This window comes from Glaciecola sp. 1036, from assembly GCF_050306235.1.
Lineage (GTDB): Bacteria > Pseudomonadota > Gammaproteobacteria > Enterobacterales > Alteromonadaceae > Glaciecola.
Window position 1 is genome coordinate 1 of record NZ_JBLWFH010000001.1, and the last position, 115343, is coordinate 115343.

Here is a 115343-nt window from a genome sequence, read left to right on the forward strand (position 1 = left end):
GGAGTGGTAGTTCAGTTGGTTAGAATACCGGCCTGTCACGCCGGGGGTCGCGGGTTCGAGTCCCGTCCACTCCGCCAGAAAACACCCTACCATTGGAGTGGTAGTTCAGTTGGTTAGAATACCGGCCTGTCACGCCGGGGGTCGCGGGTTCGAGTCCCGTCCACTCCGCCATTAATGCTTTGTTTTAAAAGTATTTTTCATATAACATATGGGCAAAAAACGCGGTAAGTGTTCTATCATGTCCAAACCCCTATTAAACTGTCAGCAAATTTGTAAAAGTTACCACGATGGCGCTCAAAGTGTTCAGGTTCTGTCTGGCGTTGATTTACAGATAAATGCGGGCGAATTGGTCGCTATTTTGGGTAGCTCCGGTAGCGGAAAGAGTACTTTATTGCAAATTATGGGTACGTTGGATGAGCCTGATAGTGGTAAAGTGTATTTTCAAGATCAAGATTTAGTCCAACTCTCGGCTAAAGAACAAGCCAATTTTCGCAATAAACATCTAGGTTTTGTATACCAATTTCATCATTTATTACCTGAATTTACCGCAGCTGAAAATGTTGCTATGCCGAAAATGATAGGTGGTACAAAAAAACAACAAGCCTTAGATGAAGCAAAAGAGTTGCTCTCTCAGGTAAAACTAGAACATAGAACCGAACATAGACCTTATCAATTGTCTGGTGGTGAACGCCAAAGAGTCGCCATTGCGCGCGCATTGATTAATCGACCCAGCATAATTATGGCCGATGAACCCACAGGTAATTTAGATGCTGATACCAGTGAGTCGATATTTGAACTAATTAAATCAATTAATGATTCATTCGGTACTACCTTTATTGTGGTCACCCATGACCAAGGTCTTGCCGGACAAATGCATAGAACGTTGCATTTACGCAATGGTAATTTTAATGCGAAGTGAGATTAACGAATATGCACTATTTTAGTCGCTTTCTCGCCAAAGGTTTTCGCCATCAACAACAGCATGGATTTATTGGCTTTGTCACCAAACTATCGGCTATTGGTGTTGGTGTAGGCTGTGCAGCATTAATATTACTTTTAAGTGTAATGAATGGCTTTGAAAGAGAATTAAAAACCTCCTTGCTTTCACTAGTACCTCACGCTGAATTTATTCAAATAGAAAAACATGGTATTCAGTTATCGCCAGCCTTTAAACAAGCTGTGCAAGCGGATGATCGAGTGGAACAAATTTATCAAGTGAATAGGGCCGTTGCCTTGTTGCAATATGGAAACGCTTTTAAGTCTTTGGAAATCATTGGAGGAGAACCTAACTATTGGCAACATAAATTCTCCAACAGTATAAATATTAGTAAGTTAGAATCTTCGCCTGACGGAATTTATCTTGCCCATAACGTACTTAGCAATCTAAATATCCAGATGGGCGATAAGGTTCAGCTTTTGATCCCAGAAACGGATGACAGTTTAAAGTTTAGAACGCCAAAATCCCATTGGTTCGAGGTAATTGGAAGTTTTGATGCCATAGGGGATTTAAACGACCGTTTAGGGATAGTAAACCCAAATACCCTGAATAAAATTTTGGCATTGGATAGCGGTGCAAGTACCCACATTGAATTTGTGTTAGAAGACCCATTTCAAGCGCAAACCTTGGTGCGTGAATACGGTTACAAGTTTGACCAACCTATTTACATGTCTAGTTGGTTTAGAATGAACGGGCACCTTTATTATGATATTCAACTTGTACGCTTCGTGATTTACATTGTATTAGCTTTGTTGATTTGTATAGCTTGCTTTAACGTTGTATCCAGCTTGGTGATGTCGGTAAAAGAAAAGAGTAAAGCTATAGCGATACTGAAAACCATGGGCGCCACAGAAACACAAATACGCCAAGTGTTCGTGTTAAGAGGTATTAGAAGTATTTTTCTTGGATCCTTGTTTGGCTGTCTAGTTGGAATATTGCTATCGCTGTTTTTGCCTGATGTTCTGAATTTTATTGAGCAAACAACGGGATTATCGGTACTTAATTCAGGTGTGTATTTTACCAGTACCATTCCATCACAATTGGTTTGGTGGAATGTGTTGGTGACCTTCTTATTTGCGGTTTTTATCGGCTATCTTGCTACTATATATCCGGCAAGGAAGGCCGCTAAATTACGGCCTGCATTGCATTTACATTAAGATTTTTCAGTTAGGTGTTGGAGCTCGTCACTTGCTATCTCATCTTCAAGATCCATGTTGTTGTAAATATCCTCATCCAATGACTTTTCAGACTTAGCTACTATACAAGTCACGGTACAATCACCGGTAATATTAACCACAGTTCTTGTCATATCAAGTAAGCGGTCAATCCCTATGATCAGGCCAATGCCTTCTACAGGTAATCCAACTTGCTGTAACACCATAGCTAACATTATTAGTCCAACACCAGGGACACCAGCAGTTCCCACAGAGGCAAGTGTTGCAGTCAATATGACCATTAACAATTGCGCCATTGATAAGTCTACACCATAAGCTTGTGCGATAAACACAGTGGCAACGCCTTGCATTATAGCAGTACCGTCCATGTTGATAGTCGCACCTAAGGGAATAGTAAAGGAGGCTACACTATTATCTACCCCCAATTTTTTTTCTGCTGTAGCAAGAGTGATCGGCAAGGTCGCGTTTGAACTGGATGAACTAAATGCAAACAAAGCTGCATCTTTCATTTTTATCATTAATTTTATTGGGTTTAAGCCAGTAAATACTTTGAGCAAGATTGGGTAGGTAATAATGCCGTGCAATATAAGCAGTATAAACACTAAGATAAAATATTTAGCAATATTATAGAATGCATTGAATTCCAAGGTGCTGGCGAGCTTTGCGATTAAGAAGAACACCCCATAAGGTGCAAGTTCCATTATAATAGTGACGATTTTCATGATTACGTCATTTAGAAATTCAAATCCCTGTCTGACCTTAGTCCCACTTTCTTTTGCCAAAGACATGGCGATACCAACAAGTATTGAAAATACAATAATTTGTAGCATATTGCCGTCGGCCATTGAGGCAATCGGGTTCGAAGGAAACATATCAATGATGACTTGAGCTAGACCTGGTGCTTCTTTGGGTTCAAAAACCGCATCCGCACCTATATCAAATTTTTCGCCAGGTTTAACTAGTAACGCTGCGACAATAGCGCCAGTTACGGCAATAGCAGTGGTTAATAAGTATAAAGAAACGGATTTTCCGCCCAGTCGACCTAATTTTTTTGGATCGGATAAACTCGAAACACCACAGACTAAGGATACAAATACCAAAGGTACTACCAGCATCTTTAAACTGTTGACAAAAATAGTGCCGCCGATGTGAAAAATATTTTCCACAAAAAAACCGTAGACAGAAAAATCTAACCCAAACAATGAGATAACTAAATCTTTTCCGTCACCAAAGGTGCTCCTCATAAACTGTAGGATAAGTCCTATTATGATTCCAGCACACATGCCGATAAGTATTCTGAGAGTTAAATTTGTTTTTTTTGTCGCACTGGACATACCTAGACCTTCTTATTTTGGTTATGTGTCTTAATACCAAAGGTTAACAACAACCGTCTAAAAGCAAAAGACTCTTTGTTATTTTATATGTTGATTTATACCAACGCTTGCAAATCGATCTATAACATAGGTTAACAAAATGAAACACTGTATTCGCACAATTTGGTTTACCCTTCTACTAGGCATGCTTATGGCATGTGGCGGTGGCGGCGAACCTTTAAGCCGTTCTGAAACCGGCACTCCAACACCAGATCCAGGTGCCACACCACAAACTCTCACTCTGGCTCTCTCTTTAGTAGATGCAGATGGAAATACAGCGTCGGAAGTCAGTGATGGTTCTCCGTTAACGCTACTTGCAACCGTTACTAATCAAGATGGTAACCCAGTTTCCAACAAAGTGGTAACCTTTACCTTCGATAAAGCTGGTTTAGCGAGATTTGGTAATGACGCAGGTTCTGCATTAACCGGTACAGACGGCATTGCGAGGATTGCGATTTATGTTGATGATTTATCCGGCAGTGCAAATATTACTGCTAGCGTTGATTCTACAGTAACCGAAAGTATAGGTTTTACATCAGCAGGCTCACAGCAACAGCAGCCGACAGCAATAGAATTGTTCGCAGACAAGGTCCAATTGCCTTCATCAGGCAACGATACAGTGGTTATTACGGCTATTGTCAAAAACGATAACAACATATTGTTAAGCGACATACCAGTGTCATTTGCAGTGAACAATAATGCATCTTTAACTGTTGTGGATTCCGTAACTGGGGAAGACGGCGCAGCGAGAGCACGCTTGTCAACGCAAAATAACCCAGAAAATAGAACCATTACAGTTACGGCCAACGCGGCAAACCTAAATCAAACCTTAGATATAAAAGTAGTTGGTACTGAAATTTTAGTTAATGGCCCATCGTCCATTATTATCAATGATGTGTCGCCTTTAACCATAGTGGTGTCTGATTCTGATGGTAGAGGAATACCTAATACGCCTGTTAGCATTTCATCAGACATAGGTACAATTTCTAATCCTGTTCCCGCGGATGCAGACGGAAATCCAATGACAGACAGCAGTGGTCAAGTCAGTGTGGATTTCTCTTCGTCACAAGCAGGAAATGCTGCTGTGACAGCTTCTGCCTTAAATACAAACATTCAATTTCGAATTAATATTCAACAAGACGATTTTAGTTTCTCATCAGTGCCCTCAGAGGATATACCGCTCGGTGATTTAGCACCCCTTGAAATTCGCTGGTTTAAAAATGGGCTTCCTTATGCCAATGGTAATATCGAAGTAACATCGTCTCGGGGTAATATAACTGTGGGGGGCAACCCAACCAATGTTACAACTACGGATGCTTTTGGTGTTGCAACAGTACATATTTCATCATCTTTTGCCGGACCTGCGTCAATTTCTGCTATTGGTACTGATGGCAATGGTCAAACTGTGAGTGCCAGAACCAGCATTGAATTTATCGCTACTGTTCCCCACAGTGTTTCGGTAGATGCAACGCCTGATTTAATTGGTCCAGAAGGACAAACCTCTACCTTTACAGCAATAGTCCGTGATCAATTGGGTAACCTTGTAAAAGGTGCTGAAGTTGATTTCACTATAGTGACAGATGATACTGGCGGTAGTATTTCGCCTAACAGAGCCACTACAGATTCAAATGGTATAGCCTCAACAGTTTATACGTCTAATGCAGTAAGCTCTCAAGATGGTGTTTTGATTCGTGCTGCTACAGGTGGCGTTACTGGCGATGCATATTTAACCGTAGGTGACAGAGCCTTTGATATCTCATTAGGTACGGGTACTATTATTCAAAAACCAGATAATTCTACCTACTTAAAAGAGTTTGCTGTGTTTGTCACTGATGCAGCGGGTCGTCCTGTAGCCAATGCGGAACTAACGGCTTCTGCAAACCCAACCATGGAAAACGCTTACCGCAAAGGTTATTGGAACTGGGATGCAAACGATCGAATTTGGGTGTTGTATGATACCAATCCTTTATCACCAACGTATTTAGAAAATACCTATATCAATTGTCCTTCAGAAGATTTCATTATTCGTAACAACCGATTAGATGCAGGAGAAGACCGCAATGGTGATGGACAATTAACCCCAGGTAACGTTGCTGTTGTATCGTTTAAAGATGGTGTTTCACGTACCAACGAATTTGGTCAAGCGACAATTGAGGTGCGTTATCCAAGACAATTTGCGCCTTGGGTAAAACTAGAGATAGTAGTCTCAGGTCAGTCATCTGGTACAGAAGCGTCTGAAAGCCAATTCTTTACATTATCAGTCGCTGCTGAAGAGTTAAAAGCAGAAGGTATAAGCCCACCAAATAGCCCATTTGGTCAAAGTTTATTAACCTGCTTTAACACTGATTAATAATGAAGTTATAGAAAAATCCCGCTTAAAAACGGGATTTTTTTATTTTTGAAACGGGTAAACTGAACCCAAGTTTAAAATTCCCGTTAATTCATCTAACGCTGTTCTAGATTCATTTAATAGTTGTGGATCAGCAAGATCTTGAGGTGCAAGTTGATCTCTGTAGTGCGAATTTACCCATTGGCAAAGCTGTAAATATTTTCTATCAGTGATGATGCACTCGGAATTAACCGCATTTAATTCCTCGTTATTCATAGCAACACGAAGGCGTAAACAAGCAGGACCGCCTCCATTTTGCATACTCTGCTTAACATCAAAAAAGTGGACTTTTTTAATCGGTGAATTAGATTCCACCAATTTTTCGAGATACTGATTTACGCTAGGAATTTGCTGACATTCAAGTGGTGCAATAATGACCATATCTCCGTTAGGCAGATTCACCAGTTGAGTATTGAATAAATAGCTCTTAACGGCATCTATAATAGGTACGTCTTGAGTGCTAACTTCAATAAAGTGAAAGTCGTCTGAACCATAGGCTTTCAATAACTGTTGTTGTACTTCACCGGTATTTAAAAATGCTTGTTGATGATAGAAAAGAACATTTTTATTGCCCACAGCGATTACATCATTATGAAATACACCTTGGTCAATAACATCGGGATTTTGTTGAGCGAATACGGTTTTCTCTTCTTTTAAGCCATGTAATCGAGCTATCGCTTGACTAGCTTCAAAGGTTTGGCGCGCTGGGAATTTTTGCGGCATAGGTTTGCTACCATCAAACGCATATTTACCAAACACAAAGAATTCCACCCCTTGTTGGCCATAGTCACTGCAAAATCTTGTATGATTAGCCGCGCCCTCATCCCCGAAGTGATCATTGTCTGGTAAGTGTTTATGATGTGAAAAATACTGTTCGTCAGCAAAGGTCGCCGCCAAAATATTGCCTGTCACTTTCGGTTCAATGGCGCGGTGAAATTTATTAGTCAAATTTGCAGGCGTAAAATGTACCTTATTATCAGCAGTATCAGCACTAGGGGATACTGTGGCAGCGTTCGCAGTCCACATACTAGAGGCAGAACTACATGCCATTAGTAAATGCGGGGCTTTTTTATAAGCTGCTGCTAAGACTTCAGTATCATTCCCGGTAAATCCTAAACGACGTAAAGTATGAGTATCCGGACGCTCTTGAGGGGCCAAAACGCCTTGAATCAGGCCTAAATCACTCAGGGCCTTCATTTTCTCTAACCCTTGCAGAGCGGCTTGCTTCGGATTACTATTCGCCCGCGCGTTAGCGGTAGAAGCAACATTCCCATAGGAGAGACCTGCATAATTATGTGTAGGCCCAACTAGACCATCAAAATTTGCTTCAATTGCTGTCATTGTTTTCTCCTATTAAATTGAATAAACGCTACTAGGCGGTGGATAAATACACAAATTTTGTCGCGATTATACGGTTTTAATTTAGTTTGCCAATATTTAACAATAGAAAACTCATTATAAAACAATGACTTTTGTAACTTTTAATAGATATTTATATAGAACAGCTTGTTTTCTATTCACTTTGTAGATATATGTTAAAAAAGGAAAATTAACCCGTTGCTTGCCAAACTATAGATAAAAATTCTAGCAAGCACCTAAAATATATAAGGTTTTCTCTCTTAATGGGTAAATCATTAGTAATAGTAGAATCACCAGCAAAAGCAAAAACAATAAATAAATATCTAGGTAACAATTTTATTGTGAAATCCAGTGTTGGACATGTTCGGGATCTTCCGACTAAGTCTTTAGGCAAGGTACCGCCTAAAAAACCAGCAAAGGAATTAAATCAGCTTACTGATACCAAAAAACAAAACTATCTAAAAAAGTATGAATACCAAAAGCTAGTTGATCGTATGGGCGTGGACCCAATGAATGACTGGGAAGCGCATTACCAAGTGCTACAGGGAAAAGAAAAGGTAGTTAACGAATTAAAGAAGCTAGCGAAAAACGCTGATCAAATCTATCTTGCAACGGATTTGGATAGAGAAGGAGAGGCAATTGCTTGGCACCTTAAAGAATTATTAAAAGGTGATAACAAAAAGTTTCAACGTGTTGTTTTTAATGAAATTACCAAAACAGCCATTCAAGACGCATTTAAGCACCCAAGCGAAGTCAATACAGATAGAGTAAATGCACAACAAGCAAGACGATTCTTAGATAGAATCGTAGGTTTCATGTTGTCGCCACTTTTATGGAAAAAGGTTGCTCGTGGCTTATCTGCTGGTCGTGTGCAATCAGTCGCCGTTAGACTAGTGGTAGAACGCGAGCGAGAAATTAAAGCCTTTGTACCTGAAGAATTTTGGGATATTCATGCTGATTTAAATTCTGCTCAGGGCGATGCTTTGAAAATGCTGGTTGCCAAACATGCAGGTAAAGCTTTTAAACCAGTAAATAAGCAGCAAGCCGATACCGCTGTAGCCGAATTAAAAGCCAGCCAATACAGTGTTATTAGTCGTGAGTCTAAACCCACTCAAAGCAAGCCTTCAGCGCCATTTATAACTTCTACGTTACAACAAGCGGCAAGCACAAGACTGGGATTTGGTGTTAAGAAAACCATGATGCTAGCCCAACGTTTGTATGAGGCAGGCCATATTACCTATATGCGTACAGACTCAACAAATTTGAGTGAAGAAGCAGTTGCGACATGTCGAGAATATGTAAATAAGAATTTCGGTGATAAGTATTTGCCGGCAAATCCTCTTCGCTATGGTAGCAAAGAGGGCGCTCAAGAGGCACACGAAGCTATCAGACCGTCTAACGTTCAGATTAAATCTCAGAGCTTATCTGATATGGAAAACGACGCTCAACGTTTGTATGAGCTTATTTGGCGACAATTTGTTGCCTGTCAAATGACGAATGCAAAGTATGATGCCACAACCATTAAAGTACTGGCTAAACCTGAATCCGGTGAAGATTACGAATTAACGGTTAAAGGGCGTGTATTAATTTTTGATGGTTGGACAAAAGTACAACCTCAAATTGCGAAAAAAGACGACAAAGACACTGAGCTGCCCAATTTGCAACAAGGTGACAAACTATCACTTCAACAATTATTGCCCAGACAGCATTTTACTAAGCCTGTGGCAAGATTTAATGAAGCTTCTTTGGTCAAAGAGTTGGAAAAACGTGGAATAGGGCGACCTTCAACTTACGCTAATATTATTTCAACCATTCAAGATCGTGGTTATGTTAAATTAGAAAATAAGCGTTTTTACGCTGAGAAGATGGGTGAAATTGTAAATGATCGCCTAGTGGACAGTTTCGCAGACCTAATCAATTACGACTTTACCGCCAACATGGAGCAATACCTTGATGATATCGCCCAAGGTGAACTAAGTTGGAAAGAAGTACTCAACAGATTTTATGCAGATTTCTCAGCCAAACTAGAATTAGCTGAAAAAGAAGCCGAAGAAGGTGGGATGCGACCCAATCAGGCCGTGCCTGTGGATATCGAATGCGATAAATGTGGTCGTCAAATGAATATTCGCACTGCTTCTACCGGTGTATTCCTTGGGTGCTCTGGTTATAACTTACCGCCTAAAGAACGCTGCACCAACACAATGAGTTTGACGCCTGGCGACGAAGTGGTCAATGCATCAGAAGAAGAGCTTGAAACTGAGGCTTTACGCGCTAAAAAACGTTGTCCAATTTGCGATACAGCAATGGATAGCTATTTAGTTGATGAAAAAAATCGTTTGCATATTTGTGGTAATTCGCCGGCTTGTCCAGGTACAGAAATCGAAAAAGGCGACTTTAAACTCAAAGGCTATGATGGTCCTGTTATTGAATGTGATAAATGCCACAGTGATATGGAATTAAAGAATGGCCGTTTTGGGAAATATTTTGGTTGTACCAACGACGATTGTAAAAACACTCGTAAACTACTGAAAAATGGCGAACCAGCGCCACCAAAAGAAGATCCGGTCCATCTTCCAGAATTGCCGTGTACAAAATCTGATGGGTATTTTGTGTTAAGAGATGGCGCGTCAGGGATTTTCTTGGCGGCATCAACTTTTCCGAAATCCAGAGAGACAAGAGCGCCTCTAGTTCAAGAGCTTAAGCAGTTTAGAGATAGAATTTCTCCGAAGTTTTATTATTTAGCAGATGCACCAGCGAAGGACCCGGATGGAAATCCTGCGATAGTGCGCTATAGCCGTAAAACTAAGCAACAATATATTATGTCTGAAGATAGTAAGCAAAAAGCCACAGGCTGGTCTGCATGGTATCAAGATGGCAAATGGAAAGTAGAAGACAAGCGTAAAAAAACCTCCAAATAGGAGGTTTTTTTGTGTCTTATTTTGTATTAATCGCGAGTAACCTTAATTAATTACTCGGATTTGTACTTGGTGCACTAGCATTAGAAGTAGCGTTAGCAATGATTGCCGGTGTACGAATTCCTGCTAATTCACCACGTTTTTCGTTAGACATTTCTGAATATTCATTCATTTCTGGCATCTCAATACTGGTTGGCTGTGCCATAGGATGAGATACAAAATGCCAAGATTTAGGCTTGATACTTATTTCAGAAACCTCAGTTTTCACTTCAGCAGCTTCTACTACCTCAGTTTCAAGTGCGATTTCAGCTTGAACTGGCACATCATTCGAAGGTTCAGGCGCAGTCTCTGTAGCATTTTCACTTTCCACAGTAGCAGTTTCAACTGCAGCCTCTGCGGCTTTATCTTCACTTATTTCGTCAAATGCCAACTCAGCCTGAGCAACCTCTGTGGTTTGGGGTACTTCTTGAGTAGCGGGCTCAGCATCGGTTTCTTTTTGTTTGCGCTTTTGACCAGCAGCTCTAGCATGTCGAGGACTACGTCTCGAGCGATTGCGAGCAGGTGCTGCTTCTTCGGTGTCATCTTGCGAATCTTTCGTCTCTGCAGACTTGGCTTCAGAAGTCTGTTCTGTAGCTTTAGTTTCTGCTGCCACAATTTCTTCGCTTTGTTTAGATTCAACTTTGTTCTCTGCACTCTTGTCTGCCGATGTGTCGACCTTAGCATCTGCAGAAACTGTTGCTTCTTGTTTCTCAAGACCTTGATCATCTACAGCAGGAACAAGGGCTTCTTCTAAAGGAGCTTGAGCCTTTTCCTTCTGAGATTCATTTGCTACGGCTTTTGGCTTTTTGTTTTCTTTCCCCTGAACTTGAGCATTTTCAGTGTTGGTTGCAGCAACCGCTTGCTTATTCGCAGTTTCATTGTCATCTTTAACCCTTACGGATTGACGTTCAGGACGACGATTTCTGCGTTGCGCAGGCTTTTTACGTTGTTGAGTATTACGTTGATTTTGTTTGTTTTCTTGTGGCTTAGCCGAAGTCTCTTTTTGATCTTCGTTTTTATCTTTAGATTCAGTGTCTTTAGCCACCTTATCTTGTTGCTGTTTACGCTGTCTGTTTTGCTTATTACGATTATTTTGACGGCGTTTTTGATTACGGTTTTGTTGGCCGCGACGGTTCTGCTTAGGTTTGCTTTCTTGTTTTTTCTCTTCTTCAAACAAGCCTTTAAACCACTTCACTAAGCCATCAATAAGTCCTGGAGATTTTTTCTCTTGCTGGACAACTACTGGCGCTTGAGTTGGCGCAGTCATACCAGACAGGGCAGGCTTCTCGCGTTTTACCGCGTCAGCATTGGTGACTATTGTCTCTTCATCTTTTTGCACAAGATCAAGGTTGTAGCTCACTTCAGATGTAACATCTGCAACTTTACGACGTAAAATTTGGAATTTAGGCGTTTCTAAATTCGGATTAGGAATTATGATTAAACTCACTTTTTGGCGCTTTTCTAAGCGTTGAACAGCATCACGTTTTTCATTAAGTAAATAAGTTGCAACAGACACTGGCAATTGCGCTTCGATTTGCCCTGTGTTGTCTTTAATACTTTCTTCTTCAATGATGCGAAGTACAGCTAGCGCTGTAGATTCAATTCCTCGGATAGTACCATGACCATCACATCTTGGACATACGGTATGAGCTGACTCACCAAGAGATGGGCGCAAACGTTGACGACTCATTTCTAATAAGCCAAATCTAGAAATTTTGCCTAATTGTATACGGGCTCTGTCTGCTCTAACCGCATCTTTCATGCGATTTTCGACTTCACGTTGGTGTTTTACAGGTGACATATCGATGAAGTCGATAACCACAAGACCACCAAGGTCACGTAATCTCAATTGACGCGCTATTTCATCGGCTGCTTCTAAGTTGGTATTCAGTGCCGTTTCTTCAATGTCGCCGCCTTTGGTGGCGCGTGAAGAGTTGATATCGATAGACGTTAGCGCTTCTGTAGGGTCAATAACAATTGAACCGCCAGAAGGAAGTCTTACTTCGCGCTGAAACGCTGACTCTATTTGGGATTCAATTTGGTAATGAGAGAATAAAGGCACATCACCTGTGTACATCTTTACTCGATTTACAAAATCAGGGCGAACAACAGAAATATGTTGCTGAGCTTCTTCGAAAACCGTTTTGTCGTCGATTAGAATTTCGCCAATGTCACGACGCAAATAATCTCTAATCGCGCGAACGATAACATTACTTTCTTGATGGATTAAGAAGGGAGCTTGACGTGTATCCGCAGCGGTTGAAATTTGTTCCCAATAGTGTTTTAAAACACTAAGATCCCACTTCAATTCTTCAGGAGATTTGCCTACACCTGCGGTTCTTACAATCAATCCCATGCCATTAGGCACATCTAGCTCGCTAAGAGCGGCTTTAAGCTCTGTACGTTCGTCACCTTCGATGCGACGAGAAATACCGCCTGCACGAGGGTTGTTTGGCATTAATACCAAATAACTTCCAGCAAGAGAAATAAAGGTTGTCAGCGCTGCGCCTTTTTGACCTCTTTCTTCTTTATCAATTTGAACAATAACTTCAGTGCCTTCGGAAATAACTTCCTTAATGTTAGGGCGACCTTCAAATTTGTATCCACTGGGGAAGTAACTGCGAGCAATTTCTTTGAGGGGTAAAAATCCGTGACGTTCAGCGCCATAATTAACAAATGCGGCCTCTAAACTAGGTTCAACTCTAGTGATAACCCCTTTGTAAATGTTCGCTTTTTTCTGTTCGTGTCCAGGACTTTCTATATCAAGATCGTAGAGTTTTTGGCCATCTACAAGGGCTACACGCAACTCTTCTTGCTGAGTTGCGTTGATTAACATACGCTTCATATTGTCTAACTCTGTTTAACAACAGACCTAACAGAAAGTAGACACAGAGTCTCCCGACTGTGAACTTTTTTACTACGAGTAACTTACTTAATCTTTATTTACATGGCTCTTTTTTAAGCCATTATACTGTTACTTTACAGTTAGGTCTTTTTTATACATAACAGCAATCAGCCTGATAATTTGTTTATCTTATATTGGCCATTGCTAAATAAATTCATTCTTGCTTAACATTCAATTTACTGTGTGTTTTTAACGATTGAATGCTACCTGATATTCAGCTTTTGAGAGTCTAATAACCATTTGATCTCAAAAATTTTTTAGGTATTCCAATAAGCAATGCGATAATATCACACAAAAATACCAACACCTACGTTTTTAAGATGAAAACGTCAATCTTTTTTACAAAATTAAGTGTTAAATGACTGAACAATTTCAAAATGTACAATTTGTGACCATTACAGAAGATAATCATCTGCAACGCCTGGATAATTTTCTTACCCTGCAATTAAAAGGAGTACCCAAAGGCAAAATTTATAAAATTTTGCGTAAAGGCGAAGTGCGGGTAAATAAAAAGCGCGCTAAACCAGATTACAAACTGCAAATTGGCGATGAGGTTCGAATCCCGCCTATTCGTTTAGAAACCGCACCACCGGAAGGGCAAATTTCAAAAGGCTTTGCGCAAATGCTCAGCGATGCAATTTTGTATGAAGATGATCGAATAATCGTAATTAACAAGCCTTCAGGTGTGGCTGTACATGGTGGTAGCGGCGTTAAATCAGGTGTTATAGAAGGGTTAAGAGCCTCACGAGAGGCACATCAGTATCTTGAACTTGTGCATAGAATTGACCGGGATACCTCTGGCTGTTTGCTCGTTGCAAAGAAACGCTCAGCCCTTAGACATTTGCATGAACAACTTAGAAACAAGCAGATGAACAAAGTCTATCACGCGTTAGTCAAAGGCAATTGGCCGCACAATTTGAGAGTAGTAGAAGCACCATTAGAGAAAAATACCCTGCAAGGGGGCGAACGTGTGGTCATGGTGAATGATAATGGTAAAGAAAGTAAAACTAAATTTACCTTGTTAAAAACCCATGAGAAAATGTCATTGGTGGAAGCTAGACCAATTACAGGGCGAACACACCAAATTCGCGTTCATTGTCTGCATGCCGGGTATCCAATCGCGAATGACGACAAATATGGCGATAAAGAATTCGACAAATATGTTAAGTCTTTAGGCTGTAATAGATTATGTTTACATGCCTATCAATTGACTTTTATTCATCCGGTGAGTGAAGAGGTAATGACCTTTACCGCTGACTATGATGATCAACTCAATAATGCAGTGAAAAGTTTTTAATGAAGTATTCTCATATTATTTTTGATTGGGATGGCACGCTGATGGATTCAGCCGCTAAAATCGTGAGTTGCATGCAACATGCCGCGCAACGTGCGAGCCTACCCATTCCATCTGCGGAAAATGTGCACGAAATTATCGGCATTTCGCTTATTCCAGCGATTCAACAATTATTTAATTTGCAGGGCGAACAGGCTAAAGAGGTCGCTCAGCATTATAAAGAAGTGTTTATTACGACAGACCAAACACCATGTCCTCTTTTTCCGAAAGTGCAACAAACCTTACATCAATTGCAAAAGCACTGTGTATTAGGTGTAGCTACCGGTAAAGCAAGACGGGGATTGGAAAGAGCATTTGATGCTACAAATAGTCGCCAGTATTTTGATACTTCCATTTGTGCGGATGAAGCTGAATCAAAGCCTTCTCCTCAAATGCTTGAAAAGTTAATTGCCCATTGGAATGTGCCTGCATCTCAGGTGTTGATGGTAGGTGATACTGTTTATGATATGCAAATGGCTGAAGCCATAGATATGCCTAGATTAGGCGTTTCCTTCGGTGTACATCATGAAGAGCGTTTAAAACAGCACAATCCAGTTGGTATTTTGCACCACTATGACGACCTTTGGTCGTTTATCACGCACTAGAGCCTGTTTATCATGCTCTAATTTTTAGGACAATAAAATGTTAGATTTGAGTAGCAGTGACATGAGTCTTTATCAACAAATTGAAGCCATAACCCAGGATGAACCGGATATTATTGCAAATTTAGCGAATATTAGCGCTATCTTGTTTAATCAAATGGAGCAGATCAATTGGGCTGGCTTTTATTTAATGAAGGATGGCATGCTAGTGTTAGGTCCTTTTCAAGGACAACCTGCTTGTATTCGAATTCCTCTAGGGAAGGGCGTTTGTGGAACAGCAGCAGCGCTAAATCAAACAATGTTAGTTGAAGATGTTCATCAATTTGAAGGTCATATCGCTTGTGATGCAGCCTCTAATAGCGAAATTGTAATTCCCATCTGTAAAGATTCTGAAGTATATGCGGTTTTAGATATAGATTCGCCCATGGTCGGTCGTTTTTCCGAAGACGATAAAGTCGTGTTAGAAAAAGTTGCTAGGCTAATAGAATCAGTGATTGCGAAAGGGCAATAAAATATATGAAACACTTAGTTGATATTCATGTTCACTTAAGTACACCTGAGGACATGGAAGATAGACATGATGATCCCTATGAGGCATCTGAATGTTTAAATTCAATATTACATCTTACTTATGATAAAGCCGACGATGATATAGATCCCCATACCCTTGAACAGAGACTACAGAATGTTTGGGAAGTTTGGCATCTAAATACAGAAATTGTGAACATTGATATAGAAGATTTAGTAGATTGGGTAGACCATCAATCAAATACCTGAAATAATGCTGTAATCTACAAGGACAATAAGACATTTAGTTCATAATTCAAAAATGGTTCAAGAAAAGTTATCAAACACTAAAGATACACTGGCATATTTATGTTCCCAGTTTCCAAAATGCTTTACTCTAGATGGTGATGTGAAGCCACTAAAAATTGGAATATTTAAAGATCTAGCCGAAAGGTTGGATGATTCTGAGATTGTCAGTAAACGACTATTAAGAATGAGCTTGCGGCACTATACTAGTAGCTGGAAATATCTGGCTTCAGTTAAAGAAGGTAGTGCAAGAATAGATTTAGATGGAATAGACGGCGACTTAGTAGAAGCAGAACATGCTGAACATGCGGCTGTGCAGTTAAAAGAAAGTAAACAACGTGCAGCGGAAAAACGTCAACAGCAAAAGCAAGAGAAAGCTAAGTCTAGCCCGCCTAAACATAAAAAGCCTCGTTCATTTAAAAAGCCAGACAGCAAAGACAATACGAATATAACTCATAAGAAGAAACGCCTGGCCGTTAATAAAATTGCGGACGATGAATTGAAGGTTGGATTGGTCGTGTCAGTAAAGGTTGGTAAACAACCTATGCCAGCAGTTGTGACAGAAGTTTCAAAAGATGGGGTTTTTGTGCAACTTAATTCTGGTATGTCGGTCAAAGTTACTCAAGACCAGTTAAGAACCGTTTCAAAAAGTTAAGAGAGGTAGGTTAATGCGCCGTAAACCTTTAATGAAAAATATTTTTCACCATGTTTCATTAGTGACAATGCTCACTGTCAGCAGTGTAGCGATTGCCATGGAGCCAGAAGTCACGGAAGATGAGTTAGTTCTTCCCGTATTGGAGCAAGAAAAACAGCATTCTATAGCCGCTAAGCGCATAACCAGCACATTTACCCGAGCACATTACAAGAAAATTGACATTGATGATGCATTGTCGGAAAAAATCTTCGAACGTTATGTTGACTCATTAGATAATAATAAGCATTTCTTTTTAGCCAGCGATATCGACAGTTTTAAAGAGTTTAGAACTAAATTTGACGAAGCAGTAAGAATTGGCGATTTATCAATAGCTTATTCAATGTATATGCTAAATCTCGAACGCCGAAAAGAGCGTTTTGAGTATGCATTATCATTATTAGATAAAGGCTTTGACTTTGAAAAGTCAGGGGATAAGTTTTTCTACAATAGAGAAGACGCTGACTGGCCGACCACTAAAGACGAAATTGACGAAGTATGGCGCCAACGGGTGAAATACGATGCTTTAAGTTTGAAATTGGCGGATAAAACCCCTGAAGAAATTAAAGACATTTTGGATAAACGTTACACGCGAGCCATTCGTCGATTAACGCAAACAAATAGTGAAGACGTGTTTCAAACGGTAATGAATTCTTATGCGCGAAGCATTGAAGCCCATACTAGCTATTTGTCTCCTCGAAATACTGAACGTTTCCAAATGGATATGAACCTATCTTTAGAAGGGATTGGTGCGGTTTTACGTAATGAAGAAGACTTTACCACAGTGGTAAGCGTAGTTGCTGGCGGACCTGCTGACAAAAATGGCCAGTTAAAACCAGAAGACCGTATTTTGGGAGTTGCCCAAGAAGATGAAGAAACTTATGTTGATGTGGTTGGCTGGCGTCTAGACGAAGTCGTTGAGCTCATTAAAGGACCTAAAGGTAGTTTGGTTCGTTTGCAAGTTCAAAAAGGTGGCAATGACAGCAAAAATGTGATTGAAATCGCGATTACCAGAGACAAGGTTAAGCTTGAAGATAAAGCAGCAAAAGCAGATGTTTTAGATACAGACAGCGGTAAAAAGATCGGTGTGATTGAAATTCCATCTTTCTACCATAATCTGCATACGGACGTTATTAAACTGCTTGATGAATTAAAAGAGCAAAATGTACAAGGCGTGATTGTTGATTTAAGAGGTAATGGCGGTGGCTCGTTACCGGAAGCAATTGCCTTATCAGGATTATTTATCGAAAAAGGTCCTGTTGTGCAAATTCGTCATGAAAGCGGTCAAATTGAAATAAATCATGATAGAGATGGTTTAGTCAGCTATGACGGTCCACTTACAGTATTAGTTGATAGATATAGCGCTTCTGCGAGTGAAATCTTCGCCGCTGCAATGCAAGACTTTAACCGCGCCATTATTATTGGTGAGCAAACCTTTGGTAAGGGAACGGTACAGCAACACAGACCGCTAGCGCGTATTTATGATTTCTTTGAAAACAAATTAGGCGCAGTACAATATACCATGGCGAAGTTTTATCGCATTAGTGGTGGTAGTACACAGCATAAAGGTGTGAAGCCGGATATTTTATACCCAAGCCCAATCGAACCTGAAGAGTGGGGTGAAAGCAAAGAAGAAAATGCATTACCTTGGGATAGCATTGATAAAGCAAAATATTCTCAATTGACCAATAGCAGCAGCATGATTGATGTATTGACTGCAAAGCACAATGCGAGAACATTAAAAAATCCTGAGTTCCAGTATATTTTTGAAGATATCAAAGAATACAAAGAGAATAAGGATAAAAACTTTATCTCTTTAGTGGCTTCTGAAAGAATTGCTGAGGATAAAGAACACGATGCTAAGCGTCTTGAACGCATTAACCAGCGTTTAGAGCGTTTAGGATTAACAAAGGTAGAATCGTTAGATGACGATTTACCTGAACAGTTAGACGAGATAGACCCATTCTTAACGGAAGCGGTAAATATAACATTGGATATGGTTGAGTCTGGAAGCTACGCATTAAACATCTAGTTATAGTAGCTATCTGGGAAAAGAAATAGTAACCTCAACGTAACAAAATAATAAAAATAAAAAGAGGTCAGACTATGGCATCGAGAGGACATTTTTCTTCTCGGTTAGGATTTATTCTAGCTGCAGCTGGGTCAGCCGTTGGGCTTGGCAATATATGGGGCTTCCCCACCAAAGTCGCTGAGAATGGAGGAGCTGCCTTCATTCTCATGTATTTGGTTATGGCATTTCTACTTGCCTATCCAGTGCTTATGGCAGAGTTAATCATAGGCCGCGCCAAGCGAGCCAATATGATCGACGCGCTTCACAAAATATCAGGAAACTTTTTAGGTACGCTAACAGGCAGTGTTGGCGCGATCACCGTAATCTTGATCCTGGCCTTCTACAGCATAGTTGCCGGCTGGATGACTGCATATTTCGTTGATGGAATTTCCTCAATATTTTCACTCGATTTTGGTTGGCTTACGGCTGATTCTATTAGTCGCAACCTTGTTTTTACGGCTGTATTTTTAGTTTTTACTTGTTTAGTGGTTATCGGTGGCGTAAGTAGCGGTATTGAAAAATGGTCTGTACGCTTAATGCCAACCTTGTTGATTTTGATAATCAGCTTAATTATTTATGTCAGTTTTCAATCTGGTGCTATGAAAGGCTGGGAAAAGCTGTTAGTTCCTGACTTTGAAAAGGTTTTTCATCCAGCACTAATGTTAGACGCCATGGGGCAGGCATTTTTCTCGATGTCATTGGGTGTGGGTACCATGTTGGTTTATGGTTCTTACGTGCAACAACATGAAAGCCTGCCTAAACTTGGCGCCTCTGTCGCTCTGGTAGATATTGGCGTTGCTATTCTAGCGGGTATGCTGATAATCCCTGCTATGTATGTGGCACTGGAGAATGCAGTTCCCATATACGCTGATGATGGTACTTTACTATCCGGTCCTACTTTGATTTTTCAAGTTTTGCCCTCTTTATTTTCTAGTATTGGCTACATAGGCACTGTTGTGGCATCTGGATTTTTCTTACTCATGGTCATCGCTTCTTTAACGTCCTCTATCTCCATGTTAGAAGTGCCTGTGTCTTTCTTAGTCGATAACAAAGGCATGCAACGTCCTAAAGCTACTATGCTACTAACTTTGGTAGTGTTTCTCATAAGCTTAGTCATTGTCTACAATTTCGATGCCTTATTTGGTCTTGTAATTACCATCACCACAGAATATAGCCAACCATTACTTGGGCTTGTGCTTTGTATATTTGCTGGTTGGGTCTGGAATCGAAATGAGATTCTTCAAGAGTTGCAAAAAGGCGATGCTATGGCTGAACAGCGTATTTTCTGGAAAGTATGGCCGTGGTATATCAAGTTTATTTGCCCAGGACTGATTGCCATTAACTTCTATTTGTCGGTATTTTAATTCATGAGTAAACAACCAAAACAACCAAGTCTCATTGATTCTCTTATTCCGTTAGTTTTACTGATTGTACTCATGAGTTGTTCAGTGTATTTGTTTGGTGAAGATTCTTCTTATGGTCCAAACCAAATTGCACTGCTTATCGGAATGTTCACAGCCGCTATCATTGGTTTGAAAAACGGGTATACCTGGAAATCCATTGAAGAAGGGCTGATCGCGGGTATTTCGATGTCGTTAGGCGCATGTTTAATACTTTTAGCCGTAGGTTCACTGATCGGTACTTGGATGTTGTCGGGTACTGTTCCTACTTTGATTTATTATGGGTTGTCGCTTCTTAATCCAAGTTGGTTTTATCCTGCCGCTTGTCTAATTTGTGCTGTTGTTGCTATGTCCATCGGTAGTTCATGGACAACTGCTGCAACCATAGGTGTAGCCTTAATTGGTGTCGCTACAGGCATGGACATGTCATTAAGTATCACTGCGGGAGCCATAGTTTCTGGGGCTTATTTTGGTGATAAATTGTCACCTTTGTCAGAGACTACAAATTTAGCACCGGCGGTTGTTGGCACAGATTTATTTCAACATATTAAATATATGTTGTGGACTACGGTACCAAGTTTCGTTATCGCATTGATTTTGTTTACTATTTTTGGTTTGCAATCTGACACTATAGACACGAGTTCTCGTATTGATGAAATGCGAGAATTATTAGAAGCAAATTTTCACATTGGTTGGTACAACCTAGTGCCATTGGTTGTATTGTTATTGTTAGCGGTCAATAAGATGCCCGCATTTCCTGCAATTGCCATTGGCGCAATTCTTGGTGGTATTTGGGCTTTAATATTTCAATATGACGTGGTACTGAACCTTTTAGACACCGAACACAGCGGTTTTATTCAAAGTCTAATGGTGGTTTGGACGGCTCTATTTGACGGAGTTGAATTTGCAACAGGAAATGACAATCTAGATGAATTGATTTCAAGAGGCGGCATGTCTAGCATGCTCAACACTATTTGGCTCATTATATGTGCCATGTCTTTTGGTGCTGTGCTCGAAAAAGTGGGATTGTTAAAATCTATTGTTACCTATGTGCTAAGAGGCGCAACTTCAGCCGGTTCTATGGTAACCAGAACAATATTGACGTGTATCGGCACCAACTTGGTCACGGCAGATCAATATATTGCCATCGTTATGCCTGGCCGTATGTATAAGGAAGAGTTTAAGAAGCGCGGACTTGACCAATTGAACCTTTCCCGCAGTCTAGAAGATGGTGGTACCATTACCTCGCCGCTAATCCCTTGGAACACCTGCGGAGCCTTCATGCAAAGCGTATTAGGTGTAAGTGTTCTAGATTATCTATTTTATGCGTTCTTTAATTTGATCAATCCAGTGCTTGCAGTTGTATATGCAGTATTCGGTATTAAAATACTTAGATTAGAACCGCCTCAAGTTGAAATCGTACATAAGTAGGTAAACTATGTCTGTCGCTATTAGTAAAAAGCGCTTGGATTACCAAGCGCCAGATTATGTTATTTCTGAAACTCACTTAGCATTTTCTCTTTCTCCAGAAAAAACCAAGGTTACATCCAGTTTAAAGGTCACGCGTAACCACCCTGAAGCACAGAAAATAAAGTTAGACGGTGAAAATCTAATTTTAGAAACAGTCAGGGTGAATGAGCAGCTTTTAGTTGCTGGAAAAGACTATGAAGTTGCCACAGACTACTTAGAAATCAATGCCGACCTAGACAGCTTTACACTAGAAATCGAAACCTTGATAAACCCAGCGGGTAATACGACCTTAGAGGGTTTGTACTTTGTTCAAGACACTTTTTGTTCACAGTGTGAAGCTGAAGGCTTTCGTCGAATAACTTATTATTTAGATCGTCCTGACGTTTTATCGGTATTTACGGTCTCTATTACAGCTGATGCTGCTAGCTATCCTTATCTTTTATCAAACGGAAACTTAGTGTCAGAAGAGATAAAAGATACCCAAAAAACTGTGGTTTGGCACGATCCTCACCCAAAACCTAGTTATTTATTTGCATTAGTGGCTGGAAATTTTGATTTGTTAACTGACCACTTTACCACCAGTGAAGGGCGGGAAGTTGAGTTGCAACTCTATGTGGAGCTAGGACGCAAACACCAAGGTCAATTCGCCCTAGATAGCTTAAAACGTGCGATGCAATGGGATCAGGATACGTTTGGACTTGCTTATGATTTAGATATTTATATGGTTGTTGCTGTCGACTTCTTTAATATGGGAGCCATGGAAAACAAGGGCTTGAATGTATTTAATTCAAAGTTTGTGTTGGCCGAACCTGCTACTGCAACGGATGAAGACTATTTCAATATCGAATCTATTATAGCTCACGAATACTTCCACAACTGGACTGGAAATAGGGTGACCTGCAGAGACTGGTTCCAATTGTCTTTGAAAGAAGGTTTAACCGTGTTCAGAGATCAAAAATTCAGTGCAGATATGAGCAGTGAATTATCAACACGAATTTCTCAAGTCAAAGTAATAAAAGAATATCAGTTTGCCGAAGACGCAGGCCCTATGAGTCACCCCATAAGACCTGATGAAGTCATGGAGATGAACAACTTCTACACAGTTACCGTTTACGACAAAGGTGCAGAAGTGATTCGTATGTTACACACATTGCTAGGCGTTGATGGTTTTAGAAAAGGGATGGACCTTTATTTTAAACGTCACGATGGTCAGGCTGTTACCTGTGATGATTTTGTTCAAGCTATGCAAGACGTCACAGAAGTTGATTTAACCCAATTTAGACGTTGGTACTCGCAAAGTGGAACACCGCTAATCAGCGTGGTCAAATCTGTTGATAGTGATGGAACAGAATTTATTATTTCACAACAAAATCCTGCAACCGCTGATCAAAAAGACAAGCAAGACTTATTTATCCCGTTAGCAATGAGCGTTATCGATAAATCTGGTAATGAGCATCTTGTTGCCAACAGTGCTGAGAATAACTTGGTAGTCGATAGCGCGAAAGTACAAGTAAATACTTCTTACACAGATGTAGTACCTGTATTAAATGATAATTTTTCAGCCCCAGTGATAGTGGACTATGAATACACTAATGCAGAATTACTAGATATCGTTAAATTCTCATCTTCTGACTATGCTAAATGGGATGCTGCCCAGCGCCTTTACAGTGCTCACATACTAGCCTTGTATAACCAAAGCCAGCAATCTATAGATGAAGATATTAATGCACTGGCAGACTATCTTATTAATAGCGAGCTTTCAGACGATGTCATTGCAGAAATACTTACCTTGCCAAGTTTTGAATCATTATCAATTGGTTTGCAAAAAATCGATCCATTATCTTTGCACAACGCTATACGAGAAGTGAATGAAAGGTTTGCCAACGCGCTTGGTGAGAAGTGTTTTGAAAAAGTGCTCGCAACTGAAACAAAAAGCGCTTACGCGTATGAGCAAAGCCAAGTGCATGCACGAAAAGCCAATAAAGCCTGGCTGCTACTTGCAGGTTTGAATGATAAAACAGCATCACAAAGCTTAAAATGGTTGACTAACAAATATAAAACATCAGACAACATGACGGAAAAACTCAATTGTTTGAAGGTGGCCCAGCAAATTAACCTTGATGTGTTTGATAATCTTATGCAAGCCTTTGAAGAAAGCTATGGCAGTGATTCTGTGGTTATGGATAAATGGTTCTCGTTGCACGCAACAACAGAGCGAGAGGACATACTTTCTAGAATTACATTGTTAGAAGCTCATAGCGCTTATATTCCTAAAAACCCTAACAAAATACGGGCTCTTTACAGTACGTTTGGGCATTATAATATTGCTGGCTTTCATCAATTATCCGGCGAAGGGTATAAATGTTTAGCCTCCAAGATAATTGAGGTGGATAAAATTAATCCTCAAGTGGCGAGCCGACTGATAACGCCGTTGTTACAATTCAAGCGTTACGCAACAAAGCATAGAGAGTTAATGGAAGGGCAACTACAACGGATTTTTAATGCCAAAGGTTTAAGCAAGGATTTATTTGAAAAAACCAGTAAGGCACTGATTAAAAATTAGATATAAGGGTGTTTTTTACAATTGAAAACCTTTATTTTTGATATTTCAATGAACTATTTAGAGTGCAAATCTTTATATGATCACAGCATAAAATACGTTGTGGTGAATGATATTAATGGGAAAAGGTTGCAACTCGAAAAGCGACACATACTCAATTTACTCACCCCATCTGGCATCAAAGGTCGTTATCAATTGACCGTTGATGCCAACAATAATTTTAAAAAACTAGTAAAAATAGATTAAAAAATAACCATTTAAAGCTTAATATCGCAAAATTTCATGTTTTATTTACAACTGGTACGATTAGTTCTTGCGATTGAGTCAAAATGATGTAATCATTTTGTTAATTTAATACTAGTGACTACACTGAGTGTAGCGACGGTTATTTATTTTGGAGAAGGTAATCGCATGTCAAACAAGCCTAGTGCACACAACAAAACGACATTAGCATTAGGTGTAGCTGCCGCACTGGCAGTTGCATCTTTTAGTTCAAATGCGGCAAATTGGAATTTCGGAGATTTAGAAGTAACACTTGATTCTACATTTACGCTAGCGACTAGTATAAGAGCAGAATCGAGAGACTTCAGTTTAATTGGACACGCAAACGACCCGCAATTCAATTGGACAGGTTATAACCCAGCAACTAATCCGATCTATCCAAACGCTGATGTTTGGTCTTTGGGCGAGGGCGCTTATTCAACCAATGGTGATTTGGGCGACTTAAACTTTGACCAAGGCAAGGCATTTTCAACCCAAGTTATCGGTTTGCACGAACTTGATATGCGCTATGGAGATTATGGTTTATTTGCGCGTGGTTTCTATTTTTACGATTTCGAATTAATGGATAACGATAGAGACTGGGAAAATCCAATTACGGGTAACAGTTTTGATCCTTGTAGAGACAGCAGAGCAGCGTCTGAGCTTTGTAAAGACGTCAGACTTTTAGATTTATTTGTCTATGCAGACTTTTACGCAGGCGACATGCCGGTATCACTTCGTTTAGGTGATCAGGTTGTAGCATGGGGTGAAAGTACCTTTATTCAACACGGCATTAACACAACAAATCCAGTGGATGTTACACGTGCTCGCTCTCCGGGTGCAGAACTGAAAGAAGTATTCATTCCCGTTGGTATGGTATACGGTTCAATAGGTGTTACAGATACAATTAGCGTTGAAGCTTATTATCAGTACGAGTGGGAGAAATCACGTTTGCCTGTAGCAGGTAGCTACTTCGCAACTAATGACTTTGCTGGGGAAGGTGGTTCATTTAATAACATTCAGTTTGGCTTTGGTAGCTATGCTGACATGGATGCTGACACTTTAATAACACAACTTAACGACCTTGGCGCCGCGTTAGGTGCAGGTATGATTACACCTGAACAAGCAACGTCGATTTATTTCGCATATCCAACGCGTGTAACAGTAAGAGCACCAAGCGTGCATGCACACGATTATGCCAGCGATTCTGGCCAATATGGTGTCAAATTAGGTTGGTTCGCAGAAGATTTAAACTTTACCCAGTTTGGTTTGTATTTCATCAATTATCATAGTCAGCGACCTTTAATTTCAGGAATCGCGTCTGATTTTACACCGCAAAGTATTCAAGCTGATTTGAATTTGCTTGCGACTCAGGGCGTTACCAGAGATACAGTGACCCAGCTTGGTGCCTTTACAGAAGCTAGATTTGTATACCCAGAAGACATTCAATTAGTGGGCTTAAGTTTCAATACAAATGTGGGCACTACAGCACTTTCTGGTGAATTTTCTTACCGTATGGATGAACCTTTACAGATAGATGACATCGAACTCCTATATATGGGGAATCCAGAACAGTTGGCTAAGGCTGGTCTGAGACCAGAGCTTTTAGGCATCTCCCAGTTAAATAATATTGGGCGCTCGGTAGGTCCAGGTGAAACTGCGGAAGGTTTTTTATTATCTGATACCTTCCAAATGCAGTTTACTGCGTCTCATGTATTAGGGCCTACGTTAGGTGCTGATAACCTAATATTGTTAGGAGAAGCAGGTTATGTAAAGGTTGAAGACTTTCCTGACCCTAGTGTTATTCGTTTGAATGCACCAGGTACGTCAAGAACGCCTTCTTTAGAACCTATCCCGGGTACCAATAATTACCGTGAAGGATTACATACGGGGATTTCTGATGGTCCAGAAGAAAACCCATTCGCAACAGACGATGCGTGGGGATACAGACTATTAGCCATTGCAGATTTTAATAACGTGTTTGCCGGTATCAATCTAAGAGCCAGAGCAACGTTTTCTCACGATGTTGAAGGAACTACGCCGGATCCATTGTTCTTATTCCTTGAAGATAGCAAGTCAGCTAATTTGTCATTTACCTTTGACTATTTAAGTAAATGGTCATTTACAGCGTCCTACAGTGCGTTTTGGGGCGGCATAGGTACGACAAATGCGTTAGCAGACAGAGACTTTGCTTCATTTAATATTAAGTATGCAATTTAAGGACATTAATATGATCAAGAATTTAGGTGTTATTGCAGCCAGTATTGCAATCACTTTAGCCAGTAGTACCGCTATTGCAAAAGTTTCAGAAACAGAAGCGGCGAAGCTTGGAAATGAATTAACGCCTCTAGGAGGCTTAAAAGCGGGTAATGCTGATGGCAGTATCCCTGCATGGACAGGCGGAATTACAACGCCTCCAGCCGGTTATAGCAAAGGTGATTTCCATATTGATCCCTTTCCAGAGGACAAGGTTCAGTTCACTATCACTGGTGCAAACTATAAAGAATATGCAGACAGTTTGAGTGATGGGCAAATTGCTTTGTTTGAAGCATATCCTGATACTTTCAAGATGCCTGTTTATGAAACCAGAAGAACGGCATCAAACCCTGAATTTGTGTATGAAGCAACTAAAGCAAATGCTACTAGTGCCGAGTTATTAAATGCTGGTAATGGCATAAAAGGGGCGGCCATTGGTATTCCATTCCCTATTCCGCAAAACGGTCTAGAAGCTATTTGGAATCACTTGTTACGTTATCGTGGACAATCAGTACAACGTTATGGTGGTCAAGCTGCTGTGACAGCAAATGGTGATTATAACGTTATAGGATTTGATGAAAAATTGCTGATCAAGTACTCAGAAACGGGAATGACCGCGGACAAGCTGGTTGAAGACAATATTTTGTTTAAGTTTATGCAGTCGGTAACATTCCCAGCAAGACTAGCTGGTACTGTATTGCTAGTACATGAAACCGTTGATCAAATTAAAAAGCCACGCATGGCTTGGACCTATAATACTGGGCAAAGAAAAGTGTTTGCTGCGCCAAATATTGCTTATGATGCCCCCGGAACAGCGGCTGACGGTCTAAGAACCACAGACGACTTTGATATGTTTAATGGATCGCCTGATCGTTACAATTGGGAACTAAAAGGCAAAAAAGAGCTATATATTGCGTATAACAACTACAAACTACATAGTGATAAAGCAAAGTACTCTGATATTTTAATGCCTGGCCACATTAATCCAGACTTAACTCGTTATGAAAAGCACAGAGTCTGGGTAGTTGAAGCAACCTTAAAAGACGAATATAGACACATTTATCAAAAACGCGTGTTCTACATTGATGAAGACAGCTGGCAAGTACATGTTGCTGATATGTACGACAACAGAAACGAGTTATACCGTGTAGCATTGGCTTATGGTGTTAACTATTATGATGTGCCTACACATTGGTCTACACTAGATGTTTATCATGATTTAAATTCACGTCGTTATCTGGCCTTAGGTTTGGATAATGAAGAAACAATGTATGATTTTGAAGAAGAGCTGAAAGATCGAGATTTCACTCAATCTGCGCTGAGGCGACAAGGCATACGTTAGTAAAAGTTCGGTTGGCTTTTGCCAACCGTTTTTGCATTTAAAGAAGGTAATTTGTGTTAAAAAATAGTTTTTTTGTTGTAATAGCTTTGTTGGTATTTGCAAGTGTTAGAGCCGATGAAGCCTATTTAGCGCCTCTAGTAAAAGAGTCATTGCTACTCGATATTAACTCTGCCAATCAAACAGTGATTGTTGGAGAGAGAGGGCATATTCTTGTTTCTGATAACCAAGTAAATGATTTTGAACAAGTCAAAGTGCCAACTACTGCTACATTAACCGCGGTATTTGGAATACAAGATCAATACTGGGCTGTAGGCCATGATGCGAGTATTTTGAAATCTACCCAAGGCGCTGATAAGTGGTCAATAAAATTTTCCGATAAATCGTTAGAACGACCGTTTTTGGATGTAATGTTTTTAGATCAAAATCATGGAATTGCTGTCGGTGGCTATGGCATGTTTTATCGCACGCTTGATGGCGGAGAAACTTGGACCCCCGAGTTACATGCTTCAGTGTTAACTGCAGACGATTTAGATTATTTAGACAGTATTAAAGACGACCTTGAATTTTATAACGAAGAACTGTCATATATTATCCCTAATTTTAATCGTATAAATCAGGCGGGTGATTTGCTTTTGCTGGCTGGTGAGGGTGGTTTGCTCGCTGTGAGTCAAGACTTGGGAAAATCTTGGGAAAGATATGATATCGACTATCAAGGTTCATTGTTTGATGTAAAAGCGATACAAGAAAACCTGTTTATTGCCGTTGGTTTAAGAGGCAAAATGTTTGTCAAACGCAATGATGAAGATTGGACATCAATAGAAACTTGTCTTACGACCTCGTTAAATTCAATCGTTTTTGATGAGGACTCAGTATTTGCTGTGGGTAATAATGGCGTTGTTTTAAACATTGATTCTGAGCAATTATTTTCTGACGAATTACACCCAGCGAATAATGATAATTGCAGTGCTCATAAAGCCTTAACACTCGTAGAAACAGATATTTCTTCATCTATTTCAAATGCAGCTATTTTAAATGATCAACTCTTGGCTATCACCGCCAATGGTATTCAATCGGTTTCATTGGCAAAATAATTTATGAATAGTTTTATCGATACATGTGAAAAATTTCTCTTCCGTCATAGAATACTTGTCATTTTAGCCTTTATTGCAACGACAGTATTTCTTACTTATCAAGCATCTCAGCTTAAATTAGATGCTGGTTTTACCAAAAACATCCCGTTAAATCATGAATACATGCATACATATATGCAGTATAAAGAAAATTTTGGCGGTGCTAATAACGTATTGGTTTCAGTTTGTGATACTAACTCCAACATATTTAATACAGAGTTTTTTGATACTTTAAAAAACGTCCATGACCAATTGTTTTTTATAAATGGTGTGGATCGGTCATCCGTAACGTCGCTTTTTTCCCCGTCAACACGCTTTACCGAAATAGTTGAAGGTGGCTTTTCCGGCGGTCCTGTCATTCCCGCTGATTTTGATTCTAAAAAACAATCCGCGCTAGATCTTGTTCAGAAGAATGTTGATAAAGCCGGCATTGTAGGGCGTCAGGTTGCAAATGATTTTTCTTGTGCAATGGTCACAGCTCAATTGTTAGAAATTGATCCTGAAACTGGCGTGGCACTTGATACGTTAAAGATAGCTGAAGCACTAGAAACCAAAATTCGTGCTGAATATGAAAGTGAAGATGTATCAATTCATATTATAGGTTTTGCCAAGATGATTGGCGACGTGGCCAATGGTGCTAAAGACGTTGTAATGTTTTTTGCCATCGCAATCGCTATAACTGCTGTCATGGTGTATTTCTTCTGTCGCTCATTTATGCTGACATTTTTGCCGTTGTTGTGCTCATTTATTGCGGTGGTATGGCAACTTGGACTACTCACGGTGTTCGGCTTCGGCCTAGATCCAATGTCTATCCTTGTGCCTTTCTTGGTCTTCGCAATAGGAGTGAGTCACGGCGTGCAGATGATAAACGCCGTTGGTAAACGAGTGGCGCAGGGTATGGAAGTGAAGGTTTCTGCACAACATGCATTTAGAACCTTGTTAGTACCAGGTGGTATTGCATTATTATCTGACACCGTTGGCTTTATGACGCTGTTAGTCATCGATATTGGTATTATTCGTGAACTGGCTATCACTGCGTCTATGGGTGTTGCAGTCATTATTCTCACCAATCTATTGTTGCTTCCTGTACTTATGTCTTACGTAAAATTATCTAAGCAGCATGCTGATCGACACAAAGACAAGGATTCAGGTATTTGGGAAAAGGTAGCTAACTGTGCTTCACCAAAATTAGCAGTTGGAATTATCCTTGTAACCGCAATACTGTTTGCCCTTGGAAGTTATCAGTCACAACAACTTAAAATTGGTGATTTGCATGCAGGAGCACCAGCCTTGCATGAAGATTCCAGATACAATCAGGATACTTTTTTAATTACAGATAAATATGAAATTACGGTGGATTATATTTCTGTGATTGCTGAAACCACCCCTAACGCTTGTACTGAATATGATGTGATGTCAGCGATAGATGATTTCCAGTGGAAAATGAACAACGTGGACGGTGTTCAATCCACAATTTCATTGGCATCTATTGCTAAAAAAGTGAACGCAGGCTACAACGAAGGGAATCCAAAATGGCAAGTGTTACCACGTAACCAAGCCACCATGGTGCAATCAGTTTCTCGCGTAAATACGTCTTCGGGTTTATTGAACCGAGAATGCTCTGCCATGCCCGTGATTTTGTTCATGCGTGATCATAAAGCTGAAACTATTGATAATGTGGTTAGTGAAGTTAAACGAATTAGCCAAGAATACAGCTCTGAGAATCTACAATTTAGATTAGCTTCAGGCCCTGTCGGCGTAATGGCTGCAACCAATGAAGCTGTCTCTGCTTCTCAAGATCCTATGCTGTACTACGTATTTGGCGCCGTTATTTTACTTTGTTTGTTAAGTTTCCGTTCACTGCGAGCTACTTTAGCCGTAGTGATCCCACTTTATGTGGTATCTGTATTAGCACAGGCATTAATGACCTTCCTAGAAATTGGGCTTACAGTATCCACATTACCGGTGATTGCCCTTGGCGTTGGAATAGGGGTGGATTATGGGATTTACATTCTGTCTACTATGACCAGTAAATTACGTGAAGGTCTTGGTGTGCAACAAGCTTATTACGAGGCATTAAAGGAAAGAGGTAGTGCAGTGTTATTTACTGGTATTACTTTGGCCATAGGTGTAAGCACATGGGTATTTTCGACCTTAAAATTCCAAATGGACATGGGAATTTTATTAACTTTCATGTTCGTTGTTAACATGTTAGGCGCAATTTTAGTCTTACCAGCGCTGGCCAGAATTCTCTGGTACAAAGCCCGCTAAAACTTTTTTTGCGTAATTATTTAGAAAAGGCCCTAGCGGCCTTTTTTTTATGCAAAAAATGACAATAGCTATTCAAGTTGTAAATTTTGCGTTAATAAAAACTGGTAAACCACTAATAATTTTAGGAAAATATCCGATACTAAAGTCACACAAATACTATATTTATAGTCTAGACTTATTGTAATTAACTTTTTTAACGACAGAACCACATTAGGAAACATATGACAGCTACCAAACATCAACATTCGGTGTTATTGGAAAATGTTTTTTCACTTATCAACAATAAACTTCCTACAGATAAAGCGTCTTTAATTCAGCAGTTCAGTAAACTGCTATTTAAAAATATGTCCTTTGAAGATTTACAAGGACGCAGTGATAGTGACCTCTATGGCTCAGTATTGAGTCTATGGCAACTATTGCAAGAAAAAAGCCCTGACGAGCCGATAATTAAGGTTTATAACCCTGATATTGAAAAGCATGGATGGCAATCTTCTCACACCATTATCGAAATTATTGTGAATGATATGCCGTTTTTAGTTGATTCGGTGCGAATGGCCATCAATCGTCTAAATATTACATCTCATTTATTACTCCACACACCATTGCATTTAACCAGAGATAAAAATAACAAGGTTACTGCATTTAAAGAAAAGGCTGACGTAAAGAAATCTGATTCTTCTGAAACTGTCTTTTTCATTGAAATAGATCGCCAGTCTAGAACTAAAGATATAACAGGCCTTAAACAAGAGCTGCATTCAGTGGTGAGCGATGTGCTACTCTCAGTGAGTGATTGGAAACCCATGCGCACTAAGCTAGCTGAAGTAACAAAGGAATTTGAACAATCAAATAGCTTGGCTTCGGCAGAAGTAAAGGCCCAAGGTAAAACATTTTTAAATTGGTTGAATGATCACAACTTTACTCTGATGGGATATAGATACTATCAAGTAAAACCTATTGAAGGCGATCATCAATGGGTACCAGTGAACGACTCAAGCCTAGGGTTGATGAAGAAGAGCGTGTCTGACCGCGTTCGATTATTGTCTCATTTGCCTGCAAGTGCTAGAGAAGAAGCGCTTTCCCACAATCCATTAATTTTAACTAAAACCAATTCATTATCGCGGGTACATCGCCCAGCATATCTTGATTATATTGGTGTTAAAGAGTTTGATGACGCAGGGAATGTATGTGGTGAGCATAGATTTTTAGGTCTTTACTCTGCTTCTTTCTACAACAGCAGCGCAACTGATTTGCCGATGTTGAGAGAAAAAATCGACCGTATGTGCGCTATTGCCGGATTTGAAGTTGGTACCCATGCATATAAAGCATTTGTAAACATTGTTGAAACTTACCCAAGGGATGAACTTATCCAAACACCAGACAATGAATTGTCGCAAATTATTATGGGTATTTTTCAAATGCAGGAAAGAGGTATTAGTCGTCTTTTTGTTCGCCGTGATGCGTTCGGGCGTTTCTTTTCTTGTATGGTGTATGTGCCACGAGAACGATATAACACTAAACTCAGACGTGAAACTCAAGCACTGTTGAAAAAGTCCCTGAATGCCGTTGGGGAAGTTGAATTTACCACCTATTTTTCCGAGTCCGTGTACGCACGAACCCATTATATTGCCCGCGTAGAAAATAATAACATGGAGATTGATGTGAAAGAGATTGAGAAGAACATCATCGAGTTGACCAAATCGTGGCAAGATAAATTAAACACTAAAATTGTCTCTTATTTTGGCGAAGAAAAGGGCCGAGAGTTAAAACGAAAATACGATAACGCATTCTCAAACAGTTACGAGGAGCAAAACCTACCGAGTATTGCGCTTATTGATTTGCAACGTATTGAGACCCTTTCTGATGATAAGCCTTTAGATATTCTATTTTATCGTCCTCAAGAAGAGTCAGACGAAAGTGATGCAGTAAAGTTAAAGCTGTATCATAAAAATGAACCTATTCATTTGTCTGATGTGCTCCCAATGTTGGAAAACTTTGGTTTGAGAGTGGTGGATGAAAGCCCTTATAAAGTGACCTGCGAAGATGGCAGTGTACACTGGATAATGGACTTTAGCATGCTGCACAAAGGCGGCAAAAACTTCAATATGGAGTTGGCTCAAGAACTTTTCCAACAAGCCTTTGCTGACGTATGGTCTGCACAACTAGAAGATGATGCCTTTAACCGGTTAATTCTAGGCGCAGGAATACCAGGACGAAAAGTCACCATAGTTAGAGCTTATGCCAAGTATATGCGTCAGATTGGTTCTTTGTTCAGTATCGATTATTTAGCTAATACCCTAGCTTGCTATCCCGATATTGCAGAGCTTTTAATTAACCTTTTTGATCAAATTTTCAATCCAGAAAGCAAGTCAACCCAAAAGAAAATTGAAAGTACTGAAGAATCTATTCTCAAAATGCTTGATTCCGTGTCTAACCTAGACGACGACCGTATTATTCGTCGCTATCTAGACCTGATAAAAGCAACATTGAGAACCAATTTCTATCAAAAAGACGAGCAGGGCTGCGATAAGGCTTATATTTCGTTTAAATTATTGCCAGCTGAAATTCCTGAAATGCCACTGCCATTACCTAAGTTTGAAATCTTTGTGTATTCGCCACGAGTTGAAGGGGTTCATCTACGCGGCGGTAAGGTCGCTCGAGGTGGATTACGCTGGTCCGATAGAATGGAAGATTTTAGAACTGAAATTCTCGGCTTAGTAAAAGCTCAACAAGTTAAAAACACTGTTATTGTGCCTGTGGGAGCAAAGGGTGGTTTCGTTTGTAAACGCATGCCTATGAATGCTGACAGGGCTACCATGCAGCAAGAAGGACAAGCCTGCTATAAGATTTTCATCCGTAGCTTGTTAGATATCACAGATAACATTATTGATGGTCAGGTGGTCCCGCCAAAACAAGTTGTAAGACTTGATGAAGATGACCCTTATTTGGTTGTCGCAGCGGATAAAGGAACGGCAACTTTTTCAGATATTGCTAATGGTATTTCTCAGGAGTTTAACTTCTGGTTAGGCGATGCTTTTGCCTCTGGTGGTAGTGTTGGCTATGACCATAAGAAAATGGGCATTACAGCGCGCGGCGGTTGGGAATCGGTAAAACGTCATTTCCGCGAGATTGGTATTGATTGTCAAACCACACCCTTTACTTGTGTAGGTATTGGCGATATGGCTGGAGATGTGTTTGGAAACGGCATGTTATTGTCTGAACAAACGAAAATTATATGTGCATTTAATCATATGCATATTTTCTTTGATCCAGACCCAGACCCTGCAAAATCTTATGAAGAACGTAAACGATTGTTCGAAGATCCTTCACTGACTTGGGATGACTACAATAAGAAGTTAATCTCAAGAGGCGGCGGTGTGTTTAAACGCAGTGACAAGTCAATAAAACTAACCGCTGAAATGAAACGTTGGTTGGGTACCAGACAAGTTAGCATGACACCCAATGAGCTCATTCATAATGTACTAAAAATGCCTGTAGATCTGATATGGAACGGTGGCATTGGTACTTATGTTAAAAGCAGCAAAGAATCACATTCAGAGGTTGGTGATAGAGCGAATGATAGTCTGCGTGTAAATGGCAGCCAAATTCAGGCGAAAATTATAGGCGAGGGTGGAAACCTTGGTTTAACCCAACTTGGCAGAATTGAATTCGCGACCAAAGGTGGAAGAGTTAATACCGACTTTATAGATAATGTGGGCGGTGTTGATTGTTCGGACAATGAAGTCAACATTAAGATTTTGTTGAATACCTTGGTTGCCAACGGCGATATGACCCTCAAGCAACGAAATAAATTGTTATATGACATGACGGAAGATGTAGCACGCATCGTTTTGAATGACTGTTATCGCCAAACACAGTCAATTTCGATCACCCAACTAGATGGCGTAAAGTTAATCAAAGAACAATTGCGCTTTATTCATCGTTTAGAAAAAGAAGGTGCATTGAATCGGGAATTAGAGTTTATTCCTGGAGATGAGGAAATTTCTGAACGTCTAGCATCAGGCCAGGGGTTAACTCGCCCTGAACTATCGGTTTTGCTGGCATACGGAAAAATGGTGTTAAAAGAAAGGTTTAATGTATCAGAGATTACAGACAATCCTTATTTTAATCAGCATTTGATAAGCGCATTTCCGCCAATATTAGGAAAACAATACAGCGAACAAATGCAACTTCACCCATTGCGTGCTGAAATTATTGCGACCAAATTAGCCAATGAAGTAGTGAACGACATGGGCTTAAATTTTGTTTATCGCATTATGGAAGAGACAGGTAGCAGCATTGTCGATATCGTTAACGCGTTTACCATAGTGAAAGGCATATTTAATATGGGCGAACTATGGTCGTCGGTTGAAGATTTAGACAACCAGATTGATGCGAATTTACAACTAGAACTACTTGATGAGATGCGCCGCACGCTTCGTCGTACTTGTCGCTGGTATTTACGTCATGGTGAAAAAGAACTTTCTATTGAAGATGCCATATCTAAATATAGAAAAGCCTTTGACGTTGTGAGTAAAAATCTGACTAATTTCTTAGTCCAAGAAGAAGTTGACGAAGTTGAAGAGCGCAAAGCGTTTTTGGTTAAGAATAATCTCAAAGAAGCGGATGCCTTGCGCATAGCTTGCTTAAGTAATTTATTCTCATCCTTAGACTTGGCACATATTGCTGAGCAGGAAAATCGAAGCGTCGATCTAGTAGCTCGATTATATTATCAATTAGGCCATGCATTTGAACTACATTGGTTTTTACGTCAAATTAATAATCAATCGGTATCTAATCACTGGCAAGCACTTGCGCGAGCCTCTTATCGAGAGGAGCTTGATTGGCAACAACGTGCATTAACCATAGTATTGTTGCATTCAGCACCTGATCAAAAAGATGCTGACAAAATATTGCAAAGTTGGATTGAAGAAAATCAAGCCAAGCTAGAGCGCTGGTATCACATGATGACAGAGTTCAAAACATCTGAAAATCACGAATTTGCCAAATTTTCTGTCGCTTTACGTGAATTGATGCTGTTAAGTATTGGCTCAAACCATTAAAATACCGAGCAAATTGCAAGTTAGCCCTGCAATGCAGGGCTTTTTTATGAGATTACTGTGTATTCTATCGTTCAAAGAACCTTACTAAAATGTGATCCCGAGTGGAGTCATGATGTTTCCATGGGGTTTCTTAAAAACTCCCAACATAATGTCCTACGTAAATTGTATCAGCAGGAAGTTCCAGATAAGCCGGTTGAATGCTTTGGGTTAACATTTAAGAATCCTATTGGATTGGCTGCTGGCTTGGATAAAAATGGAGAGTGCATCGATGCTTTTTCAGCCATGGGATTTGGATTTATTGAAGTAGGTACAGTGACACCCAAACCTCAATCGGGTAATGATAAGCCGCGTTTATTCAGACTGCCCGAACATCAAGCCATTATTAACCGCATGGGGTTTAATAATAAAGGGGTTGATTACTTAGTCGAACAAGTCAAAAAATGCCAATATAACGGCATTCTGGGTATCAATATAGGTAAAAATAAAACCACCCCAGAAGACGAATCATTATCTGATTATCTAACTTGTTTGCGCAAGGTATACGACCATGCATCTTATGTAACCATAAATATCTCTTCGCCAAATACCCCTGGCTTGCGAAATCTTCAATTTGGAGAAGCCTTAGATAAGTTACTTAACGGGTTAAAAGAAGAGCAACTTAAACTTCAACATGCTAGTGGTAAATACGTTCCTTTATTAGTCAAGATTGCACCTGACAATGACCAGATTGCGATCCAACAAATCGCCGATGCTTTGATTAATTCGAACATGGACGGCGTTATCGCAACAAATACGACCTTAGATAGAGAATCAGTGAAAGGGCATCAGCATGCCGATGAAATGGGTGGATTAAGTGGTGCTGTTTTAACAGGCAAAAGCCAAACAGTGACACAGCAATTACACCAAGCATTGCAAGGAAAAATGCCCATAGTGGGTGTGGGCGGAATTAGTAGTGCTGAAGATGCTCGTCAACGCTATGCAGCAGGGGCTAGTTTATTGCAAATATATTCTTCGTTTATTTATCAAGGCCCCAAATTAATAAAAGAGCTAGTGAATGCCTAATATTATTTTAACCACAGCGTCTGGCATAGAAGAAATTCTACGGGAAGAAATCAGCGAAATTTGTCCTGAGATCCGAAGCCAAGATATAAAGATAAAACCTGGACAATGTCGATTTGAGGGCAGTTTAGATGATGTCTATGCCTTGTGTTTACATTCAAGGTTAGCGAACCGTGTGCTTTGGGTATTAGCCAGTGGTCCAGCTGACAATGCGAATGATTTGTACAATACGGTAAATAATATTGACTGGCCTATGGTATTTGCTCCAGAACACGATTTTGCAATTAGTTCCAAAGGAACTAACAGAGAATTAAAGAATACCCAATTCATTAGTCAAAAATCCAAAGATGCTATTGTCGATTGCTTTCAAGAAGAGGGGTACAGACGCCCAAACGTCGATAAGCAAAATGCCAAAATTCATATCCAAGTCCGTGTTTTTAGAGATAAAGCCGACATTTGTGTTGATATGAGTGGAACGAGTTTGCACTTAAGAGGGTATCGTTTAGATACTGGCGATGCACCGTTAAAAGAAAATGTTGCCATGGCAATGCTGTATCGTAGCGGTTGGACGTCAGAGACTAATAAACCCCTATTAGATCCTATGTGCGGTTCAGGCACCATTGCCATAGAAGCGGCTATGTATGCGGCAAAAATCCCACCGAACTTACATAGAGAACATTGGGGCTTTGATTACTTTCTAGGGCACAATAAGCGCAAATGGCAAATGCACCTAGGAAAAGCTCAAGAGAATATTAAAACTGACAAGGTTTGTGAAATTTACGCATCAGACTTATCTACTGTATTAGTTGAACAAGCAAAACAAAATGCCATTCGAGCTAATGTTGAACACTTAATTGAATTTAAACAGGTCGATGTATTGCAGTATTTTCCGACAACGGCACCAGGTATAGTGGTCTCTAACCCGCCTTATGGGGAGCGATTGGGCGAATTTACAACCATGTTACCCTTATATGATGAACTCGGGCGGCATTTAAAAGAATCCTACGCCGATTGGTTAGTCTGTTTGCTATGCAGTGATAAAACCTTACTGAAAGCTTTGAAATTAAAAAGCGCTAAACGCTACCAATTATATAATGGGAGTTTAGCTTGTGAATTTGCCTTGTATAATATGCAGGGTGATAATTTAGAGATTTACCAAGACAAAATTGAAAATGACGAGTTTTCAAATCGCATCAAAAAGAATCAACAAAAATTAAGTAAATGGTTAAAAACTGCAAATACTCAGGCATATCGCTTATATGATGCAGATTTGCCCAACTATAATTTTGCCATAGATGTATATGCTGATTGGGTTATCTTACAAGAATACAAAGCGCCAAAAAGTATTCCTGAAACTGTGGTTAAACAACGGTTGCAGCACGCTATTCTAGTGTTACCTAAGTTACTTTCTATACCCGCCTACAAGTTGGTAATAAAGCTTAGAGAAAAGCAAAGTGGTCAGCAACAATATCAAAAAGTTAACAACCAAAACCGACGCTTTGTTGTACAAGAAAACCAAGCGAAATTTTGGATAAATCCCAAAGACTATCTCGATGTCGGCTTATTCTTGGATCATAGAGATACAAGACAAATGTTTGCTAGCCAAGTCAAAGGGAAAAATGTGTTGAATCTGTTTTGTTATACCGGCAGTGTATCAGTGCATGCGGCATTACGGGGAGCAAAATCTGTTACTTCTGTTGATATGTCAAATACTTATATTCAATGGGCAAAAGACAACTTTGCTTTGAACAAGTTAAAAGGCGCATACAGTTTTGAACAAGCAGATTGTCTGGAATGGGTGAAAAAGGCCAAGCAACAAGATAATGCGAAGTTTGATGCGGTGTTTTTAGATCCGCCATCCTTTTCTAATTCAAAGCGCATGGAATCCACATGGGATGTTCAACGTGACCATTTAGCGTTAATTTCTGATGTGGCAAATCTATTAAATGAAAATGGGTTTATTTATTTTAGTACTAACCTAAGAACCTTTAAATTACAGCAAGAAGAAATAAAAGCTCTAGGTTTTGATATTAAAAATATAAGTGATAAAACACTTCCTTTTGATTTTCAGCGAAATGCGAAAATTCATAGCTGTTGGATATTAACAAAATGCAATTAACTTTTTTTACTGGCCCTCAGTGCAGTCTCTGTGATGATGCAGAAGAATTGTTGAAAAACGTAAGCTCGCCTGTGCAATATAAAAAAGTGAATATTCGTGAACACGTAGATTTTTATCACCTATATGCGGTACGAATTCCTGTTTTAAAACGCGATGATAATGGCGCTGAACTGGGGTGGCCATTTGATCTTGATGAGCTAAATAGGTTTTTAGCATGAATCTCTTACAGATTATTGATGGCTCTATAATTTTTGGTCAGCCACCGCTTTTAGATCATGCAAATTTACATATTCATGAAGGTGAACGTCTATGTATTTTAGGTAGAAACGGTAGTGGTAAATCGACCTTACTTAAAGTTATTGCCAGTGAAATTCCATTAGATGATGGTCAATTATTAAAATCCAGAGATGTAAAGATATCTCGGTTATCACAAGACCCACCGCAGCGCACCGATGTTTTAATTTTTGACTATGTGGCGGAAGGTTTAGCAGATAATGCGGATCTAATTAAACGCTATAATACTCAAACTTCAGTGGTAGCAGAAAATCCAACTGAAGAAGCACTAAATAAGTTGCAAGTACTGCAAGACGAGTTAGAAACCAAGAATGCATGGGTGTTGGAACAACGAATTCATCAACTGTTGACTGAATTTGCATTAGATGCAAATCAAAATCTTTCCAGTTTATCAGGCGGGTGGCGTAGAAAAGCTGCGCTTGCTAGAGCTATGGTGCAAGATCCTGATATTTTGTTATTAGATGAGCCGACCAACCATTTAGACATTGATACGGTAAAGTGGTTAGAAAAAACCATCATGAACTTTAGAGGCACTACCGTATTTATTAGCCATGACAGGGCTTTTATAAGACGCCTTTCAACTCGTATCCTTGATATTGATCGTGGTAAAGTCACTTCTTATGACACCGATTATGACAATTATCTGGTGCGCAAAGCAGAAGATTTAGATGTAGAACTCCAACATAACAATGCGTTTGACAAAAAGTTAGCCCAAGAAGAAGTCTGGATAAGGCAGGGTATCAAAGCTAGACGAACTCGCAACGAAGGACGGGTTAGGGCACTCAAAGCACTACGTGAAGAATTTAAAGCGCGTCGTAATGTCACCGGAAAAGCTGTCATATCATCAAATACTGGGCAAAAAAGTGGTAAACGTATATTTGAACTTGAAAATGTAAGTTACAAGTATGGTGATCATCGAATTGTAGATAATCTAGATTTGCTTATTGCGCGAGGTGACAAACTAGCGCTAATTGGTCCAAATGGTTCAGGAAAGACAACCTTCATAAAATTATTGCTCGGTGAATTAACGCCGGATCAGGGTGAAATCATTCGGGGTACTAATATTGAAGTCGCTTACTTTGACCAACATAGAAGCCAGCTCGACTTAGAAAAAACCGTAATAGATACAGTCGCAGATGGTAAGCGAGAATTAGTCATTAACGGTAATAATCGACATGTAATGAGCTATTTACAAGATTATTTGTTTACGCCAGAAAGAGTAAACGTACCCGTCAAAGCACTTTCTGGTGGTGAAAAAAACAGGCTAATGCTCGCACGCTTGATGCTGAAACCAAACAACTTGTTAATATTGGATGAACCAACAAATGATTTGGATGTCGAAACGCTCGAATTGCTTGAATCTTTGCTGGTTGACTATCAAGGCACGCTTATTTTAGTCAGCCATGACAGGGTATTTATTGATAACGTTGTGACAAGCTGTCTGTCGTTTGAAAATAATGGTACTATCCGTCAGTTTGTAGGTGGATATTCGGACGTTGAAGCTTGGTATCAGCAACGTGATAGCGAGCAAGTTGTAAAATCCGTTGTAAAAAATGTACCAACAACGGAAAATATCAGTGAAAATAAATCGAATGTGGCGGTTAAGTCTCAGAAACTTTCGTTTAATGAAAAGCGAGAATTATCCGAATTACCTAAGCTGATAGATGACTTGGAAATTCAAATTAGTGAGATTCAAGGTCAAATAAACCAAGTTGACTTTTTTCAACAAGATGTGAGTGAAACTCAACCGATTTTAGATAAATTGGCATTGCTAGAAGAAAAACTGGACACAAGTTTTGAGCGATGGCAATTGTTAGAAGATAAAAACAATAACGCGTAGTAGCAGGATATTTAATGAAATTAACGCCAATAGTAAGCGCAATGCTTCTTGCCAGTTCCAGTGCTGTTTATGCAGCCTCATATGAAGTTCAAGAAATTCCGCTCTCTGACACTGTTAATCAACACTTTGCAGTTTCGATTGATAACCAAGGGATGACATTAAGTACTGGACGAGTAAGATACAATCCACCTATTGATCTATCACTATTTGATCCAGATAACCATTTTGGTTTGTCCGATCCAGACGCTGCAGCCGAAGGTAATTTTAACGTAAACGACCTTTCGATTGTTTATCAAGACTTAACAGCCGCATCTACTAGTGGTGATGTAAGGCTACAAAAATTGTCTAACGTCTTGGCTTATAGTTCAGATGGTACTGAGGTTAGCTATGTTAATGGTTTTGATACAGAGACGGAAGCTACCAATGGTTATACATATTCATTGTTAACGGCAGCAACAGACAATGTTAATGGCACACATATCGTGGGTAACATGGCAGGTCCATATTCTGTTGTTAACTATGTAGACGAAAATGACGCCGAACAAGTTTATGTGGTAAATAATTTTGCCCAGCGTGGATTTGTTCAAGTAGGTGAAAATGTAGTTGAACTTGTCCCTGAATTTGCACGCGCTGGCGGGTTTAGTTTTGCGGCAGCCATAAATGATAACCTACAAGTTGCAGGTATTAGTTCTGTTGGTGCATCAGACCCTATTACAGAATTACTAGATAACTGTGAAGACGCTGAAATAAGACCAGACTTACCATTAGAAGTTTGTAATTATCTGCTTTATAACACCAATAATTTTGCTCAGGCATTTCTCACAAACACGGGCTTCTTGGTTGGAAATAATCGTAATACAGAATTAGAGTCCATTCCGACGAGCCACCTAGATATGCGTCCAACACTCTGGCAGCTTGACGCTAACGGTAATATTTTATCCACACAGATCTTTGATCTGTTACATACGCCAGAAGAGTTTTCACTGAATATGTATACTCGTGTTACAGATATCAATAACGATGGCGTTATGGTGGGTTTTACAACCACAGATGATACACCTCGAGAAGGCGGTCTGATTGCGGTTGCTACAGCATTTGAAAATGGCGCTGCTGAACGGTTATTTGAATCTGACCAGATCAAAGCGAGTTATGCAATGGGCATCAATGACAATGATTATGTGGTTGGTTTTTATCCGCAAATTGTTAATGACATCATTCGTAATAGAATGTTTGTATTTAATCGTCAAACCGACGAACTAAGGTTACCTGATGGATTTTTTGTGACTTCAACAACTTATCCTAGAGCGATTAATAACAATAATTTAGTGGTAGGGGACGCTGAGTCCGACGTACTAGACCCAAGCACGCGGAAAGTATCCGGGTTTTTGTATGATATTGATAATGACACTTTCACTAATCTGAATGATCTGCTCCCTTGCGATTCTCCTTACTTTATTATTTCGGCAAATGATATTAATGACGAAAACCAAATTATCGCAGATGCTCAAATAAACCGTCCACGTAAGGATATAACGGGTGAGTTGATTTCTGATGAGACTGACACTGGTGATGTTGTGGTTAGTGTAATTCTAAATCCGACTGGTGCTGCGCCTTCTGATTGTAGTTCAGAAGACGATGACACTATTGAACGTCAAGGTGCGAGTAATAGTTTATTTATTGCATTAGGCTTATTAGTTATTTCAGTCTTTCGAAGAAAGATTAAATCATAGAAATACTAGTCGTTGAATTTACACAAAAAAGCCACATTAGTGGCTTTTTTTATAACCTGAGAAACTAAATAACTAAACATTTATTTAAAATTGTTCCTAATAGAATTTTCTCGTAAAAACAATAAGTTGGTTAGTCTTTATACCTATTATTAATTTTCATCCTTGCATAAGTATTCAGATAAGAGTATCAAGTTAATTGAGGTTGGAAATTGTCCATGCAGTTTCCAAATATCTCACTTCAAAATAACCAAGAGAGGTTCTTAATGAAAAGACAAAAAAGAGATAAGTTGAGTAGAGCGCATTCAAAAGGTTACCAAGCGGGAATCAATGGCAGATCAAAAGACATGTGTCCGTTTCAGACATCGGATGCACGTTCTCAGTGGTTAGGTGGATGGCGAGAGGCCCTTAGTGATAGGCAAGTGGGATTGACGCCTCGTTAAATAATAATAGATTTTTTTGCCCCGGTAATAACCGGGGCATTTTATATTAGAAAGCAGAAGTGTCTTGAAATAATCCTACTTTTAAATCTTTTGCAGTATAAATAGTTCTTCCATCTACAGACACTGAACCGTCAGCCATACCCATAAACAGTTTTCGCTTAATCACGCGTTTAAAATCTATTCTGTAAGTGACTTTTTTCGCGGTAGGTAATATTTGCCCAGTAAATTTTACTTCGCCCACACCTAAAGCTCTTCCTTTACCAGGACCACCTGACCAGCCGAGGAAAAAACCAACTAACTGCCACATTGCATCTAGGCCCAAACAACCTGGCATTACTGGATCACCAGGGAAATGACAATCAAAAAACCATAGATCTGGTGTGATATCAAGTTCAGCCTCTATGTATCCCTTGTCAAACTCACCACCTTCTTCAGTTATTGTGGTTATTCTGTCCATCATTAGCATATTAGGGGCTGGCAATTGGCTGTTACCTGGTCCAAACATTTCACCACGACTACAGGCTAATAGATCTTCTCTATCAAAACTATTCTTTTTATTTGTCATCTTTATACTTCACCTTTATGTAGAGTGCGCAATTTAGCGTACACTTGTACGCTAAACAACTCTGAACAGTATATTTCTTTAATATTCATGAAAATTTAATACTTTATGTCATAATAAATAAGAATTTAGTAGTATTTAAACCACGAATTAACGTTTTTCAAGGCAATTATTAAGAAATAAAAATGGCAAATAAGAAATTACAAGCGAATGCTGAAAAACAAAAAAGATTTCGAGAAAAACAAAAATCACTTGGAAGAAAAATGGTGCGAGGCTATATCACACCAGAAGCGCAAGAAAATTATAAAATCATTGCGGAAAAGACGGGGTGGACGGACAGTGAAATCATCAGTAATTCGTTACGCATAACTTACGCAGCGTACAAGAATGGGCAAATTAAGTTTCTTAACAAATGGTTGTTAGATGATGATAAGAAACGAAAAATAAAACAGTTTATCGCGCAAAAACAAAATGATAGTCAAGAATAGTCAGCTAAGTTTACTTCGATGAATAAGGCATTATGGAGGCGTTAATGACAACAAAATTATTTTTGAAATCCATCGGAATATGGGTCCTTTGTATATTCTATCTTAGTGCTTGCACAACACAGTTAACACCAAGATATGATCAAGCACTGTTCACTGGAGTTACGCAAACAAATGTTAAAGCGTTGGAGTTGTTTGCAGCAGTATCGGCAGGCACTGACATGCTCAACTGTGGATCTAGAGCTCAACATTTTAATCAGGTTATTGGAAATTTAGATGCGTTATCTTTGCAATCAAAAGCTCGGCCTGTACCAAAAAACTCAGTCACCGAAGAGGTAAATGCATTTTTGGCGTCTAAAGGTGTTGGCAGTTTAGCAGAAGATATAGCTCCAAGCGCTGTCTCACTAGAGCATGCTTCAAGTATAATAGCTAAAATGAAAGAAGTTGACTGTAAGACTGGATTAAAACCGGGTGCTGTAATGGCTTTTAGAAATGCTTTTATAATCTCAATGGATCAAGCCATAACATATGAATCTTTCTTAGCTCAATAAAGGAGTAACCAATGTCTTTGGATTTAAACCAACTGATTTCTGACATGAAGTCAGCAGCTTCGCAAGTCATTAACCAAGATGTGAGTTTATTACGAGGTTTCTCTGAGCGCCAATTAACAGCCTTGGCAAAACAAGCAGAGCTTATCGCGAATGGTGTGTTAACAGGGGATATAGATGAAGATTTACGAGATTTTTTCTTAGACTCCCTTGAAGATATGGCTTTAAATTTTGCAAAAACGTTACGTGGCCTTTTAATGGCCACCATTGAAAAAGTGTGGAATGCTATAGTTGGTGTACTATGGGGTGCTATAGGGACAGCAACTGGGATTGATTTAATGCCACCATCAGGACAATAAAATTCTATAAACTTCAACTTAAATTTAAATGGCACTAATTTGAAAAGCGGCAGTCAGAATTAAAGTGTTTTTAACAAGGTTGACTCGGTGAAAGCCTTAATAACTTCTTTATCACTTTCAATATTATTTGTCGCTACGGGCTATGCGTTACCTGAACCGAAAAAAATTCCAGTGCAAGGTGCAACGTCTGCTGACTGGAACAAAGATACCTTTTGGTACGAACCTTGGGGAAGTTCAGGTGTACATAAAGGAATGGATATCTTTGCTAAAAAGGGCGAAGACGTATTAGCGTCTACGAATTTAGTCATTTTATTTAAAGGTGAAATAAATAAAGGCGGTAAGGTAGTTCTTGCACTTGGCCCCAAATGGCGTATTCATTATTTTGCCCACATGGATTCGCTAGATGAAAACCTTGGGATTTTCATGAATGTCGGTGAAAAGCTTGGGGAAGTTGGAAACACTGGAAACGCCCAAGGAAAACCGGCGCACCTGCATTATTCTGTCCGGAATCTCATTCCAAATCCCTCTAGAATTGACGATAGTACACAAGGTCATAAAAAGGCGTTTTTTATTAATCCTATAGAGTATTTACAGGCGCACTAAACTATCGCGTTGAGTTTGAACCTGGTTTTGAGTGCAGTTTAAGAATACGTTTAGCTTCTTCTTGAACGTCTTTTCTATCGCGGAAACCCCAAAGCCTTAATCGCGCATTTTTACTACTTTCTTCAAGGTCAATGACAGGTGCAAAATAATCTCTGTGAATGTCGAAATCTAATATCTGAGCGTCTAACGGCGGAATTTTCCAAGGTTCGTGAATATATTCAGTGGGTAATCGAGATAATTCCGGTACCCAGCGTTTTATAAAAACGCCATCTGGATCCTTTTCTTGAGATTGTTTGACAGGGTTATAAAGACGTAGTGTATTTGTGCCTGTTACACCTGCTTGCATCTGAATTTGAGGGTAATGGATGCCCGGCTCAAAATCGAGAAATTTTTGTGCAAGAAATATCGCAGCTTCGCGCCAGTCAACATTAAGATGATGAGTAAGAAAACTGACTAGCATAGCTCGCATTCTAAAATTTACATATCCCGTCTGTTCTAACGCTCGAATACTTGCATCAATGATGGGATAACCGGTTTTACCAAGTTTCCATGCCTGCAAACTTTCTTTTGATTGTTTACTTTCATCATACGGATAGGCTTCATAGGCTTTGTTCAAGGGACGGCTTTGCATCTCACATTCAGATTCAAATTTTTGGATAAAATGACAGCGCCACTGTAAACGATCTTGAAAAGCAGAAATGGATTTTTGCCAACCTTTTCGATCATTATGTTGCAAACTATATTGCCAGACTTGTTTAATACTCAAGTTTCCCCATGCTAAATAAGGCGATAATCGACTACAACTGCTGCGAGCTATGCTTGGATTACCTATATTTCCGAAATATGATCTACCACGTTCCTTATAAAAGTCGCGCATCGTATGCCAAGCAGCTTGTTCGCCACCATATTGAAAAACTGGATTTTTTTCAGTCCAAGATTGTGGTGTGGTAAAGCGTTCGATATTTATTGCTTGATGTTCAACCCATTGAGCTTGCTGTAAGTCGGGGTCATTGGTAGCTGTGGACAAGGTTTTAACTCTATACTTTCTCCAGTCATTCCTATTGGATAAGCGTCTTCGGACTGCGCCATAATCAGATTCCTGCCACTTTATGTTTAACTGATTGCAAAGAGTTGCTACGGCTTTATCTCGTTGAAAAGTATTCAAGGTGCCAGTTTCTTGATAACTAAATAGCCATCGCATGCCAAGACGGTGTAAACAACTGAATAGATTCTCTGCATTCTGTTTTACAATCAGAATAGATGTATTAAACGCTTGTAACTGTGAGTTTAAATCTTTAAGTGACTGGTAAATAAATCGCCAATGTCGAATATCCATGTGAGGATCTTCCAGCAGTAGGGGTTCGACCAAATAAACCAATAAAATGGGTTTTTGCAATTTAATAGCGTTGAAAAGCGGTTCATGATCTAACAATCTAAGATCACGTTTAAACCAAACCACTGAAAAACCTGTCTCTATTTGCTTTTCCATTTCGCTATAAAATGTCCGTCGGGATCGTAAGTTTGAGTTTGTTTTTCTAAGTTAAATTGTCGATGTCCTCTGGGATCGCTGCCAACGCCAGCAAGGTATTGCCAATTGCCATAATTGCTCGCCACATCAAAATCAATCAGTTGCTGTTCGAAAAAAGCAGCGCCGTAGCGCCAATCAAGGCCTAATTCATGGACAAAGCAGCTGGCAACTAACTGTCGACCTCTATTTGACATAAAACCAGTCGTATTCAGTTGTCGCATACAAGCATCTACAATTGCGTATCCTGTTTTACCTTGTCGCCAACTATTGAACTTTTCGTCGCTATGATTAGTGTTAGGTACTTTTTGCTGAATGCCTGCAAAGTGAAAAAAGTCTTTACCGTGCTTTAAATGGGACCAATGGAAAAACTCACGCCACAATAATTCAAAAAACAGCCAATAGGTGGAATCGTTTTTTATTCTCGATTGCTCGTATTCTTTGATTTTTTCTAGCACTCGAGCAGGGGATACACAACCTAGCGCCAAATAGGCAGATAGCCGACTAGAAAAATCCCACCCATCGAGACCATTACGTGTTTGTTTATATTCTTGTAAGCTATCAGTTTCAAAAAAGTAATCTTGTATTCTTAGTTGAGCTCCTTTTTCTCCGCCAATATAGTCAAGATCCTTAGGCATCCCAAACTCGTATATGGGCATCCCTTCTAATTTAACTTCCATCGGTGCTACATTAATTTTACTAGGAAATTCCAAAGGTTTTCTTGGGTCGCTATATTTCTCTACTTTATTTCTAAACGGCGAAAATACATTAGGCATGTCGGGTAATGCGAAAGGAAGGTTATCTTGCTTAAAAAGATAGTGAGAATTGCTTTGGGTAAAACTGATATTAGTAAGCTTTTGTTTAAGTAAGTTAACCTGAGAAACTTCGTTATAACCAAAGTGCTTTTCAAGGCTTAGATGTTGAATTTGGTTTTGTTTGATAAAGTCAGGAATAAGATCAACAGGATCGCCTTGCAAAACAAACAAATCTACACCCACATCCTTCAGTCTTTTTCGCAAATCTACTAATGAGGATTGCAGAAATGCAAGACGATGTTTCCCCATAGCTACGCAATCATACGCATTTTTAATAAACCATTTAGGTTCCACAACAAAGACTGCAACTAATTGTGTGCTTTGTTCAACTGCGGTAATAAGCGCTTCGTTATCATCAAGTCTTAAGTCGAACCTAAACCAATGTAAACTTTTCACGTTTAATCCAAGGCAACTATTTTCTTTCTGTGTTTTACCTCCATGGCGTTAATTTCGATCGTTTTTTACCTAACTAGAGTAAATATCAGCATAAGTAACTGGAGAATAATATTTACATGGCCAATACCATAGTTTGGTTTAGACAAGACTTACGTTTAAATGATAATCCTGCGTTAGCAGCAGCTTGCGAAAAAGGCTCGGTGATACCGGTTTTTATTTATGACGAAACTTTAGATGAAAAATATCAGCCAGGCGGGGCTTCAAAATGGTGGTTACATCATGCCTTAATGGATCTTTCATCTTCCTTGGATAACAAACTCATCGTAAAAAAAGGTAAGCCTAAAGAAATATTAGGTGACCTTATCGAACAATTTGATGCCAAGTATCTATGCTGGAACCGCATGTACGAGCCATGGGCGCGTTCAAGAGACCAAGAAATCAAAGAGCACTTTAAAGAGCAGGGCGTAGTAGTCGCCAGCTTTAATGGCTCATTGTTATGGGAACCTATGGAAGTCAAAAATCAATCAGGTGAACCCTATAAAGTATATACACCTTACTATCGTAAAGGCTGCTTAAATCAGCCCTCACCACGATATCCACTAGAACGCGTAAAACCGAAGATTTCTGAAGGACTCGATGTAAATTCGCAAAAGCAAATTGAGGAATTAGAGCTTTTACCGACCATTTCATGGGATGAAGAAATTGCAAAGCAGTGGACAGCATCTGAAAGAGCCGCAGGTCAAAATCTTCAGATATTTATAAAAAATGCAATAACTGATTATGCTGATGACCGCAACATTCCCTCAATTAAAGGGACAAGTCGATTATCACCTTACTTACACTTCGGTCAAATTTCACCTAATCAAGTTTGGTATGCCATACACGAGGCCTTTCATGGCAACACCTCCGGTAAAGGCGTCGATACCTATTTAAGCGAGATAGGCTGGCGAGAGTTTTCTTATTACCTGCTTTATCACTTTCCGGATATTGGTGAAAAAAATTATAACCAGAAATTTGATAAATTCCCTTGGCGTACTAATCAAATTGAACTCGAAGCTTGGCAAACAGGAAACACTGGCGTTCCTATAGTGGATGCGGGTATGCGGGAGCTTTGGAAAACCGGCTATATGCACAATAGGGTAAGAATGGTTGTGGGTTCCTATTTGGTAAAAAATCTTCTGTTAGATTGGCGCCAGGGAGAACGGTGGTTTTGGGATTGTTTACTCGATGCTGACAGCGCCAGTAATGCTGCGAGTTGGCAATGGGTCGCTGGTTCAGGTGCAGATGCTGCACCGTATTTTAGAGTGTTTAATCCAGTGCTTCAGGGAGAAAAATTTGATAAAGAAGGCGAATACGTTAAACAATATTGTCCAGAATTGAGCAAACTTCCCAAAAAATACATACACAAACCTTGGGAAGCACCACCAGAAGTACTTCAAGACGCCGGAATTGAATTAGGAAAAGATTATCCCAAGCCCTTAGTGGACCTAAAAGATTCGCGTAACAGAGCATTAGATGCTTTTAATCAAATAAAAGGCTAGTCTGCTATGGCAAATCTATGTGTTATTCTTGGTGATCAGCTTTCAACGCAGATATCTTCCTTAGATAAAATAAAACCCAAAAAAGACTGGGTGCTGATGGCAGAAGTAAAAAACGAGGCTAGTTACGTAAAACATCATAAGAAGAAAATAGCCTTTGTGTTTTCTGCTATGCGTCACTTCGCTGAAGAGCTGCAAGAATCTAATTATCAGGTGCATTACACCAAATACTTAGATGACGACAACAAGGGTAGTATTTTTGAGCAAGTCAAAGCGTTCTGTGATGCTCACGAGGTTGATAATATTTTCATTGCACATCCAGGTGAACACAGGCTATGGGAAGACGTTCAATGCTGGCATGATAAACTAAATGTGAAAGTAGAAATTACGCCAGACAACCGATTTATCGCAGATAAAGCCTTCTTTTCAGAATGGGCTCAAGGACGAAAACAACTGCGAATGGAGTATTTTTATCGCGAAATGCGTAAACAACAAAAGGTTCTTCTAGATGAAGGTGAACCTGTCGGCGGTAAATGGAATTATGATGAAAAAAACAGGGAGTCTTTACCAAAAGGTCATAAACTTCCTAAGCCCGATAGTTTTAAACCTGATGACACCACACAAGAAGTTATTGAATTGGTTACTAATACCTTTTCAGACCACTTCGGTAATATTGAAAACTTTCATTATGCCGTTACCCGCAAACAAGCCCTTAACGTTTTATCATCCTTTATAGAAAATCGATTACCCGCTTTTGGTAAGTATCAAGATGCAATGGCTCAGGGAGAGCCTTGGATGTATCACTCGCATCTTAGTTTGTACATAAATACAGGACTGTTAATGCCCATGGAAGTCATTAAAGCTGCTGAACAGGCCTATCATGATGGCAGTGCACCATTGAATTCGGTGGAGGGATTTATACGCCAAATACTGGGATGGCGTGAGTACGTAAGGGGGTTTTATTGGCATTTTATGCCTGATTATTTAAGCAAAAACTTTTTCTTAGCGCAGCGAAAGCTTCCTGAGTTTTTCTGGACCGCAGACACCAAAATGAACTGTCTTAAACAATGCATTACAGAAACAAGAGATAATGCTTATGCACACCATATTCAAAGACTTATGGTCTTGGGGAATTTTGCTTTATTGGCTGGTCTTTCCACTAAAGAAGTAAACGAATGGTATTTAATCGTTTATGCGGATGCCTATGAGTGGGTGGAACTGCCCAATGTGAGCGGCATGATACTATTTGCAGATGGTGGCAAGCTTGCTAGTAAACCCTATGCAGCCAGTGGTTCTTATATCAATAAGATGTCCAATTATTGTCAGCACTGCGAATATTCAGTAAAAGAAAAGACGGGAGAGCAAGCTTGTCCCTTTAATTATTTGTATTGGCACTTTTTGATTCGTCATAAAGAAAAACTCTCTAACAATCACAGAATGTCCATGATTTACAATACATTATCTAAAATGGATGAGGACAAAGTGAATAGAATGTACGATGATGCCGAAGATTTTTTAAAGCGCATGAGCAAAAATGAAGAAGTCTGATTTACCTCAAAAAACGTGCATTGTATGCGGTCTTCCATTTAGTTGGCGGAAAAAATGGGAGCGATGCTGGGAAGATGTTAAATACTGTTCTGAGCGGTGCAGACGAAACAAGCACAATCAGACAGCAAATTTCAAATCCAAATAAACCGCATAATTACGCTAATATTTGGCTAACACCAATACCAACAATCAGCGCTGTTCCAATACTTAAAAGACTTCCGAGCATTATATATTCAGTTAGCTTGCGGTCTTTTTGTTGTCGCATATCCCCAAATCTGAAGACACTTTTTGCAGCAAGTAGAAAACCTACTCCGGAATATTGACCGATTAAAATGAAAGTTAACACTAAAAAGCGTTCTAAAATGCCAATCCATTCGCCTGCATTTTCCAAACCTTGATTATCTTTATCTTTGGTCAGTACTTTGGTGTAAGGATTTAGGGTCAATTGAATAACAAAAGATAATGGGCGACTAACAAAAATGTAAGCCGTTATAACCGCTAAGGTTTGTACGTTCAGTAGCTGATGGCTCTGACTTATTACAGATGCCATATTGTGATTATTTAAATAAAGGCTAACAGCGAACAAAATTAGGATATGGGCGCATTGATCAATTAAAAACGCACGAATGGAAAAGACCTGATAACACTTCCATATATCAATTGCATAATGGGTTAACACTATAGTAAAGAGCGCGATAAAATAGTTCAGGGCAAAGCCATCTAAAAGAATGAACAGGACTATTGCATTGAGTACTAAATGCACTAAAACGTGCTTTAACAATCCAATACTTTTTATTTTGAATTTAATTTTTGATTGAATCCATGCGTCTTTTTGCAGAAAAAAATCCGCCACAAAATGAATACACAAAAGACTAAAGAAAATTAGCATGCGGCTTGTTCCAAAATTAAGTTTTCATAGGTCATTAGATAATCTTTAACTAATTCAGCGTTGGCTCTCGCAAGGTGCGTGCTCACATTCTGGCGGGTAGTAGACAGCATATCTGCAATGGTTTGATGATCTGTAAAACCACTGTATACATACATAAATAACACTTCTGCTTGTTTTTGGGTGAGACCATTAATGACATTGTGTAAAAATTTAGTAGATAAGGTTAAATCAACACTTTGCAGGTTTTGTGAACTCACTAATGCTAGGTCACCACTTTTAACTTTATCTAATGTACGCCCTGATAAAATGTAGACAGGTCCCATTTTATTTGAAATTGTCTGCTTCCCGATGGCTAAAGATTGAGTAAGATAAATTGGACTTTTTTCAATTGCATACATCATACGCAATCGTACCAATAACAGCACTAACATGGCACATTCAGGACGCTTGTAGGTGATTTGAAAGGCGTCTCCACGAAATTGTTCAAACGTAAAACTATAATTTTGCGACATTGAAACTAATTGTTCTGTCAAAATTGCAATTACTTGCTCGTACTGTTGTGCGGAAAGTTTGGTACTTTCAACTATGTCGGAGGTTTCGACAGCTATCAGCATTATCTAGCCCAATTTAACTATATTCATTTGCATCATACAGAGAAAGCGTATAAATGCAAATAAATATGTTTGCAATTATGTTTTGCAAATGAATTCGTATTTAAATATGAGCTTAACTGTTTAATTTATTTGGCATAATGCAAACAAACTATTAAGGTAGAGTTAAAACACCGGTTTGTGATCTAAATTTACGGTTACATCTGAATAAACTGCTAATATTAATAAACAACGAGAGAAGCTTCATGACCAAACATCTGCTCGCCCTTTGCATCATTTCCACGCTCGCTGCTTGTAGTGAAAAACCTGAAGACGTTAAAGAAGTTGTACAACGAGAAACCCTAGCGGAACCACAAGAACCAGCTCCCTTGTGGCTTGAAGAAGTAGAAGGTGAAAAAGCCTTACAGACTGTTAATAACTGGAATGCAAAAACATTAAGTAAACTAACTAGCGACGAACGATTTTCCGAATTACAAAACGAAGCCTTAGAAATCGTAAACGCCACAGATAAAGTCGCTTATGGCAATATGCAAGGCGACTATGTGTATAACTTTTGGCAAGGTGAAAACAGTAAACGAGGTATATTACGTCGCACTAGCTTAGAAAGTTATCAGACAGCGTCTCCAAATTGGGAAACTGTGCTAGATATTGATGCGTTAAATGAAAAAGAAGACAAAAACTGGGTGTATAAAGGCAGTACCTGCTTGGAGCCTGAGTACATTAGGTGTTTAGTGTCACTGTCGAATGGCGGTAAAGATGCTGTTGAAATTCGGGAGTTTGATCGAGACCAAAAAGCTTTTGTTAAAAATGGTTTTTTCATTCCTGAAGCCAAAAGTGATGTGAGTTGGATAGATATAAATACAATCACTGTGGGTACTGACTGGGGCGATAATAGTTTAACCGAGAGCGGTTATCCAAGTGTGTCTAAAGTACTCGAAAGAGGGAGCGCTTTAAGTGACGCAAAAACCATTTTCTCTGGCGAAATTACAGACGTAGCTGCTGGCGCAAGCCTTTTTGAAATAGATGATGAGACTGATATTTTAATTGGATATCAATATAGTTCATTCTACGATTCAGAGTTCTTCTGGTTAAAAGGCAGTGAACAAATAAAATTACCGATTCCTTCCAAAGCGACACCCGCTGGTGTTTTTAAAGGTCAGATGTTAGTTGATTTAAAACAAGACTGGAAAATCAATGAAGATCTTACTTTGCCTCTAGGCGCGCTAGTTTCTTTTGATATGAAAAAGTGGTTAGAGGATCAATCTGTACAAAATGCACAAATAGTGTATCAGCCTACAGAAAGAGCAACCTTATCTGGCTCGTCTATCGCTAAATCAAAAGTGATTGTCACCGCATTAGAAAATGTGGTTGGCAAAGTATATGCGATGGATTTTGTTGACGGTAAATGGCAAAAAGAGCAACTAAGCATTCCTGGCACAGGAACACTAAGTGTCAGTTCGGTTTCTGATTCCTCAGATACCATTTTTGTCAATCAAAATACCTTTATCAAACCTAATCAACAGTTGATTGTAGATGTGGTGGAAAATACTTCTAAAGTGATTAAATCGGCCCCTGAACGGTTTGATTCTTCAGATTTAGTGGTTGATCAAAAGATGGCAGAATCTACCGATGGTACTATGATCCCCTATTTTATAATTCATCATAAAGATATTCCGTTAGACGGTACTTCACCAACTTTGCTATACGCCTATGGAGGCTTCGAGGTAAGTTTGACGCCAAGTTATAGCGGAACTCGAGGCAAACTTTGGTTAGAAAATGGTGGAGTTTATGTGCTGGCTAACATTCGTGGAGGTGGAGAATTCGGTCCTAAGTGGCATCAAGCAGGGTTAAAAACGAAACGTCAAACCATTTATGATGACATGATTTCGGTTGCACAAGATCTAATAGATACCAAGGTAACTTCTACTCAACGATTAGGCATTATGGGCGGTTCAAACGGAGGTTTGTTAATGGGCGTCATGTACACGCAACGCCCCGATTTGTTTAATGCAGTGGTTTGTCAGGTGCCCTTATTAGACATGCTTCGATATCATAAGCTCTTAGCAGGTGCTAGTTGGGTAGGGGAGTATGGTTCTCCAGAAATCCCTGAAGAACGTGCATTTTTAGAGACAATATCTCCGTTACATAATGTAAATGAGGAAGGAGAGTATCCTACTATTTTCTTTGTTACCTCAACTAAAGATGATCGTGTCCACCCTGGGCATGCAAGAAAAATGGCTTATTTATTGGAGCAATACGGACATTCTTTTGAATATTACGAAAATATTGATGGCGGTCATGCTGCCGGCGCAGATTTAAATGAGACAGCAAAACGAATCGCATTAGAATACACCTTTTTAATGCAAAAACTTATGGATTAGTTAGTTAGAGAGACAAGGTAACCCTGAGGTTACCTTGTTTATTATCTGGTTATTTATTTGTTTATTTATTAAGTAAGGTTATTAAACTTGAAGTATCGAAACGGCCACCACCGTTTGATTGCACTTGAGAATAGAATTGGTCAACTAAGGCTGTTACAGGTAAATGACTCCCATTACGCTTTGCTTCATTTAACACTATATCCAAATCTTTACGCATCCAATCTACTGCAAAACCAAAATCAAATTTGTTCTCCACCATAGTGGACGCTCTATTTTCCATTTGCCATGACTGTGCTGCACCTTTAGAAATCACCTCAATAACTTTTTCTACATCCAAATTTGCTTGAGTAGCAAAATGAATAGCTTCAGATAAGCCTTGTACGACACCCGCTATACATATTTGATTCACCATTTTTGTCATTTGGCCAGCGCCAACATTGCCCATTAACGCATGTTTTTGAGCATAGGTATCAAATACAGGAATCACTTTTTGATAAGTAGCTTGCTCACCACCAAGCATTACTGTGAGTTTTCCATTTACAGCGCCAGCTTGCCCACCTGAAACGGGGGCATCTAAGAATTTAGCTTGTTTTTCAGCGCAGGCTTTGGATAACTCTTTTGCCAATTCGGCAGAGGTAGTTGTGTGATCAATAACCACTGTATCTTTGCCTATAGTATGTAGGATTCCCTGTTCACCATAAAATACACTTCGAACATCATCGTCGTTGCCCACACAAACTAACACCACATCCACATTTAGTGCAGCGTCTGCTGGCGTTAGAGCATGTTTTCCAGGGTATTGATTAATCCAATTTTCAGCTGTACTGGTGGTTCGATTATAAACAACAGTGTCAAAGCCATTGTGTGCGAGATGCCCAGCCATAGGAAAACCCATAGCACCCAGTCCAATAAAAGCAACTTTCATATAATTTAGTTCTCAGCAGGTGTTAATTACAAAAATATAGTAGGGGAGTTTGCCATTTTTTTAAAACGACTAACAGTGCTTGAAAGTTGAATTCTATGATCGGATTCTCAATGATTTGCGTTTAAAACATTACCAAAGCAAAAAGTGAGGAATCATTATGTTAACCGAACAACCCAGTATCGAAGATCTGTTTCAACAACTTGGATTGAAAAATGACCAAGCTGCAATTGATGCCTTTATAGAAGAGCATAAAGGACTAAACGACAATGTTTATCTGCATAAGGCGCCTTATTGGAATGAATCTCAAAGTGCTTTCTTAAAAGAAGCTATAGTCGAGGATGCGGCATGGGCAGAAGTCATTGATGAGTTAAATGCAAGGTTACATTAAGAAAATCTGTTAGATTCTTCTCAACGGTTACTATCAACGTAGCCGTTTTTATTTCAAAATTATTATTACGCCTCGTATCCTGTAGCACCTTAAAACCCTCTATTTAAACCTTTACTAGTCAATTTTTTTACATCTCTTTGCAATAATATAATTATTAGACCGGTCTGTTATTAATGTGGCAGGTTTAACTAATGGGCGTTCTTATGGCAAGAGTTAAAAATCAACAACTCTATGATTCATCGAAAGTAAATTTATTAGAGGTAGGAGAGAGCTTAATAAGGCAGGGAAGTTATGCCCAAGTAGGCATAAACCACATTTTAAAAGCGGCAAAAATACCTAAAGGGTCCTTTTACCATTATTTTTCGAGTAAACATGAATTCGCTATGTCAGTAGCAAATCATTATCACCAAAAACAACTTCTATATGCACGCACTGTTTTTTCAGATCCAAATCTAACGCCTATTCAAAGGTTAAAAGGATTTTTTGAAGGTGCTACAGATGAAATGAAAAAACGACAATATTCCCAAGGCTGCCTAATGTGTAATCTCACCACGGAAATGGCGGACGAAGATATTGATGCACAAGCAATTCTTTTTCAGCAATGGAAAGAGTTAGGTGCAGAAATAGCGCCACAGCTTAATCAAGACATTTTATCTCATTTAAATCTAATTCATTTAACCAAACAAGAAGCTGCGGATTGGCTATTAAATGCATGGAGTGGCGCATTAACAAGAATGAAGGCTCATGGAAATGATGAGCCGCTACAACTATTTATGAAAACAATCTTTAAACAGGAAAATTAATATGTCCAAACAAACTATTCTCATAACAGGTGCCAGTAGAGGCATAGGATTTTTAACGGCTAAGACGCTAGTAAATCACGGACATACCGTTTATGCCGGAATGCGCGAAATAAACGGACGTAATAAGGAAGGCGCGGATTTTTTCAGATCATTAAATAATTCGGTTTCAGGTAGTATTTACCCAATCGAAATGGATGTTACTGATAACAATCAATGTAATGAGGTCATTCGATATATAGAGAACAATAACCATATAGATGTGTTAATTAACAACGCAGGAATTATGCCTGTAGGCCTTACAGAAGCCTTTACCGAAGAGCAAGTTCAGCAATGTTTTTCTGTAAATTTATATGGTGCTATTAATTGTACTAAAGCAGTTCTACCAGCCATGAGAAAGCGTAAAAATGGTAAGTTAATTCACTTAAGTTCCAGCGCAGGCCGATTAGCAATTCCTTATTTTGGTGTATATTGTGCTTCTAAATGGGCACTGGAAGCATACACAGAATCTTTGCACTACGAGTTAGCTCAATTTAACATTCATACCTGCATTGTAGAGCCAAGTGGCCATGCGACAGACTTAGTAAGTTCATCGCCATCACCAAAAGATGCGATTAAATTAGAATATGGAAATCTTGCTCAAGGCGGCGAAAAATTATTGAACATGTTTAAAGATATGTTTTCACAGGGAGAAGAAACTACCAACGCGCAAAACGTTGCTGATCAGTTACTCAAATTAGTAGAACAAACTGAATCCTTGCCATTACGAATAGCCATTGGCCAAGACATGGGCGTGAAAAATATTAACGACGGTACAGCGCCAATTCAAACACAACTAATAGAACAGTTGCTACCGGTTTACGAATAAGTAGCTTCACAAACATAACGTAAATAATTTTCTTTTCTCAAACTTTACACTTTTTAAAATCAGGTACGCGTGAGGCGTGCCTGGTATTGAGCGTTTAATTCATTGATTTAATTAACTTAATTGCAGCCTACTATTTATCCACCACTTAGTTAATTGCGTATAATGTATATTAATTAGTCTGTATTTGGGGGCAGGTAGTAAGGCGATTTTTTACGTATTTCTACCCCATATTTTTGGGAAAGTTCTTTAGCGTGACGGTAGTAAGTCTCTCGGCTCATTAAAAAATAAGGGTCGAATCCTAGCAACCAAGTGATGTAAGTACCTCGCAATCTGCATGGCATTCTTACTAATAATAATTGTTGCTCAGTATTTAATGTTACGTCTTTTATCACATCTAATAAGGCTCTTGGTATTCTAATTTTTTGTATACAGGAGAGTCATAATCAATGTTTATTATCGTATTATTAGGGGTTAGAAGAAGCAAATAATCTAAATTCAGCTCAGTTACAGTTCCTTTTATCAACTGTCCATTGCTGTCGTAAAACTGTAAATGATCATTTTGTTTAAAGCCGTTCCAGTTACCTTTACGTAAACCATTTAAAGCACTTAGAGTAACTTCTCTATCTTTCCAAGATTGGCGTTCTCTATCGAAACGGCTTAATAATGCACTACCTTTTACAGTTACTGCACTCTCAATTTTAGTTAATCGACTTGTTATATCATTAATTGCGGAAAGAATAACACTTGAATCGCCTGAAAGTTCCACTTCATTAGATATTTCAGCTGGTTTTATAGATAGCATTTTAATCAAGGAATTTACATCCTTACCTTTGTTTTCTACAGTTTCAATTATTGATGAGCTAATTGAAGGTACATCTTTTTTAACCTTATCGGCTCTCAAAGATTCATCATAATCATAGGTTCTCATTCCCTGTATATCGAATATCCGATTAGTTTGCTTATCCTTGATTAACACTGTCGGTAAGTTGAATGCTTGTCTCACCCCTAATTCATATAGCACATTTGGGTTTTTCCCACTTAAATCACATAAAACCAAATCACTATGATATATTTTATCCATAATATCTATGACAATGTAATTTGAAGAAGCTACTTCGTCAGCTCTTACTGGAGTAAACCCAGCCTTGATGCATGCCGGTTTAATTAAGTACTCGTAGACTCTAGTAAAGTGACCTTCCTCGTAAGGTTCGATATCCGCTATAGGCATAATTACAAAGCACTTTTTTTCATTATCCATTTTAAATCACCTTAATAAAAGTAATGCCCGTAGGGCATGGTAGCGAGGTACGAGCGGTAACCTCTGCGATTAGTAACAAGCAACATCCTTATAATGCGCCAAGTGTTTTTTAAATAACCAATGAATTTGGCTCGCCTCTTGATTAACCCACAAAAACGAAGTTTTTGTCTTGACTGATAGCGTCATAAATTCTCATGGGTGAGACTTTTACTACCCCGTCACAAATTCCCGTCAGTGGGAATAGGGGCTAAATCTTCCTCGCAAATATGAAGCTCTACATCGAGTTCTTCCCTTATATTTTTGATGGTATCTAAATCTTCAATAAGAGCATCTTTGGCATACTGCATTCGCATATATTCATATTCACCTTCAGATTTAGTTTCATACAACGATGGCTCTGGCGTGTCATTATCATTGCAATAGCTATGAATAATATTCAATATCACAAAGCGCCTAAGTGGCGTTAAATCAGCGATACGCTTTACAGTTCGTTTTATATATTCTGAAGTCTCAACGGCTTCATCCATGATTAATTCATCTGTTGTACAGGACAACGCAATAGCTAATCGTTTAATAGTTTCAAGCTTTGGCTCTGATGCTCCACGTTCAATTCTCGATACTTGTGTTAACTCTATTCCGGCTTTCTCAGCAAGGTTGCCTTGCGTCATTCCTTTTTTAGTTCTGATTGCTTTCAAATTGCTACTAATTGACATTGCACACCCGTATTTTTGGCTTTATATGACTAGCATACACCCATTTTTTAGCCCTACATGTTTACATGTACTTATAAAGCCAATAAGATTGGCTTTAAATGACTATTGACAGCTTTTTGGTGAGCGTTATTTGAACAAAGTCGGGAGTCTAGTAATACCCGACTTTTGTGCCAAATTTGCACTATTTTAGGAACATTCATTGATAGATTGGGCGCGTGTACATATCCCTTTTAAACATTCACCTTTAAACGGTGGTGAAGTTGTTTCTATCGATGAGGATGGCGAAGTAGCATGGCGAATACTTAAGCGAAAGCAAGCTATCGGTAGCTTTGACAAACGCATTTCATTTAAGAGTATTGGCGGCGACGGGCAGGGTAATGCCACTCATTTATGGATAAGTGGAAACCCTTCTAAATTCTTGCAAGGTCACAACGTATTTGGCTCGGATGACTTAGTTTCATTGATGTTCGATACATTTAGAGTTATTTGCAATCAATTCAATTTCCAACCGACACTCCAAGAATACCAAGCGATTAAAAACGGTGATTATGAACTTGGTATAGTTGATATTAATTATTCCTATGAATTACCTAAACGCGCTGACGTTCAAGCGTTTATTCGAGCCTTAGAATTTAAAGCAAAAACACGTCATGGACGACCATCCATGAAAGGTGGAACTTTATACTTCGGAAAAAATTCAGAACGCTGGGCTATAAAACTGTATGCTAAAGGAGAAGAATTAAGTACTAAAACAGGCGCTTTACCTGACGCCTTAAAACATCAAGGTATTGAAGATTGGGCTGATAACAAACTACGAATTGAACTTAGATTATTATCCAAAGAATTGGCGAAATTAGGTATTAAACATGCAGCTACATTGACGCCAGAGCTGACAGAAAAATTGTTTAAAGAATATCTGGATAAAATAAATATGACTGATCAAATTAAGCTCTCAAACGAAACGGTAAATCAATTACCAAACAAATTGAAATCAACATATACATTATGGGCACAAGGTCATGATTTACGATCGCTCATGTCAAAACGCACTTATTATTATCATCGGAAAGAACTTGAAAGCTACGGCATCAATATCGATCTTGCGCCATGCTCAGAACATCAAAAAGAAAACAACGTGGTACCGATGATCCGCATCCTTGAAGCAACGCCAGCTAATATTCCTCGATGGGCATTTACTAAAAACTTGATCCATTCATCTGCACAACGTTCCGCATAACATTAAATGGTTAAAACGTGAGAGACCAGGTACGCGTGAGGCGTGCCTGGTATTGAGCGTTTAATTCATTGATTTAATTAACTTAATTACAGCCCACTATTTATCCACCATTTAATTAATTGCGTATAATGTATATTAATTAGTCTGTATTTGGGGGCAGGTAGTAAGGCGATTTTTTACGTATTTCTACCCCATATTTTTGGGAAAGTTCTTTAGCGTGACGGTAGTAAGTCTCTCGGCTCATTAAAAAATAAGGGTCGAATCCTAGCAACCAAGTGATGTAAGTACCTCGCAATCTGCATGGCATTCTTACTAATAATAATTGTTGCTCAGTATTTAATGTTACGTCTTTTATCACATCTAATAAGGCTCTTGGTATTCTAATTTTTTGTATACAGGAGAGTCATAATCAATGTTTATTATCGTATTATTAGGGGTTAGAAGAAGCAAATAATCTAAATTCAGCTCAGTTACAGTTCCTTTTATCAACTGTCCATTGCTGTCGTAAAACTGTAAATGATCATTTTGTTTAAAGCCGTTCCAGTTACCTTTACGTAAACCATTTAAAGCACTTAGAGTAACTTCTCTATCTTTCCAAGATTGGCGTTCTCTATCGAAACGGCTTAATAATGCACTACCTTTTACAGTTACTGCACTCTCAATTTTAGTTAATCGACTTGTTATATCATTAATTGCGGAAAGAATAACACTTGAATCGCCTGAAAGTTCCACTTCATTAGATATTTCAGCTGGTTTTATAGATAGCATTTTAATCAAGGAATTTACATCCTTACCTTTGTTTTCTACAGTTTCAATTATTGATGAGCTAATTGAAGGTACATCTTTTTTAACCTTATCGGCTCTCAAAGATTCATCATAATCATAGGTTCTCATTCCCTGTATATCGAATATCCGATTAGTTTGCTTATCCTTGATTAACACTGTCGGTAAGTTGAATGCTTGTCTCACCCCTAATTCATATAGCACATTTGGGTTTTTCCCACTTAAATCACATAAAACCAAATCACTATGATATATTTTATCCATAATATCTATGACAATGTAATTTGAAGAAGCTACTTCGTCAGCTCTTACTGGAGTAAACCCAGCCTTGATGCATGCCGGTTTAATTAAGTACTCGTAGACTCTAGTAAAGTGACCTTCCTCGTAAGGTTCGATATCCGCTATAGGCATAATTACAAAGCACTTTTTTTCATTATCCATTTTAAATCACCTTAATAAAAGTAATGCCCGTAGGGCATGGTAGCGAGGTACGAGCGGTAACCTCTGCGATTAGTAACAAGCAACATCCTTATAATGCGCCAAGTGTTTTTTAAATAACCAATGAATTTGGCTCGCCTCTTGATTAACCCACAAAAACGAAGTTTTTGTCTTGACTGATAGCGTCATAAATTCTCATGGGTGAGACTTTTACTACCCCGTCACAAATTCCCGTCAGTGGGAATAGGGGCTAAATCTTCCTCGCAAATATGAAGCTCTACATCGAGTTCTTCCCTTATATTTTTGATGGTATCTAAATCTTCAATAAGAGCATCTTTGGCATACTGCATTCGCATATATTCATATTCACCTTCAGATTTAGTTTCATACAACGATGGCTCTGGCGTGTCATTATCATTGCAATAGCTATGAATAATATTCAATATCACAAAGCGCCTAAGTGGCGTTAAATCAGCGATACGCTTTACAGTTCGTTTTATATATTCTGAAGTCTCAACGGCTTCATCCATGATTAATTCATCTGTTGTACAGGACAACGCAATAGCTAATCGTTTAATAGTTTCAAGCTTTGGCTCTGATGCTCCACGTTCAATTCTCGATACTTGTGTTAACTCTATTCCGGCTTTCTCAGCAAGGTTGCCTTGCGTCATTCCTTTTTTAGTTCTGATTGCTTTCAAATTGCTACTAATTGACATTGCACACCCGTATTTTTGGCTTTATATGACTAGCATACACCCATTTTTTAGCCCTACATGTTTACATGTACTTATAAAGCCAATAAGATTGGCTTTAAATGACTATTGACAGCTTTTTGGTGAGCGTTATTTGAACAAAGTCGGGAGTCTAGTAATACCCGACTTTTGTGCCAAATTTGCACTATTTTAGGAACATTCATTGATAGATTGGGCGCGTGTACATATCCCTTTTAAACATTCACCTTTAAACGGTGGTGAAGTTGTTTCTATCGATGAGGATGGCGAAGTAGCATGGCGAATACTTAAGCGAAAGCAAGCTATCGGTAGCTTTGACAAACGCATTTCATTTAAGAGTATTGGCGGCGACGGGCAGGGTAATGCCACTCATTTATGGATAAGTGGAAACCCTTCTAAATTCTTGCAAGGTCACAACGTATTTGGCTCGGATGACTTAGTTTCATTGATGTTCGATACATTTAGAGTTATTTGCAATCAATTCAATTTCCAACCGACACTCCAAGAATACCAAGCGATTAAAAACGGTGATTATGAACTTGGTATAGTTGATATTAATTATTCCTATGAATTACCTAAACGCGCTGACGTTCAAGCGTTTATTCGAGCCTTAGAATTTAAAGCAAAAACACGTCATGGACGACCATCCATGAAAGGTGGAACTTTATACTTCGGAAAAAATTCAGAACGCTGGGCTATAAAACTGTATGCTAAAGGAGAAGAATTAAGTACTAAAACAGGCGCTTTACCTGACGCCTTAAAACATCAAGGTATTGAAGATTGGGCTGATAACAAACTACGAATTGAACTTAGATTATTATCCAAAGAATTGGCGAAATTAGGTATTAAACATGCAGCTACATTGACGCCAGAGCTGACAGAAAAATTGTTTAAAGAATATCTGGATAAAATAAATATGACTGATCAAATTAAGCTCTCAAACGAAACGGTAAATCAATTACCAAACAAATTGAAATCAACATATACATTATGGGCACAAGGTCATGATTTACGATCGCTCATGTCAAAACGCACTTATTATTATCATCGGAAAGAACTTGAAAGCTACGGCATCAATATCGATCTTGCGCCATGCTCAGAACATCAAAAAGAAAACAACGTGGTACCGATGATCCGCATCCTTGAAGCAACGCCAGCTAATATTCCTCGATGGGCATTTACTAAAAACTTGATCCATTCATCTGCACAACGTTCCGCATAACATTAAATGGTTAAAACGTGAGAGACCAGGTACGCGTGAGGCGTGCCTGGTATTGAGCGTTTAATTCATTGATTTAATTAACTTAATTACAGCCCACTATTTATCCACCATTTAATTAATTGCGTATAATGTATATTATGTTAAATTAAATGTTATCCACATGTTATTAGGTTTAGCCTGTTAATGATATTTATCAACTAATTAAATGCCCTACTTTTGATGGATTTGGAAAATAAGAATAAGATGCGTAGAAAAATAAAAAGTACTAGGTTTTATTTAATTCTTACGAAACAGAAAACCCAGACGTTAAGAATTTCTGAAGTTATCGATTGGTAATGTTTGGCTTCTTGGATATGAATATTTCTTTTATCACAAACTATATAGTTTAAAAGATTTCAGTTGTTGAGATATGAGGCAATATGTCTTTGACTCGCAGCTGTTGAAATTTTTTTTAGTTATAAAAAGTATATAAAATAATTTGGTATAAAATTACCCAGTTGAAACCGGGCCGCTTAGATTAATCGGAACGCTTATAATGGCGTGTAATTCGCCTTTGTTGGAAAGTTTTTATACAGAAACACTATACAATTATTTAGAGGCCAATTTGTTTAGTCCAGATTAACCTCTTGCAGATGATATAGTTGTTTATCTTTGGTTATCATTAATCAAAATATTTTAAATATATACAATATTTACTATACCCATTAAACTGATTTTAATAATATCTAGTTATGCGTAACAGTCGTAATAGCCTAAAAATAAAGAATCTATAGCATGACCATAATTTATTTTATTATCTTTCTTTGTATTGTTTGGCTGTTAATAATGTACAGTAATTTTGAAATTTTAGGTAAATATACCTATAAAATCTTTAATGCGTTAGAAGCTAAAAGTGCGAAATTAACAAGAAAACAAATATCGATAAATGGGCTTCCTATTGATTATTACGATAACGAAAATATAAAAAGCCCAGCATTATTATTGCTCCATGGTTTTAGTGCTGATAAGAATGCGTGGAACAGAATTGCTAAATATCTTACGAAAGATTATCGTTTGATTGTACCGGATTTATTAGGTCATGGAGATACCCCCTATTCGCCTTCAACTAATTACTCTGCCTTTACACAAGCAGAGATGTGTCAAACATTGGTCAAAGAATTAAAACTTCAAAATATTTGTGTTATCGGGAACTCAATGGGCGGCATGATCGCAATGATCCTGCACGATAAAGCACCCAAAGAGTTTACCAAGGCCGTTTTAATTGACCCTGCGGGCGCTAAAACAAAGTTTGCCATCGAATTGGATAGGCTTGGCGCTAATCCTTTTGCTCATAAGGATAAAAGTACAGTCATAAAGTTTTATGGGTTAACAATGGCCAAAATGCCTTTTATTCCTAAATCAGTGCTTAGTTTTATCGCAAAAAGTCAATATATAGATAAAAATCAGCAGCTTATTCATATGTTTAAAGACTTTTTTAACATCAATGAGTTTTTCGAATTACCCTTTTCGAATTCTCCGGATGATGTACTTATTCTGTGGGGAAAAGAAGATAAGATGATGCCATTAGAAAATGCGGATTTCTATCAAGAACTCACACATCAAGCGCCATTGATCATATATCCAGGCGTTGGTCACATGCCAATGTTCGAAATTCCTGAAAAAACTGCGAACGATATTAAAAATTTCCTCTCTAAGACAAAATAGAATACCAGCGTATTAGTTTTAAAACTTTTACGTGCGTTATTGATGTTAATTTGATGTTGAGCAATTGATATAGGAGTGAAGTTATGACAGGACGTGAATTCATTCGATTTATTAGTAATCATGGGATTCCGTTAAGTTGTATCGCCGATAAACTTAATTGCAAACTCTCTACTTTAAAATCGTTAGAAAAAATGGAAAAGATACCGCAATATTATATTAAGCGATTTATACGTGCCTTTGATCATTTATTAAATGATAATGAAATTGCTAGGTTAGCCGCCGGATAAGTAAAATTTATTTGCTATATTGGACAACTAAAGGTTTAATTAATAAAACATTTTTAGCCTTTTGAGTCTAAGCGCCTAATGGAATTCGTTCTCATTTTAATCGCATTTTTGTGCGGTTTTGTATGTAAATATATACACTTACCTCCACTTGTAGGATTTTTGGTGGCTGGCTTTGTATTAAATGCATTAGGTTATTCTAATACTCCTACAATCGACACCATTGCTGATTTAGGCATAACAGTAATGTTGTTCACTATTGGTCTTAAACTCAATATTAAAGATCTCATAAAGCGTGAAGTTTGGGTGGGGGCTGTTTTACATACCAGTTTGTGGATAGCGATAATTTCTGGTGTGTTAACTCTGCTTGCCTCTATAGGTCTTCCCTACTTCACCGGTTTATCCCTCGCCCAAGTTGCATTAATCGCATTTGCCTTGTCCTTTAGCTCCACCGTCTGTGTGGTTAAAATTTTAGAAGAAAGTGGAGAAAGTCGTACAAGACACGGTAAGGTCGCCATCGGTATTTTGATCATGCAAGACATATTTGCGGTTATGTTTCTTGTATTTGCCACCGGTAAGGCGCCATCAATTTATGCAATAGGCTTGTTAGCCCTTATTCCTCTGGCCCCTCTACTTAAAAAGCTTTTGCAGGAAGCAGGACACGGAGAATTGTTACCTCTTTGTGGTTTTGTAGCCGCTTTGGGTGGTTATCAGCTATTTGAATTAGTTGGTGTTAAAGGCGATTTAGGCGCCTTGATCATGGGGATTTTACTTGCGAACCATGTAAAATCAGCAGAGCTAGCCAAATCCTTATTAAGTTTTAAAGATCTGTTCTTAATTTGTTTTTTCTTATCCATTGGGTTAAAAGCCTTACCCACCATAGATATGACGGTAATCGCCTTAGGCTTAAGCCTTATTATACCCTTTAAATTTGCACTGTTTTTCTTCTTGTTCGCCGGTCTGCGCTTACGTGCCAGGACGTCTTTTTTGACTGGTTCTGTACTATCAAACTATAGCGAGTTTGGGCTAATTGTCGCGGCTGTAGCAGTGAATATGCAGATGATGACGGATGCTTGGTTAGTAATAATTGCTATGGCCGTTTCATTTTCATTTGTGGTAACTAGTGTGTTCTATCGCAAATCTCATGATATTTATCGTAAATCTAAGGATTATCTGCATAGGTATCAACGCACTCGCCCCTTATCCGAGGATGTTTACCCGTATTTTAATAACGTTGAGGTCATAGTGTTGGGCATGGGGCGTGTTGGTAAAGGAGCATTTCACGCACTATCACAACAAATAGGCACTGCTGTTTGTGGCATGGATGCCGATGTCCAAAAAATTAAAGCGCTACAATCTGAAGGTTTAAACGCTATCAATGGTGATGGTGAAAACATCGATTTATGGGAAAACCTGGATTTATCTAACTTAAAGTTAGTTTTACTCGCCCTACCGTCAATTGAAGATTCATCGAATGTCACCAATCAGTTAAGAAATGCCGGTTACATGGGTAAAATCGCCGCTATTGCTCGCTATGAAGACGAAATTCAACCCTTGCAAGATAAAGGCGTTGACGAAGTTTTCAACTTCTTCAATGATGCAGGTTTAGGTTTTGCAGAAGAAAGTTTAGCCATAATTAATCGTCAAAAGGCTGATCTAGCAACTCAATAAGCATCTAAATCTAATCACAAATGCGAACAATTATCCTTATAAATTGCTGAAATATAAAGAATTTTGTATTTTTTTATATCATGTAGTATGCTTACCCTTTAATGATTCCAACTTCCACACATAATGGTTTAAGGTAAAAAAATGCAAGGTGATATCGCCGTTATCAAAGCACTGAACGATATTCTAACGTTGGAGCTTACTTCTATTAATCAGTATTTTTTGCATGCTCGAATGCATAAAAATTGGGGTTTTGAAAAGTTAAATAAAGCTGAATATAAAAAATCCATACTTGATATGAAGCAAGCGGATAAACTCATTGAGCGTATTTTGTTCCTCGAAGGTTTACCGAATCTTCAGGCCCTTGGGAAATTATTTATTGGTGAAGATACCGAAGAATGTATCCAATGTGATATTACGTTCGAGCAGAGCCAAATTCCTCAATTAAAAGACGCAATTGCCTTGTGTGAACAACATAAAGATTACGTGAGTCGAGATTTGTTAACTTCACTACTTGACGATGAAGAGGAATACCTTGATTGGTTGGAAACACAACAATATCAAATTGCAGAGATGGGCATTGCAAATTATCTGCAAGCACAAATAGAGGACTAATAGTATGCAAGGTAATGAACGCGTTATCGCTGGATTAAACAGCTTACTTGGCTATGAATTAGCCGCAATGGATCAATACTTCATCCACTCACAGATGTACCTTGATTGGGGATTAAACAAACTTTACGAGCGCATTGCGCACGAATTTGATGATGAAAAAGGTCATGCGAGCAAGTTAATTGAAAGAATGCTATTTCTTGGTGGTGTGCCGGACATGCAAACTAGAACAGGTTTTAAAGTCGGAAAAGACGTTAAAGAAATGCTCAAAAGTGACTTGCGTGTAGAATACGAAGTTGGTGACAAACTAAAAGAAGTTATAGCTGTTTGTGAACAAGAAAAAGACTATGTGTCTCGCGACATGTTAGTTGTACTGCTTGATGACACTGAAAACGATCATGCACATTGGTTAGAGCAGCAATTAGGTTTAATCGAGCGTGTTGGTATTCAAAATTATCAACAATCACAAATCTAAATTACCGTTGAAAGTCATTTTAAGGCGAGATTATCTCGCCTTTTTATTGAACGGTAGAAAAGTTTACAATTAAGTGTTGATTGGTATTTGTTTGTCCTTCCCTACTCACTTCTATCACCATTTGCCATTGCATTTCTGGCAAATTGCAACTACCTAGGAAAAATACCCCTCTCAGCGAATTAGCGTCTTCAAAAATAACCGGCGTTTTACCCATATACATGTTGACGCCTTCCACATACACCTTGTGAATTTGAATATTTTCACTATGCTCAAATTGAACGAACAATTCTTCTTCAGGAATTGGTGATTGTTCAAACTTTATGCTTAATCGTTGCTGGTCTAATGAGAAAGCACATTGGTTATTAATTAACTGACAATTTCCTTGTGAATTTAACACGGTGTTTACATTGTAAAATTGGTTACCCCAAAGTACTAATAATACAAGGGATAGCAAGGTGGTGACCGTGATGGCAATTGATTTTATTTTCACAATTAATTAACCGTAAACTTTCCTTTATTGACTAAGATCAAGCAATAAATAGATTGTGTATCTTTTTGTTATTAAAAACTTTATTATCTCTACTCGAATAGTGCCGAGTTTACTTTTCTTGCTCGCCCAACTCAACTAGGACGAATGTTTTAAGTAATTCAACACTGTTTATTTAGGGTTTCAATTAAAATTTTTACACGGAAACTTTCAGTTATGAGCGAAACAAGCCAAGTTAAACCTGATTATAACTACAAGGTAGTTAGGCAGTTTACTATCATGACGATTGTTTGGGGCATCGTGGGAATGACGGTAGGTGTATTGATAGCAGCTCAGCTGTTTGCTCCAGCACTTAACTTCGACCTTCCATGGCTTACTTACTCTCGTTTAAGACCTTTACATACCAATGCGGTAATCTTCGCGTTTGGTGGTTGCGCACTCTTTGCCACCAGTTATTACATCGTGCAACGCACGTGTCAGGTAAGGCTATTTAGTGACAAATTAGCCGCTTTCACATTTTGGGGATGGCAAGCAGTTATACTCGCAGCTGCAATTTCACTTCCTCTTGGTATGACAGCGTCAAAAGAATATGCAGAACTAGAATGGCCAATTGATATTTTAATCACATTGGTATGGGTCGCCTATATAATCAACTTTTTTGGCACCTTGATCATTCGTAAAACTTCGCATATTTATGTTGCCAACTGGTTCTTAGGAGCCTTTATGTTGACCGTTGCGGTACTGCACATTGGTAACAGTATGGCAATCCCAGTGTCCTTCACAAAATCATATTCGATTTATGCAGGTGCAGTTGATGCAATGATGCAGTGGTGGTACGGACACAACGCAGTAGGATTTTTCTTAACTGCAGGTTTCTTAGGCATGATGTACTACTTTGTACCTAAGCAAGCTGGTCGTCCTGTCTACTCGTATCGTTTATCTCTTGTGCACTTCTGGGCGTTGATTTCGCTTTATATTTGGGCTGGTCCTCACCACTTACACTACACTGCACTTCCTGACTGGACGCAGTCACTTGGCATGGTTATGTCCATTATATTATTCGTTCCATCTTGGGGTGGTATGATTAACGGTATCATGACACTTTCAGGTGCTTGGCATAAACTTCGTACTGACCCAGTACTTAGATTCCTAATCGTTTCCTTGTCCTTCTACGGTATGTCTACCTTCGAAGGTCCTATGATGTCTATTAAAACCGTAAACGCCTTATCTCACTATACAGACTGGACTGTAGGTCACGTTCACTCTGGTGCATTAGGCTGGGTAGCTATGGTATCAATCGGTAGCTTATATCACTTAATTCCGGTGTTATTTAATAAATCAAGAATGTACAGCATTAAATTGATTAATGTTCACTTCTGGCTCACCACAATCGGCGTTGTACTTTACATTGTTGCTATGTGGATGTCTGGTGTTCTTCAAGGTCTAATGTGGCGTGCAGTCAATGCTGACGGTACTCTCACCTACTCTTTTGTTGAGTCACTTGAAGCTTCTAAACCATTCTATGTTGTACGCTTCATTGGTGGTGTGTTTGTCGTTGCTGGTATGTTGATCATGGCATACAACGCTTATCGCACGATTCGAGCACCAAAAGAAGAATTAGAAGGTGATGTTGCATTAGGAGCTGCCCAATGAAAAATCCACATGAGTTAGTCGAAAAAAACGTTGGCTTATTAACTATTTTAGTTTTAGTGGCAATTAGTTTTGGAGCATTAGCGCAGATTTTGCCATTGATGTTCCACCAACACACCTTAGAGCCGGTAAAAGGATTACGTCCTTATACAGCGCTTGAATTGGAAGGTAGAGATATCTACATCCGAGAAGGGTGTGTCGGTTGTCACAGCCAGATGATACGTCCTTTCCGAGCTGAAACCGAACGTTACGGTCATTATTCTGTAGCCGGTGAATCCGTTTGGGAACGTCCATTCCTATGGGGCTCAAAACGAACTGGTCCTGATTTAGCACGTGTTGGAGGCCGTTACAGTGATGAATGGCATCGAGTACATTTGCTAAATCCACGTAACGTTGTGCCCGAATCTAACATGCCTGGTTACCCATGGTTGGCAACCAATACATTAGATGGCGAAGATACAGCTAAGAAAATAGAAGTATTTAAAATGTTAGGTGTTCCATATACAGATGAAGACATAGCTGGTGCCAAGGAAGCAGTAAAAGGTAAAACCGAAATGGAAGCCTTAATTGCTTATCTTCAGTCACTAGGGACGCATCTAAAATAATGGATCAAGGTATTATCGGCAGTATATTTACTGTCATCGTTTTCGTAAGTTTTATTGGGATTGTCCTTTGGGTCTTTAGCAGTAGAAACAAAAAGAAATATGACGAAGCTGCTAATTTAGTTTTCGATGACGAAGACAACCAAGAGAAAACCAATAAGAAAGACCAGGAGTCTTAAATCATGAGTATGTTTTGGACAATTTGGATCAGTGTGATAACGCTAGGCTCTATTGCTGGCTGCTTCTTTCTGCTCCGTTGGACACTTGCAAACCAAACAGGTGTTCCCGAAGGCGAAGAAATGGGACATGAGTTCGATGGAATCGTTGAAATTAACAACCAACTACCACGTTGGTGGACCATCCTTTTCTGGATAACTATGGTATGGGGCGTATTATATCTTGCGGCCTACCCTGGACTTGGCGCTTATAAAGGCTTTTTAGGCTGGAAGAGCTCAAACCAAGGTGTATTATCATTAGAAGAGTCAGAACAAGCGCTTAGAGCTGATATTGAAGGTAATGCTTGGAACGAGTATGCAATTCAAATTAAACAAGCTGAAGAAGAGTTTGATCCTATCTTTGCTGAATATGCAAAAATTCCAGTGGAGCAATTAGCAACTAATGACGAAGCAGTACAAGTAGGTAAGCGTTTATTCTTACAAAACTGTGCGCAATGTCATGGTAGTGATGCTAGAGGTCAAAAAGGTGGGTTCCCTAACCTAACTGACAACGATTGGTTATACGGTGGAAGCGGCGATAAAATCAAAGAAACCTTAATAAATGGTCGTCAAGGCGCTATGCCTGGATGGTTAGAGCCTTTAGGTGAACAAGGTGTTGCCGAGGTGGTTGCCTATGCTATGAGTTTGAGTGATCATCCAGACACTGATACCGCATTAGTAGATGCTGGACAAGCTCGCTTCGTAGTTTGTGCTGCTTGTCACGGTATGGACGGTAAAGGTAATCAGTTATTAGGAGCTCCTAACCTAACAGACAACATTTGGTTGTACGGTGGTTCTAAACGAGCAATTACTGAAACCCTTAACTATGGGCGTAACGGAGTAATGCCTTCATTTAAGAAAACCTTGGGTGAAGATAAAATCCACGTTGTAGCATCTTACGTTTATAGCTTATCTAATTAGTCGAGTTACTCGAACTAATTTGGTAAAGTAATTACCAAGAGGAAAGCCTCGTTTTACGAGGCTTTTTTGTATAAATTCAAATCTTAAGTAGTGATATAAGTAAAACAATATGCAAAATGAACAAGTTAAGCCTTGGTATAAACAATTTTGGCCTTGGTTTTTGATTGCAATTCCAGTGTCTTCAATGATTGTTGCCTCAGTAGTGGTTAAATTTGCCACCGACGGCACTAATCACTTAGTCGTGGATGACTACTATAAAGAAGGCAAATCAATCAATCTTCGATTGGATCAAATTGAACGGGCTCGAGAGCTGAATATCACAACCCTACTAGCGATAGACGCGCAAAATGCAACATTAGAGTTTGTCACAGGCTTGCCTGAAACCGGTGAGGCTTTAAGATTGAATCTTTTCCACTCTACTCAACCCCATCGTGATACAGAAATTCTATTAGCAAGAGATGCTTCTGGCGTTTATCGAGGAGTAATTGATTTTCCAGTCGATGGTAAATGGCGTTTAAGGCTTACGCCAATGGATGATAGTTGGAAAATTCAACAACGCATTGAATTACCCAAGTCGTCAGCCGTTGAGTTTAATCCATAGTAGTAGAAAGTGAAATGAGCATAGCTATTGCTGAAGGTTGTTGTTTTCATTGCGGATTACCAAACGAAGAAGGCAATAAATATCCAGTTGAAATAAATAACAAATTACACCACATGTGCTGTCCGGGTTGCCAAGCAGTGGCACAGGCTATTGTCGAAAATGGGCTGGCAAATTATTACGAATTTAGAACAGAGCCCGCTGCACGTGGCGATTCAGCCTTAGATAACACCATGGCTCAACTTTCTGTGTATGACGAACCTGAATTGCAAGAAGAGTTTGTATTTGACCAAGGTAAACATAAACAAATACAGTTGACAGTTGAAGGCATTACTTGCGCAGCATGCGGTTGGTTAATAGAAAAACAACTGGCGAAAGTAAAAGGCTTAAAACAAATTTCAGTGAATGTTTCGGCCAGAAGAGCTTTGGTGACTTGGGACGAAAGCGAAACCAAGCTATCAGGAATTCTGGCGCGCCTCAAAGCTATTGGTTATGCCTCCCTGCCTTTTCATCCTGATGAACACGAAGCGTCGTTCAAAAAAGAACAAAAAAGTTACATGAAAAAGCTGGGGCTTGCCGGCATTATGACCATGCAAGTGATGATGCTCGCCTTTGGTCAATATTTTGATGTGTTTGGGAATTTAGATGCGCAAACACAAGGTTACTTTAATGCTGTGAGCTTAATGTTAACCACACCAGTCGTTTTTTATTCTGCAAGTGTATTTTATCTAAGTGCGCTAAAAGCCATACAGGCTCGAACCGTTAATATGGATGTTCCTGTTACCATTGCCATATTTTCAACCTACATTGCCGGTTTGCTAGCCGTCAATGATGGCAGTGGTGAAGTGTATTTTGAATCTATCTGTATGTTTATCTTTTTCTTGCTAATCAGTCGTTTCTTAGAACACCGTTCACGGCATAAAGCCACTGAAATATCTTCTAATATGCTTAAACTAATCCCTGCTACAGCCAGTAAATTAGTCAATAACGACTGGGTGTCAGTGTTAGCTAAACAGCTTGTTGCTGGTGAACATGTATTGGTCAAAGCAGGTGAATCAATTCCAATAGATGGCAAAATTGTAAAAGGCCAGTCTACTATTGATGAATCTATGCTAACCGGTGAGTTTGAGCCGGTATTTAAAGCGCAGGGGCAACAAGTCTACGCGGGTACCGTAAACCAGCAAGCTAACCTTGAAATCGAAGTGACTAGTCAATTAAAGTTTGCCATGATGAATCAAATTCTTCGCTTGCAAGAAGTTGCTTTAGCGCGAAAACCCAAGATTGCAAAAATGGCAGATACCTTCTCTCGTTATTTTGTATCTATTGTTTTAATGATCAGTGCGTTAACTTATATTTATTGGCATCTGCAAGACAGTACAGATGCCTTTTGGATCACTATTTCTGTTTTAGTTGCAACCTGCCCTTGTGCCCTAGGATTGGCTACTCCCTCTGCCCTAACTTGTGCCATGGCAAAATTGAATAAATTAGGCATATTATTAAAAAGAGCCGATGCTTTAGAGCAAATGACCAACGCCACAGACATAATATTCGATAAGACCGGCACCTTGACTCAGGGTAAATTCTCTATTCAACAAATACATATGTTGTCTGATAAGTACTCACAAGATTACGTTATGCAGTTGGCAACATTCATCGAAAAACGCTCTGAACATCCCATAGCTAAAGCTTTTGACTACGGATTTGACGCCCATGATTTCCAACTAGAAGATTATCAAATCACTATTGGTCAAGGCGTACTAGCAAAGGTGAATGGAAATTTAGTGGTAGTGGGATCTAAACGCTTTATTAAATCGCAACTAAACAATGCAGAGGTTTGCGATACCATTAATGCCAATGTGTATATTGCAATAAATCATGAAATCGTTGCAGCCTTTTTAATTACCGACACAGTATTACCTGAGACTCAAAAAGTGATCAGTGAATTAAATGACTATTCGTTATGTATTCTAAGCGGTGATGAGCAAAAAAACGTGAATAATATTGCAACAGAGATTGGAATTAATCGCGCCGTTGGTGAACAAACGCCTGAAGGAAAGCTCAATTATGTACAACAAGAACAAGCGAAAGGTAAATCATTAATAATGCTAGGCGATGGCATTAATGATGCCCCTGTATTAGCGGCTGCTGATGTGTCTGTTGCGGTCGGAAACGCCTCTGATTTAGCCAAGAATGCAGCTGATGTCATCTTAATCAATCCCAAATTAAATGCCTTGGTTGATTTGATAAGCATGGCGAAACGCACAAAAACTAAAATAAAACAAAATATTATTTGGGCGCTTAGTTATAATGTCATCGTTCTGCCGTTTGCAGTAATGGGCTTACTAAGTCCTTGGCAAGCTGCATTAGGCATGTCCTTAAGTTCGATTATTGTTGTGTATAACTCTACTCGTTTAATGCGTTAAGAGGATGCTATGAGTATAATTTATGTGTTAATTCCCTTGGCGATTATTATAGTAGCAATAGCCATAGGCGTTTTTTTCTGGGCAGTACGAAATAATCAGTTTGATGATTTAGAGCGTCAAGGTTATAGCATCCTTTTTGACGATGATGTTGAAAGTAAAGAAAAAGACAAAAATGAACAAAAAGCTGCATCTGATAAAATAGATGAGTGACCTTTCTATATTTTCGGCATTTTTAGTGGGACTGGCCGGTAGCGTGCATTGTATCGGCATGTGTGGCGGTGTGATTTCAGCGTTCTCCTTCGCGACACCGCCAAATGCGAATAAACAACTTTATTCTCTCGCCTACAACCTTGGTAGGATATTGACCTATGCCTTTTTAGGAGCAATTACCGGATATTTAGGCAGCATTGTTTCCAGCAGTTTGGTAACTGATGTTCCTGTTTTACGTTATGTCAGCATCGCTTTTTTATTTCTGTTGGCATTTTATATTAGTGGGATCTGGCGTTTGCTGTCGCATTTAGAAGCTGCGGGAAAGATTATTTGGAAGCGCATTCAGCCCTTAAGTAAGAAGTTTTTACCGGCCAAAACACCGTTTCACGCCATTGCATATGGCGCCATCTGGGGATTTCTTCCCTGTGGGCTAATTTATTCAGCCTTAACTTGGAGCCTAGCATCCGGAAGTGCTACTCAAGGCGCTTTATTGATGTTTAGTTTTGGGTTAGGCACCCTGCCTTCCCTGTTGATCATTAGCTTTGGATTACAAAGTTTACTGCCTTACTTTCAACACCCTATAAGTCGTTATCTAATAGCTGCGAGCATATTCTTAAGTGGATTAATTTTGCTTTTTCAGGAATTTGGCGTTACAGTGTAGTCACTTAAATCTACATTTATAAAACGCAATGTCAAACGTACCTGAACTTTCCATTCATTGTCAAAGTTGCAGTTTTAGCCATCTTTGCCTGCCAGTGGCACTTAATAAAAACGAATTAGAATCACTTGATGACATCATTGAGCGCAAACGCCCTTTGCATAAACACGATAAATTAGTCAGAGCTGGGGATAAATTTCACAGTTTATATGCGGTACGATCTGGTTCATTTAAGTCTTATGTCAGTGATAAAGACGGCGTTGAACAGATAATAGGTTTTCATTTCCCTGGGGATATTATTGGTTTTGATGCCTTAAAAGAAAACTTACACCAAAGTTATACACAAGCCTTAGAAACAGCTATGGTGTGTGAACTTCCCTATCAAACACTTGAGCAGGTATCAGTTCGTTATCCTAAGCTTAGACAACAAATTATGCGTTTTATGAGTGCTGAGATAAAACACGATCATGATTTAATGATGTTGTTGAGCAAGCGTAGTGCTGAAGAACGTTTATTACATTTCATCAGTCATTTGTCACAACGCTTTGATGAGCGTGGGTTTTCTGCCAGACAATTTAACTTATCAATGACCCGTAATGAAATTGGTAACTACCTAGGCTTAACGGTTGAAACTATCAGTCGTTTATTGACTAGATTTCAAAAAGAAGGCTTAATCAAAGTCGAAGGTAAACTCATTACTATTGAAAACGTTGATGGACTTAAACAGCGCCTTCCTGAATCAGACATTCCATTTACTGCGGTAAACGAATAAGTTACTGACTTTCTAGAGTTTAATTGATCTATCCCAAAGAGGTTATGTTCTATACATAACCTCTTTTTTATATACTGGCTATGTATCAATATAAGGAGATAGACCATGTTTGCTTGTACCCATATTCTCGCCGTTTTCGATCCTCATACCCACGAACTACAACCGGCACTCGCTAGAGCTTTAACATTGGCAAAAAGGGTCGATGGCTGCAAGGTGACTCTTGTATCATGTATTTACGACAGTACTTTCGATATGACGAATATTCTAACGTCTGAAGAAAGATTCGACATGAAACAAGCGCTTGTGCTTAGCCAAAAGGAAAAAATGCAAAAGGCCTTGGCTCAGTATCCGGATGCAGAAGTAAATATTGAGGTTGTTTGGCATAAAAAGGTACATAAAGGACTCGTCAATTTAGCTACCGAAGAAAACTGTGATCTCATCATTAAATCCTGTAAAGCCCATGAAAAAATTGGACAAAAGCTCTTCACACCGCACGATTGGCAATTATTACGCGAAAGTTCTGTGAATGTTCTGATGGTCAAAGATCATGACTGGCCTGACAATGGAAAAATTGTCGCAGCATTAAGTATCAATGCCAATGACAAAACCCACAGTTTACTCAACGACAAAATCGTTGCTACAGCTCAGGCTTTGACCGGCGCGTTAAATGCTGAATTGCATTTAGCAAACACTTTTGTCGGCGCTCCGATACATGTCAGCGTTGAAGTACCTAGCTTCTCAGCCGAAGTTTATAATCAAACATTAAAGGAAAAGCACACTGAATTAATGAAAGCGGTAGCTAAAACTGAAAATATTCCCGAATCCAATTTACATATTGCAGAGGGTTTACCCGAGGATATTATTCCTGAATGGTGCAGTGAATTAGATGCCGAAATGCTAGTACTAGGTTCAGTAGGACGCAGTGGTTTAAGCGCAGCTTTATTAGGAAATACTGCCGAGCACATCATTGACCAATTGAATTGCGATACTTTAGTCGTTAAACCTTAATTCATAGTTAGGCACAGCAAAAAGTACATTATTTTCTATTGAATAATGTATAATTTTGCTGTGTTTTAGTTATTGAGATTGAGTAAAGGTGTTAGCAACCTCTTCCAACAGTTTTAAAAAATTACAAAAAAGAATTCGCCGAGAAACTGGAAAAGCCATTATTGATTTTTCAATGATTGCTGATGGCGATAAGGTTATGGTGTGTCTTTCTGGTGGCAAAGACAGTTATACACTATTAGATACTTTGTTATATTTGCAAAAAGTCGCGCCTATTTCCTTTTCTATAGTGGCGGTTAATCTAGACCAAAAACAGCCTGGTTTTCCTGAGCATGTGCTGCCAGAATACTTGCAAACCTTGGGGGTTGAGTATCGTATCGTTGAAGAAGATACTTACTCCATTGTAAAAGATAAAATTCCTGAAGGAAAAACCACCTGTTCACTTTGCTCTAGGCTTAGACGTGGCATTCTATATACCACTGCAAGTCAAATTGGTGCCACAAAGATCGCGTTGGGTCACCATAGAGACGACATGCTAGAAACTTTATTTTTAAACATGTTTTATGGTGGCAAATTAAAATCTATGCCAGCCAAATTAGTCAGTGATGATGGTAATCATACGGTAATTCGTCCACTGGCCTATTGCGCCGAATCTGATATTGCTAAATATTCTGAAGCCATGCAGTTCCCAATTATTCCTTGCAATCTTTGTGGATCTCAAGAGAATTTACAACGTAAAAACATCAAATTGATGCTTCAAGACTGGAATAAACGTTTCCCAGGGCGCATTGAATCAATGTTCAGAGCAATTCAATCGGTTACGCCATCGCATTTATTGGATCGTAATTTATTTGATTTTGAACAATTAGAAAGTAATTTTGATTATAAAGCACAAGGGGATACCGCATTTGATACAGAAGATAATTTTGTTCAACGCTCCCCCATTGAAGATTCTTCTACTATATCCATAGTAGAAATTAAATAGTAAGGATACTAAGTGAAAATTGGAATTGCACTTGGCGCAGGCGCGGCTAGAGGTTGGGCACATATTGGTATTATAAAAGCCCTTGAGGAACTTGGCGTTAAGATAGACGTAGTTGCAGGTTGTTCTATTGGAGCATATGTCGGTGCAGCATACGCCAGTGGTAAGTTAAATGAACTTGAAGAATGGGCAAATACCTTGTCTGAATGGCAAGTATTTACCTTGTTGGGTATCGGCTTTCGTCGAGGCGGTCTTGCGAGCGGGCAAAAAGTATTTGAAAAACATAGAAATGAATTCTGTGCTAAATCTTTTGAAACTATGCAAAAACCCTTTACTGCAGTGGCAACAGATCTCTATTCAGGTAAGGAAGTCATATTTAATAAAGGCGATATTAATGATGCTATCCAAGCTTCCTGTGCTATCCCTGCCCTATTTGCGCCCATAGAACATGAAGGGCGATGGTTAGTTGATGGTGCGGTTGTAAACCCAGTGCCTGTAAATCAATGTCGTCAACTTGGCGCAGATTTCGTAATCGCAGTAAACCTATCAGCCGATTTTCGACCTGAGTTGATTGAAAAGTTCGAACATGAACATGAGGAAGTGCAACAGCGGACTGACGAATTCATGGAAAAAGGCAGTTCCGGTTTTATGAAACAATGGTTCTCCCCGACGCCAAAATCAGATAAAAAGTCTCCACCTGGGATCATGGGCGTAATGTCGTCTGCGTTAGAGATATTGCAAGCGAGAGTTACAAGATCTCGTTTAGCGGGTGATCCGCCGGATATTTTGATAGAACCACAACTTCGAGATGTTGGCTTATTAGATTTTCATAGAGCGGAAGAACTGTCTATTGAAGGATACAAAGCCGTTCAGCGTTTGTCACAACAAATTCAATATCAGTTAAATATTACTCAAGAAGATTGAGTGAGCGCAGTAATACGCAATGGCGTTTCGGTAAACTCAATGGTGACAAGATCCTTTATGTCTTGCTCTGATAATTCAAGTCGACCATTGATGATTTCGTGACCAGATTTGAGTTTTTCGTAGTTCAAATCGTCAAAGTGAATAACTAGACCAGAAACCGAAGGCATCATAAAAGATAAAAAGCCGCCCATATCTTCAAAGAAAATTGCATACTGATTGAATAACTCAGTCAATTCCTGTTGTGAATATGCATTTTTTACTAATTCTGGAATAGTTTCTAATTGAACAGACATATCGCATTTATTAGCTGCATCATTCAATTGTAAAATGACTTTTGCATTTACCATATTCAGTGCCCGCTCAAGGGGGACTGTAAATCTGTTTTCACTGGTAATATTGATAGGAATCTGTTTTTTATCAGTACTTATTCTAGCCTCGGTTATTTCGCACATAGTTTGTCTTTCTATATGTCTCAAACCAAAGGCAAATTGTAATTTATTAGTGTCTTCACTATTTAATTTGCGTACATGGCTATAAAAACTCTTATATTCTAATACAAGTTCTTCCGCCGCACTTAAACCAGAAAACACACTTAAAACTACAATTAAAAAATACTTCACGTTGAAATTAATTCCCTGTTGATACGAATCATTTGTTTTAATTCTTCAATGTATTCTTCACCACGCTCCGAATACTTGCTTAAACCCTCGACTAACCGGGTCGCCGCTATTTTTTGTTGATTTTCTCTAAGTTCTTGGCGAATTGTACGAAGCTCTTTATAAGCCGGATGGCTATTCAGATTTCTCATGTAGGAGTACATCGCACTAGAAAGATTATCAAATTTAGCTACTTCATGTGATGCGCCATCATTGCGTCGTTTGGGTACAAAGCCGCAATTTTCAACAAAACACCAAAGCCCAAAGAAGTTATAACCTTTTCGAGCAAAGCGAGAAGTTCCCCAAGCAGATTCGTTCGCGCTTTGGATTAGAACTAACTCAGCAGGAATAATATCAACTTTAGCTAATAGTTTGTCGAAAATAACGAGTTCAGGTTGATCCTCATCAACGCGATATTCATCTAACAAAAACGCAAGTTCTCTTTGCTGCTTTTCGGTTAACTCTTCCCCTGCGACATACTTAGCCCGCCAGGCTTGTATATTTTGCCGGACTTTTAAAATATATTCGTTTTGGGACGCAATGGCAGGTTTTAAATAATCAAAGAAAGCTTTCTTTTTTTCTTTAACATTGCTGATTTCAGCGAAATTAGGTACAGGGTCGTCAGAATATTCCACTTCAGGAATATCCATCACCTCGGAAGGCTCTGGTTGCACCAACCAAATGAGTGCAAGCACTAATACTGAAACGAATATCGAAATACCAATAATTTTAAACTTATGCATCGAAAACTCCTGTAGTTTCAGGGCGATTTATCTCTGTAGTAAGGGTTTTACAGAATAAATCCTGATACAAAATCGCTTTTACATTATGTATATACGGTAAAATCCAGATAAAGCCTAACCCAAGGCTCGCAAATCCTGCGAGCATTAGACCGAAAAATATTAAATATAGCAACGCAATTTTATTAAAGTGCTGGTGCGTCATCTTTACGGATAAAATGGCTGCTTTAAGTGGACCAAGTTGCTTATCTGTAATCAATGGAACTATGAATGTTGACACCATATAGACATAAAATGCTGGCAATACAAGCAACATGAGCCCAATTTGGGTAAGTAAATCAATTACCACTGCAACTAATCCAAGTGCTGGTAGGAACTTGAAATATTGGAATATTTGAAATGGACTTGGCTTTAGCTTTCTAGCGGATGTTAGCGACATCATCAAAATACCTGCCCACATCGGGGATATAATTAAGGTATAAAAGAAAAATGCTAAAGAAAAACTTGGATCTTCAATTTTCTGTATATCTTCAATAGAGCTTATATTAAAGGTATTAACCACGTAAACAGAGAAGATCATAGTAACCGCTAAAATGACGACCAACCCTTGGAATAAAGTAAAAGTATTTTGTTTACTGAGCACAAGCGCTCTTTCAAAGAGTTTTCTTACATCTATAGTTTCATTCGGCACTGAATTCTCTGGCAACTGATTTTCCATAGTTTATTAGTTATTTACCACTAGTAGTATGGCCATGCATATTAACACAATCCCCATAGCTCGATCGAACCAATAACCCTTTTGTTGATAAAGTGATCGAATTTTATGGTGGCTCGTCATAAAGCTTATAAAGATAAACCAACATCCTGTAGCAAACGCTAGATAACATCCGTAGATTATTTTAGCTGTTAAGCTGGTTTCTAACGGAATTGCCAAAGAAAACAAAGCGAGAAAAAACAAGGTAGCTTTTGGATTGAGCCCATTGGTAATAAAACCTATCCAAAATGCTTGCTGAGTTGTTTGCACTTTTACATTATTCAGATCTTCAGGATTATCAACTGATGAAGCACTCCGCAAACCTGAAATACCTATATAAATTAGGTATGCCGCGGCTAAGTAAAGCAATACATTGTAAATCCACTGATTGGCTTTGATCAAAAGTCCTATACCCAGCAAAGAATAGGCTACGTGAACTAGAATACCAACACCCACACCTATGCTTGTCCAAATCGCTAGCTTTCTTCCCTGCTGCAAGCTTTGCTTTAACACCACCGCGAAGTCTGGTCCAGGACTGGCCACTGCAACTGCGTGCATGACAGCAATGGTAAGCCAAACACCAAGATCTAAACCCATTATTAACTCCCAGTTTTTATAGGTAAATGCTGCTCTTTGCCCCATTGCGACCACGAACCATCAAATACTTTCAACGGTTTCAGATCTAGCATATCTGCCGCTTGCGCTAGAATACAGGCAGTTACACCACTACCACAGGAAAATATGAGCCCATTTTCTTTTTCAATATCAGCTAACAAATGTGAAATTTCGGCTATTGATTTAAATTCGCCATTTTCCTGTTGTAAGTTTTTATAGTGTAAGTTGACGGAATTAGGAATATGACCAGAGCGCAAACCTACGCGAGTTTCTTGCTCTTGCCCTGAAAATCTACCCGGACTTCTAGCATCTAGCAGGCTATATGTGTTTGTTTCAATATTACTTAATACTTCATCAGCATTCACAAAAACATAGTCTGTACTAGGCTTGGCAACAAATGAATCGATTTTGTTAGCACTGATACAGGATGAAGTTACTTGCCGTTCTTCTTGCAACCACTTTGGTAAACCACCAGACAACACAAATACATCAGAGACCCCTGCACTCTTTAACATAAACCAGACTCTTGAAGCGCAAAAATTGCCAAAATCATCGTACACAATCAAAATATTGTCTGGATTAATGCCTAGTTCATTCATGGCTGTTTCAAATTCATCTAAGGAAGGCATGGTGTTCGAATAAGGACTAGATTTATCAACAACATCATGTTGAAAATCAAAAAAAATAGAGTTCGGAATTCTAACTTCAGGGTTTTGCTTCACAATGTCAGGTTTAACACCCGGCCCCGACGAATCCATAGTGGTAAACAATAACTGAACGTTTTTGTTACGCCAGATATAGTTATTTTCAATGATTAGTTGTAATTCTTGCGTGCTTATAATTGACATACACTTACCCCTGTAAACTCGGGAGCAAGTGTAACATGTAGTTGATTTTCGGTGAAAATAAAATATGAATTTGAAAAATAGTTCTGGTTAAATATTAAGATAGATCTGGCAAAACGGACAATGGCTACACCGTTTTTTAAACATTTCTTTAATGATAGTATTCATCTAGCGCGTTGAAGTCAGGCATTACTTCTTCAAGGGCTTTTTTAGCTTTCTGATAAACCGTTTCTAGCTCTTGCTGATCATCATATTCTTCGTACATGTATTTTCCTTTTACAGGTTAAGAAAAAATTATTGGACCTAGACCATAATCATTAAAATTGAAAGTTCATGGCAAAGAAAGAACGTATTGATTTAATTGTACACAGGCTAATAAAGGACGCAAACTATAGAAAGTTAATGTCAATTCAAATAAACATTTGAGGAAATGGTGCCCGGGGCCGGACTTGAACCGGCACACTGTTATCAGCGAGGGATTTTAAATCCCTTGTGTCTACCAATTTCACCACCCGGGCATGGGTGCTTACCGTAGCAGTAAGTGGAGGCGCCGACCGGATTCGAACCGGAATAGTACGGATTTGCAATCCGCTGCATCGCCATTCTGCCACAGCGCCGTGATTCCAAGTTATAAGTCAAAGACTTAAAATTTGGAGCGGGAAACGAGACTCGAACTCGCGACCCCAACCTTGGCAAGGTTGTGCTCTACCAACTGAGCTATTCCCGCATATTTTGTTTAGCTAGCGTTCTTTGCAACATCTGGTTCGCCAAGCCTTGTCAATCACTTCGTGACGAGGCATGTGCTCTACCAACTGAGCTATTCCCGCATATTTTGTTGCTCACATTTCAAGTTTCGTTACAGCCCCTCGAAATGTGGGCAGAATTCTACCGAGATAAATGTATCTGTCAACTACTAAAATTCGATTATTATTCTGTTCAGCTATTTTTTAAACAGAACGCTGTAAAAATAACCTTTTCTGGGTGTTAATCAATGCGTTTTAGGGCTTTCCATGCCGCATTTGAATATACAATCATGGACCATACCGATAAAAACGCGGCAATCCACAGTAATATTTTACCTAAAAATACCCAATAAATTGGAAAGCCCATAAAATAGTCCAAACCAGACAGCAGTCCAATAAGGGCTAACATTTGTGACATAGTTTTCGCTTTTCCAATCAAATTTACTTTTACGGCGTCAGAAACACCATGCTGGCCCATCCATTCCCTTAAGGCCGATACATAAATCTCTCGAATTAAAATAATGATGGCGGGTATTGTAATATGTGGCGTAGCGAAGGTATGCGTAACCATCACCAGTGCTGCGGCAACGATTAATTTGTCTGCTACAGGGTCTAAAAAGGCACCAAATGCGGTCGATTGTTTAAGTTTACGTGCTAAATACCCGTCAAACCAATCCGTAATAGCGGCTAACCAAAAAATAAATGCGCCAAGTTCACGCGCCCATTTCCAATCTAAAAAATACACCGCAACAAAAACGGGAATCAACACTACTCTGAAAATAGTGATGATATTGGGTAATGTCCAAATCATAAATCTACATCAATAATCTAACTACTGGCTATCTTATCAAACATTTAGCGTTATGAATGCAAATATTCATAGATAGTTTCTGCTAATTCCTTACTAATTCCGGGAATTTTTGATAAATCGTCTTTACTGGCTTTTTTCAGCCCATGCAAGCCGCCTGTATATTTTAATAAACTTTGTCGCCGTTTCGCGCCAACACCAGGTATATCCTGTAATCCTGATGTATTTTTAGCCTTTTGTCGTCGGTTTCGATGCCCTGTAATAGCAAATCGATGAGACTCATCTCGAATGTGTTGTATTAAATGCAGTCCTGGCTGATCCGGCTGTACTGGAATTTGTTGGTGCGAATAAGCAAAGATTAGGGTTTCTAAGCCAGGTTTTCTTGATGTGCCTTTTGCAACACCAACTATTTGCGGCTTACAATCATCCGGCCAATCTTTAAAATGTTGCTCAGCTTGTGAAAGTTGACCTTTACCCCCATCAATTAATAAAAGGTCGGGAATTTTCGCATCTTTATTTGGTGATTTATAACGTCGCTTTAATGCCTGCGCCATGGCCGCATAGTCATCACCAGGCGTAATGCCCTCAATATTAAAACGTCTATAATCTGATTTTAACGGTCCGTTTCGATCAAATACTACGCAGGATGCTACTGTTTGTTGACCAGAAGTATGAGAAATATCAAAGCATTCCATTCGTTTAATGGGCGAATCGGTTTCTAAAATGGCTTCTAAATCAGTAAACCGCTCAAACAAGGATAATTGCTGATTTTGCTGTGTTTCTAATGCATTTAATGCGTTTTTCGACGCTAATTCCAAGTATTTACGCTTTTCGTCTCTAGCTCCCTCATAAAAGCGCACCTTTCTCCCCGCTTCCACCGACAAAACATCTTGAATATCATCAATTTCATCTAGTTTAATTGGAATAACAATTTGTTTGGGAATGGTTTTATTGCCAGCTAAATAGAACTGCAACACAAAAGCACTAAATACTTCTTGTTCAGATGAACCTTTGGGCACCTTGGGGAAATAGGCTTTACTGCCTAAAAGCTGATTATCACGAATAAAAATACCGTAGATGCTGGCTATTCCGTTTTTAAAGGCAAAACCAAATACATCTAATTCTTGCTGAGATGCGCTTATTAACTGGCGCTCTTGTACTTTTCTCAACGCACTAATTTGATCTCTATATTTAGCTGCGGCTTCAAAATTCAAAGATTCACTGGCCGTTTCCATCTTTTTCACTAAGGAATCAATTACAGCCGTATTTTTGCCTTTAAGAAATAAGGTAGCCAGCTGTACTTGTGCATTGTATTCGTCGTCACTCACATAACCTTGCACACAAGGTGCACTGCATCGCTGCATTTGATATTGCAGGCAAGGCCGCGAACGATTTCGATAGTAACTATCTTCACATTGACGAATTGGAAACAGCTTTTGCAGTGATCTAAGTGATTCTCGTACAGACCAGGCACTTGGATAAGGCCCAAAATACTGGCCTTTCTGTTTTTTACTTCCCCTATGAAAACTTAAACGAGGATGTTTGTGTTCAGACAGAAAAATATAGGGATAGGATTTATCGTCACGTAAAACAACATTGTATCTAGGGCGATATTTTTTTATATAGTTGTTTTCTAACAGAAAAGCTTCAGTTTCACTGGAAACCAAGGTAACGTCTATATTGGCTATATGGCTAACTAAAGTCGCTGTTTTTCGATCTTCATGATTAGATTTAAAATAACTGCTGAGGCGATTTTTTAAGTTTTTTGCTTTGCCGACATATATAACGTCATTCGCGGCGTTATACATACGGTATACGCCCGGGGCAGTTGTAAGATTTTTTAAAAAGTGTTCAGCATCAAAAGTTGAATCCGAGCTAGCTGACATTCCACCCCATTAAGCGCTTGTTTGAATTAATTTATGACGTAAAGCTAAATGTGTTAGTTCAACATCTGAACCTATTCCCAGTTTTTCAAACATTCTGTATCTATAGGTATTTACGGTTTTAGTGCTCAAACTGAGTCTTTTAGCAATTTCAATGACGCGCACGCCTTTGGTTAACATCATAGTAATCTCAAGCTCTCTATCACTGAGTTGATCAAAAGGACTTTCTGAGGAAACATCTAATTGGCCAATGGCAATTTGTTGGGCAATTTCAGGTGAAATATATTTTTGTCCACTAGATACTTTATAAATAGCGTTTATCATCTCGCTATATTCAGCATCTTTGGTCAAAAAACCATATGCGCCAGCTTGCATAATTTTAATGGGTATAGGGTTTTCTTTGTGCATAGATACACAAATCACTCGGGTTCCGTCACAAAACCTGAGTACTTTTTTGGTTGCTTCTAAACCACCAATACCTGGCATAGAAACATCCATAAGGACAATGTCAGGCGAGTTTTTTCGACAATACTCGACCGCTTCTTCCCCACTTCCAACTTCACCAACGACTTTAAAGTCTTTGACGTCATTTAATATTCGGCTTATCCCTGTCCTTACGAGCTCATGGTCATCCACTACTAATATCTTGATCACGTCGCAATTGAACCTGTTTGTTATTATTTACCGTATATGGAAACATCTACAGTATTATATAAAAACATCCAATATGAAATACTTTTTTGCCTATTTAAAGGGGTTACATCCGTATTTAAAGAATGCTTTTTAATACCTTTAAATATTATTGATGAGAAACAAGCATAAAAAAACCCCGCAAATGGCGGGGTTTTCTTAAATGTGGCGGAGAGCGAGGGATTCGAACCCCCGGAAGGTTTGACCCTTCGCTTGATTTCAAGTCAAGTGCATTCAACCGGACTCTGCCAGCTCTCCTTAAGTGGTGCGAATATTAATTAGCTATAACACATTTGTAAAGCGCAAATCCGCAATTTTTGCATAAAAAGCTGATTGTTTGCGTATAAAACGCACAGATTTAAAAATTTTTACATTTGTGACTACGATTTAACTTGAAAAACTGAACCAAAACCCATAAAACTACACTAAGAATAGTTTAGTAAATTACTCAAGTTTTAAACGGAGAAAAAAATGGACAGGCGTACTATGTACACTACTTCGGTCGAAAGGCCAGCAATTGAAATTAACAAAGTGTTGCGAAACACTTATATGCTGTTGGCGTTAACTCTTGGCTTCAGTGCAATAACTGCGGTAATTGCAATGATGATTGGTATCGGCGGTGGTATGAGTTTAGTCTTAACACTTGCCGCATTTGGAACGTTATTTTTGTTGAGGAGTAAGGCGAATTCTGCAGCAGCTTTGCCTATTACTTTCCTCTTTACCGGTTTAATGGGTGCAAGTTTAGGTCCTATCCTTAATTACTACGTAGCCGCAGGATCTGGTGCTCTTGTGTTTCAAGCATTAGCAGGTACAGCGTTAATATTCTTCACGCTATCTGCTTATGTACTAATCACTAAGAAAGACTTTAGTTTCTTGGGTGGCTTCTTATTTGTAGGTCTTATGATTGCAGTTATCGCAGTTATTGCTAATATCTTTTTAGGAATGGCAGCACTATCTCTTGCGATTAACGCCGTTATCTTATTTATCATGTCAGGTTTTATACTGTTTGATACAAGCCGTATCATTCACGGTGGTGAAACAAACTATGTTATGGCAACAGTATCTTTATACTTGAACATTTATAATATTTTCATCTCTTTACTTTCACTTTTAGGCGCTTCAGACGACTAAAAATGAATTAGCAATTAAAAGACGCCCCACTTGGGGCGTTTTTTTGTTTATAATCGTAATGTTAGCAATTTTCAGATGTATAAATGACAACATTCGCCCTGTTTATTACACAATCCCCTACTCAAGCTAACGCTACTCATGCGTTAAGGTTTTGTCGTGCGACTTATGCTTCTGGAAATAAAGTAGCCCAGGTATTTTTTTATGGCGATGGGACGCTATTAACGCTTGATGCAGATGGAGATAATACTGAGTTAGCTAGAATTCAACAGCAGTGGCTTGCTTTAGCACAAGAGCACGGTTTTAAACTATGTGTTTGTCCCACGGCTGGAGAAAAAAGAGGACTATGTGACCAAGAAGGAAATGCTCGTTTTAACTACGCTCAGGGCTTCTTTCCTACCGGTATGATGGACTATTTTGCGACTCTAAAATCACCAGAAGTGATAGGAGTGCAATTTTAATGGGTTATATTGTTATAGTTTCCACTGAGTCACCATTAAGAAATACCTTACCATTGGATGCACTAGAAGCTGCATTATCAGCAAGCAACTTAGATACGCATGTACACTTTGTGCTCTCAGGTCTAGGGATCCTTCAATTGGTTAAGCAACAGACTTCAACCCGCTTAGACAATGTTAATCTTTACAAGAAATTGAAGCTACTGCTCATGTATGAGATCGATGATATATACATCACCCAGTTACCAGAGCAGTTCAATCAAGAGATGCTATCGGATGAAATTGAAGTATCTCTATTATCTGAAAATGAATATGCCAGTTTACTTTCAAACGCTCAGTCGGTATTGGTGTTTTAATGATTATATTAATGTCAAAAAGTGATGTAGAACAACTACAGCCGTTTAATCAAAAGGGTAATCTAGTAGTGCTAATGATGGATGCTATCTACGCCATAGATAAATTGCAGGACTTTGCTGGTGACTTATTCGTATTAGAAACAGATTGGCAAGCCAGTGGATTACCTAAACCTAGCATAAAGAACAAGCAGGTAGAATTTATCGATGATCAGAAATGGGTAAATTTATGTGCTCAACACGCGCCCGTTATAAGGCTATAAAATGACAGTATTAATTGTTGGAGATGAAAAGTTAGCCTTGGATAAAAATGGTTACCTAGAAAACCAAGCACTTTGGCATCAAGGTGTCGCCGAGGCTTTTGCAAAGCTTGAAGGTATTCAACTAACAGAACAACACTGGGAAGTGATACATTTCGTGCGCGACTTTTATCAAGAATATGACACTAGCCCGGCAATCCGTATTTTAGTGAAATCTCTTAAAGAAAAATTTGGACCCGATGTTGGCAATAGTCGCTATTTGCAGCGCTTGTTTCCAGATGGACCGGCAAAGATGGCAAGTAAATTAGCGGGTTTACCTAAACCCGCTAAATGCCTATAGCGTTATTTAATAACAGTTTTACCTTTCATGTAAGGTACTAATGCTTCTGGTACTCTTACACTACCATCAGCCTGCTGATAATTTTCTAGAATTGCTACTAGGGTTCGACCAACCGCCAAACCAGAACCGTTTAAGGTGTGCAGTAATTCTGGCTTCTTCATGTCGTTTGAACGATATCTAGCTTGCATTCGTCTCGCCTGGAAATCTCCCATGTTAGAACAAGAAGAAATTTCTCGATAAGTATCCTGCGCTGGTAACCAAACTTCTAGATCATAGGTTTTACAAGAGCCGAACCCCATATCGCCTGTACATAAAATGACTTTTCGATACGGCAGATTCAGTTTTTGCAAAATCTTCTCTGCATGCCCGGTTAGCTCTTCTAGCGCTTGCATACTGGTTTCAGGTAAAACCAACTGAACCATTTCGACTTTATCAAATTGATGCTGACGAATAAGGCCTCTAGTATCTCGTCCATAACTTCCCGCTTCACTTCGGAAACAAGGAGTATGTGCCGTCATTTTTAACGGTAGATTATCCGCAGGCAGGATAGTATCTCGGGCAATATTGGTAAGCGGCACCTCAGCTGTTGGGATCAAGGACATGCCCTGACCTTCTTCAGTGGCTGGTTTGGTGTGAAATAAATCCTCACCAAATTTTGGCAATTGACCCGTACCATAAAGACTATCGGAATTAACCAAGTAAGGAACATATACCTCTTGGTAGCCATGCTCTTGGGTGTGAGTGTCCAACATAAATTGAGCAATTGCCCTGTGCAACTGCGCTACCTGTCCATTCATAACGACGAAACGAGAACCTGAAAGTTTTGCCGCCACTTCAAAGTCTAAACCGTTGTCTATTTTCGCTGCAACGTCTACATGGTCTTTGACTTTAAAATCAAATTCTGGAATTTCACCCCATGTTAATACTTCAACATTGTCATTTTCATCAGCACCTTCTGGCACTTCATCAGCTGGAATGTTTGGAGTTTCTTGATAAAAAATATTAAGTGACGTTTGTACTTTTTCTAATTCAGCTTTTGCAGCCGTTAGCTTGTCACCTAATGACTCTACTTCAGCCAATAATGGCGCAATATCTTGTCCCGATGCTTTTGCTTTGCCTATGGCTTTGGAGCGAGTATTTCGTTCATTTTGCAAATCTTGGGTTTCTACTTGTAGCGATTTGCGTTTTTCCTCTAGCGCCAAATAAGCTTCTATATCAAGCGTAAATCCACGCTTTTTAAGTTTTTGTGCAGTTTCTTCTATGCTATTTCTAAGCAATCGAGGATCTAACATCGTAAAATTTATCCTTTCATTATTTGTAGTGCTAGCCATACGCAACAAATGCATAGGCAAAGGTTTAATAAAATATTTAATCCAGCCTTGAGCAAATCACCGTCTTGCAACATGACCAGAGTCTCCAACGAAAATGTGGAGAAGGTTGTCAACGCGCCTAATATTCCAACCGTGAGAAAAGATTTAAGGACTGGATTTTCTATCGCTTGTTGTTGAATTAATGCGTATACAAGGCCGATAATAAACGAGCCAATGACATTGACCGCAAGAGTACCAAAAGGAAAGCCTTTCCCCAACATATTTGTAAAGGATTGTTGTATAAAAAGTCGTAAACAGGCGCCTATAGCTCCACCAAAGGCAACTGCTAGGTATAATTGCATACTGGCCATTCAAGCCTTTCCTTTTGTTTTTTCGTATTGATCCAATTGTTCTAAATAAGCTTGTTTTGCCAATAATGTTTTTTCAAAGCCCCTTTCGTTGGGCTTATAAAAATGTTGAGCATCTACATCTTCGGGTAAATAGCTATAATTTGGAACATAGGCATTTTCAAAATTATGCGCATAAGCATACCCTTCGCCATGACCTTGTTCCTTTGCAAATTTGGTAGGTGCATTGCGTAAATGTAGAGGCACAGGCGAATTAATAAATTCTTTTGCAGCCAGCTGTGCTTTTTTAAATGCATTATATACTGCATTACTTTTAGGTGCGAGAGCGCAATAAATCACAGCTTGAGCAACAGCTCTTTCGCCCTCCGCCTGTCCAACTCTATGATAAATATCCCACGCATTTAGACACATGGTTAATGCTTTTGGGTCTGCGTTGCCAATGTCCTCTGACGCTATTGCAAGTAATCTGCGACAAATAGGTACAATATCTGTACTGAGCAGTAACAGCCGTGAAAACCAAAATAATCCACCATCTACTGAGCTACCACGGATAGACTTATGAAATGCAGATAACAGATCATAGTATTCATCACCGCCTTTGCTAAAGGCGCCTATAGTTTCACCTGCAAATTCATACACTAACTTATCGTCAATAACATCGGAAGTTTCTTTTTCCAATTGGGAAACTGCGACTTCCAAAGTAGAGAGTAATTTTCGAGCGTCCCCATTGGAAACATTTAATAAGGCTTCTCGCCCTTCTGCATTGATGTTTATTCCGCCCAAATTATTTAACGCTTTATCGATGAGTGAATTCAATGCAACTTTATCAAGCGGTTTTAAACTTAAAACCTTTACTCTCGAAAGCAACGCATTATTGATAGAAAATGCAGGGTTTTCAGTAGTAGCGCCAATTAAAATGATGTCTCCAGATTCAACATACGGCAAAAGAGCGTCTTGCTGTGATTTATTAAATCTATGGATTTCATCTACAATCAAAAGGTGAGACGACTTAATCAAGCTATCTGAGTTGGCATCACCGATACGCTTTATATCTTTCACGCCTGCGTTGATTGCCGACAGAAAGGTAAATGGAAGCTTCATTTCATTGGCCACCACATGGGCAAGAGATGTTTTACCGCAACCTGGTGGCCCATAAAGTATCATTGAAGGCAGCTTTTGTTGTTTCAATAATGCGGTTAGAAAACCATTTGAACCAACAATATGCTCCTGCCCTGCATAATCCGCTAAATGCTTGGGCCTTAAAAGATTTGCCAGTGGGTTATGCACGCATTTACCTATCGTTGATCATCTATCTCGTACGAGTCTTGAATCTCGGGAATAAACGTATTCAGGGACAACATAGGGTTTACTTTAATGTCTGAAAAAGCAATATCGTTAATCTGTCCTTGAGCATCAGTAGCAACTAGGTTGGTCAAACGATTATTTTGATCAAAACTTAGTTTTACTGCTTTTACACTAGCCTGTGGATCCGTGGACCAAACCACGAAAAAATCACCCGACTTTTCGACTTTTACCGATTGCCAAGCATCCTTGTCGTTGGTAATTAATAAGGATAATGGATTAGTTGCAATCACATCCTCTTGTCCCAGAATAGTAACCTGCTCAACGAAAGGATCTATGTTAAATACTGACTCGCCGTCTGCAATCAATAAAGATTCATCTGGATAGGTAACCTGCCAACGTAGTTTACTCGGTTTGCCTAATGCGATTGTTCCTGAGCTTTTTTGTAACTCTTCTCCCATCGCATTGCTAATGGTTTGTTCAAATTTGGCTGAATAACTGGTAAATGTTGCTAATATTTTTTGTAGCGCCGCTTGATCTTCAGTATCTTTGGCGCTCACCACAAAAGACACAAAAAAACATAGTGTTAACAGAATCGATTTTTTTAAATACTTCATACTATCCCTTTACTGGCGGAGGTGCTAAAACCTCTCTGTTGCCATTATGGCCTGCTGCACTTATGACGCCGTCAGCTTCCATTTGTTCCACAATTCGTGCTGCGCGGTTGTAACCAATTCTAAATTTACGTTGTACTGAGGAAACCGATACCTTTCGTGTTTCAGTTACGAAAGCGACTGCTTCATCATAAAAAGCGTCGTATTCTTGATCACCTTGTTCTGACTGTTCGCCTGGTAATAGTATTTCACTCCCCGTATCGCCGGAAAGAATTTCATCTATATAATCGGGTTCGCCCCTAGCTTTCCAATCAGCGACTACTGCATGCACTTCATGGTCATCAACAAAAGCACCGTGAACACGAGTGGTGACGCTAGTTCCCGGTGGATTGTAAAGCATGTCGCCCATGCCTAACAAAGATTCTGCACCTTGTTGATCAAGTATGGTACGCGAATCAATTTTGCTGGACACTTGAAACGCTATACGTGTAGGAATATTTGCTTTAATTAAGCCTGTTATTACATCAACCGAAGGTCGCTGGGTAGCAAGAATTAAATGAATACCAGCCGCCCTCGCCTTTTGCGCTATTCTAGCAATTAATTCTTCGACTTTTTTCCCAACTATCATCATCATGTCGGCAAATTCGTCCACAATTACAACGATAGAAGGTAACTTATCCAATGCTGGTGCTTCTGGATCCATACTTTGTTCGGGAGTCCAAAGCGGATCTGGTATAGATTCTCCCCGCGCAGCAGCTTGTGCAATTTTTTTATTGTAGCCTTTGAGGTTTCTCACTCCTAATGCGGACATTAAACGGTAACGACGCTCCATTTCACCGACACACCATCGCAATGCATTTGAAGCTTCTTTCATATCGGTTACAACTTCTGCAAGCAAATGAGGAATCCCCTCATACACCGAGAGTTCAAGCATTTTGGGGTCAATCATAATTAAGCGAACATCTTCAGGCGTTGATTTATAAAGCAAGCTCAAAATCATCACATTAACCCCAACAGATTTCCCTGAACCTGTCGTTCCTGCTACCAATAAGTGCGGCATTTTAGCTAAATCGACTACCACAGGGTTACCAGATATATCTGCGCCCAATACCATTGTCAGAGGTGATTCATTTTGTTGAAATTCCTGACATTCGATGACTTCACTCAAACGCACCATTTCTCGATGTTTATTGGGTAGTTCTAAACCAATAACGGATTTACCTGGAATAACTTCAACGACACGTACAGAAATCGCTGACATTGCTCGCGCAAGATCTTTTGCTAAGCCGGTAATCCGGCTAACCTTCACACCAGGGGCTAAATCAAGTTCAAATCGCGTAATAACTGGCCCTGGTAGCACATCCACTACAGTGGCTTCTATATTAAAATCAGCCAATTTAGCTTCTAGTAATCGCGACACCTGTTCTAGTTCTTCAGGGGTAATTGGGTTTTGTTTTTTGTCGGAACGTTCAAGTAGGTCAAATGATGGCAAAGGCGCCATATTTTGATCAGCAGCATGATTTGTAGAATTTTTAGTAAGATCTAATGTTGGCTCTTTAGTTTGCGTTACATTTTTCTCAGGTTCATTAGCGTTTGTTTCAGCCTTAGTCTCTACTTTCTTATCCTGCTTAGGTTCTTCATCCGCAAATATCTCTTCAGGGATAACAAACTCTGGAGTAATGCGTTTTTCAGCCAAAGGCTCTGGTCGTAAACTCGTGACATTTACCTTTTTACTTTCTGTAGAAGTCGATTTACTTTCAATTTTTTCTTTGTTGTGCCCTATGCTAGGCGTACTAACTGACATATTGGAAAGTAATTTTGGCACTTCCACGGTTTTTTTAGTGGTCCAAATAGTCGCTTCGCCAATAGCATCAATAATTCGCATCCAAGAAATACCAGTCGCTAATGTAAAGCCTGTGCAAAAGAAACAAAGTAATAATAAAACAGCACCTACAAAATTAAAGTGGGGAAGCAAAGCACTGCTGATAATATCGCCCATGGCGCCGCCAGCAGAGACCATATAAATATCGTCGAAATTGATACTAGCAATGCCAGTAAATCCGAAAATTAGAAACACAACACCTATTAGGCGCAGAGAAATTGTCAGATAATCTAACTCTTTTGGGTTCTTTAAATGTAAAAATAAGTACCAACCAATAAAGGCTAGACCAAAAGGCACTAAATACGCGGTCATTCCAAAAGTAAACAATAAGATATCAGCACAGTAGGCGCCGACGGCTCCCATCATATTATTGACTTCAGTTTCAAAACCCGCCTGACTCCAGCCAGGATCACTAGGATGAAATGATGCTAATGCAACAAGCAAGAAAAAAGCAAAGCCACACGACAAAATCATGCCGACTTCGATTAATCGCTGCACACCTGATAAACGAGACATATTGATACTTTTCTTATTAATATTTTTTAAATAACTTAACGCTTGCATAGAGTAACATAGCGGAACCTTTTTGGGATAATTTCAATCACTATTTCATACTAATTTTGATTTTTGCCGTATGTTTCACTTCTTCCATTACCACATAAGTACGAGATTCACTAACGCCCGGTAGCCTTAACAAGGTATCCCCTAAAAGTTTTCGGTAACTGGACATATCCGCGACTCGCGTTTTTAACAGAAAATCAAAATTACCAGAGACTAAATGACATTCTTGAATATCTTCATGCTCGTGTACTGCCGCAGAAAATTCTGCAAAAATGTCTACCGACGTTTTTGTTAAGGTTATTTCAACAAAAACTAGCATTGCAGCTCCCAGTTTCTCGGGATTTAATCGGGCATTGTAACTCTCAATATAACCCTGTGTTTCTAATCGTTTGACTCTTTCAAGACAAGGACTAGCTGATAGGCCGACCTTTTTAGCTAGTTCTACATTTGAAATTCTGCCATTGCTTTGCAATTCAGACAAAATTTTACGGTCTATTCGATCTATGTGTTTAGGTGTTTTTACAAGCATATAAAATCTGGCAGATGGTGCTGTTTACAAAATAATATACCGCCTCATGTTAAAAAAACAAAATTTTAAATTAATTAAAATCCGCTAGAATAAAAAATTCATACTAAATATACCACCTAACGACAGAGACAAATAATATGATAATTGGTGTTCCAAAAGAAATAAAAAACCATGAATACCGTGTTGGTTTAACGCCAGCCGCTGTGAAAGAGTTTGTGTCAAATGGACACGAAGTATTAGTTCAGGTTGACGCTGGCACAGCTATCGGCTTCACCGATGATTTATATCAAGCGGCAGGTGCGAGTATGATTAGTGGGCCTGAAGAAATCTTTCAACGTGCTGAAATGATCATCAAAGTGAAAGAGCCTCAGCCAAATGAATGTAAAATGCTAAGAGAAGGACAAATTCTCTATACCTACCTTCACTTAGCACCAGATCCGACGCAGACAGAATTGTTGGTAGCTTCAGGTGCTACCTGTATTGCTTATGAGACTGTGACCGATCGCACAGGCGCCCTACCTCTACTCGCCCCTATGTCCGAAGTTGCTGGTCGAATGTCTGTTCAGGCTGGAGCGCATTATTTAGAAAAAGCGCATGGCGGTAGTGGAACACTTTTAGGTGGTGTTCCCGGTGTTGCACCTGGAAAAGTGCTTATTATTGGTGGTGGTGTAGTAGGTATCAACGCAGCCAAGATGGCGATAGGTATGGGAGCTGACGTAACTATTTTAGACCGTTCTCTTACTCGTCTTCGTCAATTGGATGATATTTTCGCTGGTAGATTACATACAGTGTTTAGTACCGAAGATGCTATTGAACATTACTCTTCAAGAGCTGATCTGGTAATTGGCGCAGTGTTAATTCCTGGCGCGGCAGCACCTAAGCTGTTGACTAAAGAACATATTAAAAACATGAAACCTGGTTCAGTGTTAGTTGACGTAGCCATCGACCAAGGTGGCTGTTTTGAAACATCAAAAGCTACCACGCACCAGGATCCTGTATATATGGTTGATGATGTAGTGCATTATTGCGTTGCCAACATGCCAGGCGGTGTTGCAAGAACATCAACGATGGCTCTAAATAATGCAACTTTACCTTTTGGACTTGCACTAGCTAACAAGGGTGCCAAGAAGGCATTGCTAGAAGACCCTCATTTATTAGCAGGTTTAAATGTACACAAAGGCATTGTCACTTACAAAGCGGTACAAGATGCGTTAGGTGATAAATTAAATTTAACTTATGAATCGCCAGAAATTGCTCTGGAAAAATAATAGGTTAACTACACAAAGGGACCTTTTAAAGGTCCCATTTTTTATTGTGTTATTGAATGGTTAATTTGCTCTAGAACAGATGCAGGCGTTTGCGCCTTAGTGATTGGGCGACCTATAACCATGTAATCTACGCCAGCAGCTATTGCTTGAGGTGGTGTCATTACGCGCTTTTGATCATCATTACTGCTGCCTTCAGGACGAATACCAGGCGTTACCAGCTTAAAATCCTTACTTAATTTACTACGCAATATTTTAGCTTCCATGGCTGAACAGACCACGCCATCAGCGCCGGATGATTGGGCTAAAGTTGCCAGTTCTACCACCTTAGATTGTATGTCATCACCGCCGTATACTGGCGTAAATTGACGCTGGTCCATACTGGTTAAAACAGTAACCGCGGTTAATAAAGGTTGAGCATGTGAACTTTCAGCTGCCTCTTTTGCCGCGGCTATCATGTCAGGACCACCAGACGCGTGAACATTGGTCATCCAAACGCCTAATTTAGCAGCAGCTGCTACTGCTTTTGCTACTGTGTTTGGAATATCGTGGAATTTTAAATCTAAAAATACATCAAATCCTTGATCGACCAGATATCTTACCCAGTCTGGACCAAACAAAGTAAACATTTCTTTGCCGACTTTTACTCGACATTTATTTGGAGATAATTGTCCAACCAATGCTTTGGCAGTTTCTAAACAATCGTAATCTAAGGCAACAATAACTGCAGGAGAAATTGCTTTATTCACCATCAAGCCCCTTAATAGGTTTAATTACAGACCATTTCTTGCACGAAGGACACAACCAATAGAGTTGCCGTCCCGAAAAGCCACAACTATGACAGCGGTATTTTGGTCTGATAGATATCTGTTTGTCGATTAACGTCAATAAATCGTTAATGCTCTTTTGAATATTTTCATCTTTGGTTTGCTGCAAATACAAAGCTAAAAGTGCTTTAAATCCGCGCATTGTAGGATGTTGTTTTAATTGTTTTAACAAGGTTTCAGTCGCAAGCTGTATTTCACCGCGTTTCGCAATTATGTTAACTTTTGCAATATATGAAGACGCACATTTTTGCCAATAGGGTTCAAGCATTTTCTCTAGCTTGTCCCAACCATCAGATTTACTGGCGCATATTTCTAGATAAGGAATAGCTTCACTTAACCAATCTAAGTCCCTTTTGGGCACTTCAGATAAATAATCCATAGCAAGACCATATTCTTGCTTTTCAATTGCCAATTGTCCTAGTGCTAACCAAGGTCTTACTTCTTTGCCTTCCACCATAATAGCTTTTTTAAGGGTCATATCAGCATTTTCAATTTGATTTTGCTCTAGCTGTTCAGATGCTTGTTCACAATAAAAATGTGACAGTAGTAAATACATGAAATTGTCATTTGGCGTAATTTTTAAACTACGACTCGCCAATTCAATAGCTTTATGCCATTCCTTAGTCACCTGATAGATACTGAAAAGTTTGCGTTGTGCGACTGGGAAATGTTTATCATCATCTAACAGTTGTAAGAAGACGCCTTCCGCTCTTTCGAGAAAGCCAGCAAGTAAATAGTCTGTACCTAACTCAACAAGCGCCAATGCTTCTTGCTTTTTATTGATTTCTTCACGACTGATGAGATTTTGATGAACTCGAATTGCTCTATCTAATTCACCTCTATGACGGAAGAAATTTCCCATAGCAATATGGGTTTCAACAGTGTCATTGTTGACACTTATCATTTTCATAAAGGTATCCACTGCCTTATCAGGTTCATCCGATAGCAGGAAATTAAGACCTTTATAATAATGTGTAGATAAGATACTGGACTGTTTGCGTTGAGCACTTCGTAAACTATTGCGCCCCATCACCCAGCCATAGGCTGCTGCAACCGGCAATAGAAGAAAAAGAACTTCAAGCATTTGAGGTTAGGTGTCCTGTTTAATTTTAGCGAGCTTGCGTTTTAACAAACCCATTTTAACTTTAAGACTCAGGTATCTTGTAAGAATTGTGCTGAAACCAATACAAAAACCAATCAACAAAGAAACTACCATGAAGGTAGACAATCGCATGTCGATTTGAGCGATCAGGTAATTGACTGTTACAATCTCGGTGTTGCGGGAGCCCACAACTATAGCTAATAAAATTAGCAGTACCACTAAAATACTAAGTAGTATTTTTCTCATACCAATCCTTGCTAACGCGAACGTTTAAAGATCGACGCGCTCTCTCAATTCTTTACCCGCTTTGAAGTGAGGAACATGTTTCCCTGTTAAATCAACAGTAGCCCCTGTTTTTGGGTTACGACCAACTCTAGGCGCTCGATAATGTAATGAAAAACTACCAAAGCCACGAATCTCAATACGCTCACCTTTTTGCAACGTTTGCGCCATTTGTTCTAAAAGTTCTTTTACCGCAGTTTCGAGTTCTTTGCCTTGTAAACTACCGGTTTTAAGACTTAATCGTTCGATCAATTCGGATTTAGTCACAGCTAACTTCTCCATAATTGTTCACGTCCTCTGTAATTTTGACATAAAAAAAGAGCGGCTAAAAAGCCGCTCTTCCTAAAAGGCTATTATTCGCCTTTCGCAGCTTTGAAAGCCTCAGCCATAGCGCTTAAACCAGCGTCTTCTTGCTTGTTAACTTTATCAAGGGCTTCTTTTTCATCCGCTTGATCTTTTGCTTTAACAGACAAGTTAACGACGCGATTCTTACGATCTACGCCAATATATTTCGCTTCAATTGTATCGCCTTCACTGAACATTTCGCTAGCATCTTCTACGCGGTCACGTGAAAGGTCACCGATACGGATATAACCTTCAACTTCTTCTGCAAGTTGAACTGTTACGCCTTTAGCATCGGCTGCGATAACAGTACCATTAACAATAGCACCTTTTTTGTTATCTGTCAGATACTTATTGAAAGGATCTTCTTCAATTTGCTTAACGCCTAGTGAAATACGCTCACGCTCTGGGTCGACTTGAAGAACAACTGCAGTAATTTCGTCACCTTTTTTATAGTCACGAACAGCTTCTTCGCCCGCTTTCTGCCATGAAATGTCAGATAAGTGAACTAGTCCATCGATACCACCGTCTAGGCCGATAAAGATACCAAAGTCAGTGATAGACTTGATCTTACCAGTAACTTTGTCACCTTTTTCGTGTGACTTAGCAAAGGTTTCCCAAGGATTGTCAATGCACTGTTTTAGACCTAGAGAAATACGACGACGCTCTTCATCGATTTCAAGCACCATAACGTTTACAACGTCACCTAGGCTTACAACTTTAGATGGGTGGATGTTTTTGTTAGTCCAGTCCATTTCAGATACATGAACAAGACCTTCTACGCCATCTTCAATCTCAACGAAACAACCGTAGTCAGTTAAGTTTGTAACAGCACCGCTTAATCTAGAGCCTTCAGGATAACGTTCTGCAATTTCTTGCCATGGATCGTTGCCCATTTGCTTCATGCCTAATGAAACACGAGACTTGTCTTTGTCAAACTTAAGTACTTTAACATTGATTTCGTCACCCACATTTACGATTTCACTTGGGTGTTTAACACGCTTCCAAGCCATATCAGTGATGTGAAGTAATCCGTCAACGCCACCTAAGTCTACGAATGCACCATAGTCTGTAAGGTTCTTAACGATACCTTTAACTTCATCACCTTCTTCAAGGTTAGACAGAAGTTGATCGCGCTCAGCACTGTTTTCCGCTTCGATAACTGCACGGCGAGAAACAACTACGTTGTTGCGTTTAGCATCTAATTTGATTACTTTAAATTCTAACTCTTTACCTTCAAGGTGAGCAGTTTCACGTACTGGACGTACGTCAACTAAAGAGCCTGGTAAGAACGCGCGTACTGTGTTTACTTCAACAGTAAATCCGCCTTTAACCTTACCATTGATAATACCCTTGATAGTAACTTTTTCTTCGTAAGCTTTTTCAAGCTCTAACCAAGCTTCATGACGCTTAGCTTTTTCTCTTGAAAGAATAGTTTCACCGAAGCCGTCTTCAACAGCATCAAGTGCAACGTCTACAGAGTCGCCAACAGCGATTTCAAGGGTGCCATCTGCTGCTTTAAATTGGTCAGCAGGAATAGCACTTTCTGATTTAAGACCTGCGTCAACTAAAACGATGTCTTTATCAATAGATACTACAGTACCTTTTACAATAGCACCTGGACGGGTTTCTAGTTGTTGTAGGCTTTCTTCAAAAAGTTGTGCAAAATTTTCAGTCATATGTTAATTAATCATGTAATCCGAGCACTATTCCTTAGTGACGGGGTAGTTGTAAAATACAGCTTCATCCTGATGCTGCTGGTTAAACATTATAAAGCTTAGAATCTATAAATTCTTTTGCTTTTTCAAAAACTTGAGTAATACTCAAGCCGGTCGAATCTAATTCAAAAGCGTCTTCGGCAGGCCGCAAAGGAGCTACAATTCTGTTCGAATCCCGCTCATCTCTTGCCTTGATGTCTTCTAAAAGGCGCGAGATTTTAACATCAAGCCCCTTATCTTTCAACTCTTTATAGCGTCTCTCTGCTCTAGCCTCTGCACTGGCGGTTAAAAACACCTTAGCAACAGCATCTGGGAATACCACTGTTCCCATGTCTCTACCGTCTGCTACCAAACCTGGTGACTGAGCGAATCCTCGCTGACGTCGTAATAGCGCTTCCCGTACTAACGGGATTGCAGCCACTTGAGAAGCGGCACTACCCACTTCTTCATTACGAATATCGTAAGTGACATCCTCGCCTTCTAAAATTATTCTTGTACCATGTTCACTCGATTCAAATGTGACATCTAAACCGGCTGCTAGTGGCGAAAGTCCTGACTGATCATGTAGATCAATATTATGATGCAGAGCCGCTACCGCTAATACTCGGTAAATAGCGCCGCTATCAAGAAAATGCCAGTCTAATGTTTGCGCCAGTTTTGCACTTAAAGTTCCTTTACCTGCTCCACTTGGACCATCAACCGTTATTACGGGCACGTTTTCCATCGTCGTCTTCTTATCTATATAGTTAAGTCGCGGCGGCATTATACTGCCCTAGTTTTTTAACGCAATGTTAAAAAGCGAATACATTAGTATGTATTCGCCCTAAGAAGGTTAATGAGAGATGCTGGCTAACTCTGAGAAGTAATTAGGGAAGGTTTTAGCTGTACACTTGGGATCGTTAATAACCACCCCTGCTGATTCATCTAAAGCAACTAGAGAAAAACACATAGCCATTCGATGATCATTGTAGGTGTCTATTTCAGCCGTTAATATTTTTTCTGGAGGTGTGATACAAATATAATCTTCGCCCTCTTCTACTTTTGCACCGACTTTGCGAAGCTCAGTAGCCATGGCTGACAATCTATCCGTTTCTTTTACTCGCCAGTTATAAATGTTTCTTATACAGGTTTGTCCATCAGCAAATAATGCCGTTGTTGCTATGGTCATGGCTGCATCAGGAATATGGTTCAGATCTAAATCAACACCTTTTAACTGTCCTGAGGTTACTGAGATGGCATAATCCTGCCATTCTACCTTGGCTCCCATGGCTTCTAATACATCAGCAAACTTTTTATCACCTTGTACTGAGGCTTTACCTACGCCGTGAACAGTCACCTTACCACCTTTAATAGCGGCTGCAGCCAGAAAGTAAGATGCAGAAGATGCATCGCCTTCTACCACAAACTCTGTAGGCGCTACATAAGACTGCTCAGCGGTAATTGTAAATTTAGAATAATCTTCATTCACCACATTTACGCCGAATTTTGCCATAGCATCTAACGTAATATCGATGTAAGGTTTTGAAACCAAGTTGCCTTTAATAAAAATGGTAATATCCCTTTGTAATAAAGGCGCAGCCATCAATAAAGCGGTTAAAAACTGGCTAGATACGCTGCCATCAACGGTAAATTGGTCGGTTTTAATATCTGCTTTTTGAATAGAAATAGGTGGATAATTTTCATTTTTTAAATATGAAATTTGCGCACCAGCTTCAATCAAGGCGTTTGCTAAATCCCCAATAGGACGTTCTTCCATTCGCGGTTCGCCCGTTAAAACAACATCTACATCGCTAAAAGCTAAGGCAGCACACAAAGGGCGCATTGCAGTTCCTGCATTGCCTAAAAATAGCTCTGTTTTTTGCGAATAAGAAAACTTACCACCCAACCCTTTAACTAAACATTCAGTGTTCTGGTTTCTTAATTCAAATTCAACACCCAGTTTATTTAACGCATTAAGCATATGGCGGATATCATCACTGTCGAGTAAGTTAGTTACCCTTGTCGTACCTTTTGCCAGTGCTGCTAATAACAACGCTCGGTTACTTAAACTCTTTGACCCTGGCAATCTTATTTCACCGTCAACCGATGAAATAGGCTGTAACGTTAACTGCTCCATTACCCATTAACCCTTTCAAACTCGTGCATAAATTCAACTAATTTCTGAACACCCTCTAATGGCATAGCATTATAGATACTCGCACGCATGCCGCCGACAAATCTATGCCCTTTTAATGCATGCAAGCCAGCTTCGTTGGATTGTTTTAAAAACAACTCGTCTAATTGGCTATCTGCTAACTGAAAGGTTACATTCATTTTAGAACGGTTTTCCGGATGCACTTGATTACTGTAAAAATCAGAAGCATCAATGGCTGAATATAAGGTTTCTGCTTTTTGAATATTCACTTTCTCTAATGCATCAACGCCGCCTTGCTCTAGCAACCATTCAAATACTAAACCTGCTAAATACCAGCTAAAAGTGGGTGGAGTGTTATACATGCTGCCATTTGAGGCTTGTTTTTGATAATCAAAAATTGCCGGCGTATCTTTTCTCGCTAATCCGATAAGATCTTTACGCACAATAACCACTGTTAATCCAGATGGACCTATATTCTTTTGGGCTCCAGCATAGATAATACCGAATTTATTCACATCTATATTCTTGCTCAGAATATTCGACGACATATCAGCAACTAAGGGGACATCCCCTGTTTCTGGAATCCAATTAATTTCGATACCGTCTACAGTTTCGTTCGAACAGTAGTGGAAGTAAGCAGCTTTGGGATCAATTTCCCATTCAGATTGATGAGGTACATAAAACAAGTCGTTTTCTTTTCTGACTTTAGCAACGACCTGTGTTTGCATGTATTTTTCAGCTTCTGTAACAGCTATTTGCGACCATTGTCCGGATAACAAATATTGAGCTAGATCGCCGCGTTGAGCCAAATTTAATGGCACTGAAAAAAACTGCCCGCGTCCGCCGCCTTGTAGAAATAGAACTTCATAGTCGTCGTTAATGTGCATCAGTTTTCGCAGATCTTGTTCTGCCTTTTCTGCACAAGCCATAAAAGCTTTTCCGCGGTGACTAACTTCCATGACGGACGTGCCTAAACCATTCCAATCAAGGAGTTCAGCTTGTGCTTTTTGTAACACGGCTTTAGGGAGAGTGGCTGGGCCAGCACTAAAATTGTAAATATTTTGCATAGGTTTCTCATGCGACCATCTTTCATGGTCTGTAGTACTATTAAACAATAAGCGGCTAAAGTTGCCGCTTATCACCTATTTCCGTCGTTTTACTAATTAATTTTATTCTTCGTTTGGTGATTCACTGTCGTTTTCAGAAGCAGTGCTATCTGTTGCTTCGGTAGTCGCATTTTCTGACGTTTGCTCATCGTCTTCAGAAATGTCTATACCATCATCAACCACTTCTTCTATTCGTTGAATGCCAACAAGTTTTTCATTTTCACCTGTACGTATTAAGCGCACGCCTTGGGTATTTCGACCAACCAAAGACACCTCTGATACTCGTGTTCGAACCAGAGTTGCTTGGTCTGAAATTAGCATAATCTCATCCGTATCTAACACTTGTACCGCACCGACTACAGCGCCATTTCTTTCAGAAACTTTGATTGAGACAACACCCTTGGTCGCACGACTTTTCGCTGGATATTCTTCAATAGGCGTACGCTTACCAAAGCCATTTTCTGTTGCCGTTAGTATATTACCTTCAGCTTTAGGAATAATAAGAGATACAACCTTTTCATTGTCCATAAGCTTAATACCACGGACACCCGTTGCCGTTCTACCCATAGGTCTTACTTGTTGCTCAGCAAACCGCACCACTTTACCCGCATCTGAAAACAGCATTATTTCACTGTTACCATCTGTTAGGTCGACACCAATTAATTCATCACCTTCAGTCAAATTCACTGCGATAATACCGTTCGCACGTGGTCGTGAATATTGGGTAAGCTCAGTTTTCTTAACTGTACCTTGTTGAGTTGCCATCAATACAAAATAACCTGGTTCGAATGACTTAATTGGCAAGATAGCAGTAATGCGTTCCCCATCTTCTAATGGCAAGATATTCACTATTGGACGTCCGCGCGCATTTCTGCTGGCAAGCGGCAGTAGATATACCTTCAACCAATATAAGCGTCCACGTGTTGAGAAGCACAATATATGGTCATGAGTATTGGCTACTAACAAGCGCTCGATGAAATCTTCATCTTTCATCTTGGTTGCAGATTTACCTTTACCACCACGACGCTGAGCTTCGTAGTCTGAAAGTTTTTGATACTTAACGTAACCTTCCCTTGATAAGGTCACTACTACTTCTTCTCTTTCGATTAGATCTTCGAGGTCGATGTCATGAGATGCAGCAGTAATTTCTGTGCGTCTTTCATCTCCGAATTCATCGCGAATAGCAACTAGTTCTTCGGTGATTACTTCCATCAAACGTACCGCACTGCCAAGAATTTCTAATAATTCAGCAATGAGTTCGATAAGTCCGCGATATTCTTCAAGGATCTTATCGTGCTCTAGACCGGTTAATTTATTTAATCTTAGATCAAGGATAGCTTGTGCTTGTTCTTCGGTTAAATAATATTGCCCATCTCGAATACCATATTCTGCTGATAACCAGTCAGGACGAGCTGCGTCATTACCGGCTCTTTCAAGCATTTCAGCTACATCGCCTAATTCCCAAGGACGTGAGATCAATGACTTTTTAGCATCCGCTGGGCTTTGACTTTGCTTAATCAGTTCAATTACAGGGTCAATATTAACAAGCGCAATAGCAAGACCTTCTAAAATGTGTGCTCGGTCTCTTGCTTTGCGAAGTTCGAATACTGTTCGGCGAGTCACAACTTCTCGTCGATGCAGTATGAAAGATTCTAATACTTCTTTTAAATTAAAGACTTTAGGTTGGTTCTTTTCTAGAGCAACCATGTTGATACCAAACACGCTTTGTAACTGCGTATTTGCGTATAAATGATTGAGTAACACCTCAGCTGATTCGCTTCGTTTTACTTCAATTACGATGCGCATCCCGTCTTTATCAGACTCGTCGCGAAGTGCAGATATACCCTCTACTTTTTTCTCTTTAACTAGCTCAGCAATTTTTTCAATTAAACGCGCTTTGTTAACCTGATAAGGGATTTCGTTGATGATAATGGTCTCTTTACCATTTTCTTCTTGTTCGATTTCCGCTCGGGCTCTTAGGTAAATCTTACCTCGACCGGTTTTATAAGCATCTATGATACCTTGACGACCGCTAATAATAGCCGCAGTAGGAAAATCTGGACCTGGAATGTGCTCAATCAGTTCTTCAATGGTGATATCAGGGTTTTCGATAACGGCGATACATCCATTGATAACTTCAGTAAGGTTATGTGGCGGAATATTGGTCGCCATACCAACGGCGATTCCAGAAGATCCATTTACTAGCAAGTTAGGAACTTTTGTTGGGAGCACATCTGGAATTGATTCTGTGCCGTCGTAGTTGGGTACAAAATCTACTGTTTCTTTTTCTAAGTCAGCTAAAAGTTCAGACGCTATTTTAGCCATACGAACTTCGGTGTAACGCATTGCTGCTGCTGAGTCACCGTCAACTGAACCGAAGTTCCCTTGCCCGTCTACCAACATATATCTAAGTGAAAACGGCTGGGCCATCCTAACGATAGTGTCGTAAACCGCAGAGTCACCATGAGGGTGATACTTACCAATTACGTCACCAACAACACGCGCAGACTTTTTATAAGGCTTGTTGTAGTCGTTTTTGAGCTCGTTCATGGCGAATAGAACACGGCGATGTACCGGTTTTAAGCCATCTCTCACATCAGGTAAGGCTCTACCTACGATTACGCTCATTGCGTAATCGAGGTAACTGTTTTTTAATTCTTCTTCAATATTTATAGGGGAAATGTCTTTGGCATTGTCAGTCATAAACTGCATGGTCCTTGTTTATGTAAACAGTCTTTTTCTGAGTATATCCATCATCAAAATGGAGCTTTCTCTTACTTTAACTGGTACTTTGTTATTATCACCTTTTATTAACATCTGATAGTACCACAAAACTTTCGAAATTTGATAAATAAAAGTGTAATGAATTCGTATTTATGTATAAAAAGTGCAATAATACCAAGGTGTTGACCTAAGATCTTAGGTTGTTTATTTTTCAACCATTTTTATGAAATAACATATGTCTACTACAACTAACATCGACGTTGAAGAACTCGCGAAATTTTCTGAACTGGCCGCTTACTGGTGGGATCAAGAAGGTGCGTTTAAATCACTACACGACATCAACCCGTTAAGAGTTGATTATATCGAATCACAAGTTGGTGGTTTATTTGGCAAGGAAGTTTTAGATATAGGTTGCGGTGGTGGCATTTTAGCAGAAGCTCTAGCGTTAAAAGGTGCATCAGTCACAGGCATAGATATGGTAGAAGCTTCTTTAGAAGTAGCCAAACTACATAAATTAGAATCTGGCGTACAAGTTAAGTATTTGCTTACCACAGCAGAAGAGTTTGCTGCGGATAATAGTAACAAGTTTGACGTGGTTTGCTGTTTAGAAATGCTTGAACATGTCCCCGACCCTTCTTCTATTGTTAAGGCTGCAAGTCAATTAGTGAAACCAGGCGGACAGGTTATATTTTCCACCATTAATAGAAATCCCAAATCATGGGCGTTGGCCATAGTGGCAGCCGAATATATTTTAGGCTTAGTCCCCAAAGGAACTCATGATCATAAAAAGTTCATAAAACCATCGGAACTTGTTGGTATGATTGAGTCAACGGATTTAGTTGTTAACGACATGATAGGTCTACATGCCAATCCTCTGTTAAATAACTATTATTTATCGAAATCTAACATCGATGTTAATTATTTCGTAAGTACAGAAAAAGTCTGATTTATCCAAGACAATTTGCACGCATAAAAAACATACTGAATGTTGTAATTTTATCCATTCTACTAATCACATTTTGGACTAAAAAAGTAATTTTTTGTGCTTAAAAATTAGAGAAAAAAACTTGCAACGGTAGTAAGGCTATTTAATTGTGAGTTATCGGGTTAGCTATTACTAACCAAATTATTCCATTCTAAAAAAATCAACTAACCACTACATATTGTGGTTGCAAACCATTTCAAGACTCATTATCTTGTGTCTGACTACTTACTAAGAATTAACAACGTTGTATCTCCTTAATTCTTCAGTGCGCTTACACATTAGTAAGTAGATCCGACGTATTCGGAATAACATTACAACAAGAGCATAAGAATAATGAACAACAATCTTTTGGTTACTAAAAGAGACGGCCAACAAGAGCCGATTGATCTAGATAAAATCCATAAAGTAGTTACTTGGGCCGCAAAGGGCTTGAACAACGTTTCCGTATCCCAAGTAGAAATCAAAGCTCAAATCCAATTTTACAATGGTATTAAAACAGCAGAGATACACGAAACCTTAATCAAATCAGCGGCAGACTTAATCTCTACAGATGCGCCTGATTATCAATATCTTGCTGCGAGATTAGCCATATTTCACCTGCGTAAAAAAGCGTATGGGCAGTTTGAACCCCCTACGTTATTTCAGCACGTTACTAAGATGGTTGATTTACAAAAATACGATTCACATTTGCTAGAAGACTATAGTGAAGCAGAATTTAATCAAATGGATGAATTCCTCGACCATTGTCGTGATATGAACTTCAGTTATGCTGCTGTTAAGCAGTTAGAAGGTAAATATTTAGTACAGAATCGAGTCACAGGCGAAATTTACGAATCAGCGCAATTTTTATACGTGTTAGTTGCCGCCTGCTTGTTTGCCAAGTATCCAGCAGAAACGAGAATGGATTACATCCGCCGTTTCTACAATGCAGCATCCACTTTTAAGTTGAGTTTACCTACGCCAATCATGGCAGGTGTTAGAACGCCAACCAGACAGTTTAGTTCTTGCGTATTGATTGAAACCGGTGACAGCCTTGATTCTATAAATGCCACCGCTAGTGCCATTGTGAAATATGTGAGCCAGCGAGCAGGCATTGGTATTAACGCAGGCAGAATTAGAGCTTTAGGTAGCCCAATTCGTGGTGGTGAAGCCTTCCATACGGGTTGTATTCCTTTTTATAAGTATTTTCAAACTGCTGTTAAAAGCTGCTCTCAAGGCGGTGTTCGTGGCGGTGCAGCAACCCTGTTCTACCCACTTTGGCATCTCGAAGTAGAAAACTTATTGGTGTTAAAAAACAACCGTGGTGTTGAGGAAAACCGTGTTCGCCATCTAGATTACGGTGTGCAATGTAACAAGCTTATGTACACTCGTATGATTAAAGACGGTTACATCACACTGTTCAGTCCATCTGATGTACCTGGTTTGTATGACGCATTCTTCCAAGATCAGGAAAAGTTTGAAGAGCTGTATGTAAAATACGAAAACGATGACAGTATTCGTAAGAAGCGTATTAAAGCAATCGAACTTTTTGGTTTATTCATGCAAGAACGAGCAAGTACGGGCCGTATTTACCTGCAGAATGTTGACCATTGTAACACCCATAGCCCATTCAACCCGAAAGTGGCACCTGTTAGACAAAGTAATCTTTGCTTAGAAATTGCATTACCAACAAAACCATTACGCAATGTTGATGATCCTGAAGGTGAAATTGCTCTTTGCACACTTTCTGCTTTCAACTTAGGTGCAATCAAAAGCCTAGATGACTTTGAAGAACTTGCGGATTTATCAGTTCGAGCACTTGATAGCTTGTTAGACTATCAAGATTACCCTGTACCAGCAGCCTACAATGCAACTATGGGCCGTCGCACATTGGGTATTGGTGTTATTAACTTTGCTTATTACTTAGCTAAAAACGGCGTTAAATACTCCGATTTCAGCGCTAATAGCTTAGTACATAAAACATTTGAAGCTATTCAATATTATTTGTTAAAAGCATCAAATAATCTTGCAAAAGAAAAAGGTGCTTGTCCTAAATTTAATGAAACCACCTATGCTCAAGGCCTTTTACCAATAGATACCTATAAAAAAGACCTTGATAATATCTGTAATGAAGAATTGCATTATGACTGGGAAGCGCTGCGTAAAGATATTTTAGAGCACGGCCTTCGTAACAGTACATTATCTGCCTTAATGCCATCTGAAACTTCATCACAAATATCTAATGCCACTAATGGTATTGAACCACCAAGAGGCCACATTAGTATTAAAGCAAGTAAAGACGGTGTACTTAAACAAGTTGTTCCAGAATATGAAAATCTTAAAGATAAGTACGAGTTACTTTGGGATATTCCTTCTAACGATGGATATTTGCAACTTGTCGCGATTATGCAGAAGTTTATTGATCAGACAATATCGGCCAACACCAGTTATGACCCTGGTAAGTACGACAACAATAAAGTACCAATGAAGGTATTATTGAAAGACTTGCTTACTACTTATAAATTAGGTGTTAAAACACTTTATTATCACAATACACGTGATGGGGCTTCTGATAAATCTGATGCCGAATTGGCTGCAGCAAATGCGAAACCAGAAGTACAAACTGAAATCATTGAAGACGACGACGGTTGTGCCGGCGGCGCTTGTAAAATTTAGCTTTAGGGCAGTAGCAAAATGAAATATACCACTTTTAATCAGCAACCCGTTGATACTATGCAAGAGCATATGTTCTTTGGTAAGCCGGTGAATGTAGCTAGGTATGACCAGCAACGCCACCCTATCTTCGAAAAGTTAATTGAAAAACAAATTTCGTTTTTCTGGCGACCAGAAGAAGTTGATGTAAGCAAAGATAGGGTTGATTTTTTGAAATTAACGGACGCTGAAAAACATATTTTCAGCTCCAACTTAAAATATCAAACCCTTTTGGATTCTGTTCAAGGTAGAAGCCCAAATATTGCGTTTTTGCCTATTATTTCGCTCCCTGAGTTAGAAACCTGGGTAGAAACCTGGTCGTTTTTTGAAACTATACATTCACGTTCATACACACACATTTTGCGCAATTTATTCAACGACCCAAGCGCCGTTTTTGATGATATTGTTGTCAATGAAGAAATTAAAAAGCGTGCAACTGATATTTCCAAATATTATGACGATTTAATTTTTTACACTCAGTTATATCAAACCCGTGGTGAAGGCGTGTATGACGTAGATGGATATACCCATGAGGTTAGCATTCGTAACTTAAAGAAAAAGCTGTTTTTGTGTATGAATTCAGTGAACGCTTTGGAAGCGATACGTTTTTATGTTTCTTTTGCTTGTACCTTTGCCTTTGCAGAACGTGAATTAATGGAAGGTAATTCTAAAATAATTCGCCTTATCGCTCGGGATGAAAATATTCATTTAACCTCCACTCAGCACATTTTGAATCTTTGGGCCAAAGGAAAAGATGATCCCGAAATGGCAGAAATTTCAAAAGAACTTGAACAGGAAGCCAAAGATATTTTCATGTTAGCAGTGCAACAAGAAAAAGAATGGGCAAGTTACTTATTCAAAGACGGTTCTATGCTTGGCTTGAACGAAGAAATTCTTTGCCAATATGTTGAATATATTGCTAACCAGCGCATGGCGGCAATAGGTTTAGGCCAACCTTATGAATCTAAAAGTAACCCGCTTCCATGGATGAATAACTATTTATCTTCCGATAATGTACAAGTAGCTCCTCAAGAAACAGAAATTAGCAGCTACTTAGTTGGTCAGATAGATAGCGAAGTAGGTTCAGAAGACTTTGAAGAATTCGAGCTATAAAATAAGTGTTTGTAAAAGATAAGCAACCAACGCAGGTGTGTGTCAATTCACACACCTGTTTTTCGTTTAAAAACGAAGAAAATCTTCTTATTGCAATGGAAAAACAAAATATTGATGTTCATTTTCATTGTCGAGAGGGGTTTTGTGGTGCTTGCAGAACTAAACTTGTGTCAGGAGAGATAGAGTACATAATTGATCCTCTCGCTTTTATTGATGACGATGAAGTCTTAGTCTGTTGCTGTATTCCAAAATCAGATGTTGAATTGAAAACTTATTAAAAAAGGCTGTTATAAACAGCCTTTTTTGTATTACTTGCCTCAGATTTAGCATTCACTCGTTAAAGCGACAAGCCTATCCGTTCAGCTACTTCAATGTATGATTCAACTACTGAACCTAAGCCTTGTCTAAATCTATCTTTATCTAATTTCTTTTTCGTTTCCGCGTCCCATAGACGGCAGCCATCTGGGGTAAACTCATCACCCAACACAATGCTTCCATCTGCAAAAAC

Annotated in this window: 103 protein-coding genes and 6 tRNA genes (1 of these 109 running past the window's edge); 67 read left to right on the forward strand and 42 right to left on the reverse strand. The window is 39.2% G+C overall.

Annotation, left to right across the window (positions count from 1 at the left end; all coding sequences use genetic code 11):
- The 4 genes from ACNKW3_RS00005 (at position 1) to ACNKW3_RS00020 (ending at position 2154) form a co-directional block, all read left to right on the forward strand.
- Positions 1 to 77: transfer RNA gene (locus ACNKW3_RS00005), tRNA-Asp, on the forward strand.
- A gap of 17 nt (positions 78 to 94) precedes the next feature.
- Positions 95 to 171, forward strand: a tRNA-Asp gene (locus tag ACNKW3_RS00010).
- A gap of 67 nt (positions 172 to 238) precedes the next feature.
- Entirely contained in the window at positions 239 to 919 is a 681-nt protein-coding gene (gene lolD / locus ACNKW3_RS00015) for a lipoprotein-releasing ABC transporter ATP-binding protein LolD (protein WP_427397236.1), read from the forward strand.
- 11 nt (positions 920 to 930) lie between these two features.
- On the forward strand, positions 931 to 2154 hold the full coding sequence (locus tag ACNKW3_RS00020; RefSeq protein ID WP_427397237.1) for an FtsX-like permease family protein: 1224 nt from the start codon (positions 931 to 933) through the stop codon (positions 2152 to 2154).
- Here the strand turns inward: ACNKW3_RS00020 and ACNKW3_RS00025 are convergent.
- Entirely contained in the window at positions 2151 to 3506 is a 1356-nt protein-coding gene (locus tag ACNKW3_RS00025; RefSeq protein WP_427397238.1) for a dicarboxylate/amino acid:cation symporter, read from the reverse strand. The genes ACNKW3_RS00020 and ACNKW3_RS00025 overlap by 4 nt on opposite strands.
- A gap of 139 nt (positions 3507 to 3645) precedes the next feature.
- Here ACNKW3_RS00025 and ACNKW3_RS00030 point away from each other — a divergent pair, with 139 nt between their 5' ends.
- Positions 3646 to 5895, forward strand: coding sequence for an Ig-like domain-containing protein (locus tag ACNKW3_RS00030; protein ID WP_427397239.1), 2250 nt, complete (start codon positions 3646 to 3648; stop codon positions 5893 to 5895).
- Between the two features lie 42 nt (positions 5896 to 5937).
- Here ACNKW3_RS00030 and astB read toward each other — a convergent pair whose 3' ends face one another.
- Entirely contained in the window at positions 5938 to 7275 is a 1338-nt protein-coding gene (gene astB / locus ACNKW3_RS00035) for an N-succinylarginine dihydrolase (protein ID WP_427397240.1), read from the reverse strand.
- Positions 7276 to 7556: 281 nt separating this feature from the next.
- Here astB and topA point away from each other — a divergent pair, with 281 nt between their 5' ends.
- A complete protein-coding gene (topA, locus tag ACNKW3_RS00040; RefSeq protein WP_427397241.1) occupies positions 7557 to 10211 on the forward strand; it encodes a type I DNA topoisomerase in 2655 nt (884 codons plus the stop codon).
- Between the two features lie 46 nt (positions 10212 to 10257).
- Here the strand turns inward: topA and rne are convergent, their stop codons facing one another.
- Complete coding sequence (gene rne / locus ACNKW3_RS00045; RefSeq protein ID WP_427397242.1) at positions 10258 to 13092, reverse strand: ribonuclease E; 2835 nt, start codon at positions 13090 to 13092, stop codon at positions 10258 to 10260.
- Between the two features lie 418 nt (positions 13093 to 13510).
- Between rne and rluC the strand changes: the two genes are divergently transcribed.
- From rluC to rmf, 21 genes are all read left to right on the forward strand, one after another.
- On the forward strand, positions 13511 to 14449 hold the full coding sequence (rluC, locus tag ACNKW3_RS00050; protein WP_427397243.1) for a 23S rRNA pseudouridine(955/2504/2580) synthase RluC: 939 nt from the start codon (positions 13511 to 13513) through the stop codon (positions 14447 to 14449).
- Entirely contained in the window at positions 14449 to 15090 is a 642-nt protein-coding gene (locus ACNKW3_RS00055) for an HAD family hydrolase (protein WP_427397244.1), read from the forward strand. Before rluC ends, ACNKW3_RS00055 begins: the two co-directional genes overlap by 1 nt.
- A 37-nt stretch (positions 15091 to 15127) precedes the next feature.
- Positions 15128 to 15598, forward strand: coding sequence for a GAF domain-containing protein (locus ACNKW3_RS00060; protein ID WP_427397245.1), 471 nt, complete (start codon positions 15128 to 15130; stop codon positions 15596 to 15598).
- Between the two features lie 5 nt (positions 15599 to 15603).
- Positions 15604 to 15864: a hypothetical protein gene (locus ACNKW3_RS00065; RefSeq protein WP_427397246.1), complete on the forward strand. Its 261-nt coding sequence runs from the start codon at positions 15604 to 15606 to the stop codon at positions 15862 to 15864.
- A 52-nt stretch (positions 15865 to 15916) separates the two neighbouring features.
- Complete coding sequence (gene proQ / locus ACNKW3_RS00070; protein ID WP_427397247.1) at positions 15917 to 16555, forward strand: RNA chaperone ProQ; 639 nt, start codon at positions 15917 to 15919, stop codon at positions 16553 to 16555.
- A gap of 31 nt (positions 16556 to 16586) precedes the next feature.
- Entirely contained in the window at positions 16587 to 18623 is a 2037-nt protein-coding gene (prc, locus tag ACNKW3_RS00075) for a carboxy terminal-processing peptidase (protein ID WP_427397697.1), read from the forward strand.
- 74 nt (positions 18624 to 18697) lie between these two features.
- A complete protein-coding gene (locus ACNKW3_RS00080) occupies positions 18698 to 20026 on the forward strand; it encodes a sodium-dependent transporter (protein WP_427397248.1) in 1329 nt (442 codons plus the stop codon).
- Between the two features lie 3 nt (positions 20027 to 20029).
- A complete protein-coding gene (gene nhaC, locus ACNKW3_RS00085; RefSeq protein ID WP_427397249.1) occupies positions 20030 to 21493 on the forward strand; it encodes a Na+/H+ antiporter NhaC in 1464 nt (487 codons plus the stop codon).
- A 7-nt stretch (positions 21494 to 21500) separates the two neighbouring features.
- Positions 21501 to 24095: an aminopeptidase N gene (pepN, locus tag ACNKW3_RS00090; protein WP_427397250.1), complete on the forward strand. Its 2595-nt coding sequence runs from the start codon at positions 21501 to 21503 to the stop codon at positions 24093 to 24095.
- A 21-nt stretch (positions 24096 to 24116) separates the two neighbouring features.
- Positions 24117 to 24338, forward strand: coding sequence for a DUF2835 family protein (locus tag ACNKW3_RS00095; RefSeq protein ID WP_427397251.1), 222 nt, complete (start codon positions 24117 to 24119; stop codon positions 24336 to 24338).
- 165 nt (positions 24339 to 24503) lie between these two features.
- A complete protein-coding gene (locus ACNKW3_RS00100; RefSeq protein WP_427397252.1) occupies positions 24504 to 26573 on the forward strand; it encodes a DUF1302 domain-containing protein in 2070 nt (689 codons plus the stop codon).
- A gap of 10 nt (positions 26574 to 26583) precedes the next feature.
- Positions 26584 to 27951, forward strand: coding sequence for a DUF1329 domain-containing protein (locus ACNKW3_RS00105; RefSeq protein ID WP_427397253.1), 1368 nt, complete (start codon positions 26584 to 26586; stop codon positions 27949 to 27951).
- A gap of 53 nt (positions 27952 to 28004) precedes the next feature.
- Positions 28005 to 29042 (forward strand): WD40/YVTN/BNR-like repeat-containing protein, encoded by a 1038-nt coding sequence (locus ACNKW3_RS00110; protein ID WP_427397254.1) that lies wholly within the window; start codon positions 28005 to 28007, stop codon positions 29040 to 29042.
- 3 nt (positions 29043 to 29045) lie between these two features.
- Positions 29046 to 31352: an efflux RND transporter permease subunit gene (locus ACNKW3_RS00115; RefSeq protein ID WP_427397255.1), complete on the forward strand. Its 2307-nt coding sequence runs from the start codon at positions 29046 to 29048 to the stop codon at positions 31350 to 31352.
- Between the two features lie 221 nt (positions 31353 to 31573).
- A complete protein-coding gene (locus ACNKW3_RS00120; protein WP_427397256.1) occupies positions 31574 to 36412 on the forward strand; it encodes an NAD-glutamate dehydrogenase in 4839 nt (1612 codons plus the stop codon).
- 57 nt (positions 36413 to 36469) lie between these two features.
- Positions 36470 to 37474, forward strand: coding sequence for a quinone-dependent dihydroorotate dehydrogenase (gene pyrD, locus ACNKW3_RS00125; protein ID WP_427397257.1), 1005 nt, complete (start codon positions 36470 to 36472; stop codon positions 37472 to 37474).
- Complete coding sequence (rlmKL, locus tag ACNKW3_RS00130; RefSeq protein WP_427397258.1) at positions 37467 to 39590, forward strand: bifunctional 23S rRNA (guanine(2069)-N(7))-methyltransferase RlmK/23S rRNA (guanine(2445)-N(2))-methyltransferase RlmL; 2124 nt, start codon at positions 37467 to 37469, stop codon at positions 39588 to 39590. Before pyrD ends, rlmKL begins: the two co-directional genes overlap by 8 nt.
- Positions 39581 to 39808 carry a glutaredoxin family protein gene (locus tag ACNKW3_RS00135; RefSeq protein WP_427397259.1) on the forward strand — a complete coding sequence of 76 codons (228 nt, stop codon included), beginning with the start codon at positions 39581 to 39583 and terminating at the stop codon, positions 39806 to 39808. The genes rlmKL and ACNKW3_RS00135 overlap by 10 nt, the downstream gene beginning before the upstream one ends.
- Entirely contained in the window at positions 39805 to 41724 is a 1920-nt protein-coding gene (gene uup / locus ACNKW3_RS00140; RefSeq protein WP_427397260.1) for an ATP-binding cassette ATPase Uup, read from the forward strand. Before ACNKW3_RS00135 ends, uup begins: the two co-directional genes overlap by 4 nt.
- 14 nt (positions 41725 to 41738) lie before the next feature.
- The gene (locus ACNKW3_RS00145) at positions 41739 to 43454 is read left to right on the forward strand and encodes a DUF3466 family protein (protein ID WP_427397261.1); all 1716 of its coding nucleotides are present in this window, start codon (positions 41739 to 41741) and stop codon (positions 43452 to 43454) included.
- A 263-nt stretch (positions 43455 to 43717) separates the two neighbouring features.
- The gene (gene rmf / locus ACNKW3_RS00150) at positions 43718 to 43894 is read left to right on the forward strand and encodes a ribosome modulation factor (protein WP_427397262.1); all 177 of its coding nucleotides are present in this window, start codon (positions 43718 to 43720) and stop codon (positions 43892 to 43894) included.
- Between the two features lie 46 nt (positions 43895 to 43940).
- Here rmf and fabA read toward each other — a convergent pair whose 3' ends face one another.
- Positions 43941 to 44459: a 3-hydroxyacyl-[acyl-carrier-protein] dehydratase FabA gene (gene fabA / locus ACNKW3_RS00155; protein WP_427397263.1), complete on the reverse strand. Its 519-nt coding sequence runs from the start codon at positions 44457 to 44459 to the stop codon at positions 43941 to 43943.
- Between the two features lie 182 nt (positions 44460 to 44641).
- On the opposite strand from fabA, the gene ACNKW3_RS00160 reads away from it, so the two are divergent.
- The 4 genes from ACNKW3_RS00160 to ACNKW3_RS00175 all read left to right on the forward strand — a co-directional run bounded on the left by ACNKW3_RS00160 (position 44642) and on the right by ACNKW3_RS00175 (position 46451).
- Entirely contained in the window at positions 44642 to 44944 is a 303-nt protein-coding gene (locus ACNKW3_RS00160; RefSeq protein ID WP_427397264.1) for a hypothetical protein, read from the forward strand.
- Positions 44945 to 44988: 44 nt separating this feature from the next.
- Positions 44989 to 45492: a hypothetical protein gene (locus ACNKW3_RS00165; RefSeq protein ID WP_427397265.1), complete on the forward strand. Its 504-nt coding sequence runs from the start codon at positions 44989 to 44991 to the stop codon at positions 45490 to 45492.
- A gap of 11 nt (positions 45493 to 45503) precedes the next feature.
- Positions 45504 to 45848: a hypothetical protein gene (locus ACNKW3_RS00170; protein WP_427397266.1), complete on the forward strand. Its 345-nt coding sequence runs from the start codon at positions 45504 to 45506 to the stop codon at positions 45846 to 45848.
- A gap of 87 nt (positions 45849 to 45935) precedes the next feature.
- Positions 45936 to 46451, forward strand: a complete 516-nt coding sequence (locus tag ACNKW3_RS00175; protein WP_427397267.1) for a M23 family metallopeptidase — start codon at positions 45936 to 45938, stop codon at positions 46449 to 46451.
- Between the two features lies 1 nt (position 46452).
- On the opposite strand, the gene ACNKW3_RS00180 is transcribed toward ACNKW3_RS00175, so the two are convergent.
- Positions 46453 to 47940: a deoxyribodipyrimidine photo-lyase/cryptochrome family protein gene (locus ACNKW3_RS00180; RefSeq protein WP_427397268.1), complete on the reverse strand. Its 1488-nt coding sequence runs from the start codon at positions 47938 to 47940 to the stop codon at positions 46453 to 46455.
- Positions 47925 to 49187 (reverse strand): DASH family cryptochrome, encoded by a 1263-nt coding sequence (locus tag ACNKW3_RS00185; protein ID WP_427397269.1) that lies wholly within the window; start codon positions 49185 to 49187, stop codon positions 47925 to 47927. The genes ACNKW3_RS00180 and ACNKW3_RS00185 overlap by 16 nt, the downstream gene beginning before the upstream one ends.
- Before the next feature lie 116 nt (positions 49188 to 49303).
- Between ACNKW3_RS00185 and ACNKW3_RS00190 the strand changes: the two genes are divergently transcribed.
- Genes ACNKW3_RS00190 through ACNKW3_RS00200 form a run of 3 tightly spaced genes read left to right on the forward strand, consistent with a single transcriptional unit; the run spans position 49304 to position 52418 of the window.
- Positions 49304 to 50728 (forward strand): cryptochrome/photolyase family protein, encoded by a 1425-nt coding sequence (locus ACNKW3_RS00190; protein WP_427397270.1) that lies wholly within the window; start codon positions 49304 to 49306, stop codon positions 50726 to 50728.
- 6 nt (positions 50729 to 50734) lie between these two features.
- Complete coding sequence (locus tag ACNKW3_RS00195) at positions 50735 to 52273, forward strand: cryptochrome/photolyase family protein (RefSeq protein ID WP_427397271.1); 1539 nt, start codon at positions 50735 to 50737, stop codon at positions 52271 to 52273.
- Positions 52260 to 52418: a DUF2256 domain-containing protein gene (locus ACNKW3_RS00200; protein WP_427397272.1), complete on the forward strand. Its 159-nt coding sequence runs from the start codon at positions 52260 to 52262 to the stop codon at positions 52416 to 52418. Before ACNKW3_RS00195 ends, ACNKW3_RS00200 begins: the two co-directional genes overlap by 14 nt.
- A 9-nt stretch (positions 52419 to 52427) precedes the next feature.
- Here ACNKW3_RS00200 and ACNKW3_RS00205 read toward each other — a convergent pair whose 3' ends face one another.
- Both ACNKW3_RS00205 and ACNKW3_RS00210 read right to left on the reverse strand, forming a co-directional pair.
- Positions 52428 to 53162 carry a DUF3307 domain-containing protein gene (locus ACNKW3_RS00205; protein WP_427397273.1) on the reverse strand — a complete coding sequence of 245 codons (735 nt, stop codon included), beginning with the start codon at positions 53160 to 53162 and terminating at the stop codon, positions 52428 to 52430.
- Entirely contained in the window at positions 53156 to 53776 is a 621-nt protein-coding gene (locus ACNKW3_RS00210; RefSeq protein ID WP_427397274.1) for a hypothetical protein, read from the reverse strand. The genes ACNKW3_RS00205 and ACNKW3_RS00210 overlap by 7 nt, the downstream gene beginning before the upstream one ends.
- Before the next feature lie 242 nt (positions 53777 to 54018).
- Between ACNKW3_RS00210 and ACNKW3_RS00215 the strand changes: the two genes are divergently transcribed.
- Positions 54019 to 56154, forward strand: coding sequence for a prolyl oligopeptidase family serine peptidase (locus ACNKW3_RS00215; protein WP_427397275.1), 2136 nt, complete (start codon positions 54019 to 54021; stop codon positions 56152 to 56154).
- A 61-nt stretch (positions 56155 to 56215) separates the two neighbouring features.
- Here ACNKW3_RS00215 and ACNKW3_RS00220 read toward each other — a convergent pair whose 3' ends face one another.
- On the reverse strand, positions 56216 to 57079 hold the full coding sequence (locus tag ACNKW3_RS00220) for an NAD(P)-dependent oxidoreductase (RefSeq protein ID WP_427397276.1): 864 nt from the start codon (positions 57077 to 57079) through the stop codon (positions 56216 to 56218).
- Positions 57080 to 57236: 157 nt separating this feature from the next.
- Between ACNKW3_RS00220 and ACNKW3_RS00225 the strand changes: the two genes are divergently transcribed.
- The 3 genes from ACNKW3_RS00225 to ACNKW3_RS00235 all read left to right on the forward strand — a co-directional run bounded on the left by ACNKW3_RS00225 (position 57237) and on the right by ACNKW3_RS00235 (position 59135).
- Entirely contained in the window at positions 57237 to 57467 is a 231-nt protein-coding gene (locus tag ACNKW3_RS00225) for a DUF2789 domain-containing protein (protein WP_427397277.1), read from the forward strand.
- 203 nt (positions 57468 to 57670) lie between these two features.
- Positions 57671 to 58270 (forward strand): TetR family transcriptional regulator, encoded by a 600-nt coding sequence (locus ACNKW3_RS00230; RefSeq protein WP_427397278.1) that lies wholly within the window; start codon positions 57671 to 57673, stop codon positions 58268 to 58270.
- A 1-nt stretch (position 58271) separates the two neighbouring features.
- Entirely contained in the window at positions 58272 to 59135 is an 864-nt protein-coding gene (locus ACNKW3_RS00235; RefSeq protein ID WP_427397279.1) for an SDR family oxidoreductase, read from the forward strand.
- Positions 59136 to 59529: 394 nt separating this feature from the next.
- Here the strand turns inward: ACNKW3_RS00235 and ACNKW3_RS00240 are convergent, their stop codons facing one another.
- Both ACNKW3_RS00240 and ACNKW3_RS00245 read right to left on the reverse strand, forming a co-directional pair.
- The gene (locus tag ACNKW3_RS00240) at positions 59530 to 60393 is read right to left on the reverse strand and encodes a hypothetical protein (protein ID WP_427397280.1); all 864 of its coding nucleotides are present in this window, start codon (positions 60391 to 60393) and stop codon (positions 59530 to 59532) included.
- 218 nt (positions 60394 to 60611) lie between these two features.
- Positions 60612 to 61106 (reverse strand): helix-turn-helix domain-containing protein, encoded by a 495-nt coding sequence (locus ACNKW3_RS00245; RefSeq protein ID WP_427397281.1) that lies wholly within the window; start codon positions 61104 to 61106, stop codon positions 60612 to 60614.
- Between the two features lie 199 nt (positions 61107 to 61305).
- On the opposite strand from ACNKW3_RS00245, the gene ACNKW3_RS00250 reads away from it, so the two are divergent.
- The gene (locus ACNKW3_RS00250) at positions 61306 to 62343 is read left to right on the forward strand and encodes a phage/plasmid replication protein, II/X family (protein WP_427397282.1); all 1038 of its coding nucleotides are present in this window, start codon (positions 61306 to 61308) and stop codon (positions 62341 to 62343) included.
- A gap of 360 nt (positions 62344 to 62703) precedes the next feature.
- Here ACNKW3_RS00250 and ACNKW3_RS00255 read toward each other — a convergent pair whose 3' ends face one another.
- Together ACNKW3_RS00255 and ACNKW3_RS00260 are read right to left on the reverse strand one after the other, a co-directional pair.
- Entirely contained in the window at positions 62704 to 63567 is an 864-nt protein-coding gene (locus tag ACNKW3_RS00255; protein WP_427397280.1) for a hypothetical protein, read from the reverse strand.
- Positions 63568 to 63785: 218 nt separating this feature from the next.
- Positions 63786 to 64280, reverse strand: coding sequence for a helix-turn-helix domain-containing protein (locus tag ACNKW3_RS00260; RefSeq protein WP_427397281.1), 495 nt, complete (start codon positions 64278 to 64280; stop codon positions 63786 to 63788).
- Between the two features lie 199 nt (positions 64281 to 64479).
- Here ACNKW3_RS00260 and ACNKW3_RS00265 point away from each other — a divergent pair, with 199 nt between their 5' ends.
- The 6 genes from ACNKW3_RS00265 to bfr (ACNKW3_RS00290) all read left to right on the forward strand — a co-directional run bounded on the left by ACNKW3_RS00265 (position 64480) and on the right by bfr (ACNKW3_RS00290) (position 70260).
- Positions 64480 to 65517 carry a phage/plasmid replication protein, II/X family gene (locus ACNKW3_RS00265; protein WP_427397282.1) on the forward strand — a complete coding sequence of 346 codons (1038 nt, stop codon included), beginning with the start codon at positions 64480 to 64482 and terminating at the stop codon, positions 65515 to 65517.
- An 825-nt stretch (positions 65518 to 66342) separates the two neighbouring features.
- Positions 66343 to 67221: an alpha/beta fold hydrolase gene (locus tag ACNKW3_RS00270; protein WP_427397283.1), complete on the forward strand. Its 879-nt coding sequence runs from the start codon at positions 66343 to 66345 to the stop codon at positions 67219 to 67221.
- Positions 67222 to 67304: 83 nt separating this feature from the next.
- Positions 67305 to 67508 carry a hypothetical protein gene (locus ACNKW3_RS00275; RefSeq protein ID WP_427397284.1) on the forward strand — a complete coding sequence of 68 codons (204 nt, stop codon included), beginning with the start codon at positions 67305 to 67307 and terminating at the stop codon, positions 67506 to 67508.
- A gap of 78 nt (positions 67509 to 67586) precedes the next feature.
- Positions 67587 to 69176 carry a cation:proton antiporter gene (locus ACNKW3_RS00280; RefSeq protein ID WP_427397285.1) on the forward strand — a complete coding sequence of 530 codons (1590 nt, stop codon included), beginning with the start codon at positions 67587 to 67589 and terminating at the stop codon, positions 69174 to 69176.
- A gap of 141 nt (positions 69177 to 69317) precedes the next feature.
- The gene (gene bfr / locus ACNKW3_RS00285; RefSeq protein ID WP_427397286.1) at positions 69318 to 69788 is read left to right on the forward strand and encodes a bacterioferritin; all 471 of its coding nucleotides are present in this window, start codon (positions 69318 to 69320) and stop codon (positions 69786 to 69788) included.
- A gap of 4 nt (positions 69789 to 69792) precedes the next feature.
- Positions 69793 to 70260, forward strand: coding sequence for a bacterioferritin (gene bfr / locus ACNKW3_RS00290; protein WP_427397287.1), 468 nt, complete (start codon positions 69793 to 69795; stop codon positions 70258 to 70260).
- Between the two features lie 43 nt (positions 70261 to 70303).
- On the opposite strand, the gene ACNKW3_RS00295 is transcribed toward bfr (ACNKW3_RS00290), so the two are convergent.
- Entirely contained in the window at positions 70304 to 70750 is a 447-nt protein-coding gene (locus ACNKW3_RS00295; protein WP_427397288.1) for a hypothetical protein, read from the reverse strand.
- A gap of 213 nt (positions 70751 to 70963) precedes the next feature.
- Between ACNKW3_RS00295 and ccoN the strand changes: the two genes are divergently transcribed.
- The 12 genes from ccoN to rssA all read left to right on the forward strand — a co-directional run bounded on the left by ccoN (position 70964) and on the right by rssA (position 81707).
- Positions 70964 to 72400 carry a cytochrome-c oxidase, cbb3-type subunit I gene (gene ccoN / locus ACNKW3_RS00300; protein WP_427397289.1) on the forward strand — a complete coding sequence of 479 codons (1437 nt, stop codon included), beginning with the start codon at positions 70964 to 70966 and terminating at the stop codon, positions 72398 to 72400.
- Positions 72397 to 73002 carry a cytochrome-c oxidase, cbb3-type subunit II gene (ccoO, locus tag ACNKW3_RS00305; RefSeq protein ID WP_427397290.1) on the forward strand — a complete coding sequence of 202 codons (606 nt, stop codon included), beginning with the start codon at positions 72397 to 72399 and terminating at the stop codon, positions 73000 to 73002. Before ccoN ends, ccoO begins: the two co-directional genes overlap by 4 nt.
- The gene (locus ACNKW3_RS00310) at positions 73002 to 73178 is read left to right on the forward strand and encodes a cbb3-type cytochrome oxidase subunit 3 (RefSeq protein WP_427397291.1); all 177 of its coding nucleotides are present in this window, start codon (positions 73002 to 73004) and stop codon (positions 73176 to 73178) included. Before ccoO ends, ACNKW3_RS00310 begins: the two co-directional genes overlap by 1 nt.
- 3 nt (positions 73179 to 73181) lie before the next feature.
- Entirely contained in the window at positions 73182 to 74135 is a 954-nt protein-coding gene (gene ccoP / locus ACNKW3_RS00315) for a cytochrome-c oxidase, cbb3-type subunit III (protein WP_427397292.1), read from the forward strand.
- 109 nt (positions 74136 to 74244) lie between these two features.
- The gene (locus tag ACNKW3_RS00320) at positions 74245 to 74736 is read left to right on the forward strand and encodes a FixH family protein (RefSeq protein WP_427397293.1); all 492 of its coding nucleotides are present in this window, start codon (positions 74245 to 74247) and stop codon (positions 74734 to 74736) included.
- Positions 74737 to 74750: 14 nt separating this feature from the next.
- Positions 74751 to 77156: a heavy metal translocating P-type ATPase gene (locus ACNKW3_RS00325; protein WP_427397294.1), complete on the forward strand. Its 2406-nt coding sequence runs from the start codon at positions 74751 to 74753 to the stop codon at positions 77154 to 77156.
- Between the two features lie 9 nt (positions 77157 to 77165).
- A complete protein-coding gene (gene ccoS, locus ACNKW3_RS00330; RefSeq protein WP_427397295.1) occupies positions 77166 to 77366 on the forward strand; it encodes a cbb3-type cytochrome oxidase assembly protein CcoS in 201 nt (66 codons plus the stop codon).
- Positions 77359 to 78027, forward strand: coding sequence for a sulfite exporter TauE/SafE family protein (locus ACNKW3_RS00335; protein ID WP_427397296.1), 669 nt, complete (start codon positions 77359 to 77361; stop codon positions 78025 to 78027). The genes ccoS and ACNKW3_RS00335 overlap by 8 nt, the downstream gene beginning before the upstream one ends.
- 28 nt (positions 78028 to 78055) lie before the next feature.
- Positions 78056 to 78796, forward strand: coding sequence for a fumarate/nitrate reduction transcriptional regulator Fnr (gene fnr, locus ACNKW3_RS00340; protein ID WP_427397297.1), 741 nt, complete (start codon positions 78056 to 78058; stop codon positions 78794 to 78796).
- Between the two features lie 105 nt (positions 78797 to 78901).
- Positions 78902 to 79804, forward strand: coding sequence for a universal stress protein UspE (gene uspE, locus ACNKW3_RS00345; RefSeq protein ID WP_427397298.1), 903 nt, complete (start codon positions 78902 to 78904; stop codon positions 79802 to 79804).
- Between the two features lie 88 nt (positions 79805 to 79892).
- The gene (gene ttcA, locus ACNKW3_RS00350; protein WP_427397299.1) at positions 79893 to 80786 is read left to right on the forward strand and encodes a tRNA 2-thiocytidine(32) synthetase TtcA; all 894 of its coding nucleotides are present in this window, start codon (positions 79893 to 79895) and stop codon (positions 80784 to 80786) included.
- Between the two features lie 12 nt (positions 80787 to 80798).
- Positions 80799 to 81707, forward strand: a complete 909-nt coding sequence (gene rssA / locus ACNKW3_RS00355; RefSeq protein WP_427397300.1) for a patatin-like phospholipase RssA — start codon at positions 80799 to 80801, stop codon at positions 81705 to 81707.
- Here the strand turns inward: rssA and ACNKW3_RS00360 are convergent.
- The 12 genes from ACNKW3_RS00360 to ACNKW3_RS00415 all read right to left on the reverse strand — a co-directional run bounded on the left by ACNKW3_RS00360 (position 81695) and on the right by ACNKW3_RS00415 (position 89699).
- Complete coding sequence (locus tag ACNKW3_RS00360; protein WP_427397301.1) at positions 81695 to 82327, reverse strand: DUF2987 domain-containing protein; 633 nt, start codon at positions 82325 to 82327, stop codon at positions 81695 to 81697. The genes rssA and ACNKW3_RS00360 overlap by 13 nt on opposite strands.
- A complete protein-coding gene (locus ACNKW3_RS00365; protein WP_427397302.1) occupies positions 82324 to 83106 on the reverse strand; it encodes a glucosaminidase domain-containing protein in 783 nt (260 codons plus the stop codon). Before ACNKW3_RS00365 ends, ACNKW3_RS00360 begins: the two co-directional genes overlap by 4 nt.
- On the reverse strand, positions 83099 to 83809 hold the full coding sequence (locus ACNKW3_RS00370; RefSeq protein ID WP_427397303.1) for a hypothetical protein: 711 nt from the start codon (positions 83807 to 83809) through the stop codon (positions 83099 to 83101). The genes ACNKW3_RS00365 and ACNKW3_RS00370 overlap by 8 nt, the downstream gene beginning before the upstream one ends.
- An 18-nt stretch (positions 83810 to 83827) precedes the next feature.
- The gene (locus ACNKW3_RS00375; protein WP_427397304.1) at positions 83828 to 84454 is read right to left on the reverse strand and encodes a LysE family translocator; all 627 of its coding nucleotides are present in this window, start codon (positions 84452 to 84454) and stop codon (positions 83828 to 83830) included.
- A gap of 2 nt (positions 84455 to 84456) precedes the next feature.
- Positions 84457 to 85320, reverse strand: coding sequence for a sulfurtransferase (locus tag ACNKW3_RS00380; protein ID WP_427397305.1), 864 nt, complete (start codon positions 85318 to 85320; stop codon positions 84457 to 84459).
- Between the two features lie 428 nt (positions 85321 to 85748).
- Positions 85749 to 85835 (reverse strand) — tRNA-Leu (locus ACNKW3_RS00385).
- A 24-nt stretch (positions 85836 to 85859) separates the two neighbouring features.
- Positions 85860 to 85934, reverse strand: a tRNA-Cys gene (locus ACNKW3_RS00390).
- Positions 85935 to 85968: 34 nt separating this feature from the next.
- Positions 85969 to 86044: transfer RNA gene (locus ACNKW3_RS00395), tRNA-Gly, on the reverse strand.
- A gap of 257 nt (positions 86045 to 86301) precedes the next feature.
- Positions 86302 to 86868, reverse strand: coding sequence for a CDP-diacylglycerol--glycerol-3-phosphate 3-phosphatidyltransferase (pgsA, locus tag ACNKW3_RS00400; protein ID WP_427397698.1), 567 nt, complete (start codon positions 86866 to 86868; stop codon positions 86302 to 86304).
- A gap of 53 nt (positions 86869 to 86921) precedes the next feature.
- The gene (uvrC, locus tag ACNKW3_RS00405; protein ID WP_427397306.1) at positions 86922 to 88754 is read right to left on the reverse strand and encodes an excinuclease ABC subunit UvrC; all 1833 of its coding nucleotides are present in this window, start codon (positions 88752 to 88754) and stop codon (positions 86922 to 86924) included.
- 9 nt (positions 88755 to 88763) lie between these two features.
- Positions 88764 to 89405 (reverse strand): UvrY/SirA/GacA family response regulator transcription factor, encoded by a 642-nt coding sequence (gene uvrY / locus ACNKW3_RS00410; RefSeq protein WP_427397307.1) that lies wholly within the window; start codon positions 89403 to 89405, stop codon positions 88764 to 88766.
- A gap of 202 nt (positions 89406 to 89607) precedes the next feature.
- Positions 89608 to 89699: transfer RNA gene (locus ACNKW3_RS00415), tRNA-Ser, on the reverse strand.
- Positions 89700 to 89912: 213 nt separating this feature from the next.
- Here ACNKW3_RS00415 and ACNKW3_RS00420 point away from each other — a divergent pair.
- The 5 genes from ACNKW3_RS00420 to ACNKW3_RS00440 all read left to right on the forward strand — a co-directional run bounded on the left by ACNKW3_RS00420 (position 89913) and on the right by ACNKW3_RS00440 (position 91980).
- Positions 89913 to 90572 (forward strand): Bax inhibitor-1/YccA family protein, encoded by a 660-nt coding sequence (locus ACNKW3_RS00420; RefSeq protein ID WP_427397308.1) that lies wholly within the window; start codon positions 89913 to 89915, stop codon positions 90570 to 90572.
- An 83-nt stretch (positions 90573 to 90655) separates the two neighbouring features.
- Positions 90656 to 91030 carry a DsrE/DsrF/TusD sulfur relay family protein gene (locus ACNKW3_RS00425; protein ID WP_427397309.1) on the forward strand — a complete coding sequence of 125 codons (375 nt, stop codon included), beginning with the start codon at positions 90656 to 90658 and terminating at the stop codon, positions 91028 to 91030.
- Complete coding sequence (locus ACNKW3_RS00430) at positions 91030 to 91383, forward strand: DsrE family protein (RefSeq protein ID WP_427397310.1); 354 nt, start codon at positions 91030 to 91032, stop codon at positions 91381 to 91383. Before ACNKW3_RS00425 ends, ACNKW3_RS00430 begins: the two co-directional genes overlap by 1 nt.
- A complete protein-coding gene (locus ACNKW3_RS00435) occupies positions 91383 to 91643 on the forward strand; it encodes a DsrH/TusB family sulfur metabolism protein (RefSeq protein WP_427397311.1) in 261 nt (86 codons plus the stop codon). The genes ACNKW3_RS00430 and ACNKW3_RS00435 overlap by 1 nt, the downstream gene beginning before the upstream one ends.
- A gap of 1 nt (position 91644) precedes the next feature.
- On the forward strand, positions 91645 to 91980 hold the full coding sequence (locus tag ACNKW3_RS00440) for a TusE/DsrC/DsvC family sulfur relay protein (RefSeq protein ID WP_427397312.1): 336 nt from the start codon (positions 91645 to 91647) through the stop codon (positions 91978 to 91980).
- Between the two features lie 2 nt (positions 91981 to 91982).
- On the opposite strand, the gene serS is transcribed toward ACNKW3_RS00440, so the two are convergent.
- The 6 genes from serS to lrp form a co-directional block, all read right to left on the reverse strand.
- Positions 91983 to 93272 (reverse strand): serine--tRNA ligase, encoded by a 1290-nt coding sequence (serS, locus tag ACNKW3_RS00445; protein ID WP_427397313.1) that lies wholly within the window; start codon positions 93270 to 93272, stop codon positions 91983 to 91985.
- Between the two features lie 8 nt (positions 93273 to 93280).
- Entirely contained in the window at positions 93281 to 93661 is a 381-nt protein-coding gene (gene crcB / locus ACNKW3_RS00450; protein ID WP_427397314.1) for a fluoride efflux transporter CrcB, read from the reverse strand.
- Positions 93662 to 94945 (reverse strand): replication-associated recombination protein A, encoded by a 1284-nt coding sequence (locus ACNKW3_RS00455; RefSeq protein WP_427397315.1) that lies wholly within the window; start codon positions 94943 to 94945, stop codon positions 93662 to 93664.
- An 8-nt stretch (positions 94946 to 94953) separates the two neighbouring features.
- Entirely contained in the window at positions 94954 to 95577 is a 624-nt protein-coding gene (lolA, locus tag ACNKW3_RS00460) for an outer membrane lipoprotein chaperone LolA (protein WP_427397316.1), read from the reverse strand.
- A 1-nt stretch (position 95578) separates the two neighbouring features.
- Complete coding sequence (locus tag ACNKW3_RS00465; RefSeq protein WP_427397317.1) at positions 95579 to 97972, reverse strand: DNA translocase FtsK 4TM domain-containing protein; 2394 nt, start codon at positions 97970 to 97972, stop codon at positions 95579 to 95581.
- A gap of 88 nt (positions 97973 to 98060) precedes the next feature.
- Positions 98061 to 98546 carry a leucine-responsive transcriptional regulator Lrp gene (gene lrp / locus ACNKW3_RS00470; RefSeq protein ID WP_427397318.1) on the reverse strand — a complete coding sequence of 162 codons (486 nt, stop codon included), beginning with the start codon at positions 98544 to 98546 and terminating at the stop codon, positions 98061 to 98063.
- 137 nt (positions 98547 to 98683) lie between these two features.
- Between lrp and ald the strand changes: the two genes are divergently transcribed.
- Complete coding sequence (ald, locus tag ACNKW3_RS00475; protein WP_427397319.1) at positions 98684 to 99814, forward strand: alanine dehydrogenase; 1131 nt, start codon at positions 98684 to 98686, stop codon at positions 99812 to 99814.
- 41 nt (positions 99815 to 99855) lie between these two features.
- On the opposite strand, the gene pyrF is transcribed toward ald, so the two are convergent.
- The 9 genes from pyrF to gyrA form a co-directional block, all read right to left on the reverse strand.
- Positions 99856 to 100563, reverse strand: a complete 708-nt coding sequence (pyrF, locus tag ACNKW3_RS00480; RefSeq protein ID WP_427397320.1) for an orotidine-5'-phosphate decarboxylase — start codon at positions 100561 to 100563, stop codon at positions 99856 to 99858.
- Positions 100553 to 101722 carry a lipopolysaccharide assembly protein LapB gene (gene lapB / locus ACNKW3_RS00485; protein ID WP_427397321.1) on the reverse strand — a complete coding sequence of 390 codons (1170 nt, stop codon included), beginning with the start codon at positions 101720 to 101722 and terminating at the stop codon, positions 100553 to 100555. Before lapB ends, pyrF begins: the two co-directional genes overlap by 11 nt.
- Positions 101723 to 101728: 6 nt before the next feature.
- Positions 101729 to 101986, reverse strand: coding sequence for a lipopolysaccharide assembly protein LapA domain-containing protein (locus ACNKW3_RS00490; protein ID WP_427397322.1), 258 nt, complete (start codon positions 101984 to 101986; stop codon positions 101729 to 101731).
- 24 nt (positions 101987 to 102010) lie between these two features.
- Positions 102011 to 102289: an integration host factor subunit beta gene (locus tag ACNKW3_RS00495; RefSeq protein WP_427397699.1), complete on the reverse strand. Its 279-nt coding sequence runs from the start codon at positions 102287 to 102289 to the stop codon at positions 102011 to 102013.
- A gap of 86 nt (positions 102290 to 102375) precedes the next feature.
- Positions 102376 to 104043, reverse strand: a complete 1668-nt coding sequence (gene rpsA, locus ACNKW3_RS00500) for a 30S ribosomal protein S1 (protein ID WP_427397323.1) — start codon at positions 104041 to 104043, stop codon at positions 102376 to 102378.
- Positions 104044 to 104125: 82 nt separating this feature from the next.
- Positions 104126 to 104806, reverse strand: a complete 681-nt coding sequence (gene cmk, locus ACNKW3_RS00505; RefSeq protein ID WP_427397700.1) for a (d)CMP kinase — start codon at positions 104804 to 104806, stop codon at positions 104126 to 104128.
- A 108-nt stretch (positions 104807 to 104914) separates the two neighbouring features.
- Positions 104915 to 106198 (reverse strand): 3-phosphoshikimate 1-carboxyvinyltransferase, encoded by a 1284-nt coding sequence (aroA, locus tag ACNKW3_RS00510; protein WP_427397324.1) that lies wholly within the window; start codon positions 106196 to 106198, stop codon positions 104915 to 104917.
- Positions 106198 to 107283, reverse strand: a complete 1086-nt coding sequence (gene serC / locus ACNKW3_RS00515; RefSeq protein WP_427397325.1) for a 3-phosphoserine/phosphohydroxythreonine transaminase — start codon at positions 107281 to 107283, stop codon at positions 106198 to 106200. The genes aroA and serC overlap by 1 nt, the downstream gene beginning before the upstream one ends.
- Before the next feature lie 102 nt (positions 107284 to 107385).
- Entirely contained in the window at positions 107386 to 110025 is a 2640-nt protein-coding gene (gene gyrA, locus ACNKW3_RS00520; RefSeq protein WP_427397326.1) for a DNA topoisomerase (ATP-hydrolyzing) subunit A, read from the reverse strand.
- A gap of 256 nt (positions 110026 to 110281) precedes the next feature.
- Here gyrA and ubiG point away from each other — a divergent pair, with 256 nt between their 5' ends.
- The 4 genes from ubiG to yfaE all read left to right on the forward strand — a co-directional run bounded on the left by ubiG (position 110282) and on the right by yfaE (position 115113).
- Positions 110282 to 110992, forward strand: coding sequence for a bifunctional 2-polyprenyl-6-hydroxyphenol methylase/3-demethylubiquinol 3-O-methyltransferase UbiG (gene ubiG, locus ACNKW3_RS00525; protein WP_427397327.1), 711 nt, complete (start codon positions 110282 to 110284; stop codon positions 110990 to 110992).
- Between the two features lie 372 nt (positions 110993 to 111364).
- A complete protein-coding gene (gene nrdA / locus ACNKW3_RS00530) occupies positions 111365 to 113686 on the forward strand; it encodes a class 1a ribonucleoside-diphosphate reductase subunit alpha (RefSeq protein WP_427397328.1) in 2322 nt (773 codons plus the stop codon).
- Positions 113687 to 113704: 18 nt separating this feature from the next.
- Positions 113705 to 114835: a class Ia ribonucleoside-diphosphate reductase subunit beta gene (gene nrdB / locus ACNKW3_RS00535; protein WP_427397329.1), complete on the forward strand. Its 1131-nt coding sequence runs from the start codon at positions 113705 to 113707 to the stop codon at positions 114833 to 114835.
- A 5-nt stretch (positions 114836 to 114840) separates the two neighbouring features.
- A complete protein-coding gene (gene yfaE, locus ACNKW3_RS00540) occupies positions 114841 to 115113 on the forward strand; it encodes a class I ribonucleotide reductase maintenance protein YfaE (protein ID WP_427397330.1) in 273 nt (90 codons plus the stop codon).
- A gap of 59 nt (positions 115114 to 115172) precedes the next feature.
- Here yfaE and purC read toward each other — a convergent pair whose 3' ends face one another.
- Positions 115173 to 115343, reverse strand: partial view of a phosphoribosylaminoimidazolesuccinocarboxamide synthase gene (gene purC / locus ACNKW3_RS00545; RefSeq protein ID WP_427397331.1) — the 3' end only. The gene runs 552 nt beyond the window's last position; 171 of the gene's 723 nt are visible here — the last part of the coding sequence; its start codon lies beyond the right edge, outside the window; the stop codon is at positions 115173 to 115175.

Bases quoted from the DNA above. Each gene is read 5' to 3' on its own strand.
- lolD (WP_427397236.1), top strand. From the start codon at position 239: ATGTCCAAACCCCTATTAAACTGTCAGCAAATTTGTAAAAGTTACCAC.
- ACNKW3_RS00020 (WP_427397237.1), top strand. From the start codon at position 931: ATGCACTATTTTAGTCGCTTTCTCGCCAAAGGTTTTCGCCATCAACAA.
- ACNKW3_RS00025 (WP_427397238.1), bottom strand. From the start codon at position 3,506: ATGTCCAGTGCGACAAAAAAAACAAATTTAACTCTCAGAATACTTATC.
- ACNKW3_RS00030 (WP_427397239.1), top strand. From the start codon at position 3,646: ATGAAACACTGTATTCGCACAATTTGGTTTACCCTTCTACTAGGCATG.
- astB (WP_427397240.1), bottom strand. From the start codon at position 7,275: ATGACAGCAATTGAAGCAAATTTTGATGGTCTAGTTGGGCCTACACAT.
- topA (WP_427397241.1), top strand. From the start codon at position 7,557: ATGGGTAAATCATTAGTAATAGTAGAATCACCAGCAAAAGCAAAAACA.
- rne (WP_427397242.1), bottom strand. From the start codon at position 13,092: ATGAAGCGTATGTTAATCAACGCAACTCAGCAAGAAGAGTTGCGTGTA.
- rluC (WP_427397243.1), top strand. From the start codon at position 13,511: ATGACTGAACAATTTCAAAATGTACAATTTGTGACCATTACAGAAGAT.
- ACNKW3_RS00055 (WP_427397244.1), top strand. From the start codon at position 14,449: ATGAAGTATTCTCATATTATTTTTGATTGGGATGGCACGCTGATGGAT.
- ACNKW3_RS00060 (WP_427397245.1), top strand. From the start codon at position 15,128: ATGTTAGATTTGAGTAGCAGTGACATGAGTCTTTATCAACAAATTGAA.
- ACNKW3_RS00065 (WP_427397246.1), top strand. From the start codon at position 15,604: ATGAAACACTTAGTTGATATTCATGTTCACTTAAGTACACCTGAGGAC.
- proQ (WP_427397247.1), top strand. From the start codon at position 15,917: ATGGTTCAAGAAAAGTTATCAAACACTAAAGATACACTGGCATATTTA.
- prc (WP_427397697.1), top strand. From the start codon at position 16,587: ATGAAAAATATTTTTCACCATGTTTCATTAGTGACAATGCTCACTGTC.
- ACNKW3_RS00080 (WP_427397248.1), top strand. From the start codon at position 18,698: ATGGCATCGAGAGGACATTTTTCTTCTCGGTTAGGATTTATTCTAGCT.
- nhaC (WP_427397249.1), top strand. From the start codon at position 20,030: ATGAGTAAACAACCAAAACAACCAAGTCTCATTGATTCTCTTATTCCG.
- pepN (WP_427397250.1), top strand. From the start codon at position 21,501: ATGTCTGTCGCTATTAGTAAAAAGCGCTTGGATTACCAAGCGCCAGAT.
- ACNKW3_RS00100 (WP_427397252.1), top strand. From the start codon at position 24,504: ATGTCAAACAAGCCTAGTGCACACAACAAAACGACATTAGCATTAGGT.
- ACNKW3_RS00105 (WP_427397253.1), top strand. From the start codon at position 26,584: ATGATCAAGAATTTAGGTGTTATTGCAGCCAGTATTGCAATCACTTTA.
- ACNKW3_RS00115 (WP_427397255.1), top strand. From the start codon at position 29,046: ATGAATAGTTTTATCGATACATGTGAAAAATTTCTCTTCCGTCATAGA.
- ACNKW3_RS00120 (WP_427397256.1), top strand. From the start codon at position 31,574: ATGACAGCTACCAAACATCAACATTCGGTGTTATTGGAAAATGTTTTT.
- rlmKL (WP_427397258.1), top strand. From the start codon at position 37,467: ATGCCTAATATTATTTTAACCACAGCGTCTGGCATAGAAGAAATTCTA.
- ACNKW3_RS00135 (WP_427397259.1), top strand. From the start codon at position 39,581: ATGCAATTAACTTTTTTTACTGGCCCTCAGTGCAGTCTCTGTGATGAT.
- uup (WP_427397260.1), top strand. From the start codon at position 39,805: ATGAATCTCTTACAGATTATTGATGGCTCTATAATTTTTGGTCAGCCA.
- ACNKW3_RS00145 (WP_427397261.1), top strand. From the start codon at position 41,739: ATGAAATTAACGCCAATAGTAAGCGCAATGCTTCTTGCCAGTTCCAGT.
- rmf (WP_427397262.1), top strand. From the start codon at position 43,718: ATGAAAAGACAAAAAAGAGATAAGTTGAGTAGAGCGCATTCAAAAGGT.
- fabA (WP_427397263.1), bottom strand. From the start codon at position 44,459: ATGACAAATAAAAAGAATAGTTTTGATAGAGAAGATCTATTAGCCTGT.
- ACNKW3_RS00160 (WP_427397264.1), top strand. From the start codon at position 44,642: ATGGCAAATAAGAAATTACAAGCGAATGCTGAAAAACAAAAAAGATTT.
- ACNKW3_RS00165 (WP_427397265.1), top strand. From the start codon at position 44,989: ATGACAACAAAATTATTTTTGAAATCCATCGGAATATGGGTCCTTTGT.
- ACNKW3_RS00170 (WP_427397266.1), top strand. From the start codon at position 45,504: ATGTCTTTGGATTTAAACCAACTGATTTCTGACATGAAGTCAGCAGCT.
- ACNKW3_RS00180 (WP_427397268.1), bottom strand. From the start codon at position 47,940: ATGGAAAAGCAAATAGAGACAGGTTTTTCAGTGGTTTGGTTTAAACGT.
- ACNKW3_RS00190 (WP_427397270.1), top strand. From the start codon at position 49,304: ATGGCCAATACCATAGTTTGGTTTAGACAAGACTTACGTTTAAATGAT.
- ACNKW3_RS00195 (WP_427397271.1), top strand. From the start codon at position 50,735: ATGGCAAATCTATGTGTTATTCTTGGTGATCAGCTTTCAACGCAGATA.
- ACNKW3_RS00200 (WP_427397272.1), top strand. From the start codon at position 52,260: ATGAAGAAGTCTGATTTACCTCAAAAAACGTGCATTGTATGCGGTCTT.
- ACNKW3_RS00205 (WP_427397273.1), bottom strand. From the start codon at position 53,162: ATGCTAATTTTCTTTAGTCTTTTGTGTATTCATTTTGTGGCGGATTTT.
- ACNKW3_RS00210 (WP_427397274.1), bottom strand. From the start codon at position 53,776: ATGCTGATAGCTGTCGAAACCTCCGACATAGTTGAAAGTACCAAACTT.
- ACNKW3_RS00215 (WP_427397275.1), top strand. From the start codon at position 54,019: ATGACCAAACATCTGCTCGCCCTTTGCATCATTTCCACGCTCGCTGCT.
- ACNKW3_RS00220 (WP_427397276.1), bottom strand. From the start codon at position 57,079: ATGAAAGTTGCTTTTATTGGACTGGGTGCTATGGGTTTTCCTATGGCT.
- ACNKW3_RS00225 (WP_427397277.1), top strand. From the start codon at position 57,237: ATGTTAACCGAACAACCCAGTATCGAAGATCTGTTTCAACAACTTGGA.
- ACNKW3_RS00230 (WP_427397278.1), top strand. From the start codon at position 57,671: ATGGCAAGAGTTAAAAATCAACAACTCTATGATTCATCGAAAGTAAAT.
- ACNKW3_RS00235 (WP_427397279.1), top strand. From the start codon at position 58,272: ATGTCCAAACAAACTATTCTCATAACAGGTGCCAGTAGAGGCATAGGA.
- ACNKW3_RS00240 (WP_427397280.1), bottom strand. From the start codon at position 60,393: ATGGATAATGAAAAAAAGTGCTTTGTAATTATGCCTATAGCGGATATC.
- ACNKW3_RS00245 (WP_427397281.1), bottom strand. From the start codon at position 61,106: ATGTCAATTAGTAGCAATTTGAAAGCAATCAGAACTAAAAAAGGAATG.
- ACNKW3_RS00255 (WP_427397280.1), bottom strand. From the start codon at position 63,567: ATGGATAATGAAAAAAAGTGCTTTGTAATTATGCCTATAGCGGATATC.
- ACNKW3_RS00260 (WP_427397281.1), bottom strand. From the start codon at position 64,280: ATGTCAATTAGTAGCAATTTGAAAGCAATCAGAACTAAAAAAGGAATG.
- ACNKW3_RS00270 (WP_427397283.1), top strand. From the start codon at position 66,343: ATGTACAGTAATTTTGAAATTTTAGGTAAATATACCTATAAAATCTTT.
- ACNKW3_RS00275 (WP_427397284.1), top strand. From the start codon at position 67,305: ATGACAGGACGTGAATTCATTCGATTTATTAGTAATCATGGGATTCCG.
- ACNKW3_RS00280 (WP_427397285.1), top strand. From the start codon at position 67,587: ATGGAATTCGTTCTCATTTTAATCGCATTTTTGTGCGGTTTTGTATGT.
- bfr (WP_427397286.1), top strand. From the start codon at position 69,318: ATGCAAGGTGATATCGCCGTTATCAAAGCACTGAACGATATTCTAACG.
- bfr (WP_427397287.1), top strand. From the start codon at position 69,793: ATGCAAGGTAATGAACGCGTTATCGCTGGATTAAACAGCTTACTTGGC.
- ccoN (WP_427397289.1), top strand. From the start codon at position 70,964: ATGAGCGAAACAAGCCAAGTTAAACCTGATTATAACTACAAGGTAGTT.
- ccoO (WP_427397290.1), top strand. From the start codon at position 72,397: ATGAAAAATCCACATGAGTTAGTCGAAAAAAACGTTGGCTTATTAACT.
- ACNKW3_RS00310 (WP_427397291.1), top strand. From the start codon at position 73,002: ATGGATCAAGGTATTATCGGCAGTATATTTACTGTCATCGTTTTCGTA.
- ccoP (WP_427397292.1), top strand. From the start codon at position 73,182: ATGAGTATGTTTTGGACAATTTGGATCAGTGTGATAACGCTAGGCTCT.
- ACNKW3_RS00320 (WP_427397293.1), top strand. From the start codon at position 74,245: ATGCAAAATGAACAAGTTAAGCCTTGGTATAAACAATTTTGGCCTTGG.
- ACNKW3_RS00325 (WP_427397294.1), top strand. From the start codon at position 74,751: ATGAGCATAGCTATTGCTGAAGGTTGTTGTTTTCATTGCGGATTACCA.
- ccoS (WP_427397295.1), top strand. From the start codon at position 77,166: ATGAGTATAATTTATGTGTTAATTCCCTTGGCGATTATTATAGTAGCA.
- ACNKW3_RS00335 (WP_427397296.1), top strand. From the start codon at position 77,359: ATGAGTGACCTTTCTATATTTTCGGCATTTTTAGTGGGACTGGCCGGT.
- fnr (WP_427397297.1), top strand. From the start codon at position 78,056: ATGTCAAACGTACCTGAACTTTCCATTCATTGTCAAAGTTGCAGTTTT.
- uspE (WP_427397298.1), top strand. From the start codon at position 78,902: ATGTTTGCTTGTACCCATATTCTCGCCGTTTTCGATCCTCATACCCAC.
- ACNKW3_RS00365 (WP_427397302.1), bottom strand. From the start codon at position 83,106: ATGCATAAGTTTAAAATTATTGGTATTTCGATATTCGTTTCAGTATTA.
- ACNKW3_RS00375 (WP_427397304.1), bottom strand. From the start codon at position 84,454: ATGGGTTTAGATCTTGGTGTTTGGCTTACCATTGCTGTCATGCACGCA.
- ACNKW3_RS00380 (WP_427397305.1), bottom strand. From the start codon at position 85,320: ATGTCAATTATAAGCACGCAAGAATTACAACTAATCATTGAAAATAAC.
- uvrC (WP_427397306.1), bottom strand. From the start codon at position 88,754: ATGTCAGCTAGCTCGGATTCAACTTTTGATGCTGAACACTTTTTAAAA.
- ACNKW3_RS00420 (WP_427397308.1), top strand. From the start codon at position 89,913: ATGGACAGGCGTACTATGTACACTACTTCGGTCGAAAGGCCAGCAATT.
- ACNKW3_RS00425 (WP_427397309.1), top strand. From the start codon at position 90,656: ATGACAACATTCGCCCTGTTTATTACACAATCCCCTACTCAAGCTAAC.
- ACNKW3_RS00430 (WP_427397310.1), top strand. From the start codon at position 91,030: ATGGGTTATATTGTTATAGTTTCCACTGAGTCACCATTAAGAAATACC.
- ACNKW3_RS00435 (WP_427397311.1), top strand. From the start codon at position 91,383: ATGATTATATTAATGTCAAAAAGTGATGTAGAACAACTACAGCCGTTT.
- ACNKW3_RS00440 (WP_427397312.1), top strand. From the start codon at position 91,645: ATGACAGTATTAATTGTTGGAGATGAAAAGTTAGCCTTGGATAAAAAT.
- serS (WP_427397313.1), bottom strand. From the start codon at position 93,272: ATGTTAGATCCTCGATTGCTTAGAAATAGCATAGAAGAAACTGCACAA.
- crcB (WP_427397314.1), bottom strand. From the start codon at position 93,661: ATGGCCAGTATGCAATTATACCTAGCAGTTGCCTTTGGTGGAGCTATA.
- lolA (WP_427397316.1), bottom strand. From the start codon at position 95,577: ATGAAGTATTTAAAAAAATCGATTCTGTTAACACTATGTTTTTTTGTG.
- ACNKW3_RS00465 (WP_427397317.1), bottom strand. From the start codon at position 97,972: ATGTCTCGTTTATCAGGTGTGCAGCGATTAATCGAAGTCGGCATGATT.
- lrp (WP_427397318.1), bottom strand. From the start codon at position 98,546: ATGCTTGTAAAAACACCTAAACACATAGATCGAATAGACCGTAAAATT.
- ald (WP_427397319.1), top strand. From the start codon at position 98,684: ATGATAATTGGTGTTCCAAAAGAAATAAAAAACCATGAATACCGTGTT.
- pyrF (WP_427397320.1), bottom strand. From the start codon at position 100,563: ATGGTGAATAAAGCAATTTCTCCTGCAGTTATTGTTGCCTTAGATTAC.
- lapB (WP_427397321.1), bottom strand. From the start codon at position 101,722: ATGCTTGAAGTTCTTTTTCTTCTATTGCCGGTTGCAGCAGCCTATGGC.
- ACNKW3_RS00490 (WP_427397322.1), bottom strand. From the start codon at position 101,986: ATGAGAAAAATACTACTTAGTATTTTAGTGGTACTGCTAATTTTATTA.
- rpsA (WP_427397323.1), bottom strand. From the start codon at position 104,043: ATGACTGAAAATTTTGCACAACTTTTTGAAGAAAGCCTACAACAACTA.
- cmk (WP_427397700.1), bottom strand. From the start codon at position 104,806: ATGGAAAACGTGCCCGTAATAACGGTTGATGGTCCAAGTGGAGCAGGT.
- aroA (WP_427397324.1), bottom strand. From the start codon at position 106,198: ATGGAGCAGTTAACGTTACAGCCTATTTCATCGGTTGACGGTGAAATA.
- serC (WP_427397325.1), bottom strand. From the start codon at position 107,283: ATGCAAAATATTTACAATTTTAGTGCTGGCCCAGCCACTCTCCCTAAA.
- gyrA (WP_427397326.1), bottom strand. From the start codon at position 110,025: ATGACTGACAATGCCAAAGACATTTCCCCTATAAATATTGAAGAAGAA.
- ubiG (WP_427397327.1), top strand. From the start codon at position 110,282: ATGTCTACTACAACTAACATCGACGTTGAAGAACTCGCGAAATTTTCT.
- nrdA (WP_427397328.1), top strand. From the start codon at position 111,365: ATGAACAACAATCTTTTGGTTACTAAAAGAGACGGCCAACAAGAGCCG.
- nrdB (WP_427397329.1), top strand. From the start codon at position 113,705: ATGAAATATACCACTTTTAATCAGCAACCCGTTGATACTATGCAAGAG.